Consider the following 95,286-nt stretch of genomic DNA (forward strand, 5'->3'; position numbering starts at 1 on the left):
AAAAATAAGTAAGGATGCGGGCAGCCAAATCCACCATTTATTTTGCAAAACCTCCGGATTCATCGCATAGCTTACTAATGTACCAAGGCTTGGCGTGCTTTCCGGCAGACCAAAGCCCAAGTAGCTTAACCCCGACTCAATCCCAATATTTCCTGCCAAATTTAAAGTTAAGTTCACAATAATAATCGAGCTCAAATTCGGGAGAATTTCCCTGACAATAATCTTCCAGTCTGGAGTTCCAAGCGTCTTCGAAGCACTGACATAATCCATACCCCGTTCCGCTAGCATTTTGGCGCGAATGAGCCTTGCTTTACCCGTCCATAAAAAGGCACTCATAATCAGAATAAACATCGCTACATCATTTTTCGGAACAAGTGCGATAATTACAATGACCAGCATTAAAAAGGGCAAAATCAGAATAAAATCAATCACCCGCATAATGAGATTATCGATAATCCCGCCAAAATATCCAGCGATCGAACCAACGGCCAGACCTACGATTCCGGTTAGGACGGTAATGGTTAAAGCTATTGTAAATGAGTTCCTTGCACCAATCATCAGCTGACCAAAGATATCTCTTCCACCATAATCGGTACCTAACCAATACTCCGCAGATGGCGGCTCATAAATCGATAGCAGATCGACCTTGAGCATTCTTTCTTGATCCAATAAAAGTGACGAAGCATAGACCGAGCAAAGAATGAGCGCAAGAAGAAGCAGCGAACAGAATGCTAGTTTATCTTTTATGACTTCCCGCCAAAGGATATTCACGGTTCTCGCCCCTCTCCTCTACTCGATTCGTATGCGCGGATCTACAATGCTTAGAATAATATCGGACAATAGCGTACCGACTAAGGTGGCAACTCCGGATATCATGACGAGTACAGTAACGACGCTATAATCACGCTGCATAATGGATTGAAGGAACAGTTGTCCGATCCCCGGAAAGCTGAAAATTGACTCTAGAAAGATCGATCCACCTATTAAGCCGGTAATTTCGTAACCGAGAAAAGCAGCAATAGGTATGAAGGAGCTGCGCAAAATATGGCGCGAATAAATCCGTGATTCCGGTACGCCTTTGGCTCTTGCTGTTTTCACAAAATCTTTCATTTTCGTCTCGATAATTTCACTGCGTAAATATTGAATCAGACCTACAGTACCAATAAGTGCCCCTGACAAGGACGGTAAAATCAAATGATGCATTTTATTGATATAATAAGCCGCCGTCCCTTGTTCCAGCTGAATATCGACACTTCCACCCGTAGGGAACCAACCTAAGGTAAATCCAAACAGAAACAGCATCATTACTGCAAAAATAAATAAGGGTGTGGCAAAGCTAGTATAGCTGTAGCCAACGATAAGTTTGTCCGCCCATGAATGATTCCATCTCCCCGAAATAACGCCCAAGGGTATGGCAATCAGGTAGGTTAACACTAGGATACAAACAGCTAACATTACTGTGTTCCCTATTCTTTCTGCCAGGATGTCGATAACAGGCTGCTGATGAATATAAGAGAGGCCCAGATCCCCATGCAGCAAATGGTTGATCCACCTTGTGTACTGCACATACAAGGGGTCGTTTAATCCCAGCTTTTCTTTGATCTCCATTAAGGTTTGCATATCCATTTTTGGATTGTTTTCCAATTGCCCCGTCAATGCGTCACCGGGCATCGCTTTTGCCAGCACAAAGATGAGCACGCTCAAAATAAACAATTGGGGGATCATAACAACTATTCGCCGCAAAATAAATTTCCACATCTTCCATCTCCCCCGTTTCTACAAGTACGTGAACAACCTCTACAAGATGGCAGCAGAATGCGTCTCCGTAATCTTTTTCAACGGGTAAACTCTTCCTTCATCGTCAAAGTACTGATGGCTTAGCTGCTTGTAATCCTGCTCAATGTGCTGTCTAAGCTTCAATTGCTCCTGCCGTTGCTGCGGATTAGGATTCGGGATTGCCGAAATCAGTCTTTTTGCATAAATATGCTGTGGATTTTCAAATATATCTTGCTTAGTTCCTTCTTCCACCAGTCGACCGCTATACATGATACCTACGCGATCACACATGTGACGAATAATGCCTAAATCATGACTAATCAATAGATAGGTAAGCTGAAATTCTTGTTGAATCTCCTTCATAAAATTCAGCACCTGAGCTTGCACAGACACATCAAGTGAGGATACGGGCTCATCCGCAATGATTAATTTCGGGCTTAGCGTAAGCGCCCGTGCAATCCCTATCCGCTGCCGCTGTCCCCCTGAAAACTCATGAGGGTATTTAAACACCGATTCCGGATGCAGTCCTACTCTTTCAACAAATTGCTGAACCTTCCTTCGTTCCTCCTGCGGAGATAGTCTTTCAAAATTACGCAGCGGCTCAGCAATAATATCCAACACTCGTTTTCTTGGATTTAGTGAGGAATAAGGGTCTTGAAAGACCATTTGGATATCTCTTCGATAATGGAGAAACTCACGCCGTGTAATATTGGTAATCTTGTTTCCTTCAAGGAAAATATCCCCGGAGGTCGCCTGGATCAGCCCAATGATAGTTCGACCCGTAGTTGTTTTGCCGCATCCGGACTCCCCTACTAATCCGTAGGTTTCACCACGCTGCAGTTCAAAGCTAATATCATCAACAGCCTTCACGTGATCAACGACCCGCCGAAAAAAACCGCCGCGAACAGGATAATGAACTTTTAAATGGTTCACTTTAAGAAATGCCATCCTTCATGTCTCCTATGGATGTTGCGGAAAATAGAAGTTCTGGTAACAGGTGCAGCGTACCCAATGCCCAGGTTCTACTTCCCGTAAAATCGGATTTTTTTCGTGCTCAGACTCAGGGATCCAGTCTATACGTGATTGAAATCGGCAGCCTGCCGCGGGTAATTTTTGCAGTGATGGAACAATTCCTTGGATGACATGAAGCTTCTCATGGAGTGTTTGCAGGGAAGGAACGGAATGCAGGAGGGAACGTGTGTAGGGATGCATGGGATGGGCAAATAGTGTATGGACGTCGGCTAATTCAACAATCTCGCCCGCATACATTACAGCCACACGGTCGGCCATTTCGGCCACAACACCCAGGTTATGGGTAATGAGCATAATCCCTGTATTCATTTGCTGTTGGAGCTCTCTTAATAAAGTCATAATCTGTGCTTGAATGGTAACGTCTAACGCTGTGGTAGGTTCATCGGCAATAAGGAGAAGCGGATCGCAGGCAAGGGCCATAGCAATCATGACTCGCTGCCTCAAACCGCCGGAGAGCTCATGAGGATAACGGTCGCAGATTTGTTTGGGATTCGAAATTCCGACTCGCTCCAGTAAATCCAAAGTTCGCTGCCGTTTATTTAAAGAAGAAAGCTTAGTATGATAGTCTAGGCTTTCTTCAATCTGTCTCCCTGCCGTCATTAACGGATTCAGCGCGGATAAAGGGTCTTGGAATATCATGCCGATTTTCCTTCCGCGAATCTGGTTAAGTTCATTTATATCTAATGATAGCAGGTTGGTTCCTTCGAATAGAATGGATCCTTCCAATTTCGTTCTCTCGGGTTCATGCAATCCTGTAATGGAAAGAGCTAATGTACTTTTCCCACATCCTGACTCTCCTACGATAGCAAGCACCTCATTGGGATGGACGGACAATGTGACACCGTTAACCGCGGTAAAGTATTCATCTTGAATGCGAAAAGAGGCTCGTAAATTTTCAATTTGTAAAATCGGTTGTGTCAATCCAGCTTCGCCTCCACCCTAGCAGCAAGGTTATCCTAATACCCTCTTTATCTAAATAATTCTATGAAACTTATTCTATTCCTTTTGACACAAAAAAATCCCACTGCTCGAGTGAGATGCTCATTGAGGGAAAAATCATTTGGTCCCTATCTTCATTTCGTTTTTTTCATGAGCGTACAGTACATGACTGAATAACAGAGGAATCAATTTCCGTATCGATTTAATGCCAATCTTGTTCATTACGTTTGCAAGGTGATTTTTAACCGTTTTTTCACTAATCACACACCTTTCGGCAATTTCCCGATTAGCAAAGCCGTATACAACAATCAGCATGAGAATTTCCGATTCTCGCTGAGTCAACTGATAATAATTTGAAAAATCTTGCATTGTAGCACCAATTTTCTGAATCGGAAGGTCGTTCAAGCTTTTATAGTCGTGGTCGATAATGTCCTGATTATCTCCGTTCTTCATGCGATAACTTATGCTAGAAGAATGCAGCTTAATGCGTTCCATAATATTCAGAACCATTTGTACATGTCTCCCTCAAACTATTATTTCTTTCTGTAGATGCTAAGACTTCAACTAGTAATATCAATCAGACTAACCTCATTATACCTATATCAAATAATCTATCCTAGATGAAGAAGTTCACTTGTAGAGCAATAAATCAGTCTTTTTTACCACTTTTTTCTGTTTTATATGACCTAAGTCACTTTTCCATCCCCTACCTGCTTCAGCCTCGTTCAATACTTCTACAACCTTACCGCACGATAGAAAAAGCCCTTCATGTCAAAGGGCTTCCAATACTGACTTATTAGGTTGTATTAAAACCTCAATTATATCTTTTTAACAAATTCTGATTTTAATTTCATAGCTCCAAAACTATCAATTTTACAATCGATATCATGGTCTCCATCAATCAAACGTATATTTTTGACTTTTGTGCCTATTTTTATAACTAAGGAGCTTCCTTTTACTTTAAGGTCTTTGATTACAGTTACAGAATCACCATCGTTTAAAACATTTCCATTTGCATCTTTTATAATCCTTTTATCTTCATTATTTTCATTTTCTGATTCTAAACTCCACTCATGAGCACATTCTGGGCAGACGAAATGACTTCCATCTTCATAAGTATATTCTGAATTACATTTTGGGCAATTTGGAAAATTAGACATTAACTCGTGTCCTCCATTCTTTATAGAGAGTGAAAATACCTTTACAAGTATATGGGATATTCCGCAATGATTCCAGTGAATAGTAACGTGCTAGCTCGTTCGAGCAACAATTTCATCGACAAAACATCGTAGTGTGCTCGTTAAATACGAATCTTTACGCCGTATGAAGATAGTCGTGATTTCACGATAGGGCTCAGGGACACTATGAGAACATACAATACCATTGGCAACCAGATCAGTAACCGATGATTCCGGGATAATCGTTATTCCTATTCCCGCAGCTACACTGCCAATAATCGTCCCAAACGTCCCAAACTCCATGATCTGTTTAGGGATAATTCCTTCCGCCTTTATCCAGCTCTCCAGTCTCTCGCGATAACCGCAGCCTTTGTTGTATAGCAGCAGAGGCCTTGTTGTTATGTCTTCCATAGAAAAGGTGCTTCCCTTGGTAACCAGTACTAGCTTTTCTTGAATAACCTCAATTTGCTCAATTAATGGATGCTTAATAGGACCTGTAACAAACGCTCCATCCAGCTTCATATCAATGACCTTTTGCAGCAAAAGATCCGTTACTCCGGCTTTTAATGATAATTCGACATTAGGATACTTGCTATAGTATGAAGATAAAATATCTGGAAGAGCAACCACGGTCTCTACGATACCAATTTCGAGGACACCGGAGGGGTTCGATTTGTCTTGAAAGGTGCGAATCATTTCCTCCATCTTCGAAGAGATCTCTCTAGAATGCTCCAACAACCGTTTTCCCTCCGTGTTCAAGATCATCCCTCGCTTGTGCCGATAAAATAAGGGCGTCTGAAGCTCTTTCTCAAGCAGCTTAATTCTTGCTGTAACATTCGATTGAACGTAGTTCAGCTCCAATGCTGCTTTGCTGACACTTCCGTGTGCGGCAACGGTTTGAAAAATTTTCAAATCATTAAACTCCAATACAGCCCCTCCTCTACACTCCGAGACTTTTATTTTTCTATTATCATTATAAATGATGATAAACTTTATTTACAATCATTTTACTAAAGCATTTCAACCCCCTATGATTAGTCTTGCACAATAAATCGGCAGATTCTTGCTAGGGAGAGACTATACATGCTAACCAAACAAATCGTCATAGGGTCCTTACTGTGCCTCATTGCAAGTATGTCTTGGGGAGCTATGTTCCCCGTTGCACACCTTGCCTTACAGCAGATTGATCCCTTCTATTTTTCGTTTATCCGGTATTTAATCGTTGGTATCATCCTCAGCGTGCTGCTTTGGATTAAAGAGGGGAGATCTTCATTTCGCTTGGAGGGAAAGGGCAAAGCTTTATTGTTTTATGGAACGATGGCATTTACGGTGTATAATATGTCCGTCTTCCTAGGACAGCATCTTATGGGGGAATCAGGTACAATTGCTGCCTCGATTATGGAAGTACTTATGCCTATGATATCTATCATGATTTTATGGATCACTAAAAAAACAGCCCCAAAGAAATACATACTCACGAGTGTAGCTATCGCGCTTGCTGGTGCTTTACTCGTTATCACCAATGGCAAAGTGGCTTTTTTCACGATGGCCGGACAACATCTTTTTCCATTGCTGCTGATTTTCATAGGGGTTGTTGGGTGGGTAATCTATTCGATGGGGGGGAGTCGGTTTAGAGAATGGTCGATACTCCGCTATTCTACTCTAACCTGCTTGCTGGGAAGCGCAGTATCTTTTGTAATCGTTGCTCTTGCTTCCGCTTTTCAATTACTTCCCGTTCCCACCTGGCATACTATACTCTCGATCAAATATGAAATGTCCTTTATGATCTTATTGCCAGGGCTAGCAGCCTTGCTAAGCTGGAATTTAGGAATCAAATTATTATCACCGCTTAACGGTATATTATTTATCAATTTCGTTCCCATTACCACGTTCATTATTATGGCTTTTCAAGGATACCACATCAGCAATTATGAATTTTTTGGGACACTGCTCATTATCTTTGCACTAATACGAAACAATGCTTACCAGAGAAAAGTAAACCTCCAAAATCAACATTTAAAACCTTATTCGGCTGCCCTTGAGCCTAAACCACAATAGACCGTTTGTAAGGGCAACCTCCCTCTTACATTACAAAAAGCCCTCTTAGTGAGAGGGCTTTTTCGTTTGAATATCTGCATTGGCTAACATCGCGTCAGCAATCTTTAGAAAATCTTCCCGTCCAATTTCGAAATGCCCGTAGCGAAAGCTATACCCCCAATTTCGATTCCCACGTGTAAAGCTTAGCTGGTCCAATAGATCGGCAATCTTCACTTCTCGACACGGAGTATAGCGAATATCCCGACGAAATGGCACAAAGGATTCGGACATCTGATATTCGTAGACTCTGTCATCCGCAACCTGCCCAATGGCGGTGAATGCTTGGAGCGACTCTCCCTTCGCCAAATCCGTTCGTGGAGAATAATATATCAGCCAATCGCCAGGTTCCATCCGCCGCAAAGGTGCTGACTTGCCATGGCAGAGCTGGGCGAATCCGCCCAGCACCCCCCGCTTCACATGTGAAGCGGACACGACGCCAATCCAGTAGCGGTTTTGCTTATTTATTATATCCGCTGACATGGTTCCGATCCCTTCTTTCATCTTATCTATACGGTACTTTCTAAAGCTTTTTTCAAACGATCCATTTGTAGAAGATGATGGCGGTAGTGCATTTCAACGAGCAAAAACCATTGTTTCGCATGCAGCGCACCGAATCGGGGATGAGAGACCGTATTTTGCAGGGATGCCTTTTCAAGCGTTGGCTCGATTTGTTTCATTTGACGGATAACCGTGTTTAATCCTTGGATCAACAGTTCCTTGCTTTCCGGTTGCTTGGGTGTATATTGTGGGGAAGGCGGGACTTGAATTCGTACGGGAGGGAAGCTCCCTTGATCAAACATCGCCGCAACCTCCCTTGTTATTTCCGCTGCAGTGGCAACAGAATCCCCTCTTGACTCCATGCAATGATCAATATTACGAAGCTGCATATAAAGAGCCGAGTTAATCAGATGCTGATACATTTGACCAAGAGACCACTCATTCTCGCTTGGCTGACGCTTCAATTGATCCATACTGAAATGATCTAATTCATGAATATAGTGATTCGCAATTTCTTCAAACCGCTGTAATGCTTCAGTTGTGTTCATATCCTTCAAACAGCTCCTTTATTATCATCCAACCTGAGTATACAAAAACGCTACTGACAACAATGTGTCAGTAGCGTTTTAACATTTGTTCAGCTTCATCACGAACCTGATTTCGGAAGGATTCCGGCTCCAGCACAACGACATTTGCTCCCCAGCCGAGCACCCAGTGCAATAACTCCTCGGGCTGACGGACTCGAAAGTTCACAAGCAGACCATCTGCATGGTCCTCTACTGAATCCATGTAAAAGTTATTGGATTCCTTCACCTTATCTGCAATCCCAGGATTCACCCGTATTTGCACACGTATGTTGCGGTCATCGGCGGGCTCGTAATCATGCAAATTAAAATCAAACGGTACTTTAAATCGGTCTTCCAGAACGGTAAGGTCGGTCATTCGAGACAACCGGAAATGGCGAATCTCTTGCCGCAAATCACACTGTGCAATCAGCATCCATGATCCCCGGACAAGCACCAGTCCATAAGGCGCAGCAACACGAACGCTTTGACGATTCCCATCGACTTCGGGCATTCTTTTTGAATAACCGAATCTTATTTGCCGCTCCTCCAATATCGCTCGACGGATCGTTTCGATGTACTCTTTCTCTTGTTCGCGAGTTATATCTTCACCAGAAGCAAGAAGTCGGATGGACTTACGCACCCTAGATGCTTCACTGCGAACATGCCCCGGCAGGATGGCTTCAATTTTCTCACGAGAGGTTCGAGCCTTGGTACCATAGTCGGTGTCGAATCTTTGTTCGATAAAATCCGTCCCAATGAGTAATGTCACGGCTTCTTCCACTGTGAAGCTGATTGGCGGCAGGAAATAGCCCTCCATCAAGGAATAACCCAATCCTGGAGCCCCGACCACTGGAACCCCCGCTTCACTAAGAGCCTGAATATCTCGATAAATGGTCCTCACGCTCGTCTCAAATGTAGCCGCCAAATCCTCAGCCCGTAAAACCCCTTTGCGCTGTAATTCAAGCACGATGGCTAACAAACGGTCTGTTTTGTTCATGCTGCATCCTCCCTCATGAGAACGTATCGTATATTGCAAAACTCTTAAAGTGGCGCCAGCTACCGCACTCTCAGATGCCTATCCTTCTAATAACCCCGTTCCCGATTGACAATCCCTTGCAACGAAGCCCCTTGCTCAAATCTCCGAAGATTATCGATAAAAAAGCGCCCTACTTCTTCGATCTTGCTTAAGCCTGACAAATGAGGCGTTATAAAAACATTGGATAAAGACCATAAAGGATTTTCCTTATCCAACGGCTCTTTTTCAAAAACATCCAATACAGCGGTTTGATGCTGCTTTTCTTTCAGCACCTCTATCAAGTCACTCTCTACGATCAGTTGTCCTCTGCCTACGTTCACTAAGCAAGCATTCGATTTCATCGACAACAGGATATCCCGATTGATTACGTGTCGGGTTTCAGACGTAAGTGGTAAGGTAAGAACCAAATAATCCAATTCGCTGACAAATGTTTTCCAATCCGCCGCTGTAAAGTGGCGATCCACGATATCTGCATTTTTGCCACTTAAGCTTAGTCCATGTACCTTCATATGAAAAGCCCGCGCTTTTTTTACAATTTCAACGCCTATTGATCCGAGCCCTGCTACCCCTATTACTTTTCCTTCAAGGGAACCGGGGCTGAACTTATCCCATTCACGATTAGCCTGAGCGGCCAGCAATCTTGGAATGTCCTTGCAGTGTAATAATAGATAGGCAAATACATATTCCGATATCATACCGCCGAATTGATCAACTATGCGTGTAAGCACAATTTTCTCCGGAATGGTTCGATCCGCGACCAGGTTGTCAATGCCCGCCCCAGTGGATTGTACCCATTGTACAGTAGCAGCCTCAGGCTGCGCTAATAAATGCGAAGGGAAATTCCAGCCTAATATAATCTCCGTTCCAGGTAAATGTACCAATGCTTCGTCCAAGGTTTTGGCTGTTTTTACCGATGTGTAGCCATGCTCTTTAAGAATCGCCGCATATTTTTCAGCTTCGTTGTAATATACCAGTATGTTGGGCATGGCCTTGTTCAAAATGATTCCTCCCTGATGAGTAAAAGGTACTGTAATTAATCTAATAGTTCAGACTATATTATAAGTCAGTTTCAATTAAATTACGAAAAGGAGCTAAGCTTGGAAGAGACTCTCCAATTATGACAGCCTCTTTTAGACACCCAAATGCCCTTTCACGCAATCCGTGTTTTGTTGTCCCAACTAGGAGTTTCACGTATACTTAGGTGTGCTGGTTTTTTTATCCAAAAGTAGGGATGTCCATATGGCAGCCGTTCTATATGTCAATATGTTGACGTACGGTGAGGAGGTTGACGAAGTAGATGTTTTTGCAGCTGGCATACTTTGGAGCTATATTTTGGTTCGGATTATATATCTTTAATAGGGATACTAGAAATGTTCGTTTAGTCCTCGCTGGGCTCGGTTTGTTTGTTCACTCTTGGGGTTTAGGTACAGCCCTGTTGTTGCCTTATGCTCAAGGAGATCTTCAAAGCATGATATTGTTAAAGGTTCAAGACATCGCACTATTTCTGCCCTTGATATTGTGGTTGGGTGTTATCATTTCCTATACTTTCGAAAACGAAGGCAAGCATAATGTTCTATGGACTATTTGGAAATATGGAGCACTGGCACTGGCTCTATTTAGCAGTATCTGGCTGCTATGCGTTATGACTCCAAACGTTTATGCAATCACTTATCAAGCGATTGTATGCATCATTCTTTTCGTCACAATCACCCTTTCTCTGTGGGGAGCCATTTCTTACGGAGCAAAGATTCCGGGAACGGGAATCCATCACACATTATTGTATCTGCCGCTTATTTTATTTGCCTGTATGACCGTTTTGATACTCGTCTCACAGGATGGCTCATGGAAATTATGGGGTTACGTCGGAAACGGCATCGGGCTGCTGCTGTTTGCATCCTGCGTCATGGTAACTGAAATTAAGAACCAAGGGGAATCTTGGCTGCCTGATTTTTTCCGTTCGTTTGATTACTCTGTGTTTTTTACGCTACTTTTTTCCGGACAGGTGGCTCTGGTCATTCAGTGGGGTATAGGTTTTAACTTTAAGATGGTTACGTTACTCTTAATCAGCATCGCCGTGTCCATATCGTTCCAAGTGTTTGCGTATCCGATTCGGACCCTTCTGGATAACATTGCATTCATGACTTTCCCCAGGCTCCGCCAAGCGCGTTCACGTTTAAGACTCGAGGAGAGCATTCAAGTTATTGTAGACGAAGAATCGGTACCTGAAGAGATGAATGAGGAGGATTTATATCGTTTCACGCGGCGAGCCTTAAGCCATATTGGCGACTTTCAACGACTAGCATCAAATCCGTTGACACAATTGAAATGGATAGATACGCGATTACAGGAGCGTGGTGCAACAAATGAGGTGCTTGAGCGGGCAATTGAGTTAAAGTCCGTGTTATTGGAAATCATCCATCAATTAAAGCCGCGTGGAGATGAGGAATTCGGCACTACCGATGAATGGAGATATTTCAACGTGCTCTACTTCCCATATATTGTAGGCATCAAGCCTTATAGCCTGCGTTATTCGTCTGAGCATTTGGATGCCCCGTCAAGAGCCGCTTTGGAATGGTTCCGCACAAATGTGCCCGAGCGCACCTTGTATAATTGGCAAAATGCTGGCGCGAGAGTTATCGCGTTGAGCTTGAAAGATAGGGCCTCAGTTAATTTTTTGAAAAGTAAATAACGATTCCTGCGTGGCGGTCATCCCCTATCATTTTTTGGGGGAATGATCGCCATTTTTTCTGTTTTTAATGAAATTGGCAGTGAAAGGCAGTGAAATGTATGGGTTTGGCAGTGCTTTGTGGGTTAAGATCGGTCCTGTAAAGCAGCCAAACAAACCCATTAGGAGGAATATCCCATGTCTCAAGCCAGCATCCAAACCGCATTAACTGTACGTCAGCTTGTCATTAGTTCCGTTCAAGCAATTCCCGAGGAGCTGTTCGATACGCAGCCGGGAGGAGCTAGCAATACTATCAGATGGAATATCGGTCATCAGATCACTATGCTGAATTGGTTCTTAGCTTCGAGCGTACCGCTTGCTTACCAGCTGCCGGATGCTTACAACCATTTATTCATGAGCGGATCGAAACCAGCCGACTGGACAGCAGCTCCACCTACCAAAGAAGAGCTGCTCCAACAATTATCGGCACAATATGACAGTCTGTTGAAAGTATCCCCAGTGACTCTAAATGAGACGCTGAATCCTCCGTTTGCCATGGGGCCCTTGGAGTTCAAAACAGCAGCTGAAGTATTCAACTTCGCCTTTATCCACGAGGCCGTACATTTGGGTGTGATTTCAGGTCTAGTTAAGCAAATTACCTATAAACCGTGAGATCATGGTTGATCGGTGTACTTCATTAACACCGCCGACAGTTACGAGCCCTATATGACTTTCAAGTAACTATATGAGTTCAAAGTGCGTACTTCTCAAACTTCCTCCTCTACCCTACAATAACCATAATAAGAAGAGGAGGAATACCCTATGAAACCAGAAGAAACTAAAACACAAAAAACAGCTCTTGTAGTTGGTGCTAACGGAGTGATCGGACGGAATCTCATCGATTATCTGATGACGCTACCCGAGTGGAATATCATTGGAATTTCGCGGCGTGGTGGAGAAGACTCTAGCCAATTGCGGTACGTGGCGGTAGATCTGCTTAATGAAGAGGATACCCACGCGAAGCTGGGCAACCTAACCGAAGTCACCCATATCTTCTACGGCGCTTATCAAGATCGCCCAACATGGGCCGAACTGGTTCCGCCAAACTTGGCCATGCTCGTAAACGTGGTCAATGCGATCGAACCGATCGCCCCGAACCTCCAGCATATTAGTCTGATGCAAGGCTACAAGGAGTATGGCGCGCATCTTGGTCCCTTCACCATAGACCCCACCTACTTGTGATACGCTTCTTCTTTACTCGGTATGACGGCTAAATAGCAGTCCTATCCCTATCTTGGATAACGCTTAACATAACTACCGTAAACTTAGTGTAAAACTTGAAAACACCATAGCCAAGCAAGCCCCCAGATACGTTTAGAATGAGATCATCAACATCAAAGCTTCCGATAGAAAAAACGACCTGTAAGCATTCCAAGCATAAGCTTAAGCCCAATGATCGAGTGAACACACCAATGAGTGACATCCTTTGATTATTGGACATTAATAAAAGGAAAATTCCGTACGGCATGAATACCGCGATATTCCCAAACAAATTGATTAGATCATGGCTGGACAGACCTTGTATGTTATTGGATATGGATTCGAGTGGAACAAAATTCGCTAATTGCAATCGAGTCTTGATATGAACAGGGTTTTCCAAATTTCTCTGAAGCTGATGCCAAAGGAAGGGTATATCTATTGAACCGAACTTAAATAGAATGACCTTAAATACTGCATACACATACAAAGCAAATAGGGCTGGTACCATAATACCATTCATTAATTTCGATTTTTTCACTCCGCATCCTCACCTTCTTGAGACTCTTGCATGCACATCATGGAATCACGGTCACAATGACGCCATCCATGTTGTTGCCTGACACCTCAAAGCGACTATTGCTTGGCACAAGAAGGGTCGTGTTTTTGGAAATAGGATAATAAGAGATCTCGTATTTCTTACCATCAACCGTAGTTGAAATAGTCTTTTTTTCTTTCAGGAAATCCAAATATTGCTCCAAAGACAGATTCTTTTGCTGCATAATCACGCTGTGCGGCAAACCAACATAGCGAAAATGCCAGGGTTCATACTGAATACCTGTGATGGCCGTTTTGTCCTTGGGATAACGTAAAATAAATCCGTATTTCCACGCATGTTTCTCCAGCCACTTTCCTTCAGGCGCTTGATTCATCTCCATTTGAGAAGATCCGATATCAAGGGATAAACCTAAGTTATGTTCGCTGTAGCCCGCCGGCAAAGCATAATCTGCACCTATTTCTTTATAAAGCTGGCTTTGTTCTTTGGTGTCCCGATAACCGCTGCTAATCAAAAAATGCCGAACCCCATCTTTTTCAGCAGCCTGGATCATTGTTGAAAATGTTTGAGCCACACTTTGTGATAACCGGATTGTGTTATCCAGCAGACCATAACCCTTTACCAGCTCCTTATGCTGAGCCAGCTTGACCACATCTGATTTTATACCCAATTGATGTATAGGATACTCCTTATTAACCAATATTAGATTTCCTTGATAAATCTGATCTCTTTCCACTTTCACCGTTAGATCCTTCTTTTGGGATGTCACCTCTTGGGCGACAGGGTCTGCTTTACCTTGGTCCTCGTTTGGGACTTCCGATTTCTGTTGAATAGCTTCATAACCTAGCAGCAAAAGTAGGACAAGCCAAAAAACCCACTTCTTCATCCTCAGTTTCCTCCTTAACCTTGCATGCATTCAGGATAAGGAAAAGTATTTAAATAAAGAGTGGGGCAAATATAAAATTTTTCTTAAATTTCTTAAATTATCGCGGTAAACGCACTTCAAAGAGCGTACGAATCAAGCTGCTTTGGACGGAAATTATTCCACTATGTTGCTCCACAATATTCTTCGCAATAAACAAGCCGAGGCCTGTGCTTCCCCCTTGATGAGTTCGAGCCCGATCCCCGGTATAAAACATATCAAACAGATGTGGCAGCTCTTCCTGGGGAATACTGTCGCCATAATTGACTACTTGAACCACCGCATATCCTGCATCAAGCTGGCAGTTGATATCTACAAACTGGCCGTCTTTTCCATAACGAGTGGCATTAGTCAGAAGATTTTCAAATACACGTGCCAACAACTCACCGTCACCCCAAATATCCAAATGTGGAGTTATAGTCAATCTAGTAATCAGTTGATTTTTCTCAAAAACAGGATACAATTCTTCATTTATTTGGATGAGAAGTTCACTCAGATCGATTTGTTTTTTCTCAATTGTTAGCATCCCGTAGTTCATTCTAGTGATTTCAAATAGTTCATCAATCAGCTTTTCCAGGCGTCGAGACTTGGTGAAAGCAATGGTCGTATAATGTTTGATTTGTTCCGTAGTCAATTGATCGTCCTGAAGAATAAAATCTAAATAGCCTAACACAGAAGTCAGCGGCGTACGCAAATCGTGAGCTAAATTCAAGACCAGCTGGTCCTTGCTGCTTTCTGCAAAATCCCCTCTTTCTACCGCCTTTTGCAGCTTTTCACTTGCCACATTAATGTCTTCCGCAATATCCTGGAACTCGTCATTGGATAAAATTTGAACGCGGCTTTTAAAATCGCCATTAGCAAGACGATGAATGCCCGTCGATATTTCATTAAAATAAGTTGCATACGGTTTGGTGAGGAAAAAGAAAAACAAAATGGCAAGCGGAATAAAAATAATCAAAAAGAAATTAAGATCCCCAAAGTTGTATATGATGTGGCGAAACTTAGCTAATGAATCTTCAGCCCGAACTCCCTCATAATAAAGCTGAAGAACTTTATAGAGTGCAAAGGTGATAATACCGGACAACAGCATACTTAAGCCTAATAATACAATCATTTTAGATCGAAAGCTTCGCAGCATTTTAGCCATTGAATGTATATCCCACCCCCCAAACGGTTTTGATCAATTTGTTTTTATTTTTATCTTCACCAAGTTTTTTCCGTAGGGTACGGATATGCACCATGACCGTGTTTCCACTTTCATAGTATGCTTCGCCCCACACTTGTTGGAAAATATTTTCCACACTAAAGACTTTCTTGGAATGCGCCACTAGCAGATATAGAATATCAAACTCTTTCGGTGTTAGCTCGATGTTTTCGCCATATAGGATTACTGTCCGTTGATCAGGATCAATGGTCAATCCACCGGTTTCCAGTACTAACTTATTTTCTGTTGTCGGTTGGTTCAAAAGCATGGACCGCCGCAGCTGAGCATTCACCCGAGCGACCAATTCCATAGGGTTGAACGGTTTGGTCATATAATCATCGGCCCCCATCACCAATCCCGTTATCTTATCCAAGTCAGATGATTTGGCACTCAAAAAAATAATCGGCATATGATGCTGTTCTCGGATTTGACGGGTCACTTCATAACCATCTAGCTTGGGCATCATGATATCTAAAATCGCCAAATCAATCGATTGAGATTGAATCGCATGAATAGCCTCTCTCCCATCGGATACTTTGATAAGATGGTATCCTTCTTTTTCTAAATGCAACGCTATCAGGTCCGCAATCTCCGCCTCATCATCAGCGATTAAAATCGTGGTACGCTTCATCCATATCCCGCTCCTGTATAAAAATAACCTTGACTACATTTATATTCAGTTCATTCTTATTCTACCCGATTCAGCCTTTTTTCGCCCCTCTATTAATTGAAATTATTACTAGAAAGAGTGGTCCAAAAACTTAAAAAGGGCAACCTCGGAAGTATAGGTGTGCCCTTTAGTGTCCGTTTAACTTTTTTGAAAATTTCGCCCTACTTATGGTAAACTTCCCCGTAACTTCTTAATCACTTGCCAAATTCACATAAGCATACAACTGTGCCCATAGTCCAAGTCCCATTTGTGAGCAAACCCGGTACCCACCGCGCTGCAGATCCATACCGCCTGCATTATGCTGGGCAACTCCCGTCAGAATCCCGTCCGGCGTTAAATAGGAGGACAGCTCCAGCAAATTATGCTTCGCGATCTCCATATAAGAAGCCGGTAATAAATTGCGGCCGGCAGCCAAAGCTAGTGCCGCAGAGATTCCTGCAGAGCCGGAAGTATCAATTCCGGTTGCTGCATCATCCAAGAAGCAAGACCACAGCCCGCTTGGCTGTCTCCAATCTGTTACAGCCTGTGCAATGCGGGTAATCTCGGCCTCTAGCTCGGCAATCCCTGCCAGACTCGCAAAAGGGGAATCTTTAAGCTCACTGCAGGTTTTGACTAGACCTAAGCAATACCATGAGAAAGCCCTGGCCCAGCTGCGGAACGTGTGCTCTTGAGAGCGCTGCAGATAACGCAGATAGACATGCTGATCCCGTGCCAGGAAATCCCGACGAAGCAGCACCTGTGCAATGGCCTGCTCAGCCATATCCCGGCGCTCAAGATGTCTCGCCATAACGGCAAGTGGATAAGCCACGGTATAAGAGCCTTCTGCCGACACCATGTCTTCATCCATGATAGCCCCACCGCCCTTAAGACCTCTAGCCTCAAAAAACTCAACGGCTTTATGAATCACAGGATGGTCAGGCCGGTATTTCGTAATAACGGCAAGCGGCAGGGTCGCTTCAATCGTAGTAAACGTACCGTCAGCCTTGTGACCGTGTAGATCCTCATAAAGCAAATCACCATGGTCATTAAAAAACTGACGGAAATGCAAATCCAGAACGGGATCCACACGATCCGCCCCCAGAAGTGGCCGCAAGCTGTGCAGTCCGTCCAGAACACAGCCCTCCATCCAGCCAAAAGGCTGCAGGGAGTGGTGCGAAAGCATTGTATTCAAGGCTTCCTCTACTCGTGATTCCGGTTCTCCCACGACAAGATGGGGGGTAAAAAACACGCGCTCCTCTGCCTCATTAAGGGAATCAAAAATCCATAAAGGCTGCTTCCCGTCTTTTAGCTCCAGCCGTAATCCCCCAGCCAGTGCCGCGGCGGTCTGCTCAGCGGTAAGGAGTATTTCGAACGGTTGAAATACATAGGCGTAGCGAATGTCAACGGTCCCGATAAGCTCATTCGACTGGAGAAGAGTCACTTCAACCCGCCGGGCATCCCGATAATCTAAAGCAACCGTAATCCGCAAACGGCTGCTTTGTCCCGCTGTCTGCTTGAGATGCCCGGCATTCGTCCGCCACTTCAATTCCATCCGGTCCTGGCCTTCTCCTAGATATACCGCACTCCAGCCTCTGGAGATGTGTTTACCTTCAGGCAATACAGCCGTAGAAGTCTTTACTGCCTGGGCGGGCAAATATGTTACCTGTCCCATCCTTATCGCCCCCTATTTGAATTGCTCACGATACTGGCTCGGCGTAATCTGTACGATCTTTTTAAAATTTCGATTGAAATTCGAGGCCGTGCTGTAATGAAGCTTTTCTGCGATATCCGAAATCTTCATGTCCGTTTCCATTAGCCAGCGCTTCGCGATTTCGATTCGATAATTCGATAAATATTCGGAGAAATTAACGCCTGTGTCCTTTTTAAATACACGGCTAATATAGCTTGGATGGTAATGAAGACGTGCCGCAAACATTTCGATGCTTAAATCCTGATCATAATATTGCTCAATATCCGAAATAATCAACATCGATATGTTCACCTGCTGCTTAAGTTGACGTTCCTCCATCCAAGTCAGAAGGGGCCTTACAACCTGCTTCCACAACCAAGCCTCGATCTGCTCGGCTGTATGCATTCGCACTAACATTTCCGAGTAGAAAGTCTCCTTTTCGAAAACCTCCTGCACCGACACTCCCGCATCCTGTACCAGGCCTGTTAAGTTATTAAATAACCGACCTATAAAATGCTGATAATCATAATGATTAATAGGATTTTCGAAAAAATAGACTATGATGGCATGCAGCCTTTCTTGTGTCTGCTCATGATTAGATTGCTTGATGGCCTCCATAATTTGAAATTCCAGCTCTTTGGGATAACGGAACGTCTGCTCAGAGACAGGCTCCACTTCATTGATGAATAGAATCGACTCTGAGCCGAGCCTCACACGATAAGTAAGTGCATCAAGGCTTTCTTGATGTGCGAGCGGTGCATAAATAAAGTTCGTGTACCTTCTGCTAATTCCAATACTTATTTTTAGATTCAAATAACCTTTGACGTTTTTACGGATCTCCTCGGTTCTATTGAACACCTGCACATTAAATGGCGTATCCTCATCCAAACCGCCACCAAGGATCAGAACGAGTCCCTGGCTTTGGATAATAGGACTTAGACGCATGGACTGAGGTACCAGCTCCTCGATCATATTGCGAATTGCAAAGAGCATGAGGTCAATATCCTTATCTCTGTATTGCGTTCCCTCCAAGGTATCGATTTGAATCGCCAGTACACACCATTGATCCCAATTGGCTGGAAAGTCATGCTGCTCGAGCTGCTCGACAATCGAATCCAGTTTCATATCACCCAACAGTAGCTTGAATACAAAAAATTCACGAGTCTGATTATGCAGTTGCTCGATCTGGCCCTTTAGCCTTGTACTTGACTGTGCCAGCTTAACCAAATGCTCACTGATATATTTCAGCTCATTATTTTGCTTCTGCTTGCCGTCCAGCTGTATCGAGCGGTAAATCCGATTTATCGGCAAATAAAGCCGGTGGGAAACGATGAAGGAACTCGTGATAACGAGTACGATCAAAATGGCCGCAAAAATAATCGTATAGAGCTTAATTGCGTCTGATTTACTCATCAAATGCTCTAAAGGTGTAATCGAGACATAAATCCAGTTGTTGTATAAGGCATGATTATAATGAACAGCATACTTCTGTTCCTGCTGCTCATAGAAAAAAAAGCCTTCCTGTTCTCCACTGTTTATAATTTGCTGATAATACGCCTCTGCTTGCACACTACTTCCAATATCCCTCGTCTTCAAGCTCGCAAGCACTGCTCCTGTATCATCCAAAATCAACGTGTTGCCTGGTTCGGCATCACCCGTAAGGCGCTTGCTAAGCTCTTGCAGGGGTACATTGACCGTAATGATGCCATCAGGATTAATCGCATTCAATGGAATATGCTTAATCAGCTTCAAAACATACCCCGACTTTTCATCCTGAATAAGCTTCCAATAGGAGCGGCGTGAATCATCCCGATATGCCTTCAGCAGCGAGTGCAAATTAGATAAATAAGCATCATGCTTCTCAATTAAAGGCCGGTCCTTCATCGGATATACAGCGCCGCCCTCAACGATCCAATCCCGTCGATAGCTCATCAAATGAACATCTTGAATTCCTAACTCAAACACTTGAATCTGAACGAGCTCATAGATCAGTTTATTAAAAACATCTTGATACTCGTAATTAAAAGGATAGTCCAGCACCGTCTGCATCGAGACTGCATTCGTCGTGACAGCCCCGCTAATGGTTTGTGTCGTTAAAGTATCAATGGTCTTGAGCAGGTATTCTACTTTTTCTTTGTTCTGCTTCAGGATAAGGCGCTTGCTGGACGCTACCTCTTCTTGCAAAATCGTAGAGGATTTATTATAAGACAGATAGCCTAACAGCATAATGGGAAATATCCCGATGATGCAGCTGAGCAGCACTAAGTTTTTGAAAAAGCTGGACGTCCGCAATATTCTCATGTTGTCCCCTCACTCTTGCCCATAGTACCTTTCACAACCCATCATACCATACTAACCTTTTGAGGGAAGCTGAGGGATTGTATCCGTGGATACGATCCCTGTATTTCTTGTTTACTTCTTTTTGTAGAGCTCGGACAGCTCTTTTGCCACCTGATCTCCTCCGACCTTTTTCCATTGCGCAATCGCCGTATCATAGCCTGCGTCATCGATTTTACCCATAATGTATTGTGTCCGTGCATCCGTGAGGACCGTCTTCAGTTGCTCGTTTTTCTCGGTTTGGGTAGAAGAGATCAATCCGGTGGACGGGTCCGGAACGCTTACTGCAGCATGCTCAGCCATACGTGTTTTCAGCATCTGATCGGTATCTGTCGATCCTACCGGATAGACAACTGCATCTGTCGTAATCAAGTTTTTAAGATCGTCTAGATTGAATTGTTCTGCCGCTGGTTTTTTCTCGTTTTCTTGTGCAATGCGGACAAATTCCGCTTTGGACTCTGTACTGTTGACTGCGTTGAAATAACGAAGCACCTCCCGCAGCTCTTTTTCTGTTTTTACGCTGGTTTTCGATATAAGCGCACCGCCGTAGTGTCCTGTAGCTGCGTACGATTTGCCGTTGATCGGCGGACTTACAGTCATTTTATAGTGATTTTTCGTATCTTCCATCTGGAAGTAGTAGAACGGGACAACCGCATCGATCGATTCGATACTGAACCCAACCTTGTTGTTATACAGATCTTTTCTCGCTTCATTACGAACGACGATGGCGAAATTTTTATTGATTAAATCTTCTTGGTATAACTTGCGAACGAATTTAAGCCCTTCCCGGTATTCTTTGGTTTCTACATCCTTGATAAAGCTCCCGTTCTTATCTACCATCCAGTTGTTCGGCGCACCAAACCATGCAAATATTTCAGTTGGAATACTGTTCTCGTAGACCATGAGGCCGTACGTATCATTGACACCGTTTTTGTCCGGATCCTTTTCTTTAAACGCTTTCAATACATTGTAGAATTCATCGACTGTCTTAGGCTCCGAGAGCCCTACATTGTCGAGCCAATCCTTGCGAATGATCGTAGCCAGCCGAACAAGCGGACGCGGACGCGGAATTACATAATATTTGCCTTCAATAGCAAGATTGCTCAAAATTTGTTTATCATAGTTTTTCAAATTAGGGAATTCATTAAGGTACGGAGTTAGATCCCAGAACATACCGGATCGTACGCCGTTTAGAATCGATGTAATGAATGGGTTTTCGACCATGATCGCCTGCGGCATCTCGCCCGAGGTCATCGTAACATTTAATTTTTCACTGTACACGTTGAACGGGACATATGTAATATCAAGCTTGGCATTCGCGATGCGCTCGGTTTCTTTGACAATCGGTCCATCCTGCTTAGGAGCCGTATTGGATAAATACACGTTTAGCATCGATACCTTTGCAGGTCCTGTCGGCGCTGTCGGGCTGCTCACCGCCGGGCTTCCCGTAGGGCTCGATGTGCCTGATGCATCGTTAGATGCTCCACAGCCTGAGACAATAGCGGATAAGGTAAGAACAATACTGAGTGGCAGGACCCCTGCTTTGCACATTTTTCTGTTTTTCACTAAAATTCCTCCTTAGTATGCTGTACATCTATTTTTAGGCTCCCAGCTTTATGATACTAGCAGCTTTAAAACCTTTACAACCAAATATAAATATCATCCGACTGCATTTCCAAATCAGCTTTCCCTAAGCGTTCCTGCTCTGCACCGGCATAGCCAATCTTGCCTTGACGAAGCTTGTTCCCCGGATCAACAAGATGCTCTCCAGTAATCAGATCGAATTCCCAGCCATGCCACGGGCATCTGACAATTTCATTCTCACGCCCAAGCTCATACTCATATACTTTGGAAGGCAAACGTGTGCCGGTAATGACGCCTTTACATACGGGAGCTCCGAAGTGCGGGCAAGCATTGCGCCAAGCGTAGTACTCACCCTTAACCTTGTAAATTCCAAATTCGGAGTTTTTGACTTTGACGATTTTACAGGTACCTTCAACGATTTCATCTTTTTTGGCTACCCAATATTTTTCCATGGATTTGTTCCTCCTGTTGATTAGCCCTTCACTGAGCCAACTAAAGCACCCTTAGCGAAATGCTTTTGTAAGAACGGATAAACAAGCAGGATCGGTACGGTCGCAACCGTGATCACAGCCATCTTCACTGTTTCCGGCGGGATCGAGGACTCACCTTCTACAGAGCCCTGCTCGACGAAGCCTGCCTGAGAGACCATAACAATCTGTCTGAGCAAAACTTGAATCGGCCATTTTCCAGTATCGTTAATATACAAGATCGCATGCATGTAAGTATTCCACTGGAACACGGCATAAAACAAAGTTAAAGTGGCAATCGCTGGTAGGGAAAGCGGGATCATAATTTGAAAAAACACACGTAAATCCCCGCAGCCGTCCATTTTAGCCGATTCTTCAATCTCCTCAGGAATGTTCTTGAAAAAGTTGATCATGATGATGAGATAGAATGCGATAATCGCCCTCGGTAATATCAGTGACCAGTACGAATTCAGAAGTCCAAGCGCCTTAACCACCAGATACTCCGGAATCATTCCTCCGTGGAAAATCATCGTGAATACAACGAGGAACATCATCGTACGCCGAAAGTGAAAGCGCCGGCGCGATAAAGGATAAGCTAATAAGGTTGTAAATAACAAGCAAATAAGGGTGCCGACAATTGTGATAAATAATGTGATTCCCAAGCTCTTAGGCAGTGCATTCGTAGTGAAAATGTACTCATACGCCTTCAGTGAGAACTCCGTTGGAAACAACAGGAAGGTTTTTGAATTATACTCGGCAACCGATGCAAAGGAGCTCGAAATGACATGAATAAACGGTACAATCGTAATTAGTGCAAACAAAATGAGCAGGGTCACATTAATGACATCGAATAGATTCCTTCCAAAGCTTTTATGGCCCATTAGTAGAGACCCTCCTCGCCGAATTTTTTGGCAAGCCAGTTTGCAAAGATGACAAGGAGCAAGCCTACGACGCCCTTAAATAGTCCGATAGAGGTCGCATAGCTGAGTTGTCCGTTGATTAACCCGACACGGTACACATAGGTATCGAATACTTCGCCGACTTCACGATTCAAGGAATTAACAAGATTGAAGACATGTTCAAAGCTTGTATCCAGAATATCGCTTAGCTTCAGCAAGAGAAGAATAACAATGGTACTGCGGATTCCCGGCAGTGTAATATGCCAGATTTGACGAAAACGACCCGCTCCGTCTATTTTAGCTGCTTCATACAGCTCCGGACTGATCCCCGCCAGTGCAGCCAGATAAATAACCGTTCCCCACCCGCTATCCCGCCAAATAACCTGTAAAATGTACATAGGGCGGAACAGTCCGGAATCCATCATAATCGAGAAGTTTTGAAAGCCCCATGATTCGATAAGGGATTGGAAAATACTTCGCGGCGACTCGAAAATGACGAAAAACATAGAGACAACAACAACCCAAGACATAAAGTGCGGAACGTACACTAATGTCTGAATAGAGCGCTTGAACCACTCCCGACGCAATTCATTCAGCATTAGGGATAAAATAATCGGCACAGGAAATGCGAACACCAGTTGGTACACGGATAACATCAATGTATTGCGCAGCAGCATGAAGAAATCAGGATCGTCGAATAGACGGTTAAAATGCTTCATCCCTACCCATTGACTTCCGAAAAAACCCGAAAACGGGAAAAAATCCTGAAATGCAATAATAATACCGCCCATTGGCCAGTACTTGAATATGATAAAATAAAGAATACCTGGCAAGGCCATAATATAGAGCCAATGATCACGCCGGATATCTACTAACAATCTTAATCTGGATGTTTTCACTAATTCACCCCCCCTTACTTCAAATTTGCCTTCTTGTGCAAGCCATATAAAGCGGCTGCGTTTCCACCTTGGATTTTGGCGCGAATGTCTTTCGGAAATGCAGAAAGCGCCAGCTTAGGATGATCGAAATCCCAATGAGGGTAATCACTTGAGTACATGATGCGATCCTCCGCTTTACACATTTGAATGAGCTGTCCGAGTTGTTCAGGCTCGCTTGGCTCCTCGATCGGTTGTGTTGTCAGATAGACGTGCTTTTGGATATATTCCGAAGGCATCTTTTTTAGCCATGGTGTTGTATCCCTCAGCGCCTTATAGTTCTTATCCATTCGCCACATGAGATGAGGTAACCATGCGATACCGCCTTCGATCGCGACTACCTTCAACCCCGGGTACTTCTCAAAAACTCCCTCACATACCAGGCTATTAATATGAGACATATAATTGGTCGGGAGAATGTTATGCCATTCCATATATCGGGACGGATAGCCGGATGGTGTAGGTGCACCCGCAATGCCTCGGCCTTCTGTGCCCGGATGGATAGCTACCGGCAAGCCGATCCTTTCCGCTGCCTCATAGATCGGATGGAAGCAGCGATGCCCGTATAGGCGTGTAGAGCCGCTGCACATAACGACTTCTACTATATCGGGATGTACACCGATACGCTCGATTTCCCTTGCCGCATACTGCGGATCAGAATGGTTGATCACCATCGCTCCTTTATATCGGGGATCCACAGAAAGCCATTGGTCAATCAAATAATCGTTATAAGCGGATACCACCGCATTCCCGTAATCAATATCCGGATTGAGCGACATTTCAAGCACGTTTTGCCCGGTTAATATCACGTAGTCAAAACCGTATCGCTCAATATGATCCTTAACCATAAATACCGGATCACTGCCGGAGGGCCCACCTTCATCCGGAATAGCATCTCTTCTAAGCACACCCACCGGTGTGTAGAAGGGTTGACCTACACCGGTTCCTGCACCAAGCCATTGCTTGTGCCATGGCTTATTTAAATAAGGAAGCAGCTCCCGCGGGTCTTTGATCCCGTTATGCACATCGGTGTCAATCAACACCGTCTTATTATCCGAGTTCACGTTTGTATTCTCCAACTATTACACCTCTTCTTCGTTGTGGCATTGCCCTGCTAATCATCTTATCCCGGTGAGCACTTTCCGGCTATAATCATTGCGTGACAGCTGGAAAGTGTTGATCTTATGCGATTCTTCAGGCAGCTATAATCTCTATCTACACACATGGAATCATTATGTGACAGGAGGATCTATTCAGCCAAAGCGGCATGTTAGCTAATCCATTCCTTTTAGCTCCAAAAGACGAACACTACGTGAGTACAAAAAAGAAGATCGCCTATCATCCCGCCTTCTTGGCTAGGATGTTGGCGATCTTCTTCATGTTCTGGTACGTTGCGGTCAGTTGCTGTCTTGTAGAGTTTCTTTTTACTCTGTTTTGAGGTTCGCTTCGTTTTTCAGCCAGTACGCTTTAGTTCCGGCGTTTGCTTCTGCTCTTGAATCCGCACCTCACGGGATTATAGCGAATTCTTTGCTAAAATGACTTGGATCACATGCCCCGTTCCGGTATGAAATAGACCTTCATCTCTCCTTTGTTCTCCGTAAAAAAAATGCAGCATTTCATAACCACTAGTCCATGCCAGTACATCTACAGGATTATAGAGCATATCGACTGATTTAGGACCGCCGGATTGATAACGAATCTGTTCTTCCGAATAGACCTCCAACATGACAATGCCACCTTGTTTTACGACAGCGAGCAATTTGTCAATTACTTTCCTTTGATCCGCTTTTGGAAAGTGGCCAAATATCATAATGGCACCGTCATAAGACTCCGAAGGCACTGGATCATGCAGTAAATCCTTTAACCCGGTTTCCACCTTCACTTGGAATCGTTCCGCCAGCTTTTCTGTTTTCTTCAATCCATTCACCGCATAATCCCACGCCGTCACCTGATATCCTTGCCTTGCCAGAAATACCGCGTTCCTGCCTTCTCCTTCTGCAAAAGCCACGATTCGCTTCCCTTTCAATCGGTGTGCTTGGTCTTTGATAAAGGGATTTGGTTGCTCGCCATATGCATACTCGTTCGATCCAAATCGCTCGTTCCACTGATCCATCAATTTTCTTCTCCTTAGGACAGTCAATTAAATCACCATGTTATAAATTTTGCTGAGCTTTTCGTCTAATAGATCCATATGCACAATTCTCGCTTCACGTATAGATTCTTTCCCCTCCACAAAAAGCAACAAAACAGGCACAGTGAAAATAGAGAAGCTTCCAACGACTTCTTTTACTTCTTGTGCATTTAGGGTCCCCAGTTGGATTTCCGGATATTTCATCATTAATTTCTGAACTTGCGGCTGTAATGCGTGACAGACGCTGCATTCAGTACTAGTAATATAGAGAAATGACAATTTATGATGTTGGATAAACTCATTCGCTGACTCAATACTCGTTAATAGCTCGAATTCTCTCATAAGTCCCTCCTATGGTTCATGGTTCATGTCCATCCGGCTTCTCATGCTAATTATTACCACGGGGCCATGCCGATATCCCTAACCCATCTACCGTCCGTTGGATATAAAGCGTGACAGTATCCTGAATCCACTGGAGAGGCAGGTTTGTTTATAGGTTGTGGCTGGTTTTCAATGACTCCGCTGGCCTACTTTTAGTAGGCCGGGAGAATATGAAGCAATGATGGATAGTTCCTTCGAAACAAACGACTGGAAAAAGCCTCCCTAATCCGGGAGGCTCTTAAAATATTTAAGTCAGTCGTGATAAGATGCACCAGCAAAGAAATCACCAAGCATCTGTAAATCGATGAAAAAAGCTGCATATGTGAAAAGTCTGGAGGCAACAGCTTAACGCAGCTCCTACATAAGCTGCTGAGCAGAGATTAACGCGCGCCGTTCAACGTATCAATAACCGCCGTCCAGCGTTCAGGCTCCCACTGCACCTGCACCCCCAGTGTTTCGCTGACGAGTCGAAGCGGAATGTAGGTGGACCCTTCCTCTGAGATGAATGAAGCATCCGCCAGCATTGCTAATTCCCCATTGATGATCGCTCGCGCCGTACCTACGTAGAGCTCGATCGTGGTGGCCCCCCGGACAATCTTCACCGTACCGAGGTAATCCGGCTTCGAGCTTTCTCCCTTCCAATTCAATACGCCGCTTGGCGGAGGTGACCATCTCACGGTAGCCCCCATGGCCTCTAACACGCCCCGTAGGGGTATGAACGTCGATCCGTCCACCAGCTTTGCCTTCGGATTCACGTCCACGTATTTCCCATTCAAGCGAATGCCAATGTCGTTCTCATCGAACGCTTTGGGCGGTGCATCGTTCACGACTTTTACCACAATTTGGTGCTCCATAGGAGGGGTTCCCGTCGTATAAACCAACGGCTTTAGTTCATAGACTTTCACTGAGCGCTCGTCACTGACCGCCCATTGAACGGATTGTCTCACCGGGTTGTAATGAATCTCTACGCCGATGCCCAGACGAATCCCCGGCATCTCTTCCGTTCTAAGGACCTTGCCTTGGCCGTTCACGAGGGCCATGTAGGTCGTGATGTAGCTGCTTTCGCTACCGAATCCTGTCTCCTTCTGCTTCTCCCAGAGCACCAGGTACTTGTCGCCGCCAAGACTCAGCAGCTTCGAATGTGCGGCATTCTCCTCTTTCATATCGGTATAATCTGTAATCCAGATCGGTTCGCTATGCTGATCCAGCGACCGGCTGACTGTCTGCAGATAAACATTCCTCGATTCATTCTGGCGCTCCGATGCAGGGTCGATCCTATCCGTCATCTCCGATGCTCCTGCGAACAAGTACTGCTTTCCTGTCGAGACCACGCCCCCCAATTGGGCATACGTATATTGATAGACCTTCCCCTGCTTAAACTTGAACGGAATGTACCAGTTCTGTAGGCGCTGCCCCTTCAACGACCGCTTGGAATATGTGAACCCTCTCGGTGAGGCATCGGCTTGATCAACAAAAAGCAGATCCTGACCGTCATAAAGCACCGCCTGGTCAAAGGAATGTCCGGCCGATGCTGAGAACCTTCCATTGGCATCGAAGACTCTCTTCATGGTATCAGTCGAAGCGGCAAACCCAAAAGACGCCTGATGATTTAATCCATCCACGGATGACTTGAACATCAGCCTGCCGAAATACGCGGTTATCGTTTGATCGTTGATGACCAGCTTGCAATTTCCATTCGCAAAGGGCGTTTTTACCCCCCAATATTTATCGCTCCAGAAGGTATCCGGATCGTCACCGGATATGAGTAACTCGCTGACCTTCTCACCCGTAGATCGATACTTAGCGAGGAGAATGGCGGTCTCCTTCTCCTGATTCTCTTCGAGCTCTTGTCCAAACAGAATGTAATAATTGCCTTCCCTATCCTTCGCATAGCTGCCGAAGAGCGGAAGCTCCCGGCGGATGGTCAAATGCTTGTTGACGCCATAATCCGCATCTAATTCATAAATATGGATTGGCCCTTTCTCTTCGGCGACCGCCACACTAGTCGTGCCATCTGCGTTCACCTGCATCACTAAGGGGGATATCACACTATTCCATCCATTCAGATAAGCGGCGGCATTATCGATGACGTTCTTCACCGGATGCTCCACGGGAATTCGCTGAATGCTTATGTGAGGTTCAGACTCCCCGCCGGCTGCTGCGGCTACCGTACTCATCAGAGAAGACAGAAGGATGACCATGATGATCGATAATTTGAGCTTCATTCTTTTCGCCTCTTCCTTATTCCTCTATTATTAAGGCCACTTTTTTATCTTTCTATATTATACCATTCACTATTAAAATTGAAGCTGTACTTACTAGTCTTCTAAAGCCTTGATTAGCTTTGATCCCCTAGGCTTTCGCTTTGCCTGGCACACCCTGTTGACCCTTGGCGGGCATGTCACGTTGGCTTCTTTTTTTAGAAGAGGATAGCTGCTGAATAACGCTTTCACATGTCTCGTTTCTATCAAATATTGGTATACCGCTAAAAAAATGGACGTTAAATACCCCTAAAACTGAGTTTTAGAGGTCATTTATCCTATCCTTTATCCCTTGTTGTCAAATACAGTCTGTTCCTACACCCAAACAACAAAATTTTCGCCGTGTGGTAGGGTTTATTGGTGAAGTTGTATGCGCTATTTTTATTGCGATGATCTGGGAAGTGTAAACCGGAATACGGTACCTATCGAAGCCGTTTGCAGCAGCTCGATCGTTCCCCCATTTACTTCAGCGAGTAGTCGGCAAATCGGCAATCCGAGACCTAGTCCTTGCTTTTTCTTGCGGCGACTGTTTCCTCTGTAGTAGCGTTCGAAAATATATGGGACTTCATCGGGAACGATCCCTTTGCCATTGTCAGAAATATCGATTGTGAGCATTGATTCAGTCAATCTTGCAGTAATCTCGATGAGTGTTGCCGCAGCTGCGGCGCTGTTGCTTAGCAAGTTGAGAAAAACTTGCTTCAAATGCGATCGATCACAGGTACATACCAAATCGGAAGGCAGCACATCAAGTTCCACTTGAACGGATGCAGATGCTTGAATTGTATGGAATTGCTGAATAATCTCCTCTATTAACGGCTCAAGTAAGACCTGAGACTTTTCAGGGTGAATCACACCTGACTCCATTGAAGAAAAATTAAGCAGATCGTTCACCATCACATGCATCCGCTTTGCCTCATTTAACCCGATATTTATGAACTCATTGGCTTTGCTGCCTATAACAACGCCTTCCTGAATCGCTTGGAGCATACCGCGGATTGAGGTGACCGGCGTACGCAGCTCATGTGAAACTCCGGCGAGCAGATCGGTACGCATACGTTCAAGTTGGTTTAGCCGTCCAGTCATTTCGTGAAAAGATTGAACCAGCCCGCTAATTTCACCTTCCTTTATGAGGTTCGGATCAGGCAAATGGGGCTGATAATTGCCTGAAGAAATCTGTTTGGCAGCACGGGCCAGTTGAATGAGTGGTCTTGTAAGAGAGCGGGACAACACGAAAACGACAGCCCAGCCGCATAAGGAAATAAGTCCAAACGTTAGCACAATGAGACCGTATATTTGGGGCAAACGACCCCCGTTATATTGAGCGGTCATATATAGAGTTCCTGAAATTTGATCGTTTTTATAGAAGGGCACACCAACACGCAGCCACTTTCCTGACTGTGTATCGACCTGCTCGCGAATTTTTTCACCTGAAAGAACTTCGTTTTGTCGGGGCGGGGATTCGAGATAAGCACCTACTTCTGCGTATGCATTGCTAAAAAAATAAATCATCTCGCCTGAAGTATTAAATATTTGAAATTGATAACCATCTGGAATTGAAGGGACGAGTTCTGAGGGGATCGAAGGGACGGATTCTTGTAATGGGAAATTTTCTGACGTTACGAGATCTGTTGGCGTTTCTTCTAAAGTATTTGAAGGTGAAGTTGAGACGGTAGGTTTTAACTGCAGGATCTCATCTATTTTACTAAATGAATCGCTCATCATTGCAGACCTCGCCTCAAGTAGTTGAAACTGCTGCTCCTCCGTGCTCATTCGAATCCAGTACATGCCAAACAAACCGATGCCCGTAAGCATGATAAGAAGAATCATCACATAACGCCATGTCCAATATCGTACCAAGGAAACAGAGGCAGCTTGTGGTTGGGCTTTCACATTGTTTTGAATTGACTTGCGCAGATGCTTAGTAAACACGTAAACTGTACCCCATTCCTCTAATCGTATCAATTTCCCCCTCGTGTGCAGGCCATTGATGAAGACTTTTGCGTAGCCGTTTAATGGAGGTATCTACAGAACGATCACCACCTTCAAAGTCTATTCCCCACACCTCATTAAGTAAATGATCGCGTTCAAAGCATTGATTGGGATGCTCCACTAGAAATTGAAGCAGCTGATAATCGCGGGGAAGCAAAGAAATCTGCTCAGTTCCGACTGTAACCGTTCGAGTGCTCACGTCAATAACCAAGCTGCCGATCCGCACGATATCCGAATCTGTCATGTAGACTGAGCGGCGGAGTACTGCTTGAATGCGGGCCATAACTTCCTGGGGATCGAATGGCTTGGCAATATAGTCGTCCGCCCCATGGTCAAACCCTTGGAGACGGTCTGGTACAGCGCCGCGTGCCGTAAGTATAATGACGGGACAGCTTCCCAGTTGCCTAATTTGGTGCAAAATTTCAATTCCGTTCTGATCATTCGGAAGCATAAGATCTAACAATACGAGATCGGGTTTCCAACTGAGAAACTGCTCCATCACATCGATTTCGCCCTCACCCGAATTCCACTTTACTTCATAATTGTCTTTTTCCAAATACGCTTGAAGTAAGCTTGCGATCGGTAGCTCATCTTCAATTAACAACACTCGCTTCAAGGAATAACCCATCCTTCCATAACCATGCTTTACAGTATTATTCTAACCATATCTATTCTTTCGAACAACAAAGCTGTCCCACAAGCACTCCGAAGTGGAAGATTACTTTGGGACAGCTCCAACTGCTCTATATATGTTACTTATTGCTTTTTTCTGCTTGTCTCGAATCTGTTAATTGCTCAGCTTTCATAAGCTTTCCTTCTTCTGTAAGCTGAGCAATCAGTTCATCTAACGTAATACCCTTTTCTTTTGCCATCTTCTCTAGGCTGACAGCTTCACTGGATTGTGCGCCTACAGTTATTTTGCTAGCTGAAGTTGACTCGATAGTACTTGTAGCTTTTTCAGGTTCAGTTGAAGGGACAGCTTTAGTCATCTTACCTTCCTTTTCAAGCTGAGCGAACAATTCCTCTAGCGTAATGCCTTTTTCTTTAGCCATTTTATCAAAGTTCGTGCTGTCATCCAATTTTTCTGCATCATCTGCACGGATTGCTTCAGTTGAAGCTGTTGTTGAAAGCGTTGCTGATACATTAGTTATACTGGATTTAATGGTTTCACCAATATTAGCGTCGCTGGCAGCATATGCAGATCCTCCGACAGCAGATACAGCGAGTAAAAGTGCAGCGATTGTTAGTTTTTTCTTCATTTTAAATTCCTCCTAGAGTGGTTTGTGCTTCTGCCATATGGTGAGCAGCGGCTACATTCTTAATATAGCTTCTGACTGTGTCGGGAATATGGCAGCATCAGAGTAAGTGTAAAATTGTCCCCTGTACTCAAGCCAAGCTATTCACAACAGCTAACACCTTGATAGGCTGTCAGATCTCCACCACCGTCCGCCCTCCCGTTACTAAAATAAAAATCGCCGTCCGATTCCCGACAGGGAACGTGAACGGCGACAATTTTAGAGTCATCACATAAGTGGCAGTTCAAAGCCGATATCACTTTGCAAAGCTAGTAGGCCAATTCCGCCAGCAGCTTGCCAAGCCGGTCAAGGTTCTGTTCATTACCTTCTATGCAGTACGGCTTAGCTTGTTCAAACTCCTCTTTTTTCTTGAAAAGTTGACGGAAGGTGACCCTGGTGCGGCCCTCGAAGCCCTCGAAGGTAGCCGTTACCCGAAATTCGTGGCCGGATAGATGATCAAGCACGACCCGCTCCGGCGGCACGATTTCCACAAAGACGTTATGGTTAGGATAATCCACGCCATCTGGTCCGTGCATGGTGTGCCGCCACGTACCCCCCGGCCTCATATCGCACTCGTGAAACGTATTCGTAAAGCCTTGCGGCCCCCACCATCGGGCTAACAAATCGGGAGTTGTCCAGGCCCGAAACACGAGCTCCCGCGGGACATCGTACTCGCGCGTAGCAATAAGTTCATTTTCACCTATAGTCATGTTCCTACCTACCCTTCTACTACCTTACCCAGTGCGTCCAACATGACGTTTGTACCGTGTTCCCGTACTTCCGGAGTATCATGTCCGTCAAAGAACACACCTTGCTCCGTGAAAATCAGCTTCGTGCCGCCCTCCACCTTAATAAGCTCGACCGTTGTGATCGAGACGGAGATGCGTATGCCACCCGCATCCAGGGTGTACGTATAGACAATGCGCTGCTCTGGGACAAGCTCCTGGTAGCTGGCGTCGAAGGTAAAGATCGGTCCTTCCGGCGGCCCACCGCTGCTGTACTCTTGTCCGCCAACCCGAAAGTCGAAGATGTCCGGCTTCGAAAACCACTTGGCTTTGGCAATCGGGTCAGCCCAGGCGTTATAAACCCGCTCCGGCGAAGCGGCATAAGTCCGCTCGACGACGAAGGTCGCATGTTTGACGAATCGTTCGTTCATTGTTTTTCCTCCTTAGGTTTCGGTATTCCGCTCTCTTCTGTAAGAAAGTCTCCCAATAGATCCAAATGGCGCTCCCAACTCTCTTGCCGCTCAATGATGGGCTTCTCAAAACGCATTTTCATCGCTTGCAGGAGGCTTGTGAAATCTTCAAGAGTTAATTCCGCCTTTCCCTGCATAAGCTTGGATACATGTCCGAGCTGCTCCAATAGTTTCTGCTGCAGTCTGATCTGCTCTTTAATTCGGCCTATCTGCAGGTTGACGATCTCAAGCGGACTGATTTGCCCGCCAGTTAAGGCCGACTTAATCTCCTCGAGAGATAAGCCCAGCTCTTTAAGCGATAAAATCTGGTGCAAGCGTGACAAGTCCGATTCACTGTACAGCCTGTGGCCGGATTCCGTCTGGCCGGATGGCGAGAACAAACCGATCTGATCATAAAAACGCAAGGTTCGTACGGTAAGCCCTGTCAGCTTGGCGAGGTCCCCGACCTTCCAATGTCTTTTCATTAACCATCTCCACTCTTTGGCACTAGCTATATTCCGGTAGCTCTATTATAAAACCTTACGTTACGTAAGGTGCAAGCGAAATCGTGATGCTCTACCAAAATTTTTTTTGCACCCCTGATTTCGAACACAAGCTATTATGTCTAACGTCGAAAACTCCGCCACGGCACTCGTTAATGCCATTTTATAAGAAATATTCGTTTGGAACCCCCAAAGGTATATTCGATTTACGTCTTAATCATTCAAGATTTATTAACTAACACCTTACGTATTTGCGCTTGAAGCCGAGTTTCCCTTTTTCTACTACCTTTTTTATATTAACGGAAGCGTTCAAGAGCTTGCTTTTTGCGGTACCCCGATTGACTTCTACCGGACCTACTTCCTTCGCGACTTCGACCGACTTATCATGAAGCGGCAGATAGGATACCGCCACAGTATACATGAAATTGTTCATCGCGTATTTCGTGCGTTCGGGGGCATCATGAATCCTATTTTTTATAAGTTCCAACATATCGGCGATTTTCCCTTCGGAAAATTCTCTATCCGGACGATTGCCGAGCAGCCAGCAATAACAGCTCCAGCCCGCCGACATTTTCAGCTCTATATCGCTTGCAATCCATTTATCGGCAACTTCTTGCGCAATATCCGTTTCTGCCAAAGTTACTGCTACCACATAATCCGATAGCATATAAAAATAAGCTCTATCAATCCATCGTTCAAAATCCGCCTCAGACATTGCTTTAGGATCCGCGATCACCCCGGCAAAGTACATAGCGTCGTAATTCCCTGTAGCATAGAGCTGCTCGGCCAATGGTTGATTACGTTTTATTTTCCTGAAGATGGATTTCATCTCGCCTGTGGCCACGCCAAAAAGCGGTTCGTGCGCTCCATTGGATTGGTATATCTTCTTGGTGCGTTCCTTGCCGAGAGCTTCAAGCTCTTGCATGACCATTTCTAGATTCATTGTTCGCACTTCCTTTTTGATAGTTTGCCCTTAGGGATGAGGCCGTCTTTACTTGAATATATCATAAAGCGGCTTTAATCCAATGAAATCAGGACCAAGACCGCTTGATTTTGTTTAAACACGGTAATCGATTAACAATGAAAAGTATGCTAACATAATATTTATTACAAGCCACAATATTTGGGGTGATCGGAATGTTGGAACGTTCCATGGAGAATGTAATGGAATCCGTGAAAGGAAGGAGTGATGTTTAGAATAAAAAAGAAAAGAGGACGATTACAATGAATAAATACCAAAATATAAATAGCGATGGATTTGAACTGAATTATAGTGTAAAAGGAACTGGGAAACCTATTTTGGTGATAGGCAGCAGTGTTTATTATCCTCAACTATTCTCAGAAGATTTATATGATACATTCCAGTTTATTTTCCTTGATCATAGAGGATTTGTGAAGCCGCCCCGAACTCTGCAACCCGAAGATTATAGATTGGACAAAGTATTAGATGATATAGAGACGGTAAGGCAGGATCTTAACTTAACAAATTTCATCCTATTAGGGCATTCAGGACATGCTTTCATGGCTTTGGAATATGCTAAAAAATATCCCTGCCATGTCCAAAAAGTTGCCTTATTGAATTCAGCACCTACAAATAGCGAGGAAAGACAGCGTCAAAGTTTTGCATTTTTTAATGAGACGTCAAGTCCAGAGAGAAAAAGACAGTTCGAGATGGATATTGCTTTGTTAGAAAGTGACATTCAGAAAGATCCTGAACGACGATTCGTTCACATGTGTATTCGGATGGGAGCCCAAAGCTTTTATGACTATACATTTGACGCAGCTTACATGTGGGAAGATGTATATACGAATATGCCAATTATCGATCATCTGTGGGGAGAAGCATTCGGAGAATTGAATCTTATACAATCACTCGCTAACTTCAACAAACCAGTATTTATCGGTTTAGGCAGGTATGATTATTTGGTAGCGCCTGTTTCACTTTGGAATTCTGTTGATGATACCTATGAGCACGTGAAAAAAGTGATCTTTGAGCATAGTGGTCACAATCCGATGTTTGAAGAACCTCGAACCTTTGACAAAGAGCTAAGCAAGTGGATTCTTGAGGGCAATTGAGGCTTTCCTTTGTATAACGAAAAACACTAAGTTGATTCTTAGTGTTTTTTTATTTCCTACCCCTTTGGTTTCGCCCTACTTATGATACGGTTCAGCTTAACGGGTCTATCGGAGAAAAATCTATCGCGGCGCAGAATTACCAACTTTTTATACCCGGTTCAAGTGCTATGATTAATATTTCGTAACATGCACAGAAGGCCGTCGAAAGACTCGCGACCTAGGACGTCTTTACCAGGCAGACTAAATACCTTACGACATTTATTATGTCTTGAAGGTGTTATAATGTGCCCAGGCATTACCATGAGCATGTCCCGTAAAGGAACGCCCGCTGATCATGCCCCCATCGAATCGTTTCATTCCACACTAAAGTCTGAAACGTTCTACCTCGAAGATCTCACGTGTACAACGACGGCAATCGTTGAACAGACCGTTCGAGACTACATCATTTACTATAACTCAATTCGGATTCAGGCGAAACTAAGTGTTTTGATCCCTGTCTTACAAACGGGGTGCAGCCCCCGAATGTGGTGGGTTTTCTTTCCATGTAACCTTCTAGCTACCTACCCGATCTAATATATGTAACGTTACGAACATACTAAACATTCTAGTCAAGAAAGCAGGTGAACCCTTGCATATAGATCCTATTGTCGTCAAAGCCAAAGCTGGGGACCCTGAAGCATTCATGCAGTTGATGCAAGAGATGGAGTTACCTTTATATAGAACTGCAAGGTCCATTGTCAACAAAGACGAAGATTGTGCAGATGCCCTGCAGGAGACGATGCTTAAAGCCCTTAAGTCCATCCACACACTCAGAGAGCCCGCTTTTTTCAAAACGTGGATCTTCCGGATTCTGATTAATGAATGCAACAAAATGGTCAAAAGCAGCTCAAGAGCCCTCCCTTACGGAGAGCTTCCCGACGTCCCTTCCACTTCCAAGGATTATGAGAAAATCGAATTATGGGATGCCGTTCAACATCTTGAGGAGAACCTACGGATTGTCATTCTCCTTCATTATCTACATGACATGCCGATCAGTCAAATTTCCGACATTCTCGAAATTTCTACGGTAGCCGTGAAGACCCGGCTGCATCGCGCCCGCAGAAAGCTAAAGCATTCATCTCAAATCAATCAAGAAATGGAGTTGCGACATGGCGAACACTAAGTTAGAAGAACAATTAAAGAACTGCCAAAGCCTACTTCCCAATCAGTTATCGGATATTACCCGCTCCAAGCTGAATGAGACTTACCAAATCATCAGGGAAACCAATAATTCCATTTCCCCCATTGAGAGAAAGACAAATGTATCAAGAACTTTTAAAAAATGGTGGGTTTCCACTGCAGCCGCTGCAATCCTTGGAGTTACATTCATTGCTTCCGGCTTTGTATCGCCCGCAATAGCTGATGCACTCAAGCAAATTCCGGTTCTGGGACAAATCTATTCATTATGGGGCGAAAACAACGCAGATCCCGGTGTTCAACAAGCCGAGGATTTCATCACAAACGTAAACCAAAGCGTGACCCATGGCAAGGTGACTATGAATATTCCAACGTTGTTATTTGACGGAACCCGAATTCTTATGAACGTAACCACTCCTGGAAATCGTCTGGATTCGGAGCCCAATTCGCCGCCTTCCGATGCCAATAAAGGGGCGGTGGATACGTTTGAGGTCCTCTATAAAGGCCAACCTCTGAGCTGGGATTACCAATTCATGGACGGTGAGAACACTTCCAGCCTAATCGTTCAGGTTACCAGCACTACTAGCATAAACCAGTCTGTCCAGTTCCCTGATCAGTTTGACTTGACTGTAAATGTAACGTTAAAGGGTTACGATGTCCCGTTCCAATTCGTTCTGCCTGTTACAAAATCAACGCCCGTTACCGTTCTAACTTCAGAGGAGACCAAGCATCACGATAACATTAACTTGCAGATCAGTAAGCTGGAAATCACCCCAATCACAACGCAGTTATCCGTTGAGTACAAAACCAAACCGGGCCAGAGCATAGAAGAAATGCTCGCTTCTATCCCTTCGAAATACAAGGGTGCTAACGGGGGCATCATCGCTCTTCAGTATGACATTGTGGATGAACATGGCGTTCAACTGAAGCCCATCGGTGGTCACCCCCTTAGCGAATCTTATACTATTCCCTTTGAACCCTTCAGGACTCTACCGCGTACCGTAACCATCAAACCGTACTTAGTCGTATCCGAAGGTCAAGCCCCAGCTGGGGTTACAGGACGGTGGGAAGACAAAAATATGGTCAAGAAATACATCCCTGAGCTAGAGACTGTACTTTCGGTGCAATAGTTCATCTGTAAAAAGGACCTTATTCTCTAGGTTAAAAGGATATGCAAACCTACAAAAGACGGAGCCATAATTGGCTTCGTCTTTTTATTTAAATGACTTTAGCCCTTGTCTGGCCTAACTCAAGCCGGCGGCAATAAATACAGGTTCTTGTCCTCCAAGAGCAACTTCGGATAACTACGGAGTAGTGAATTTCTACTTCGTTAGCTCTATCATCATATCGTCCAGAAGCCTGCTACCTCATGTTCTGAAACAGCGGGTGTATGATAGCCTACACACAACGTGAGTATATTACGATACGAGCTTGCACCCATACAGAAAAACAGGGCATACATTTGTTGGACAGCAGAAAACAACGCCATTAGGTAATTCATCCAATCCTGCGGTGCAGCTGGATATATGGCAATTTCTTGTTCTTCCTTCATAAGGAATCAACCTCCCATCGATTATTTCACGCAGTAATCCTCACCGATTTTGAAATTTTACAAACAATATTTAATATTATCTATAATATTAGTCAATAAACATCTTAGAGGCGATCGTGAATAATTGACGAAAACTGATCATTATGAACTGCCCATACCTTTTTAACAGTTCCCTACCAAAAAACATGCTGTTACTTATGATAAGGTTCCCCTTATACATCCGAACGTTATGAAGTCCCAGCTCCTTAGCAGTCTCCGCGACAGTCATTTCTTAATATAATAAACATAATGGCAACCTTCCCCTGCGTCACGGGAAGGTTGCCATCCTAAAGGAGTTGGAACTATTGTTGCTGAAGTTGCTATAACCGCACCTGCCGTTAGTGCAGACATACCTGCTTTTCTTAATATAGGATAAAGAGTAGCAAGTAGTATGATGGCGAGATTTGATGCACTGGGAATTACAAGTGATAATACGTTTCCAATTAAAAATACAACTGGAACTAGGATATAAACGGATTTAATTTTAGAAATCGGTTTCGTTAAGGCACTTACGGTTACTTCATTTGCACCAATGGATGACATATAAGCTGTATATCCGCCCAGTATGAGTACAATGAAGCCTGCTGCGCTAAATGTTTGTTTGAACTGTATGACTATAACCTGAAGGGGGTCTAACCACATGGACCCTGTTGATACGAATCCTTTAAGGTCTATCGCTTTTCCCATAAAAATACTAATTAATATGAGGATAGCCCCCATTAAGAACAATGTAATTTTAATATCCATTTTTTTAATTAACATAAAAATAACGATTGAAACAGCAATAATAGCAGAGGCATACATTAATATATTGGCATTCATGATTATTTTCCTCCCAATTTCCTCAGGATGTAACTTAATTACATTTCTTCAAGCTTTCCATAAACCATTGCTTGAACATTTGTGGATCTATATCAACACATACTTTTGCATTAGAAGGTTTTCCTAAATAATTTTTCAAATCCACTATGGTACACCCCGTTGTCAAGGAACCACTCAACTCCACATCAACAAATGTATCCACTACTTGAAACATTTCCGGCTGGAGCAAGTAGGCAATGGCACAGCTATCGTACATTTTCAATCCTGTTTTCATGCTACCGCCTCTGTATTTTTGGAATAACTGGTAAATCATTTTCCCCGTCTGATTCATATCCTTTAACTGCTCGCTATCTTCAGGGTATACTAGAGCCTTCAATCCAACATCGAGTCCCACCATAACAATTGGCAAACCGCTTTGGAATACGATCTTCGCTGCTTCTGGGTCGGCAAAAATATTAAATTCCGCCATTACTCCTGCGTTTCCACGAGTTGTGGAACCCCCCATTAATACAATTTCAGCAATATTTTCTTTCACTCCTGGATACAGTTTTAGTAAAAGAGCAATATTAGTCAATGGACCAATAGGAACTATAGTGATTGGTTTTTCACTAGCCATAATGACACGATACATTGCATTCACGGCATGCTCTTTTAATACAAGGTCCTCGGTCGGTTCTTCAAAATCATACCCATCCATCCCTGTAGATCCGTGTATATCACTTGCATCAATCGGTTCTTTGATAAGCGGTCTTTCAGCCCCGAGGGCAACCGGCACCCTTTTATTGAAAAATTGCAGTAATCGTAAAGCGTTAATTGTTACCTTATCCAGTCCAACGTTTCCGGCAACCGTGGTTATTAAGCGAACATCTAATTCTTCACTGTAAAGTGCAATTGCGAGTGCAACTGCATCATCAATCCCTGGGTCTGTGTCAATAATAATAGGTCTCTTTGTCATTTCTTTCGTTCCTCCTTATATATACTTAAGCGATCTCATGAATTCCAAGTCTGATCAAAACTGACTCCTCATAAACTCTTCAACCTCTTCCCTAGTAGGCATTCCTGTCTGTGCCCCAAGCTTTGTGGTCGATAGGGCAGCAACAGCATTGCCGTATTTACAAGCTTCTCTTAAATTAAATCCTCTACACAATGCAAGGGCTAGCCCACCATTAAATGCATCGCCTGCACCTGTAGTATCGACAACATCTATTGTATAAGCAGGAATTGTTGTTTCCTGGTTGCCCTCAAGGATAGAAACACCTTGACTTCCTTTAGTGACGATCAGTTTCCCATCTAATTCTTCTGAGCGTCTATCTTTTTTCAAAAGCAGCTGTTCATGTTCATTTGGGGTAAGATAGTCAATATTCTTCACTAATTCTGAGGAAAGCTCTTGAATAGGGGCTGGATTTAGAATGACAGTTACTCCGTTTTCCTTGGCAATCTCTGCTGCTTTTATCACACCTTCTAGTGGAATTTCCAACTGAAGAATGAGAATGTCACTACCTGCAATAACATCTCGTTTGGACTCAACGAATGCGGCTGTTACATGATTGTTAGCAGCAGGTACGACAATTATACTGTTGTCTTGATTAGAAACGATGATTGTAGCCGTTGCAGTTACTTCTGTAACCGGTTCCACATTGCTCACATCGACACCTTCCTTTTGAAGATGTTCGAGAATATCTTTACCAAACCTGTCGTTCCCCACGCAACCAATTAGTTGGACATGTGCTCCAAGTCTAGCCGAAGCTACTGCTTGATTAGCCCCTTTGCCTCCAGGATTCATCTGAAATTGATCACCGAATACTGTCTCGCCAATATTTGGTAAGGGAGATGCTATGGTTACCAAATCCATATTAATACTTCCAACAACGGTTATCTTCGGTTTCTGCTCCATACCAGTATGCTCCTTAAGTCGATTTTCTCTCTATAAGTTCAATATCCAATGTATAATAGGTTTTCTCAATAGACTGTTGCTCCATAAGACTAACTAGTATTGTAGTTGCTAGTTCTCCCATTTCGTAGATAGGTTGCGCAATAGTTGTTAGTTCAGGCGTCATGATGGTAGAAATAGTAATTCCGTCAAAACCAATAATGGCGAGTTCCTCAGGGACCTTTTTACCAAGCTGATAAGCCGCTTTAATGGCACCCATGGCCATAATATCATTAGCTGCAAAGATACCATCAATTTCAGGGTGCAGGCATAAGAGCTCTCGCGTCGCTTCAACGGAAGATTCCATGTCATAGTTCCCATTCACAATATAGCTCTTTCTAAACCATGGCTCTTCAGCTACTACGTCTGTATAGCCTTCGCAACGTTCTTCAGCATTGACAACCCCATAGGTACCTCTAATGTGGCCGATTCTTTTACACCCTTTATTTTTCAAGAAACGTGTGGCGATGATGGCGCCTTTCTTATTCTCTACAACAATCGTCGGGAGACCTTTGCTAATTTCCCTATCAATGCTTACGATCGGAATATTAAGTTCTCCTATCTGTTCAGCCGTTAAAGTATTAGACGAAACAATAATGCCGTTGACATAGTTTTGTTTCAAAACGTCTAAATAGGCTTGTTCTTTTTCTCTATTTTCATCTGAATTGCACAAAATGACATTGTATCCCAGCTTGGTGGCCATGTCTTCAACAGCTCTAGCTAACTCTGGAAAAAAGGGATTCATAATATCAGGCACGATTAAGCCAATTGTGTTAGACTGCTTCTTGAAAAGACTTCTCGCTATTTCATTCGGTTTGTAGTTCAGTTCTTTAATCGCTTTTTCAACCTTTTCCCTCGTGCTCTGACCAACATATCCTTTATCGTTCAGCACCCTAGACACCGTGGCAACGGAAACGCCAGCCAGCTTTGCAACATCTTTAATTGATGACATTATTCTCACTCCAGACGAAATAGGTAACCGGTTACACATTTAATATACTACTGATTAAATTGGTAAGTCAATATATTTATCACCTGGAAAAGATACCCACCTACTAGGTATATAGGTACCTAGGCGAAAAAGAATCTACCTGAAGTCTTGAGTGGGAGAGTAGGTGCCCGAATGTGTAAAGAATCATGTCACATCATCAGCAGCACACTGCTTTCACCACTTACCTACTCCAGCCTCTTTAAGCGCCTCTACGCTTTCTCCGCGCGAAACTTTAGCCGTCATTTATGGTGCGGTTCCCCGCATCATCCCTAACCCTAAAACTTTATGATGCGATATTACTGCAAAAATATGCTTTATCTCTGAACTCCCTGTCTACTAAGCTTTCCCGATTCGTCTTATAAATGTCAACTTCTAAGTCTCGATTTTGGATTGACTTCAAATGAGTCTTGATCACACAATGCAAAAAAGAGGGGGTAATCAGTCCCCTCTTTCGCATGCGTCTAGTGCCACAGCCGTTGAATGAAGATTAGCAGCAAGCCTACTGTCAAGCCAGTCGCTACTCCAATCACATACTGAACAGCATAGTCATGCATCTTGCTTTGGCTTTTTCTTTTCATTCTCATACGTAGCCTCCATGTACTCATGGGGTACGTACTGAGACTAGGGCAGAACTCTAATAACACCTTTGTAGAAAACGTATTACCAACTTTATTACATTACGTATTGACCAAATTATTTGTCCTTCTCCTTCACTCATCAAGAGCGCATTTACCAAGTTTAACTTGGTATCGTTTGACCCCAAGCCAGGGGAATTCAACTGACTCACATTATTATTTATAATGAGAGTCACTCCTCAAACTGCACTAGCCTACAGAACTTACCCGTAGTTAGTGTCGGGAGCAACAGCTCCTTATTACATTATATTCATATAATTTCCTACTAGCAACATTAGAGAGAAACCGACAAAGCACTATTCTTGGGTACTGTTCTGTCTTCTTAAATTTTGAACTGCCAGAGCAAGATTTTGTTTTTTGCCAGCTTCGCTCCACTCATCCCAAAACTTTACTGAACCAGAATTAGGCTGATATTCTGGCTTCTGAATTTTTATTCTGCTTGGTAATAAACAAGAATCCCCTACAACAATCGCTTCTCCGACTCCAAGTGTCGGAAGTTGATCCTGAATGCCTCCAAGGTTTTCTGGAAGCAAGTTAGCTACTGCACTTTTATCAGAATGATTCGATAACCGAAGTGCAACGACATTATTACATTGACTCATTACTGTAGTGTTCAATTCAGATGGACGCTGACTAATAATGAGTAAACTAACTCCATACTTACGTCCTTCCTTGGCAATTCGCTCAAAATGAGCCAAAGCTCGTGCTTCAGCTGCATCAGCTGCCAATCGGTTAGGCAAATATAAATGCGCTTCATCACAGACAATCGCAATCGGATGTCTCAAGGCACTGGCCGACCATTGCTGTACTTGAAAGACTAGTCGAGCTACTAAACTAAGTACAATTGGCAATATATCTGAAGGAACTTCGCTAAAATCGATTATTTTCACACCAGGATTACGATCATCATTTGCCTTCATTAACTTTTCAACCAAATAATCAAGGTAATTCACGGAAAGCTGTTCTTGCTTTAAAGCGAACAAAAATCCGTGTCGCCTATCACTTCTCTTTGATTGAAGTCGAGGTAAAAACCGATTAAACTTTCCATTGAAAGGACCATTGACTGGTCCGGTTTTACCTTGAACTTTTTGTTCATTTAATTCAGTGATTGCATTCACAACATCATCTAAGCTATATGGAACTGGACTGTCGATGGTAAAGGTATCAAGTTCCTTTTTCATTCCTTCAGTTTCTAAGACAGTTTTTTTAGCGTTTATTACTGCGTTGCTGAATGCCATCGATTGATTGGGAGCATTTTCATCACTTCTGTCTAGTATAAGAGCGAGCATATCTTCATAGCCCAGTAGCCAGTATGGGAGAAAAAGAACGTCCTCATTCGGATTTTCTAAATCTCCCGGTCCAGCAATTCGATAACGAGTGATATTCGGGTGATCAGCTAAAGGTTCATATTCCCCGTGTAAATCAAAAACAATCATGTTGGAGTCTTTAAGACCCGCAACCTGCTCAATGATTCTGGCGACTGTCCATGATTTACCTGAACCAGTAGAACCAACGACCATAGCGTGTCTCTGGAAAAATGCGTTGCCGTCCAAAAGAGCATGTGCATTTGCCGCCATTGTATATGTACCCAATGATAGTGGGGTTTTCGATTTAGCAGTTTCCTCAGCGATTAAACCAGTAAATAGAGTCAGATACTCACCATATAACAAAAAGCAATCTGCACCGATTTCTGGGAGGTTCTCAACTGACCGTGTAAATGACGGACGTTCTTTGCCTGCACGAGGTCCTTTGAGTGTGCCTAGAGCATTGATGGTAATGTCATTATTGACAGTGCTGCCGTCTGCGAAAGTAGTCTCATCGTGTTCGTATTCTAGCCGAATTACTCGCTCAATGCGACCAACCAAACGAGTATTTGGATCAGAAGTGTTTATAATAACATAACCATTTACATTTACTTTTCGAAGTTGATCTTCATTTGAACTCGAAACATTCACACGGTAACTATCAACTTTGTTAACATATCCGACAAAATACTCACTGCTAATGTTAAAAAGATCTAGGCGTTGCTGCATAAGATTCAGCTCCCCAAGCTTGATTTAAAAGTTCAGTAAATGTCCAATGATTCGATTCTTGCAGAATAAAGGATTCAAATTTATCGCTGATAATCTCGCTGTAATCGCCTTTTTTTTGTACTGTAACGAAGTTTTTAATTATCTTTGCTTCAATTAACGCTTTCGCAGTACTAGATAGTTCCATAGCCAAGATAATTTTCGGTATAGATTCATTTCGTAATAACGGTTCAAAACTGCCCTGAATGTGCAAGTCGTTAAACCCAAACCCTAAGAACAATAGAGCATTGCATCCAGTCAAAACCTGTTTCATTTCTGAAAGTACCGTATAATATGGTTCCATGTGTGTCTCAAGATATTTTCTTGTTCCAGGAGTTACAATAGTCGGCGTTAGTCGAACCTGCTCTAGAAACGGTACTAAATGAGTACCGACTCCAGGCACTTTTATTACATCGCCATTAGGAATTTTAAACCAACTTAGAGAACCATGTGGTTTATAAATTCGTAAATGAGGATGAGTAATATTATTCAAGTTCTTTCCATTCCCAATTCTTATGGTTCGATTCATTTGTTCATTCAGCTTGCTTACTGAAAGAGGAGAACCAATTGAACCTTCGTTAAATCCGTCCCAGATTTTCCAACCTGCTTTTGAAGCAGACCATTCGATCAAATGATCATAATTTGTCGTCACTATGTGAATGATTTTTGTGCTCGAGGTAATGAATTTTGAAAAGTATCGAACGAAGCCTGTTGGATCAACATTGGTTGAAATCTCTAGAAGCAACTTCTGCTCATCTGTTGAAATGCAACGCCAAGAGTGTTGAATGATTTCTTGCAAAAGCGTATTGCTAACAGCCTCTCCTGAATTCTGAAGTACTTCTTCGAGACCCATTCCATTTGTTAATTTTGACTTAATTTCATCCCATATGAGTCTTTCATGGGCATTCAATTTGTTCGTTGCTACATTTTCCGATAAATAAGTTGCCAGTTTCCCCATACCAGAGATTCCAGCGCCTGCAGATATACCGCTTCCAACGATAAGTACAGGGTTTAATTTGAAAGTTTGATCTATAAAATCAGAATACTTATTTCTCATAACATTTCCCCTTGAACATTACGACATAAATTACCAGTCGCTTTAACTCAAAGTTCGACATTTCTTACGAAAAACCTGCAATTATTCCTAGCTGAAAAAAACTGCATTCTAATAACTACTTATTCCGCACAAAAGGTGATCCCGATGATGGGGTAACCTTTATTTTTAATATTGAGGTTTTATACCCAATACAATCCCCTCATCCAGAATTGAAGTGAATCGAACCTCATCTACAAGATCGGAGATAAATGTTTTAGGGTCATTTATGATACGGCTCCCCCCGAATTATCTTAAACGCGCGGTACACTTGCTCCACCAGCACCAGCCGCATAAGCTGATGCGGCAAGGTCATGCGCCCGAAGGAGAGCTTCAGCTCAGCGCGCGCCAACACTGCGGGGGCTAAGCCTAGCGAGCCCCCGATTACAAAGGCCACGTGGCTGCGCCCGTACGTGGCCAAGCCCTCTACGTGCCGCGCGAGCTCATCGCTCGATAGCGGCTTGCCGTCAAGCGCGAGCACCACGACGTAGGCGTCGCTCTTGATCTGCGCGAGGATGCGTTCGCCCTCGCGCTGCTTCACGAGCGCCTCCTCCGCGGCGCTCATAGATTCCGGTGCCCGCTCATCCGGCACCTCAACGATCTGCACCTTGGCATACGGCCCAAGGCGCTTCACATATTCGGCAATCCCCTGCACGAGATATGCCTCCTTCAACTTCCCAACCCCAACAATCTGAATATGCATCGCATATGCCCACCTTTCATCAATCTCACCTGGATTTGAACCTAATGACTCAACTCCACTATTACCTATCTGCTTCCACCCAAACAAAAAAGAAGGCCAACACACGGCCTCCTCTATTTCCTTGTTACACAACTAAGAATCGTGCCTGCTCCAAGCAGCGTTCACAATGCGCCGGCGGCTCCCATGCAGAGAAACGCACTTCCTCCAGATCAACAATATCTGGCGCATCCTCATACTCATCAACAAATTGATCAATAGCTAGCTCTAGATGATCCTTGCAAACAACATGCATAACTTGACCCCGCTCCACATTAAACTCTATTCTATTTCTCAATCCTTACCTACCAAGTTTGTATTTATCAGCGTGCATTTACGGTATTTTATCTAACCAGCCTATCATTCCGCATTCTTGCATCTATCAATCGCACATATTCCTCATACTGACAAATTTTTGTCCTTTTTAAGCTTTCAGTTACCCCATTTCAGTAAAAAATTCCTCTACCGATCCTTCAACTCAGCGGTAGTCAATGTCACTGTAGCCTTTTTACCGCCGCGGTAATAGGTAACGGTGATTTTATCGCCTATTTTCTTCTGACTGTAAATATATTTACGAAGCTCCATCGTACTATTAACTTGCTTGCTGTCCAACTCTACAATGACATCATTCGTTTTTAAGCCTGCATCCTTGGCCGGCCCTGTCGCATCAAGTACAATAATACCAGTTTTCACATTAGAGGGCAGCTTTAATACTTCCGTTCCCGTAAAAGATTGTAAATCTTGTGTGACAACACCCAAATAAGGCCTTTTTATTTTATGGTCCGTGATCAATCCCTCAATAATTTGCTTCACCGAATTAATAGGAATGGCGAAACCGAGTCCTTCCACACCCATATCGGCCACCTTCAACGTGTTGATGCCGACTACCTTGCCTTCGAGATTAACCAGTGCTCCGCCGCTGTTGCCCTGATTGATAGCTGCATCCGTTTGGATAACCTCCATCTCCCAATCCAAATCGCCCTGCTGACCTAATGAAACGGGAATGATCCGTTTAGGCCAGCTGATGATGCCTTTGGTAACGGTTGGAGCATAACCTAGTCCAAGCGGATTGCCAACAGCAATCGCCGTTTCACCGGCCTTCAGCGTGTCCGAATCTCCGAACTCAGCCAATACCTTAATACCAGCGCTATCGATCTCCAGAACAGCCAAATCGGTCATTTGATCACGTCCCACTAGTGTCGCTTTTTTCCGCTCTCCAGTCGTTGTAACGACATCAAGCTGGGCAAAGCCCTCCACTACATGGTTATTCGTAACGATGCGGATTTTATCCCCAGCCTTTTGAAACATAACACCCGAGCCCAGTCCCATGGAACCGCCACGTGCAGTTTCCTTCTCGCCTTCCTTCTTGGAGCCGATAATACTAATGACCGTAGGTCCTACCTTCTCGGCGGCGCGAACGACTGAATCGCTGTTAAGCTGCTGCGCATCAGGTTTAATACCGGGAGCGCCTGTACTCGCCGATGAGGTTGCCAATGTCGTGCCACTGGCACCACCAGACCCACCCGCACCAAACATCATTACCAATCCAAGCGTAACCGCTGCGCCCCCCAAGGCTGGCAATAGCCATCCAGGCAGCTGCCCTCTAATCCCCTGTCCTAGCCGGCTTCCCCCAGCCGACCATTCCATTTTGCGGGATACTTTTGTGGAATAAAAATCATCATCGAACAGACTCATCGTTTCCGCTCCCTTTCCCGCCCCGCCAGGCAGATCCCTCGCCACTAGCAATCTCAAAAACTTTTAAACAAACAGGAATGTTTTGTTCCCTATAAGACTAGAATAAGAGTATAGAATCCACTTCCGAAAGCCGAAAGGATGACCCTCCCATGAATCGTAACCGCATCTCCGACCATTTGGAGCAAGTAGATTTGATTGCTAAGCTTGCTGACTTAAAGAACGCCCATTACCAGAACTCGCTACTGGTCAGTGCTCTCATTGAGCTGCTGGTAGAAAAGGAAATCATAACCGCTCAAGATATTGCTTCGATGTCTGCTCAACTGGATGCTTCGTTCTCGCCTACTCCTCATCCAGCTGATCCCACTCTGTAGCGCGATCATAATATGTATCCATCAGCTTAGCTCGATGATCATCTGCCGAGAGACGATCCTCTACCATATTATTCACGGTCAGTCTGGCCAAATCCATTATATTATGGTCACGACTCAAATGAGCCAGATAGACCCGCTTCGTCTTAGACGTCATTACATCACATAGTCCGATTCCGGCTGCTTCGTTCGATAAATGGCCCAAGTCGCTCAGAATTCGGCGTTTAATGTTCCACGGGTATTTGCCCATGCGAAGCATCTCAATATCATGGTTCGATTCCAGCACAAGCACATCGCTATCGCGAATTTGCTCCTTTACTTTGGAGCTCATATAACCGAGATCGGTTGCTAAGCTCAGCTTTTGATCGCCTTCATAGAAACAATAGCCAACCGGCTCCGCAGCATCATGTGAAATTCCATAGGATTCAACGCGCAGCTCCCCAAAATTACGAAAGTCACCGGTGTCCATCACACAGCGCTTGTCCTCAGCGATCTCTCCAATCTGCTTATCCAATGCAGCCCAAGTCTTCTCATTTGCGTATACAGGCAAGTCATACTTCCGAGCCATCGCTCCGAGCCCTTTGATATGATCGGCATGCTCATGTGTCACCAGAATAGCATCCAGCTCCGAGGCCGACATATCCTTTTCCTTCAACAGCTGGTCCACTTTCTTAGCACTCAATCCGGCATCTATCAGCACCTTGTTCTCTGCTGTTGCCACCACCATCGCGTTCCCTGTGGACCCGCTGGCCAAAACACTAAATCGAATCCCCATCCGTCTAACTCCCATCTGACCTTGGGATTCTGTCCAACCATAGCAAAGCCATAAACATGAATTCATCCTTGGTTATTGCGGCGAAAGAGATGATACTCCATCCTTACTCTCTCACCATTCCCTTATCTCCCCACATATTCCATGAAATATTTAGGAAGATCAGCTCGTCGGACAGCCCCTAGTAATGCTAATTACTTTTTATTTCTCTGAGGAGGCTCTACAGCCCCATTCAGCGCATGTACATAATAGATATCACCATTGCCTAACGCAACCCGCCAATACGGCACCATAAACCTCGTTTGAGTATTGTAATCTTGTCCATGATACCCCAACTTGATGCTGCTGACTACCGTTCCGCTTGGGAAATAGGTTTCAATTAAGCTTCGCAAGACCGTATAAGGCGATATCACCTTTTGCTCCTTTTGGTCTCCTTCTGATGTAACCTCAACATATTCTTGCCGGTACGCTGCAACCATCCCATTTTGCTCAATAAGCTCAAGTTTTACCTCAAACATCGGCAGCGACCGATACAGCTGGTGGAACACATATGTACCGTTTGTGCTCAGCACCGGATCATACTGATAATTTTCCATATAGGGAATCGACGCTTTTGCCGCTGCATCCTTCGTTGATCCCTTGCTCATCAATGGACTATATTTAAAAGGAGCATCCAGCATAATTTGCTTATCCGATTTCATCTTTTCGTCAAACCGCACTTCGATCTCCTGCAATCGAGGTACTTCCTTAGGCATCTCAGCCGATACTTGAATATTCTTGCTCTTGAGTAGTCTTTGAATTTCCTCTGTAGCACTGGCTGTGTTGGCGTCAAATTCCAGAAGATCAGATCGGGTTGTCCATAACTGGAAGCCCAACACTATATTTAGCAATAAGAATGATAGAATCAAGATTGTTTTAGCTCGCCCCCAATCCAAAGGCAACCCTCCCTTCCTTCAACATAATTCAAACGCTGCCCAACCCAGCTTTTTCGCAGAACCCGTCAGCTCTAAGAGCCTTTCCTAATCCATTCACTCCAAAAACTCATAGGTGCCATCCCGAAGCTCTACCGTCCATACCGGAACCAACTCCATGGTTTGCTCTCCAATCATTGGACGATACCCTGGGAACACAGATATTATAGAGCTTTTCTTGCTGTATTGATTCAGCTTTGCGTCCAAAATCTCACCACTGCTCAAAGTCAATTCCTTACTGCTTGATTTCAACAGGTCGGGTATGATCATGGAGCGTTCATAGCTGGCTACAATTCCTTTTTGCATGACAATTTTAATAAAACCAATGTTATCACTGCGCTGGTTCATTATCGGAAGCGACTTGTAATATTGACGGAAGACAAACGCCTGGTTAGACGGAAGCAGCTTCTGAGGAACCTTATAGACGGAGTATTTGCCGTTCCAGCCGCCATGCTGGTTCACGAACTGTACGGCTGACAACAGATTGTCGCGCAAGTCCTCCTTGCTGTCCACTGGAGCTATCGGATCTGTATAGGTCATCCACCGTTGGTCGTTCCTCAGCTTCAACCCCCGCTTCGTATCCGTATAAATTTCCGAGCCGTCCCGCTCCGAAAGCTTTCTTGTTATGGCTGGATCAACGAAAAAGCTTCGTTTCAACTGATCAACCGTATACTGGGTGAAAGGTATCTTAACCACTGGGAATGCAACTGGCTTCAACGGTAAATAGTAATCGTCACCTGCTAGCTTATAGGGAACGATCTCCTCTTTGGGTAGAATGCCTTCCAGTGACACGAACCGTTCGATATCTTTAGCGGATATATCCGACTTCACTACCTCATACATCGTACTAGAAGTATCCGTAAAAAGGAGGGTTCGCACATCATCTTTGGAGTCCTTTGTGAAAATCCAAATCCTTGTGATAACGTCATTCTCCGGAGGAAGCTCGCCCTTTAACTGCATAACCCGCTGCAGCACATTAATCGGGATACCATCTCGAAAGCGTACCTCGATCCCCTGCTGCTTATTGCGGATCTCATCCCAATTCAGACCTAATACGGCCGGCGTAGTTTTGCGAAAGCCTTCCAGCGATCGCTGCCTTACATTCTCTACCACCCGCTTATAGGGATCTGTATCTGGATACAGCAGGGTATGCTGTTGGTTGCCCAGGTGCAGCACTACCTGATCGGGAAATAACAGATCCTCCAAAACCGCTTGCGATCCAATCGGCTCCGTCTTTACATACTCCTCCTGCACTAATGGGTCAAATTTGGGTGAGCTATACGATAAATAGTAGCTCTGCAATAAGCTAAGCCCGACAAGCAGCACCAGTATAACCGACTTCAGCTTCTCGATCATACCGCAGCCTCCTCATTCAAGGTGTACGGCAACGTGAAGGTAACCCTCGTGCCTTGTCCCAACTCCGACTCCAGCATAATCGTTCCGCCATGCGCCCTTACTATTTCCCGGGCAATCGACAGGCCAAGACCTGTCCCTCCCATACTGCGCGAACGAGCCTTATCTACACGATAAAACCGTTCAAAAATGCGGCTTAAATCCTTCTTGGGAATACCCATTCCGTTATCCTGCACCGAAATCTCAAGCAGCTGCGGCTCTGGACGGTGGGCACCAATCGAGATAAGCCCGCTATCTGCCGTATACTTGATTGCATTGGACACCAAATTGTCCAACACCTGATCAATCCGGTCACGGTCCAGTGTGATTTCTCCAACCTCGGGAGCCACTTGAATCGCTATGTCAATGGAACGCTGCTCCAGCTGGAACGAGAAGCGGTCTGCAACCTCATCGAGCATCTCCGCAACATCCGTCAGCTCCCTGCTAATGACTGCCTGTCTCGAATCCAGCCTAGAGAGCTGCAATAGATCCGTAACGAGCCGAATCATCCGCTCTGTTTCATTGCGTGTTACGCTGACGAATTTGGCGGACAGCTGCGGGTCTTCTAAGGCGCCGTCCTCCAGCGCCTCCAGATAGCTCTTAATCGTCGTCAGCGGTGTCCTTAGCTCGTGGGACACGTTAGCTACGAACTCGCGTCTGGACTCCTCCAGCTTCTCCTGATCGGTAACATCCTGCAGCACCGCTATTGTACCTGCTGATCCTTTGCCTTTGCTGTAGATCGTTGTGAAGGTCAGCTTAACCGATAGCTGCTCCTCTTCATCATGATCAAAGCGCAGCAGCAGCGAAGGATACTCGCCTACTTCAAGCTTTCGCATCTCTTCTCGCGTTATGCCGAGCACCAAGGGAAGTGGCTTGCCAAGGGTAGTATCCTCGTTCAACTGCAGAATTTGCTTCGCCCTCCGGTTGATAACGATCACCTTTCCATCGTCATCCGTAGCAATCAGGCCGTCGTTCATATTCGACAGAATCGAAGCGAGTCTCTCCTTCTCTTCCTCATTGAGCGACAAAGCATCTTTAAGCCGCTCCATCATGAAGTTGAACGTTTGGCCCAACTGCCCAATCTCATCGCGCCCCAGCACTGGAACCTGAGCGTTAAATCGCCCTTCCGCTACCGCCGTGGCCTGTCGCGTAATCGCTTTGATTGGATTCGTAATAGTCGCTGACAGCATCACACCGAGCACGACCGTCAATCCTAATGCAAACAAAGTCCCTGTCAGCAAAAACTGATTAATCCGGTTCATCGTGTTGTACAGTTCTTCCATGGAGGCAATGATATACACTGCCCCATTAACCTTTACCCCTGAACCGATCGGCTTGGCAATAATCATCTTGCGTATGCCGTCAAAATCGGTAAACATTCGTTGGTTATCCTTGATCCCCTGGAGCGCCCGGTTGACTTCGGTTTGTGTATTCTTCTGTCCGACAATCGCCTGATGACCGACCATGGAAGTCGACAAGACGAGCCCATTCGCATCAATAACTTGAATCTCAGCGTTGCTGATTGCAAACAAATTGTTAACCACATCATTTAAGTCGCTATACGACTTCCGAGTCTCGCCTTTATTTTCCTCACTGTTCACTGATAAATACGGCTCCACGAACTGCGCCAGAAGCTGCGCCTGCTTGTTATGCGAATCAATGAAGTCCGTCTTGAAATAGCTCTCCAATGTCCGGATGAAATAAACTCCGATGAATTGCATAGCAATCAGAATCAGCAATACATAAATCGTGATCAGCTTCGACTGAATCGACTGAAAGAAACGAATTCCTTTCATGGCTTAGAAGCCCCCGGTCTTCGTATTGCGCATCATATAGCCAAGGCCTCTGCGGGTTAAAATATACTCCGGCCTGCTCGGGTCGTCCTCAAGCTTCTCACGAAGCCTGCGAATGGTCACATCCACGGTCCGCACATCTCCGAAATACTCGAAGCCCCACACCGCCTGCAGCAAATGCTCGCGCGTCATCACCTTCCCGCTATTCTTAGCCATATACTGCACCAGTTCAAATTCCCGATGTGTCAGATCAAGCGGAACCTCATCCTTATACACCATATACATGTCGCTATCGATAAATAAGCCCTGAATCCGAATCCCCTGCCTTGCTTCCACTTCCGTCTCCACAGCAGGCATGGTCTGTGCCTTAGTCTGCCTACGCAAATGGGCCTTCACCCTTGCTAGCAGCTCCCGAGTACCGAAGGGCTTGGTCACATAATCATCAGCACCCAGTTCAAGACCCAATACCTTATCGATCTCATTGTCCTTAGCCGTCAACATAATAATAGGCGTATTCAGCTTGACGCGTACCTCTCGGCACACATCCATCCCATCCTTCACCGGAAGCATCAGGTCTAGCAGGATAAGATCCGGCTCTTCTTTAAAGGCCAACTCCACCGCTGTTCCGCCATCATAAGCGCAGATTACCTCATGGCCTTCCTTCTCCAAATTAAACTTCAATATATCCGCAATCGGCTGCTCATCATCGACAACCAGTATTTTCGCCATCCCTACGATCACCGCCTGTAAGTGCTTGACATCATATAGCTGCTAGGAGTCTGGTTAGTTCTCTAGAGGCTTTTTTTATACTATCGTACCTTATCAACTATCCTTCTATTTTAGCACATTCCCTATATAAAAGTCCCCCACATGCAACGTGAATCTCAACATTGGATCCATAATACTTTTGAGGAAGCCCCCGAATCTCCACATCGATTGTTTTACCTAATTTCCTTATATGAAAAAAGACATGGATTGCAACATTTCTGCAGCATCCACGTCTCTTTTCTATAGATATATCAGATGTAGTATAAGTGCTAACGATTCAAATATTTCAAAGGATTTTCTGGTGTATTGCTTCGTTGAACCTCGAAGTGCAAATGCACTCCAGTGGAGTCCCCTGTGCTACCCATAAACCCGATCTTTTCACCCTTTTCAACAATCTTGCCCACCGTAACATCGATTCTGCTCAAATGTCCGTACAGCGTCTTGTAACCATTTAGATGATCAAGAATAACCATGTTGCCGTAACCGTCATTCTTGTTTCCTGCATAAACCACTTTTCCATTATCAGAGGCCATAATGTTCTTGTTCGGGGATGTCAGATCAACTCCCTTATGTAAGGCACCCCAACGATATCCAAAAGTACTGCTAATCGATGACGATACTACCGGCCATGCAAACTTACCGGAACCTTCGCCCTTAATAACCTTTGTTCCTTTACGGACTACTGCTTTAACTGGCTCTTGAATAATTTCTTCATTCTGAACTGTTTCTTCAATCATCAGCCCGTTAATCTTCGTTACAAGAATAATGACTTTCTTCAGACCATTTTTGCCGGCCTTGATCGTTTGATCCGTTCCAAGACGCATACTATCATCTTTCTGATATTCCGTGTCATACTGAATCTCTTGCTGCTCGATTAGCTTCTCTACCGTTCGAACGGCAAGCGTCGGCTGCAGAACTGTCAAATCAAGCTGCTGCCCCGCTTTGATCATATCATCTACAATCCAAGGATTATTCTGATAGATTATTTGCTTAGGAATATTAAATTTCTTAGCAACGCAGGAGACACAATCTCCTTTTTCCACCACATATTTGATCGGCTGCACATCGCCAGTTTCCAGCTTCTTCCTCAACTCTTCAGGATTCACCATATCCTGCGGCTGGATTGGAATATCCTTCAACTCTACTTGCTGCACGAAATCTACCTTTTGCAACTCTACTTCCCCTACTGGCTCAGAAGGCGTCGCTGACAACACTCTTACTTTACTCGAGTCTTTCTTCTTCTCAACCGCGCTGGACTTAATCTGATCCAACATCAAACTCGCTGTAGCTTGATCCTTTAGAATCCCCACAGGCTTGCCATCGATTACAAGCTCCGTCCCAACCGGCTGTGCAAAAATAGCGGTTCCTAGCTTATTCATAACTTCTTGATCGCTAGTTTCAACCATGAAAACCCTTTCATCCGTAAATGTGACTTCAGGGGCCTTAACTACTACGTGCATATCTGAATTGCTTTCGATTAATTCCTTAGATTTAGCTGCAACAAACTGCTCAACCGACGACTTGTCCTTAACCGTTCCAACCTCTTGTCCGTTGATCGAAACATGAACGATCTGTGCCATATTAGCTTCTACATAAACATTTCCGCTCCAAACGACTGCTGTAACCACACTAAGTACGGACACCGTCTTGGCTATGTTCCATTTATGTAAAATAACTGCTTTATAGGCTTTGTGTGTGGATGATGTTAGCTGCTCTTTAGTTAGTGCTGCGGGTATGACCCTCATCTTGGCAGTCAATCTTTGTAATTGGATTTTGGAAAGCTTCTGCTTAGACTTGTCCAGCAGCTTCTTAGCCCAACCCATTCCTTTGAAAACTGTCATATTCTACTCCTTTTAAGCCGTTTTTTACGGGAAAAATACATAAAAACACCTAAAATAGGGACAATAACCAATATAAAAAAAAGACTCATTCACTAATTTACCACAACCTCACTATTTTTTTCAACAATATTCACGAATGGCTACCATAATGAGCCAGTTTTCGTGGCAGGAGTGTGAAGTTAAACAATGGAAAACATAACAGCATTCTTTAAAAATTGGGCAGAGATGGATCAAGCAGCCACTGCTCTTCGTGAGCAAGGTGCTATTGATATTGTGCTAGCTGAAAATAGCGACACAACAAATGGAGCGGAATCTATGATCCCTAATCTAACCAGCAGCACACAAGAAACCGGATCCGGCTTCACTATGCAGGTCATTGTAGAGTCATCCAGATTCCGCCAAGCTGGGGATATCATAGCGAGATTCGGGGGGGATTATACGTAATTTGATTATTCTTGCTTAATCAAGCTTAGAAGCTGGGAGTATTCTTCCGGCTTCATATAAGCTTGCAGCACGCGCTCAATCTCTTTAAGCTCACTGCCAGTAATCCCATCTTCCATTAGCTTTGAAATATGCTGCATCTCATTTTGCGGAACCCTTTTAACCAGTAAGTTAAAAATTTTGGTTTTATCATTTGTCGAAAGCTGCTCTTTCTTCTTCGTAAACTCCTCGCCTGAGACGACGACTTTTTCTGCTGTATCTGAACCGATACCTGCTACCTGCCCGCCCGTGCTGCTGCTTCCAGCTGTATTACCGCCGTTCTCTCTCTTTGCAGCCCCGCTGATTTCCGCACTTGTCCTAGTATCCTTCTTAATGCTGCCTGTTGAAGATGCGCTGCCTGCTGCTCCTCCTGAAGCGCTCCCCGCTTCCGAGCTTGATCCTTCCGTTATGCCATTTTGCTGTCCAAATACAGCTACGGCATCCTCTGGCGGCTTCCTCTGGGATGTGCTTCCCGTGCTAGAAGGCTGCTGAGAGCTGGATTTCCCGTTTTCTCCACTATTCGTCATATCGAGCCCGTTCAAACCATTGGCTGGTTGTTCGAATACAGGCATCGTTTCTTCTCCCTTTTGTTTGGCCGAGCGCCCGCTTGGGTCCACAGCCCCTGCCTCGTTACCGAACAGTCGGAACGCCCCTAGCTGCTTGCTGGCATGCTGCATAAATTTGGACCAATCCGGAGTCGTACTAACAGCAGATTTTAAATGGTATTGCTCCAGTATCATATCGACATACGTATTAACAACCCAAAAGGTTGACGCCACACAAATCATTGAAGTGATTATAGCGCTTATTATCAGCTTGGATAGCCATTGCATTGCTTTCATTATGTGCTTCAACTCCCACCGTTCTCGTGTTTGCAGCTTCTCTCCCACAGTATTGACGATTTTGCTGCAAACCAACCATTGTTTGGAAAAAGAACAGCCGAATTTCGACAACACTTCCCTTCATGTACAACAAAAAAATAACCTCTCACAAGCCTTCGAGTTTCAGGCTTGTGAGAGGTTATTTATAAATTAAAAGTTTTCAGCTAAGCAGAACCAATTAACTATAAATCGGTTTTACAAGATTTGTTTGCTCACGATTACGTCCTACTGAGAAGATAGCAATTGGGATGCCTGTCAGCTCCGATACACGTTCAACATAACGGCGTGCATTTGCCGGCAAATCCTCCAGCTTGCGTACCCCAGTGATGTCCTCGCTCCAGCCCGGCAGCTCCTCGTACACTGCTTCACATTGTGCAAGCATGTTCAAGCTCGCAGGATAATGCTCGATGATTTTGTCGCCAATTTTGTAAGCTGTGCAAATTTTTACAGTTTCCAGACCCGCTAATACATCCAGCGAGTTCAGGGACAAGCCTGTAATACCGCTAACACGGCGGGCATGGCGCACAACAACGCTGTCAAACCAACCTACACGACGTGGTCTGCCAGTTACCGTTCCATACTCATGTCCTTTTTCACGAATCCAGTTGCCTGTATCATTATGAAGCTCTGTAGGGAAAGGACCATCGCCAACACGAGTCGTGTAAGCTTTAGCAACCCCAATAACTTGACGAATTTTGGATGGCCCTACTCCAGAACCAATACATACGCCGCCAGCGGAAGGGTTGGATGAAGTTACATATGGATACGTACCTTGGTCAATATCCAACATAACGCCTTGAGCACCCTCGAACAGCACTTTTTTCCCATCATCGATCAGATCATTAAGAACTACCGAAGTATCCGTAACATAAGGGCGAATTTGGTCAGCATAACCCAGGTACTCTTCAATCATTGTTTCCGCATCCAAGCCCTTAGACCCGTATACTTGCTCGATAAGTACATTTTTCTCAGCAACTACTTGACGTACCCGACGTTTAAATTCCTCAGCATCCATCAGATCAGCGATCCGGATACCGCTTCTAGCCGCTTTATCCATATAACAAGGACCGATCCCTTTGCGGGTCGTTCCAATTTTGTTGTCACCCTTGCGCTCTTCTTCCAGTCCATCCAACAGCAAATGATAAGGCATAATAACATGAGCCCGGTCACTAATACGCAAATTCGTTGTTGTAAAGCCATTATCATGAATGTATTGAATCTCTTCGAGCAACGCACCCGGATTAATTACCATACCGTTACCGATTACGCAAATTTTATCCGTGTAAAAAATACCCGATGGAATCATTGTTAATTTGTATTTCTTATCATTAATCAAAATGGTATGGCCAGCATTGTTACCGCCTTGATAACGCGCCACCACTTCGGCAGATTCAGCGAGAAAATCCGTTATTTTCCCTTTACCTTCATCGCCCCATTGGGTTCCGACAACCACTACCGTCGACATCTACATAACCCCCATCAGGTGAAACTCACCTATAATTAGTCAAAAGGCCTAAAGCACCATGAATAGTTTAGCAGTACCACACTACAAAGTCAATAAAAACGAACAATACTATGGGCCTATCTTTTAACGTTCGGAAATTGTACATGTTAGGAACACTAAGAAATATCCTGTCTCACAATTGCTTCAAATAGACTTATTATTTACATAGTATGTCCATAAATGGTCCACGCCTAGTAAATAGTCCATATTTCAGGACGACTTCGCACCTGCCCCGCACCTCCTGATAATGTATCAAGCTGGCCGAGGTACAACGCTGTTTGGTACGCCTAAACAACATTTATGCAAGGAGACTTAGCTTTACTTCAAAGAACCTAGGAGACCCCACTACAGCGCCGCTCAGGGACGAACCTATCTGTATAATCCTACTTAGAAATAAGCAATTGGCACTTACACTTTAGCACCAGAATAAGTCCTATGCTTCGCCGCAGCGAACCATAGGACCCCTTGGACCGTTTATAGTAACTTCAGAATGCAGAGACGTTAATCATAGACGGCCACATTCCCTAAGCTAATCTGTTACGTGTGTTTTTAGCTTCTTAGGCTGTTCCCAGCCTGATAAAAGCTGTATGTTGTGTTGATAGTTGTGCTCTATCCTACTTCTTGATGCGTTCTGTCCAAACCAACGAACTTATTGAAATTTTTCAAGAAAGCCAGCTCCACCGTACCTACGGGTCCGTTACGCTGCTTAGCTATAATAATTTCAATGATATTTTTCTTCTCCGATTCTTTATCGTAATAATCATCACGATACAAGAACGCTACAATATCAGCATCTTGCTCAATCGAACCGGATTCCCGCAAGTCGGACATCATCGGCCGTTTATCTTGCCGCTGCTCTACACCCCGGCTGAGCTGAGACAATGCAATTACCGGAACATCCAGCTCACGAGCAATTTGTTTCAATGTACGTGATATTTCGGATACCTCCTGCTGACGGTTATCCCCTTTGCCGCGTCCGTGAATCAGCTGCAAGTAATCGATCAGAATCATCCCGAGGCCTCTCTCCTGCTTCAGCCTACGGCATTTGGCGCGAATATCGGCCACCGTAACCGATGGCGAATCATCGATATAAATATTCGCCTCGGACAAAGCGCCAATCGCCATCGTCAGCTTCTCCCAATCGTCCTGCTCCAAAAAGCCTGTCCGCATACGAGTGGCATCAACATTGGCTTCCGCACAAATCATCCGCTGCACAAGCTGTGGTGCACCCATCTCCAGACTGAAGATGGCGACCGTTTGTTTCTCTCGCACTCCAACATTTTGCGCGATATTCAGAGCGAACGCCGTCTTACCAACAGAAGGTCGCGCTGCTACAATAATCAAGTCTGACCGCTGGAAGCCAGCGGTCATTTTATCTAAATCGAGAAACCCGGATTTAATTCCTGTCGTTCCGCCTTTATTATTATAGAGAAATTCGACCTTGTCGAATACCTCCATTAACACATCGCGGATAGCTATAAATCCAGTGTTCGAACGGCGCTGTGAAATTTCTAGAATGCGTTTCTCCGCATCACCCAGCAAATCGCCAATCTCGTCGGTACTGGAGTACCCTTCCGTCACGATATTCGTAGCGGCGCGGATTAATCGCCGCAGCATCGACTTCTCCTCGACGATCTGCGCATAGTAGTTGATATTCGCCGCTGTCGGCACCGCATTCGCGAGCTCCGACAAATATTTGATCCCGCCTATTTCCTCTAGCTCCTGCTTGTTTTGCAGTCGCGCGGTCAGCGTGATCAAGTCAATCGGCTCATTCTCCTCCGCCAGCTCAATCATCGACTCGAAGATGCGTTGATGCGATGTGCGATAGAAATCATCGCTTGAAATGCGTTCCATCGCGGTTACGAGTGACTCGCTGTCAAGCAAAATAGCGCCGAGCACGGCCTGCTCGGCTTCCAAATTTTGCGGAGGGATGCGATCTGTAAACATACCTTCGTTCAAGTTCGTCTCCTCCTAGTTTTCAATTTGGAAAAATGGACGCCAATCATTATTCTTCCGTAACATGAACCTTAAGCTTTGCAGTAACCTCAGGATGAAGCTTTACACCCACTTCAGTAACGCCTAGCGTACGAATCGGGTCCTCCATCAGGATTTTGCGCTTGTCCAGCTTAATCTTCTGCTGCTTGTCCAGCTCTTCAGCTACCTGCTTACTAGGAATGGCTCCGAATAAACGTCCGTCCTTGCCGGATTTAGCCTTTAGCTCAACTGTCAAAGCCCCTAGCTTCTTACCTAGCTCTACGGCCTCTTCCTTCTCTTGATCCTTTTTACGCTGCTCCGCTTTTTTCTGATTGTCGATCATCTTAACAGACGACTCGTTCGCCGCTGCGGCCAGCTGTTTAGGGAACAAGAAATTCGTTGCGTATCCTTCGGACACCTCTTTTACATCGCCCTTTTTGCCTTGACCTTTAACATCCTTTAATAAAATAACTTTCATTCGAAAAGCCCCTCCTCTGCGTGCATCTCACTTAGTATTTGTTTCAATCTTTGTGTCGCTTCTGAAATCGTTCCTTCGAATTGGGTTGCTGCATTAGTTAAATGCCCGCCGCCACCCATCCGTTCCATAACAATTTGAACATTCATTTGGCCCAGTGACCGGGCGCTAATACCAATTAATCCATCCGGTCGTTCGCTAATGACGAAAGAAGCCATTATACCTGTCATAGTTAACAATGTATCAGCAACCTGCGCAATGAGCAACTGAGAATATTTGCGATTTGGTTCAGTTACAGCAAGTGCGATGTGATCATAGATCACAACCGCGCTCTTGATAACCTCTGACTTCTGGATAAAAGCGTTAAGATCTTCCTTAAGCAGCCGCTGTACAAGTGATGAATCCGCGCCGTTGCGGCGAAGAAACGATGCGGCTTCAAAGGTTCTTGCTCCTGTAGCCAAGCTGAAACTTTTGGTATCCACTACAATTCCAGCTAGCAAAGCTGTCGCTTCTAATACCCCCATCGTTAAACGATCGTTGAAGTATTGCAGCAGCTCTGTCACCAGCTCACAGGTAGAAGAAGCATAAGGCTCCATATACACCAGCGTCGCATCCTGAATAAACTCCTCACCGCGGCGGTGATGGTCTACAATGAACTTACGCTGCGTCAGCTGCAGCAGCTTCGGCTCAGCCACCATAGACGCCTTATGCGTGTCCACAACGACAGCAAGCGTTCGTTGATTCGTAATCTGCATAGCCTGCTCCGGTGTAATAAACCAACGGTTCAGCTTCTCATCTTCAGAGATCGTATCCATCAGCTTTTGAATCGAAGGATTAACCCCTTCCAGCACGATGTATCCTTCCTTATTGCTTACATGTACCGCCTTCAATACTCCAATGGCAGCTCCGATTGCATCCATATCCGGATATCGGTGACCCATAATAATAACTTTATCGCATTCTTTGATCAGATCGCGCAGCGCATGAGAGATAACCCTTGCCCGTACCCGCGTCCTTTTCTCAACAGCATTAGAACGCCCCCCATAGAAAGACAGCCGCTCTCCTATCTTTACAGCAACCTGATCGCCACCGCGCCCTAACGCCATATCCAAGCTCGTCTGAGCTAACTGCCCAAGCTCCGTTAATGAATCACTGCCAGAAGCAATCCCTACACTCAGCGTAAGCGGCAGCTTATGTTCGATAGTTAAATCCCGCACCTCGTCCAATATTTCAAAACGCGATTGCTCCAAAGCCTTTAAGCCCTTTTGATCCATTAGAATCAAATACCGGTCCGATGCGGTTCGACGCAAATACACGTTATTTTTCAGAGCCCATTCCGTAATTTCTCCGGTTACTCTAGCCATCATAATACTGCGGGTTTGGTCGTCCATTCCCTGAGTAGCCTCTTCCAAATTATCCATGGTGACAATCCCTATAGCAAGCTTGCCCTCTTCAAAGCGTATCGACAATTGTTTGAAGGCCGTTATATCCGTAAAGTACAACAGTCTTTCATCCTGCTTAAGCTGCACCATATACAAGTTTTTGCCAACCGCAATTTCAAGCTTAATTTCCTTCTCCTTACGCGACTTCAAAGAAGGGAACAGCTCCAATAACTGCTCGCCAATCAATGATTCCTTACCGAGCATCTTCGCCACGAATGGATTATGCCATTCAATAACCTTCTCTTCATTGTAGAGCAGAATCCCTAAGGGAAGCTCATGTATTACATCCGTCCCGGCACGTTTGATCCGATGGGAAAGCGTAGCTACATAATGGTTCAATTCCTTGCGAAACGCTTGCTCTGCCTTCAAAGTAAAATACGCTAAAATCCCGCATAGAAACAGGGCAATCACACCGATTACCCATTGATACATTAGCAATATAAAAATCAAAACTAGCATTAAAACAAATATCCATACGATATGCAAGCCGTGCCAACGCTTTAGCAGGAACTTCGGCATTCATCTCGCCCCTAATCCATACTTTATTTTCCAGTCATGCGTTCACGGATTGGGAACGCTACATCGAACACACCAAGCAGACTGAACATAAAGTAAGCCGGCGGAAAAATCAACAAAACTATAATACCGATGATTGGAAGTGTTCGGTTCCATTGCTTCGAATGAGCTACATAGAATAGAAACGCTATAGCTTGTATAGCAAACACAGCCGTGAGCAGCGGTAATAAGTTTAATAACAGCGTAAAAAAAATCGAGTTTGAATCACTTACGAAAAACTCCATAAACAAAGCTATGACGTAATACCAGACGAATGACTTTGGCAGCATCCAATCGCGGATAGGTTTGAACGCCGGTATAGCTTCACCTGATCGATTCAATAGCTTTCGAGCTAACCAATGCGCTACTACGATAAGGAACAGTGAAGATACGATCATATAAAAAGGAAGCATCTGACTCATTAGTTGTACCAAGGTATCTGGGTCAATTGCTATCATACTTCTTAATTGCGTAGGCATTGTTTCCATAACACTTAGCATAAACTGTTTCATTTTGCTAATTAGATTAAGTCCGAACAAGTACGCGACCAATATACTCAGCAGCATTTCGGCCAACAACGTTATAGTACCCACGGTCAGAACCGTTCTAGCAGGAGCTCGTTTCTTATACAAATTGCCCATTTGAATAACCGGCGGCAGAAAGAACAGTGAAATGGCTATAAGCACCACACCCACCCATCCCGTTATGAGCAATGAGGTTGCTACATACACAGCGGCCAAGCTGATACCATAATAAATCAGAAATCGCTTCGTCTCTAGCTTCACGTATTGCACCAGGATAGGTACCATCAATAAGCTAAAAGTAATGATATTCAATGGTGATAAAATCGATAGGAGCAAAACAACTGTCATCAAGCTCCAACCAAGCATACTTCTTGCGGAACCTTTCCCCAACACATTCACCTCTTACGCATATGTTCTACCAAAGCAGATAAATCGTCATACCATTGTTCCAATTGGTGACATTCAGCTTTATGCTTCTTCATTTTTTCCAAAATCACTTTATCTAAACTGCGAAATGAGATGTCTAACCTACTTCCAAGCCTAACCATTAGTTAATTATACCACAATTTTAAACCTTTTGTTCGGCTTGCCACAGCTTGAAGCAATAATCAATGATCTCTCTTCTACGGATAATTCCAATAAATACCTCACTGTCATCAATCACAGGTACATAGTTTTGATTAGTTGCCAATGTGATTAAATCCTGCATTTGCTGATCAATACGTACAGGCTTTATAGCCATATGCTGAGCCACATCCCGAAGATGGACTTTATGTGCGTTATCAAAACCAATTTCAGGGGAATGCTTTAATTTCCACAAAAGATCCCCTTCCGTAATCGTACCTACATATTTGCCATCCTCGTTCACAAGAGGAACCGCAGAATAGCGGTGATATTCCATACGTTCCAGCGCCTGGCGCATTGTAGAATTAGGAGATAAATAAATAACATCATCTTTAGGCACAAGAAAAAAAGCAATATTCACCTAAGCCACCCTTTCCAAGTAATAATTACATCCAACCTTACCCTACTTCATAATACACTATGATTCCAAAGGAAGATATACGACTGCACATCCTTTTATTGTACTAAAATAAAGAATCCAGTGCATCGCCATTAAGCAGGTTCTACTCAGACAAAAAGACAACTGGTGCACGAAGCCCAGCTGTCCCACTGTAATACAAACCTATTTCAACTACTATTTAATAGTAACGCTAACCTTTGTCTTCAAGTTAGAAAAGCTCACCGTTATTATTGCCGTTCCTTTACCGGTAGCTTTGATAACCCCGTCTTTTACATCTGCGATCATAATATTTGAGCTTGTCCACATAGCAGGCTTGGTTACATCTTCATCAAAACCATCCGTATAGGTGGCTATTGCCTGAATTTCACCCTCTTCGCCCTCTTTAAGCTCCATCTTTACAACATTAGTTTTCAAATATTTAAGTGTACCGATTTCAACAGGCACCGTAATTGTTTTTCCGCCAAAGTTGGCTGATAAGGTTAGTTTTCCTGGAGCCGAAGTTGTTAAAAGCCCACTACTAACATCTGCAATTTTATAATTAGAAGTTTTCCAAGCTGCATCATCAGTGACATCTTTAGTAGTTCCATCTGACAGTGTCGCTGTTAATTTAACCTGTATCGATTGCCCTGTTTTCAATGCAATGAAACGTTGGTCGGCCTCCAGCTTCTGAACAACACCTATTTCAACAGGTATGGTAATGCTTTTACCTCCATAAGTGGCTGTAATAGTCGCTTTACCGCGTGTAACAGGTGTTACTACTCCTGTGTTGGATACTTGCGCTACAAGGGCATTGCTCGTTTTCCACTCCGCCTCAGCAGTAACATCGTGGGATACATCTAATATATCCATTGCGGACAGCGTAATTTGCTTCACTTCGCCTAAATCAAAAATCAAATAAGGGATATTAGCAGTTAATTTATTAGCCGTATCTACCTGAACGCTAAACGTTATAGATTTATTATCTACGGTTGCCGTAACTTGTGTTTCGCCAGCTCCTATTGCCGTGATCTTGCCATCCTCCACAGTTGCAGCCTTCTGATTAGAACTGGTCCATTCTCCCTCGGTTGTTACCTCTTTGGTAGTGCCGTCTGTATATTTGGCCGTAACGGTAAGCTGCTGATTGCCGCCTTTTTTCATGACCACGTTGGTTTGATCCTTCGAAGTCAGACTCTCAATAACGCCTACGGACACTTTAACTGTTGCAGTCTTGGTCCCATACTTCGCAGTGATCGAGGCAGCTCCTGTTGCTATCCCCGTTATGTTACCGTTATTTACACTGGCCGTTTCAACAGAACTCGACAACCATTCTGCCTTGCTTGTAATATCGACTTTGCCTCTCTCATCAGGATAAATCGCATAGAGAGTGATTGGCTCAGAAGCTCCTACTTGGAAATTAACAGCCTTCTTCGATAATTCTAAAGAAGTGGGAATATCAACGAGTACTTTGGCAGATATGCTCTTTCCGCCATATGTAGCAGTAACCTTTGTTTCGCCAGACTTATAGGTGGATATTTTACCTTTCGTAACAAAAGCAATCGCATCATTCTCTACGGTCCACTCTGCACTCTCGGTTACCTCATTATTCGTTGTTCCGTCCGCATACGTAGCATACAGCTTAAGCTGTCCAGGTGTCCCTACTTGTAATGAATAGACTTCTTTATCTAGCTCCAGTCTACGCGGCACATCTACATCAACAACAGTTGTGACCATTTTTTCTCCGAATTGGGCTGTAATCGTTGCTTCACCAATCGAATTCGCAGTCAGCTTACCCTTATAGACATAGACGATATTCTCATCACTCGACGTCCACTCTGCACGATCAGTAATATTCTCGGGCTTTCCATCTCCAGTAGTGGCATAAGTAGCCCACAACGTTAGTTCATCTGTTTTATTCTTTTTCATAAAGACATTTTGCTTATCAACATCCAGCTTAATGGCATTATCTACATCAACCTTAAACGTAGTGCTTTGCGTACCATAAGTAGCGGTAATAGTTGCTTTACCAGGTCCGTATCCGGTTACTACTCCTTTTAACACATCCGCTACAGTTCCCTTGTCCGTTACATATTCCGCCATATCTGCGACATCCACTTTATCACCGTTCGGATAGGTGGCCATCAGCACGACTTTAGCCTCACCTTTTAACAACAAGGATATCTGCGGTTTCTCGGCATCAATACGCTTCACTATTTCAACATTAACCGGTAAACTCAACGTTTGATTGTTATATTTAGCTGTAATAGTCGCCTTTCCCGAACTAAGACCTTGTACCAATCCATTAGTTACAGTTGCAACCGAATTATTATCACTTGACCAATCTGCTTTAGTTGTAACAATCTGATTAGATCCATCATCATAGTAAGCAGTCAGAATAATATCATCCGTTTTGCCTAGCCTTAAATCTATCGACTGTTTATTTTTTGTCATCGTTTTTACGCGCTTTGTGACCGTTACATTTACAAAAACAGTTTTACCCAAATAAGTCGCCGTAAGGACTGCTGTACCTTCCTTTTTACCGGTTACTACACCTGCATACACAGTTGCAATGTCTTCTGATTTGGAAATCCATTCCGTTTTCACAGTTACATTCTCAGTTGAATTAGATACAAATACGGCTGTAGCCGTTAAATTGGTAGTGGCTCCTATTTCTAGCGATACCTCATTTTTATTCAGCACTAGACTAGAAATCTCATCAGCAGCAAAAACATTCGTACTCGTCAAATTGCTTGTAGCTACTATAAAGATAGTCAATAATAGCAGTAATCGGGTAAATCTAAACATAAACTCTTACCTCCGTTGTATGGATCTCTAGTTAAACTCATACCTGATTGCACACTTTCATCCAACTAATTAGGTCGTCTACTAAATATCGGTTATTTTGTCGGAAAAATTTATACTAACACTAATATAATTTTATTAACATCATTAAGTCAATGACTAGGATCCGTTTGAGGGCCCTTCCAGAAAATACGAAAGACGCCTTGCGGCGTCCTTTAGTGTACAAATTTATCCACTCGCTTACTCTTACGGAACATTATTCTACTACTTGTCTTGAATGTGGGTACAGTAAAATAGCGCCTCTAAACTTTCCCCTTGTCCATGTAATTAGACATAGAGAAACTGTTCGCGGTAGCAAAAAAAAACAGTCGATTGGCTAAACCCAATCGACTGTCTCCTTATTACTATTCCGTTGTGTATGGCAGCAACGCGATTTGACGTGAGCGTTTGATCGCAATTGTCAAGGCACGTTGGTATTTAGCCGAAGTTCCTGTTACACGGCGGGGAAGAATCTTACCACGCTCGCTGATAAACTTCTTCAACGTTTCGATGTCTTTATAATCAATGTGAGTAATTTTATTCACAGTGAAGTAACATACTTTACGACGTTTACCGCCTTTGCCGCCCTTACGGCCGCCAAACTTGCGTTCGCCACGGTCTTCGCTGTTATTATCTCTTCTTTGGAATCCCATCGTTATTCAGTCCTTTCTACGTTAAAATGGCAAATCATCATCAGAAATATCAATCGGTTTTCCATCATCCTGGAACGGATCTTGATTGTCTCGTGGTCCGCTGTTACGTTGTTGGCTGTTACCGCCGCCACCCATTCCATCTTCGCGGCTTGCATTCGCACCACCGCCGCTATTTGCAGATTCCAAGAAACGAACATTATCGGCAATAACTTCTGTCACATATACGCGGCGACCCTCGTTATTATCGTAGTTACGAACTTGAATCCTGCCTTCAACTGCAGCCAAACGTCCTTTACGCAAGTAATTGGCACATGTTTCAGCAAGCTGACGCCATGTAACAATATTGATAAAGTCTGCTTCCCGTTCCTTTTGTTGGTTCGTGAAAGGACGATCCACCGCCAACGAAAACGTAGTTACGGCAACTCCTGCAGGTGTATAGCGCAATTCAGGGTCACGAGTAAGCCTTCCAATCAGAATCACACGATTTAGCAACCTTAAACCCTCCCAGCATGTCAATTACGGCATATTATGCCTTAAGCTACATCTTTAACGATCAGGAAACGAATGATTTCATCAGAAATCTTCATTACACGGTCAAGCTCAGTAATAACATCATTGTTAGCGTTGAAATGAACTAACACGTAATGACCATCACGGATCTTGTTGATCTCATACGCAAGACGACGCTTACCCATAATATCATGCTTCGTAATTTCTCCACCGTTGTTGATGATGTTTTGAAATTTTTCTACCGTAGATTGAACAACTTCTTGTTCAAGATCCGGACGAATGATGTACATAATTTCATATTTGCGCATGGTTTCACCTCCTTTTGGACTAAACGGCTCCACTGTGTACGGCTTGTCACCGAACGGAGCAAGGAGCGAGTAATACTTGGTTATCAAAACTCGCACCATAATACTATAGCAAAACTGAAGCCCAATAACAAGCTTTTAATTCTACCCTTGCATTTGCTTGCCTTTTCCTACTCAATAACTGCTTTAATGGAAAATATTAATGCTTATGCATTTTTCACCTTGGGGGAAACTACCCTTACACTTCATAATAGGAGGTGACTAGAAATGGGCGAATGGAGTCAGTTTAGACCAGGTGACAAAGCCCCCAACGATGGCGAGTACATGGAGGTGGGGGAAAATGCCTTCCATATGGGAATTAACGATCCTACTATTATTACTTTGAAGAAAGGTGAATCATTCCCAGAAAATTCCAACCACAACCGCAAATGGAAACGTAAATACTAGCCTCTCCTCCCTCTTTGGGCAAGACTCAACCTTAGCCCATTAGAGGGAGCTAACTTCACCTACAAAAGGAGCTACCACCATGCGATATACAGCCACCTTGTTCTGCACGGCACTAGGCGCAGCCCTTTGTCTGATGCATTACATCGGCCATGATTCAGATCCAATCTACCTTATCTTTTATGCACTTAGTGTGCCTGCCTGGTTTTATGCAATCTTTACTTATACGAATGTCAATGCAGCGCTGCTATATTTTCTCACCATTGTGTCCTGGGCGATAATTGGCTATGCAATTGATCGTTTCACTGTACGAAAAAGGACAAGATCTCATTGATTATATTGCGACTATGTAGCTTTAAACCTCCATTTGTATGCAGCGGGGGTTTTAGCGATTCTAACAAAAAAACCTCCTTTGGCATCTAATCTGCATGAAGGAGGTTGTTATCTTTGTATGTAGGTTTTAACTTAAGTGGCGGAAAGAGTGGGAGTCGAACCCACGCACGGCTTGCGCCGCCTAGCTGATTTCGAGTCAGCCCCCTTGGGCCTCTTGGGTACCTTTCCGCGCTAAAAAGGGACAAGTAGTAATATACCATAGATTAGCACCGGTTTGCAACCATTATCTTAGTCAATCTGCCTTTAGTTCAGAAGCACTTGGATTAGAACGCAGCACCTTCTTCAATTTGCTTTCGAACTTCGCTCTTGGCACTAGTACACTATGCTTACAGCCTACACATTTAATGCGGATATCCATTCCAAGGCGGATTACTTCCATTTCGTTGCTCCCGCAAGGGTGAGGCTTCTTCATTTGGACAATATCGCCTAATTGATACTGTTTTCGTTCCATACTCGCTCTCCCCCTTTTCATTGTTATGGAAACATGGAACTAATTAGCCTGTGATTCTTTATTTTCAATGCTTAAAGCATCTAATGCTTTCTTTATTTCCCCATATAGCTCTCTTGACACTGATGCCTGCGTATTGGGCTTGCACTCTACAGTCGTTCGTAGAGTTATTTCAGAGGTGCTAATTGTTTGTACACCCAACACTTGTGGTTCTTTTACCATATTGACATTGGTTTCGTAATTTTTCAATACGGTTGTTCGCAACACTTCTAATGCTTTATCTACATCAGACGCATATGCAATTGAGATATCTACAACAGCTATCGAGTTATTTAAAGAGAAATTGGTTACCTGATTAATAGTCCCATTAGGAATGAAGTGAACCTCACCCGTCCAGCTTTTCAATTTCGTAACCCGCAGGCCAATTTCTTCAACAGTCCCTTTAAACGTCCCTATCTGAACGATATCCCCCACTGCGAATTGATCCTCAAAAATAATGAAAAATCCTGTTATAACATCCTTCACTAAGCTCTGCGCGCCAAAACCGATAGCCAAACCAACGACCCCGGCACCAGCCAATATAGGCTCTAATCGAATGCCGAATTGATTAAGAATCATCAATATGACTATAAAATTAACAACGTATGAAGTGATATTACCCAGCAATCTTCCTATCGTATGTGTCCGTCTTGTATCGAGCTTTAACGGGTTTTTATCTCTGGCAACCAACATATGTTCTAGCGCTTTATTAGCAAGCTTCATCACCAATCGACCGGCGAAATAAATAAAAACAATTTTTATCGCCCCAATAAGAAGCGCTGTCCATACTTCAGGATTGGAGATATATCCAATGAACGGATCCCATACCTGCTGCCATCCGGCAACTAATCCTGTTTTGTCCTCTAGAAGAATGTCTTGCATCAAATAATTCATTTGCTTCCCACCCTATGCATCCATGTTAACATATTGGTCATCTTTTTTGAAGAAAATGCCCCTCACTTCTACTCTTTCTTCTTCTATGATTTGTTTCACTCTTTTATACTCTTCTTTGGGAAATTCAAGGGAGAGTGCACAACCTGCAGTAATTTCCTTGGGCGTAGGTCGCATGTCATTCTCTATATCCGCATATTCCAGCAGCATCTCAGCTCTTAATGCCTGTTGAGTCGAATCAAACGCAATTAATAACATGCCCTCTCACCCCTATCATTTTTTCATACATATACGTATAAATTGAAACCTTCTTCCGTATACTAGTAAAAATTGTTTTTACACTCCTACGAACTGGAGGGCTATTATATGAAAATTTCTTTTCATAGAGATACCGCGATGCCAAAAGAAGTTGAAAATTTAAAGGTTCCGCACACTGAAAATAACATCATCGAGCTTCTATCCGACCGATTGTTTTCTGTGTTAGGTCAACTCCCTACACATCAGCCTCTCATTATTGTTTGCGTTGGAACAGATCGTTCGACTGGCGACTCACTAGGCCCCCTTGTTGGGTCGCACCTTAAGAAACACAACTTAGAAAGCATTCACTTATATGGGACTCTCGAGCAACCTGTTCATGCTATGAACTTGAAGGAAACTCTAGATTCTATTAACTCCCAATACAACAACCCCTACATTATAGCCATTGACGCATGTTTGGGTCAGCTAGCCAGTGTTGGTTGTATTCAGATCGGTAATGGTCCGGTCAAGCCTGGGGCAGGAGTTAACAAGGAACTTCCTCCTGTAGGCAATATGCATATTACTGGAATCGTTAATGTTGGCGGTTTCATGGAATACTTCGTACTACAGAACACTCGCCTCAGTCTTGTAATGAGTATGTCTGAAGTTATCGCCAGATCTTTCTACGTAGCATTAAGTAATATTAAACGGTTTGCTGCCGCTACTTCGTTGACACGCATCGATTAATAGCTTCTTTTTCTTCTGGCGACAGTGGATACTGGGACTGCCCTTTCGTCAATGGCTTTGCATATACATAAGTCTCTTCCCGGTTATGAATTCCTGATATTACAACTCCATCTATATGTTCATCTACAATAGCTAATGAGAAGCTTAGATCACTGCCGCTCTCTGCGAATGCATTGTAGCGGTAGATCCCTATTTTTGACTTCATTGTTTTCATTTGCTCCACGATTAATTGAATCTGCTGTTGGACTCCATCGATTGTTGTGTTACTTGATGCTACCTTTTCTTGCAACTCGATTAATGCACCCTCTACACTTATACTTGAGTCACCATTTAACATACTCATATAATTTTTTCTAAGCTTATTTAGTTTACTCCACAAAATGATCACTATAATTAGAAACACTACCATAACAGCTATCATTGCAACCATTAACACTCTGACATCCAGCAACTCCAGTATTTCCCCCACACTTTTTCCTCCAGTATCTCTATAAATATGCCTTTATTTCATATGCTTTGCAATTTCCTTCACTGCACTTATCAAACGATCTACTTCCTCATTGGTTGTAAAATAGCCTACACTCGCTCTTACAGCCCCTCTTTCTAAAGTTCCTGCACTTTCGTGCGCCAATGGAGAGCAATGGTACCCAGCGCGAACCGCTATTTGAAAAGATTGATCTAATATAAATGCAACTTCGGATGAATCCGATTGATTTACAGAAAAAGATACGATTCCTGTCCTATTTTGCCCCAAATCTGGCCCCAGAACTGAAACTCCTTCAATTCCCATCAAAGCTTCTATAAGCAATTGCGTTTGTTCCCACTCTTTCTTATGTATTCGCTCCACTGTTTCTTTCAGAACAAATTTAACACCTTCATTTAACCCCGCAATACCTACTGTGTTCTGAGTACCCGACTCATACCGATCAGGCCTTACTGTTGGCTGGTCTATAGCTTCCGATTGACTCCCTGTCCCCCCATGCAATAAAGGCACCAAATCGAGCTCAGGGGCTATGTAAAGCCCTCCTGTACCTTGAGGCCCCAGCAGGCTCTTATGCCCTGGGAATGCCAACATATCAATCCCCATATGTGTTACATCCAATTCAAGCGTACCTGCCGTTTGTGCCGCATCTACCAGAAATTTAACCCCGGCTTGTTTGCACAATTCTCCTAATTGTTCGAGGGGTAAAATACTCCCTAATAAATTGGATCCATGGCTGCAGACTAACAGCGTGGTTTTTCTGTTAAACGCGTCTTTAACATCCTGAATAGACAGCTCGCCTTTTGCATTCGTTTTCACATAGCTTATGCTTACCCCTTTTGTTTTCTTTAAAAATTCCAAGGGCCTGCGAACTGAATTATGTTCAACTGATGTACATATAACGTGGTCTCCCTCTTTTACAAAACCCATTATCGCTTGATTCAATGCCATCGTTGTATTCAGAGCAAAGGAAATATCATTGGGGTTTCTCACTTTAAGCAGCTTCGATAGACTCTTTCGAGCTTCGAACAACGCACGGCTTGCTTGAACCGCCATTTGATGACTTCCCCTGCCCGGATTAGCGGCATAATGGAGCATACAATCCTGCATAGCTTGTAATACTTGGGGTGGCTTTGGCCACGATGATGCTGCATGATCTAAATAAGCTACATCCATTTTTCACTCACCCTCCTTCATAAAAAGTAGCATACCTAGTCTGCCCCATTCAAGTAGGCAATAATAAGGTATGCTACGTCAACTTCCCATTCGTTTCTACGGTTCATTAGCTCATGCACCGATCAAGAAATTTTACCTTGCAACAGTTCCAACAAACGATCCAAATCATCCTTGGAATAATAAAGCAATTCGATCTTACCTTTATTATTGTTGTGTTTAATCTTCACCGTTGTCCTGTACATTTCACGCAAGTTTTCTTCCAGCTCATTAATATAAGGATCTTTTCGTTTAGATTTCGTGGAAGTAGCTTTCTTGTTGTCAGACTTTTCTTCAAGTCGCTTTACTTCCTCTTCCAACTCGCGAACGCTCCACTGTTCTTTAATAGCTAGCTCAGCCAAAGCTTTGATCGTTTTCGTATCCTTTAATCCAATGATTGCCTTTGCATGACCCATCGATAATGTTCCACGTGAAACATATTGTTTAATTTCCTCAGGAAGCTGAAGCAATCTTAGGAAGTTTGCAATGTGAGATCTACTCTTTCCTACCTTAACAGATAGTTCTTCTTGCGTTAAAGAGAACTGATCAATCAAGGCTTGATATGCAATTGCAATCTCCATCGCATTCAAATCTTCACGTTGCAAATTTTCAATCAGAGCAATTTCCATTACCTGCTGATCGCTAAATTTTTTAATAACAGCTGTAATTGTTGCTAGTCCGCACACTTGAGAAGCTCTAAATCTGCGTTCCCCCGCAATAATTTCATATCCTTTTAATACACTTCTAACTATAATAGGTTGAATAATTCCGTGTTCTTTAATAGAAGCTGCTAATTCATTAATTGATTCATCGTGAAAAGTGCGTCTTGGCTGATATGGATTCGGTCTCAGTTGTGACAACGGAATCTCAACAATCTTATCATCATCACCAATACTAAGTGCTGGCAATAATGCGTCCAATCCCTTGCCTAATCGTTTACTCAAAGCGCGATCACTTCCTTCGCGAGCTCCATGTACACTTCGGCTCCTTTTGAACGCGGATCATACGTAATAATTGATTGACCATGACTTGGCGCCTCACTAAGCCTTACATTTCTTGGAATGATAGTTTGATAAACCTTTTGTTGGAAATACTTTTTAACTTCTTCAATTACCTGCATGCCCAAGTTCGTTCTCGCATCAAACATCGTTAACAGAACCCCTTCAATTTGAAGAGTGGTATTCAAGTGTTTCTGTACCAATCGTACCGTGTTCAGTAACTGGCTTAACCCCTCCAAAGCGTAATATTCACATTGAATTGGAATAATAACCGAGTCTGCTGCTGTAAGGGAATTGACAGTAAGTATACCTAGTGAAGGTGGACAATCAATTAAGATATAGTCAAATAAATGCTTGACCAACTGCAAAGATTTCTTCAACCTAACTTCCCGAGAAATAGTGGGTACTAACTCTATCTCGGCACCCGCAAGCTGAATTGTAGCAGGAATAATCTTTAAGTTCGGTATGGCTGTATCGACCATAGCATCTTTTGGGTGAATGTCATTGATAATGACATCGTAGATACAATAAACAACATCAGCCTTGTTAATGCCAATACCACTGGTTGTATTTCCTTGAGGATCAATATCAACTAACAGCACTTTTTTACCCAATGCCGCCAATGATGCCCCAAGGTTAACGGACGTTGTTGTTTTACCAACACCACCCTTTTGATTTGTGATTGCTATAATCTTAGACAAAATCATTTCACCTCAATAAAATACTAATGACAAACAATAACCTTAAACGACTACTTAATCACAGCAAAATAATTGAATTATAAGTCAATAATAAAAACACCTAAACTATCAAAACGACAAGTAAATACTAGATATCTCAACAAAATCACATCAGAAAATTAACGATCATAGACTAGTACTAATCATAAAGACAACTAACTCACACCTAAACCTATCTATAAAAAGGTCAAGAAAAGCTCCTTTTAACGGAGCTTTAAAAGAGTTATTCTCATTTAAAGTGCGACTAATCTATCATACTATATTTTCTATCGTTTTGGTATCTTGATTACGATTTCATAATGATCCTCATGGTCTTGTTCTTGCGTGTTAATTTGTAATCCTGAGGAAGTAACCATCTCAACGGATTGCCTAATTGTATTTAACGCTAAACGAACATCTTTGGAAAAAGAAACACGTTTAGTTTTCTTTATTTTTACTGTCTCTTTCAGAAACTGAATTCTAGCTTCAGTCTGTTTTACATTCAATTCTTTTGCCAGAATATCTTCCAGCACTTTAATCTGCAGGTCCTCTTGGTTCAAAGAGAGCAGCGCGCGCGCGTGTCTTTCCGTGATCTTCCGCTCCATTAAAGCTAATTTCACTGGCTCGCTTAGATTAATCAAGCGAATTTTATTAGCAATCGTGGATTGGCTTTTCCCTAGACGTTGAGCCAGACTTTCCTGAGTTAAATTATGTAAATCTATTAATTGTTGATAGGCTATTGCTTCTTCAATCGCAGTTAACCCTTCGCGTTGTAAGTTTTCTATTAAAGCAATCGATGCAGCTTGAGAATCATTAAAATCTCGGACTATTGCTGGAATAGTATCCAACCCAAGTTTTTTGACAGCTCTCCATCTACGCTCTCCGGCAATCAATTCATACTTACTGTTTCTTACTCGGACAACGATCGGCTGTATAACACCGTGAGTTTTAATGGTTTGACACAGCTCTTCAATTCGCTCATCATCAAAAATTGTTCTAGGCTGATATGGACTTGGAACGATATCTTGGATTGAAATGTTTTTAATTTCATCCGTGGATGATTTATCCGAGAATCCAAACAATTTAGAGATCTGTTCTTTCATTAATCTAACCACCCGATCTTTAGCCGTAAATAGCAAAACACTACTCTAATAAATTCAACAAAGTCTTGCCATTTCCTGCAAGAATATTAGATCAATTATGAATAATATTTAAATTCTTATATTAAAGAATTTCACAGAAAAATATATGAGGGTTTTTTGGGAATCATTTAAAGATGTATTTTTCAATCAACATCCCAAACAAGTCTCAAACAGAGAGCAAAAAGCCCTCGTGTTTTCCAACTGAAGTTTCAATTTCATCTTCTTAAAACTACCTTTGCCATTGACTTGCATTCCAAAAAACTATCATCCCAGCGTCCACTCTATCGCAATCAGTTATACCATCAAGTCAAGTTAAAGAACGCACGATTTACTGCAGCCCTCACAGGAAAATGTTTCACGTGGAACATTATGCAAGTGGAAGCTTTATTGGTAGACCCGCTTTTCGCGGATATTTTAATGGAGTTTGAAATGTTTTTTGAATAACGACTATATGCCTTGTTGAATGCTCTTCATCTGGCAGTTCAAAATGATGTGTATGTATATGTTTCCCCTTAAGCTCTTTTAAGCTATAACTAGCTTCCTTTACTTCTTCTTTAACATCATTACCCTTCATTGCTACGAAACATCCTTTCACAGCAGTGAAAGGTAAGCAAAACTCATTAAGTACAGCAAGCTTTGCAACAGCTCTGGCCGTTACAATGTCATAGTTATCACGATGCTGGGGCAACCGAGCAATATCTTCAGCTCTACCATGTATGCACTCCACATTAGATAATCCTAACGTCGAGGAAAGATGATTCAGAAATTGAATTCGCTTGTTTAAAGAGTCAACAATAGTAATTTTGAGGTGTGGGAAAGCAATTTTTAGCGGTATGCTAGGAAATCCTGCTCCAGAACCTATATCTGCAAGATTCTTCATTTCCTTCATAGGAAGAAAAAAAGAAACAGAGAGCGAGTCAAAGAAGTGTTTGACGTAGACTTGCTCTCTCTCTGTGATGCCAGTCAGGTTCATTTTTTCGTTCCAGGATACTAGCTCTTTATAATACAATTCATATTGTAAGAGCTGCTGTTCCGACAATTCGATCTGATATGGTTTTAACGACTCTAAAAAGTTGGTTTGTATAGGATCCATCATTGACCTCTGGCTGCTAGAACTTTATTGTAATGCTCCAAATGAATAAGCAAAATGGAAATATCAGCTGGTGTAACACCCGCAATACGTGATGCTTGCCCTATCGAGATAGGTCGAATCTTGGCCAGCTTTTGCTTAGCTTCCATCGCCAAGCCATGAATTTCTTCATAAATAATATCATCCGGAATTTTCTTCTTTTCCATTTTACGCAAACGTTCCACTTGAATGAGTTGCTTTTCAATGTATCCGGCGTATTTGATTTGGATCTCAACTTGCTCCTTCATTTCGTCCGAAAGCTCGTGAGGTGCCGGTGAAATTCCATGAATATTTTCATAGGCCACTTCTGGGCGACGTAGTAAAGAAATCAAGTCAACCGAATTATTGATTTCCGTGCTGCCTATAGAAGCGAGCATTTCTTGAGCGTCTACAGGTTTTACTTTAGTTGTTTTCAAACGTTCAATTTCTTCATCTACTAAACGGTACTTTTCCAAAAAGCGTTCATAACGCTCTTCTTTAATTAGACCAATATCATGACCAATAGGTGTTAAACGAAGATCCGCATTGTCATGTCTCAACAATAATCTATATTCAGCGCGTGAGGTGAGCAAGCGATAAGGTTCATTCGTACCTTTCGTAACTAAATCATCTATTAATACACCAATATAACCCTCAGAACGATCCAAAACTACCGCTTCTTTACCCAGAACTTTTCTTGCTGCGTTAATTCCCGCCATAACACCCTGACCTGCAGCTTCTTCATACCCTGATGTTCCATTAATCTGTCCAGCCGTAAATAATCCGCTAACAACCTTCGTTTCTAGAGATGGTTTGAGCTGCGTAGGTACAACAGCATCATATTCGATTGCATAGCCTGTACGCATCATCTCAACCTTTTCCAGTCCCGGAATGGAACGCAAAATGGCAATCTGCACATCCTCAGGCATACTGGTGGAAAGGCCTTGTACATAATATTCGGATGTATTACGTCCTTCTGGCTCCAAGAAGATTTGATGCTTTGGTTTGTCAGCAAAACGAACGATTTTATCCTCAATTGACGGGCAATAGCGTGGTCCTGTACCTTCAATGGCTCCTGAGAACATAGGTGCACGATATAAATTATCATTAATAATTTGATGTGTTTCTTCTGAGGTGTAAGTTAACCAACAAGGTAATTGATTTGGTACTTCTTCCGTAGTTTCAAAAGAGAAAAACTTAGGCTTATCATCCCCTGGTTGAATAACCGTTTTGCTAAAATCAATCGTATCCTTATGAACACGCGGTGGAGTACCTGTTTTAAAACGAACTAGTTCAAGCCCTTGATCCCTTAAGGATTGAGACAATTTAACAGCCGGTTGTTGATTGTTTGGTCCACTTTCATACATCAATTCACCCATAATAATTTTGCCGCGCAGATAAGTGCCTGTTGTAATAACTACAGCATCAGCCATATATTGAGCGCCTGTTTTTGTAATAATACCTTTACACACGCCGTCCTCAACAATCAGTTCTTCCACTAGACCCTGACGAAGCGTCAATTTTGGTTCATTTTCCATCGTTTGTTTCATCATATGCTGGTATAGAAATTTATCCGCCTGCGCCCGAAGTGCATGAACGGCAGGCCCTTTACCTGTATTCAGCATTCTCATTTGAATGTATGTTTTATCAATGTTGCGCCCCATCTCGCCGCCTAACGCATCAATCTCACGTACAACATGCCCCTTTGCTGGGCCACCAATAGATGGATTACAAGGCATGAATGCAACCATATCTAAATTAATCGTTATCATTAACGTTTCGCAACCCATACGAGCTGCTGCAAGTGCCGCTTCACAGCCTGCATGGCCCGCACCAACTACAATAACATCATACTGTCCTGCTATATAACTCATTGACTCTACCTCCTGGGAGTTTTCATAGAAAACTTAATTTAAAAAATTACTCTTACTATTTACCCAAACAAAATTGCGAGAAAATTTGATCTATCAACGAATCGCCAACAGAGTCACCTATGATTTCTCCAAGATGCTCCCAAGCATTACGGATGTCGATTTGAACCATATCTATAGGTACGAAATTTACAGTTGCAGTAAATGCCTCTTCTAAAGTGCTTTTTGATTTTTTTAACAGAGAGATATGGCGTGCATTGCTTACATAAGTCAAGTCATTTGATTCTACCTGACCACTGAAGAAAATGCTAGCGATAGCTTTTTCCAAGTCCGTAATCCCCTGCTCTTCTAGCAGCGACATCATAACAATACGTTCGGCGGGAAAATGTTCCTTCAATATATTCAGCTCTATCCGCTGCTCCAAATCTAATTTATTCACTATGATTATGGTTTGTCTATCCTTTAGCTGTTCAATTATTGTCATCTCATCCGGTTCAAGTGTATCGGCTCCATTGAAAACTAAAAGAATCAAATCAGCTTCGGCAAGCGCACTTTTCGATTTTTGTACCCCAATCTGTTCAACTAGATCTGAAGTTTCACGTATTCCCGCTGTGTCCAATAGCTTTAAGGGGATCCCGTTAACATTAACGAACTCCTCTATAACATCTCTCGTTGTTCCAGGAATATCGGTTACAATCGCTCGATTTTCTTGTGCCAATGTATTCAACAAGGAGGATTTGCCAACATTCGGCTTCCCTATTATCGCAGTAACAATACCTTCACGCAGAATTTTTCCCTGCCGCGCAGTATTAAGTAACTCCTCGATTTTCTCCATAGCTGCCGTGCATTTATCTTTTATAAAAGCATTGGTCATTTCCTCGACGTCATGCTCAGGATAATCAATGTTCACTTCAATATGTGCCATCAGTTCAACCAAGTCGTGGCGCAGCAGCTTAATTCTTTTGGATAAAGTCCCTTCAGATTGCTTCATAGCGACCTGGTAAGCTCTGTCCGATTTGGCACGAATTAGATCAATAACTGCTTCAGCTTGCGATAAATCAATTCTTCCATTAAGAAAAGCACGTTTCGTAAATTCGCCAGGTTCGGCTAATCTTATCTCCTGTTGTTCCAATAACAAATCGAGCACTTTCTTTACAGAAATAAATCCGCCATGACAGCTGATCTCGACCACATCTTCCGTGGTAAAAGAACGCGGCGCCTTCATTACTGTAACTAGTACCTCATCTACACTTGCTAAGGTTTGAGGATCCTTAATATAACCATAATGGACGGTGTGGGTAGAAGCTTCTATTAATTTATCCTTACCATAGAAAATGCGATCAGCAGCCTTAACCGCCTCATCGCCGCTTATACGAATAACAGCAATCCCGCCCTCTCCCAATGGAGTGGATATAGCTGCTATGGTGTCATTTAACATAGTTGCACCTCTGTCTCTTAATCAAGTAATCAGCTGCACTGCCCTTTGAGGGCCAAGCGCTTCAGGGTTTGCTCCTCCAACTGAAAAATGCAATGAGTCATAACTATGACATCATTGCACCCGGAAGTTTATCTGTACACGATAACGATTCTACGGTTTGGTTCTTCACCCCTGCTAAAAGTTCTAACCATTGGGTGTTCCTGCAGTTTAGCATGGATCACTTTGCGCTCATGAGAAGACATGGGCTCCAAAACAACCTCTTTCTTCGTTCGAATCACTCGGTCAGCTAACCTTGCAGCCAAATCCTCTAATGTTTTCTTACGCCGTTCGCGGAAATGCTCGGCATCCAGTACAATACGAACATGGGAGCTGGAATACCGATTCGCCACAATGTTAACCAAGTATTGAAGCGCATCCAAAGTCTGCCCTCTTCTACCAATTAGCATCCCCAGATCCGAACCGAATAAATGTAACTCCAAGCCGTCCTTGTCTGTTTTTTTATCAATACGTACTTCCAAGCTCATCGTTCTAAAAACATCCTGCAAAAAATACATGGCTTCATCAACAGCATCAGGCAAAAACTCTAGCTCAACTTTCGCTTCCCTAGAACCAATAAGACCAAACAACCCTCTAGAGGGTTGCTCAAGAACTACCATCTTTACCCGATCCTCCGTGGTATCCCATTGTCGAAGGCCGTTTTTCACGGCCTCTTCAATTGTTTTACCTGTAACCACAATTTTTTTCATTTAGACAGGCCACCCTTATTTTGAGGTCCGTATATGAAATAAGACTGCACAATCGTGAATAGATTACTGTATACCCAGTAAAGCGGTAGTGCTGCTGCAAAGTTCATAGCCATTACGAAAATCAGTACGGGGAAAATAAACATCAAATTCTGCATTTGAGGCGCCATTTGTGACGACATCATTTTTTGTTGGAAGAACGTAGTTAACGCTGCCAGTAAAGGTAGAATGTAATACGGATCCTTAGTTCCCAGCTGTAACCAAAGGAAGGAGTGATCGGCAATATATTGATTCCGCATAATAGCATTATACAAAGCAATCAAAATTGGCATCTGTACAATTAAAGGAAAGCAACCGGCAAGCGGATTCACACCATTCGATTGGAAAATCTTCATTGTTTCTTCTTGCTGCTTCTTAGGATCATCTTTATATTTTTCTTTTAATTTCTTTATCTCAGGCTGAAGCTCCTGCATCCGTTTGGAACTTTTATATTGCTTCAATGTTAAAGGTAAAATGATGAAACGTATTATTAGGGTAACAACTAGAATGGACAAACCATACTGTCCCCAAAGAAGCGCCGCAAACCAATCGAGAACATCAGACAAAGGACCAACGAAATACTTGTCCCATACCCCATTATTAGGATCGATCTTCGTTGTTGCTGGGGCACATCCCGCAAGCAGTAAAAAAGCAAACATAAGCGGCAAATATTTAGCTAGTCGACGCGTCAAAATGAAGTCCTCCTAATTTATCTTTTCCAATAATAAACTATACCATATCTTATAGAAAAAAAGAAATGGAACCGCTTATTTTCGGACTGATTGATTTGCTCTTTTTAATACATGAAAAATACTCTTTTCCATTTCAGCATAAGCCATTCCAACAACAGGCTTCCTGGCAATTAAAATTAGATCGTAACCAACCGGAAATCTCTGTGCATTCAAACGGACAATTTCCTTCACCATCCGTCTAATGCGGTTTCGGACAACAGCATTACCAAGCTTTTTACTTACCGAAATCCCTAGGCGGAATCCCGCTTGCTGATGTCGCGCATAGGAATATAGAACAAACTGGTGGTTAGCCACCGATTTGCCCCCGCGGTATACCTTATCGAAATATTCCCTTTTCGTCAGACGATTTTTCTTTTCCACAGGCAGTTCTCTCCATATCCCGAACCGTTCAGCAAAACAATACTAGCGTGTACTAAAAAAAGGTATTTTAAAACAAAGCATTTGCTAATCAGCTGCAATTTGCTTCAAATCATTTAATAAACAACAAAAAAGACCACCTGTTAGTGGCCTCTTGAATTAAGCGCTCAAAACTTTTCTGCCTCTTTGACGACGAGCAGCAAGTACTTTACGACCATTTTTTGAACTCATTCTTTTACGAAAGCCGTGTACTTTTTTGCGTTTTCTTACATTCGGTTTAAACGTAGGACCCATCTATCCTGCACCTCCTTGAGGAAATTCCATTCCCGAAAATACCTCTTAACATTAAACCACCTTACAGACAAAAAGTCAACTTTATGTTCTATCAAGGATAAAGAGCTCAATCGTACTCGAAGCCGAATGCGTTCATCGACGTTGGTCGAGGTAACACTGTGTAACTTCGATGCCCATTAACACGAAAATTCTTTCTTGTCCTACCTTCTATTATGTTCATTTATTTTGTCAAAACATGTAGCTGTGTATAACAAAAAGTCAAAAAATCGAATAAAGTCGAAATAATAACATAATATTAACAATATCTTGTGCTGTGTATAACAGTTACACACAATCTATAGGGAATGTGGATAAAACCCAAGATTCCATTGATTATCAATGCATATTTTGATATTATGGTTATGCTCATCCTGTGGATAGCAATAAGTACTCCACAGATTTATCAACAGGCTGTGGATATCTTTGTGAACAATTTACACTCCTATCTAATAAAGATTGTCCACAATAGCTTAACAATGTGGATATAATCCGACATAACTCGCTTTATTTCAACAATTACCTGGCTTACGCCGTATCGCTTATTTTTAAAGGAGTGAATAACTATTGTGGAAAGCCATCCCAACGAGCAATGGCAGCAAGTTCTTTCCATTATTCAAACTAGGCTAAGTAAACCAAGCTATGAAACGTGGTTTACATCCACAAGAGCCGTAATTTTTAACGATTCCAAAGTCGTCATCTGCGCCCCTAACAACTTTGCTCGAGAATGGCTGGAAAACCGATATACCAAGCTAATAAGAGATACAATACTCGATTACACAGGAAAACCAGCCGAAGTGAAATTTGTTATCGAGACTGATGAAGAAAAAGCTGCAGCTGCAACCTCCTCCCAATCGTTCCATCCTGTGAAAGCTCCGCCCGTCGTTCCCGAAGAAACGTTTAGTCATATGATGAACTCCAAGTACACATTTGATACGTTTGTCATTGGTTCAGGGAACCGTTTTGCCCATGCGGCATCGCTCGCAGTAGCTGAAGCGCCTGCTAAGGCTTATAATCCATTGTTTTTATATGGAGGCGTTGGACTGGGAAAGACACATTTAATGCATGCAATTGGCCATTATGTGTTGGAACATAATCCGAGTGCCCGTGTACTGTACATTTCGTCGGAGAAATTCACCAATGAGTTCATTAATGCCATTCGAGACAATCGCGGAGAAAGCTTCCGCAACAAATATCGCACTATCGATGTGCTGCTTATTGACGATATTCAGTTCCTGGCTGGAAAAGAACAAACACAGGAAGAATTTTTTCACACTTTTAATGCACTTCATGAGGAGCGCAAACAAATTATTATTTCAAGCGACCGCCCTCCTAAGGAAATTCCTACACTGGAAGAGCGCCTGCGTTCACGCTTTGAATGGGGACTGATAACCGATATCCAGCCTCCTGATTTAGAAACTCGGATTGCTATTTTGCGTAAGAAGGCAAAGGCCGAGAACTTGGAAGTACCGAATGAGGCCATGGTTTACATAGCCAATCAGATTGATACGAACATTCGTGAGCTTGAAGGAGCTCTTATTCGTGTCGTAGCGTATTCCTCGTTAATAAATCAAGATATAACTTCTCATCTCGCAGCTGAGGCACTAAAAGATATTATTCCGAGCAGCCGTCCGAAGGTCATTACGATCCAGGATATTCAGCAAAGGGTTGGAGAGTTTTATGGATTGAAGCTAGAGGATTTTAAAGCACGTAAACGTACCAAAATGGTCGCCTACCCGCGGCAGATTGCCATGTATATAGCTCGTGAAATGACTGATTTCTCATTACCCAAAATCGGTGAAGCCTTTGGTGGTCGAGACCATACTACCGTTATTCATGCTCATGAGAAAATATCTACCGCTTTAAAGACAGATCAAGAGTTATATAGAATTGTTCAGAACTTGATGGAAAAAGTAAAAAATATCACGATGTAAGCAGCATAACTAATGCTTCCAACCAATCTGAATAACCTTGAGCCTATGCACAAACTATTAACATGTGGATAGGCTTTCGTTTTGCACCTTTTGCCCACATATCCACATATCCACTGCCCCTACTACTATTACTAATAAAAAAAGAGTATTATGAAGGGATAAATGGACATCTCCACATTTTCGAATTATAGGAGTGACAGTATGAAATTAACGATATTAAAAGAGTATTTAAATGAATCCATTCAACATGTTTCCAAAGCCATTTCTAACAAAACGACAATTCCGATATTGAGTGGGATAAAAATAGATGCCGATGTTAATGGAATGACGCTCACAGCAAGCGATACCGACATCTCTATTCAAAGCCATATTCCAAATGAGAAAAATGAAATAAGCATAATAGATCTACAAAAACCGGGAAGTGTAGTTCTTTCCTCTAAATTTTTTGTTGAAATTATACGGAAGCTTCCTGCTTCTAAGATTGAAATAGAGGTTAAAGACCATTTTCTAACAATCATTCGCAGCGGATCTTCTGAAATTCAATTAGTTGGACTGGATCCAGAAGAATATCCAACTTTGCCGAGTATCGAAGAAAATAGAAGAATCCAAATGCCTAGTGATTTGCTTAAATCCATGATTAAGCAGACCTCTTTTGCTGTTTCGACTAATGAATCTACACCGGTATTAACAGGTGTTTTGTGGACGGTAAATGAAGGAAATCTTAAATTCACTGCCTGTGATCGGCATCGACTAGGAAGTAGAGAAACAAAAATCGAAGTCAATGATGAGTTCCCAGTGAGTAATGTATCCATTTCAGGGAAAACTTTGAATGAATTGGCCAAAATTTTGCCTGATCAAAATACACTGATCGACGTGATCTTTGCTGAAAGCCAGGTATTATTCCAACTGAGCTCTATTCTGTTTTATACTCGAGTTTTGGATGGAACATACCCAGACACTTCCAAGTTGATTCCCCAGTCTTACCAAACTGAGCTTGTTATTAATGCACAGCAGTTGGCTAATGCTATCGATCGGGCTTATTTGCTATCTAGAGAAGAAAAGACGAATATTGTTAAACTAATCATGCGTGAGGATCAAACCATCGAAATTTCTTCCAGCTCATCGGAGCTGGGAAAAGTAACCGAGCAGCTTGATGTATCCAAGCTAACCGGGGAACTTCTGCGAATTTCTTTTAATTCAAAATATATGCTCGATGCTCTTAAAGTAATTGACAGCGAGCTGATTCATATAGGATTTACCGGTGCCATGCAGCCAATTATTATTCGTCCAGCGGAGGAATCCTCCACTCTCTTACAGCTGATTCTTCCTTACCGTACAACCAGCTAAATTGGGGATAGGTGAATGAGTTTGTTTATCCACATGTTAATAACTGACGAAGGAGTGAGGAAGACCTGATGAAAACAGTAAACATCCATACGGACTATATAACTCTCGGTCAATTTTTGAAGTTGGCTGATTGTATTTCTAGTGGCGGGCAAGCTAAATTTTTTTTGCAGGAAACAAACATTCTTGTAAATGGAGAACCGGAGAACCGCCGCGGCAAGAAGCTCGTACATGATGATAAAGTAAGCGTTGAAGGATGCGGGGAGTTTCAGGTAGTGCGAGGTTGAAGCGATGCTTTTCTAAAAAGCACTTAGCACGGCGCAGCCGTTTATCCTCGAAGCAGAGGCTTTAGGAGGAACCATTTTGCAATTGAAAAAGCTCTCTTTACAGAATTATCGAAACTACGATGAGGTTTTTTTTGAAACTGGACACATGGTCAATATTATTGTCGGTCCAAACGCACAAGGAAAAACCAATCTTCTAGAAGCGATATTTGTACTAGCATTAACCAAATCGCACCGGACACACCAGGACAAGGAGCTCATCCAATGGAATGCTCCTAACACTCTGCTGCACGGCGAAGTGGACAAAAAGTATGGATCCTGTCAGCTTGATCTGACCATTTCTCAGCAAGGTAAGAAGGCAAAAATTAATGGCTTGGAGCAGCGGAAGCTAAGTAATTTTATTGGCTCGCTTAACGTTGTGATGTTTGCACCGGAGGATTTGGAAATTGTTAAGGGATCCCCGTCCGTTAGACGGAGATTTCTGGATATGGAAATTGGCCAAGTTCATCCGGCTTATTTATATGACTTATCGCAATATCAGAAAATACTGGTGCAGCGGAACAATTATTTAAAGCAGTTATTTACTACACGAGACACAAAAGCAGCTCTTTTGGAAGTTTGGAACGAACAATTGGCGCAATTTGGTATTAAAATTATTAAAAAACGTCAAAGCTTTATAAAGAAGCTGCAAATGTGGGCGGAAAAGATTCATTCAGGGATTACTGGCGGCAATGAACAGATTGAGATTCAGTACGCTTGTTCGTTCGATCAGGCAGCGGTCCAAGATGAATCTGTTTTATTTGACCAATTTATGATAAAGTTATCACATGTGAAAGAACAGGAGCTTCGGCGCGGTGTATCATTGATCGGGCCGCATCGGGATGATTTATTGTTTTTTATTAACGGCAAAGAAGTACAAACATTCGGCTCTCAGGGGCAACAGAGGACCACGGCACTCTCTTTAAAGCTGGCAGAAATTGAGTTGATCCGTGAGGAAGTCGGCGAATACCCAATATTATTATTGGACGATGTACTGTCAGAGCTGGACCGCTCTCGTCAGACTCAACTCATTGAAACCTTTCAAAATAAGGTTCAAACCTTCATAACAACGACCGGAATTGAAAGCATTGATTTATCCAAGCTCGAAGATGCTTCTGTCATTCATGTGCAGAATGGAAGATTAACCTAAAGTCTCAGGTAATAAGGAGAGGGCCACTTATGTTCATCCATTTAGGCGGAGAAAAAATTATTCGTGCATCCGAACTTGTTGCCATATTTGACTTGTCTATTGAAAAATCTTCAAAAATATCAAAGCAATTTATCAGCTATGCCAATAAAGAGAAGAAGGTTGAAGTGATCGGCGAAGAAGAATGTAAATCGCTTGTTGTCACGCAATCTAAGGTATATTATTCTCCAATATCCTCCATGACCTTAAAGAAACGGGCGCATCAGTTGTTAACGAACTAGATTATACCTTGGAAAAGTGGGTGTCAGAATGTCTGCGAATCAAAATACGTATGATGAAAACCAGATACAGGTGCTCGAAGGTCTCGAAGCCGTTAGAAAACGTCCGGGGATGTACATCGGATCTACAAGCGCCAGAGGTCTTCATCACCTTGTTTGGGAAGTTGTCGATAATAGTATTGACGAGGCTTTGGCCGGTTATTGTACAAAAATTGAAGTCATTATTCACCGTGACAACAGCATCACTGTTATAGATAACGGGCGCGGTATTCCAGTTGGAGAGCATCCGAAGATGAAGCGTTCCTCCTTGGAGGTCGTGCTTACGGTGCTTCATGCCGGAGGAAAGTTTGGCGGAGATGACTCCGGCTATAAAGTTTCCGGCGGTTTGCATGGCGTTGGTATTTCTGTAGTGAATGCGCTATCCAAAAAGCTAATCGTTCAGGTTAAACGCGAGGGTAAAGTGCATGAACAAGAATATCAAAGAGGTGTGCCTCAATATGACCTCAGGGTTCTTGGCGAAACGGAACAATCAGGAACCAAAACTACGTTTTGGCCGGATGATGAGATTTTTAAAGAAACAACGGAATATGATTACGATACATTGCAGTCGAGAATCCGGGAGCTTGCCTTTCTTAATAAGGGTATCGAAATAACTTTGACTGATGAGCGGACAGATGTGTCCAATTCATTTATGTACGAAGGGGGTATTATCTCCTTTGTTGAATATTTGAACCGTAACCGGGAGGCTGTGCATCAGCCAATCTTTACGGAAGGCTCTAAAGATAATATCCAAGTTGAAGTTGCGATTCAGTACAATGATGGCTATACGGAGAATATACATTCCTTTGCCAATAACATAAATACCCATGAAGGCGGTACGCATGAATCGGGCTTTAAGAGTGCGCTGACGCGTATTATGAATGATTATGCCCGCAAACATAATGCAATCAAAGAAAGCGATTCTAACTTATCCGGTGATGATGTGCGCGAAGGCTTGATAGCGATCATTTCTGTTAAGATTCCAGAACCGCAATTCGAAGGACAGACGAAAACTAAGCTTGGGAACAGTGAGGTTCGCGGGATTGTAGAATCGTTATTCTCTGAAAAGCTGATGGAATTTCTCGATGAGAATCCAGCTGTTGCTAAGAAGATTGTCGAGAAAGGTGTTCAGGCAGCACGTGCTAGAGAGGCAGCGCGTAAAGCTAGGGAATTAACGCGGCGTAAAAGTGCCCTTGAAGTTAGTGCACTGCCTGGTAAGCTTGCAGATTGTTCCTCCAAGGATGCTTCGATCAGCGAACTTTATATCGTCGAAGGTGACTCGGCGGGTGGATCGGCTAAGCAAGGGCGTGACCGTCATTTCCAAGCTATATTGCCGCTTCGGGGTAAAATTTTAAACGTAGAGAAGGCGCGGCTTGATAAAATATTATCAAGTACTGAGATTCGGGCTATTATTACAGCACTGGGTACGGGTATTGGTGATGATTTCGATATAGCCAAGGCTCGTTATCACAAAGTTGTTATTATGACCGATGCGGACGTTGACGGAGCTCATATTCGTACACTGTTGCTAACATTCTTTTACAGATATATGCGTAGACTTGTCGAGGTCGGATATATTTATATCGCACAGCCACCATTGTTCAAACTTGAGCGCAATAAGACAATTCGTTATGCATACAACGAAAAACAAAGAGAAGCTATTATGCAGGAATTTGGCGAAGGTGCCAAAGTTAATGTGCAGCGTTATAAAGGTCTCGGCGAGATGAATCCGGGCCAATTGTGGGAAACAACAATGGATCCTGAAAGTCGTACTATGCTGCAGGTCAGTATTCAGGATGCAATCGATGCTGATACCATCTTTGACACACTGATGGGTGAGAACGTTGAACCGCGTAGAGAGTTCATCCAACTGCATGCGAAATATGTTAAGAACTTGGATATTTAACGAAGTCGATTTTCCGTAGGAAAGTTCAGATTATGCTTACGAAGTTAGTTTTGCTTAAGCAAAACTTGTAGGAGGTCAACAATGTCGGAAGAACAGCACTCACAAATAAAAGATATCGATATCGGCACGGAGATGCGTACTTCCTTTATGGACTATGCGATGAGCATTATCGTTAGCCGGGCTTTACCTGATGTCAGGGACGGGCTTAAACCCGTGCATCGCCGTATTTTATTTGCAATGTCCGAGCTAGGAATGTCACCGGACAAGCCACATAAGAAATCTGCGAGAATCGTTGGAGAAGTTATAGGTAAATATCACCCGCATGGTGATAGTGCCGTATATGAGACAATGGTACGAATGGCGCAGGATTTCTCTCTGAGATATATGCTTGTCGATGGTCACGGGAATTTTGGTTCCATCGATGGCGACATGGCGGCGGCTATGCGTTATACCGAAGCTCGTTTATCGAAGATTGCGATGGAACTTCTACGTGACATCAATAAAGAAACGATTGACTTTATTCCTAACTATGACGGAGAGGAACATGAACCGGCTGTGATGCCTGCTCGGTTCCCCAATTTGTTGGTGAACGGCAGCTCGGGTATTGCAGTAGGGATGGCAACCAATATTCCCCCCCATAACTTAAGAGAAGTTATCGATGGAGTACAACAGCTGATTGAAAACCCGGATGTAACACCAATGGAGCTTATGCAGTCCATTAAAGGGCCGGATTTCCCTACAGCGGGCTTCATTTTAGGGCGCGAAGGAATTAGACAGGCTTATAATACTGGCCGTGGCTCTGTAACGATGAGAGCTAGAGCAACGATTGAGGAAAATAACAATAAGGCTCGCATTATTGTTCATGAGCTTCCTTATCAAGTTAATAAAGCCCGTCTTGTTGAGAAAATTGCCGAGCTAGTTCGCGAGAAGAAAATCGATGGAATTACCGATTTGCGCGATGAGTCCGATCGCAACGGGATGCGTGTTGTTATCGAGATGCGACGTGATGTCAATCCTAACGTAGTTTTAAACAATTTATATAAGCATACAGCTATGCAATCCAATTTTGGGATTATCATGCTCGCATTGGTGAACGGTGAACCGAAGGTATTGAACTTGAAGGAAATGCTCTTCCACTACCTGGAACACCAGAAAGTAGTTATTCGCCGCCGTACGGAATTTGAACTGCGTAAAGCAGAGGCTAGAGCGCATATTCTCGAAGGCTTGAGGATTGCTTTGGATCATCTGGACGAAGTTATCGCCTTAATTCGTGCTTCACAAACAACTGAAGAAGCTCGTGAAGGTTTAATCAATAAGTTCTCGTTAAGCTTCGACCAGGCACAGGCTATACTGGATATGCGTTTGCAGCGTTTAACCGGTTTAGAACGTGAGAAAATTGAGCAAGAATACGAAGAGCTTATGAAAAAGATTGCTGAGTTTAAAGCTATTTTGGCTGATGAACAGCTTATCCTTGCTATTATTAGCCAGGAGTTGAATGAGGTTAAAGAAAAGTTTGGCGATGAACGCCGATCTGAAATAACAGTTGGTATGGAGAGCATTGAGGATGAAGATTTGATTCCTCGGGAAGACGTAATCATCACGATTACGCATACCGGTTATATCAAGAGATTGCCTGTTACCACCTACCGCAGTCAAAAGCGTGGAGGAAAAGGCGTTATCGGTATGGATACGAAGGACAAGGATTTCGTTGAGCATTTGTTCGTGACCAACACTCATCATTTCCTACTCTTCTTTACGAACAAAGGAAAAGTGTATCGACTCAAGGCTTATGAGATACCTGATCTTAGCCGTACAGCACGTGGTACTCCTATTATCAATTTAATTCAAATTGAGCAGGGCGAGACCATTAATGCTGTTATACCGGTAGAAGGCTTTGAATCCGAGCAGGAGCTGTTCTTTGCTACTAAGAATGGCTTAGTTAAGAAGACTGCTCTTAACGATTATGGAAACATCCGTAAAGGCGGGCTAATTGCAATTACGCTGCGTGAGGATGACGATTTAATTGGGGTTAAGCTAACAGATGGTAACCAAACGATAATTATGGGTACTAAGCAAGGGATTTCAATTCACTTTCCAGAGAAGGAAGTTCGTTCAATGGGACGTTCAGCTACGGGAGTGAAAGGAATTAACATTGGCGAAGATGATGCCGTTATCGATATGGACGTTGTTCAAGAAGATAGCAGTGTATTGATTGTAACCTCCAAAGGCTTCGGCAAAAGAACGCCGGTTTCAGAATATCGAATTCAGTCACGGGGCGGCAAAGGGATCAAAACCTTGAACGTTACTCCGAAGAATGGACCTGTAGTCGGGTTGAAAATCGTTAGCGATGACGAGGATCTGATGATTATTACAGGATTGGGTACCATCATCCGTACTAGTATGTCGGGAGTTTCTATGATGGGTCGTTATACCCAAGGGGTTAAGCTTATTAACATCCGAGATGAGGATGAAGTAGCTACGGTTGCAAGAGTGGAAAAGAGTGAAGAGCCTGCCGACGAGCAAGACGGTGAGGAAACCATAGAGTCTACAGATAGCGAATAATAAAAAAAATAGGACTTTTTTCACACAAACAGTAAGAATGGGGGTTACATCCCCATTCTTTTTCGTTTAAAATAAAGATGTGATAAGAATGAAAGTAAGGTGAGGGAATTTACATGGCGACAATTTCCGTTTCCCAGTTAAAAGGTGGCGAGAAAATAAACGATAACGTGCAAACAAAGCATGGAAATATACTATTTCCAAAGGGCCGGATCGTTATTGATAAAGATATTGAAATTCTAAAGGCATTTCTCATCCCTTCCATATCCATCGAATCCAAGGTAAATGAGCAAGAGAATATAACCGAAACCATAATAGAAGAACCGAGCAGCTCAATTCTTCCATTTTTCGAACAATATGATAAAATGCTTGTGCTAATGAGAAAGGTTTTTATTTCAGTAGGTGGAAGTAATTTTCCCATTCTTGAAGTGAGGACGCAGTTAGAGGCGTTGATAAAGCATATTGATCAGTATCAAATTTTGACATTCAATCCAAAGTCGTATCAATTGAGCGATTTTCTATATCATAATAGTATTATGGTTAGTTTAACCTCCTATACTTTGGCCAAATGGCACGGACTACCTACTAAGGATTTAATGCCTGTTGCGTTAAGTGGACTTCTACATGATATTGGAAACGCCAAAGTAGATTCGGCAATTCTCTACAATCCCAAAAAGCTAACTCCTGATGAGTTGGAGGAAATGAAGCAGCATACGGTTATAGGCTACAATCTTTTAAAAGGTGTTGCAGCTATTAACGAAGGCGTGAAGCTGTCCGCTATTCAACATCATGAACGTGAAGACGGCTCTGGGTACCCTAATGGGATTAAAGGTGATAAAATTCATCTGTATTCCAAAATTGTTGCCATTGCCGATATGTTTCACGCTATGACTTCTGACCGTTATCACAAAAAAGCAACTTCCCGTTATCAAGTGTTGGACCAGCTATTTACTGAATCCTTCGGTAAGCTTGACCCTGTTATGGTGCAAACCTTTATACAGAAAGTAACCCAATTCCACAATGGAGTCTTGGTTAAATTAAGTGATGGCCGTATCGGTGAAATTGTGTTCTCAGACCGGGCTAATCCCACTCGTCCTTGGGTTAATGTGAATGGACAAATCATTAATCTAACTATCCAACGTAATCTGCACATACAAGATGTCATACTAAAATAACTTAATCATAATTTATACTTGACTTTGTTAGGCGATATATGATAAATTAATCTTCGCTGCTTTTGCGGCGGAGGTTTTTTTGTGTGATTAGAAAGTATAGTTCTATACTTTGATTCACATTAACCTTGATAAGTTAATCGATCCTTTGAGATAGACGTTAAAGTTTAGTCTTGTCTCATAGAATTACTAAAATAAAAAAAGACTTGCAATGCGGTAGGCGAATGTGTTATATTATAAAAGTCGCCGCTAAACAAGTTGGCACAAAACGACAAAGAAGAAAGTCAGCAATGACGTGGCTTTGTCAA

The 95,286-nt window shown here is 43.3% G+C and carries 94 protein-coding genes, 1 tRNA gene and 2 pseudogenes (1 of these 97 cut by a window edge); 21 read left to right on the top strand and 76 right to left on the bottom strand.

All coding sequences use genetic code 11. From position 1 onward, the window contains the following. From GC093_RS16000 to GC093_RS16030, 7 genes are all read right to left on the bottom strand, one after another. Positions 1–771: the 5' portion of an ABC transporter permease gene (locus tag GC093_RS16000; RefSeq protein ID WP_171652893.1), read on the bottom strand. The gene continues 75 nt to the left of window position 1, outside the view; 771 of the gene's 846 nt are visible here — the first part of the coding sequence; it begins with the start codon at positions 769–771; its stop codon lies beyond the left edge, outside the window. Positions 772–789: 18 nt separating this feature from the next. Then, a complete protein-coding gene (opp4B, locus tag GC093_RS16005; RefSeq protein WP_171652894.1) occupies positions 790–1,758 on the bottom strand; it encodes an oligopeptide ABC transporter permease in 969 nt (322 codons plus the stop codon). A 39-nt stretch (positions 1,759–1,797) separates the two neighbouring features. Further along, a complete protein-coding gene (locus GC093_RS16010; RefSeq protein ID WP_171652895.1) occupies positions 1,798–2,724 on the bottom strand; it encodes an ABC transporter ATP-binding protein in 927 nt (308 codons plus the stop codon). A 12-nt stretch (positions 2,725–2,736) separates the two neighbouring features. Further along, positions 2,737–3,729, bottom strand: a complete 993-nt coding sequence (locus GC093_RS16015) for an ABC transporter ATP-binding protein (protein ID WP_171652896.1) — start codon at positions 3,727–3,729, stop codon at positions 2,737–2,739. A 135-nt stretch (positions 3,730–3,864) separates the two neighbouring features. Further along, entirely contained in the window at positions 3,865–4,257 is a 393-nt protein-coding gene (locus GC093_RS16020) for a helix-turn-helix domain-containing protein (RefSeq protein ID WP_171652897.1), read from the bottom strand. A gap of 308 nt (positions 4,258–4,565) precedes the next feature. Then, the gene (locus tag GC093_RS16025; protein WP_171652898.1) at positions 4,566–4,907 is read right to left on the bottom strand and encodes a zinc ribbon domain-containing protein YjdM; all 342 of its coding nucleotides are present in this window, start codon (positions 4,905–4,907) and stop codon (positions 4,566–4,568) included. Between the two features lie 90 nt (positions 4,908–4,997). Then, positions 4,998–5,852, bottom strand: coding sequence for a LysR family transcriptional regulator (locus tag GC093_RS16030; protein WP_171652899.1), 855 nt, complete (start codon positions 5,850–5,852; stop codon positions 4,998–5,000). 156 nt (positions 5,853–6,008) lie between these two features. Between GC093_RS16030 and GC093_RS16035 the strand changes: the two genes are divergently transcribed. Further along, positions 6,009–6,983: a DMT family transporter gene (locus GC093_RS16035; RefSeq protein WP_171652900.1), complete on the top strand. Its 975-nt coding sequence runs from the start codon at positions 6,009–6,011 to the stop codon at positions 6,981–6,983. A gap of 45 nt (positions 6,984–7,028) precedes the next feature. Here GC093_RS16035 and GC093_RS16040 read toward each other — a convergent pair whose 3' ends face one another. The 4 genes from GC093_RS16040 to GC093_RS16055 all read right to left on the bottom strand — a co-directional run bounded on the left by GC093_RS16040 (position 7,029) and on the right by GC093_RS16055 (position 10,120). Beyond that, positions 7,029–7,502 (bottom strand): EVE domain-containing protein, encoded by a 474-nt coding sequence (locus GC093_RS16040; protein WP_171652901.1) that lies wholly within the window; start codon positions 7,500–7,502, stop codon positions 7,029–7,031. A gap of 26 nt (positions 7,503–7,528) precedes the next feature. After that, on the bottom strand, positions 7,529–8,068 hold the full coding sequence (locus GC093_RS16045) for a DinB family protein (RefSeq protein ID WP_171652902.1): 540 nt from the start codon (positions 8,066–8,068) through the stop codon (positions 7,529–7,531). A 67-nt stretch (positions 8,069–8,135) separates the two neighbouring features. After that, entirely contained in the window at positions 8,136–9,083 is a 948-nt protein-coding gene (locus GC093_RS16050; RefSeq protein WP_171652903.1) for a helix-turn-helix transcriptional regulator, read from the bottom strand. Between the two features lie 86 nt (positions 9,084–9,169). Next, positions 9,170–10,120 (bottom strand): D-2-hydroxyacid dehydrogenase, encoded by a 951-nt coding sequence (locus tag GC093_RS16055; RefSeq protein ID WP_246314521.1) that lies wholly within the window; start codon positions 10,118–10,120, stop codon positions 9,170–9,172. 470 nt (positions 10,121–10,590) lie between these two features. Between GC093_RS16055 and GC093_RS16060 the strand changes: the two genes are divergently transcribed. The 3 genes and pseudogenes from GC093_RS16060 to GC093_RS16070 all read left to right on the top strand — a co-directional run. After that, the gene (locus GC093_RS16060) at positions 10,591–11,811 is read left to right on the top strand and encodes a hypothetical protein (RefSeq protein WP_246314523.1); all 1,221 of its coding nucleotides are present in this window, start codon (positions 10,591–10,593) and stop codon (positions 11,809–11,811) included. Between the two features lie 174 nt (positions 11,812–11,985). After that, a complete protein-coding gene (locus tag GC093_RS16065) occupies positions 11,986–12,459 on the top strand; it encodes a DinB family protein (RefSeq protein WP_171652905.1) in 474 nt (157 codons plus the stop codon). A gap of 150 nt (positions 12,460–12,609) precedes the next feature. Beyond that, positions 12,610–13,005 (top strand): annotated as a pseudogene (locus tag GC093_RS16070) (NAD-dependent epimerase/dehydratase family protein); the annotation flags it as partial. A 52-nt stretch (positions 13,006–13,057) separates the two neighbouring features. Here GC093_RS16070 and GC093_RS16075 read toward each other — a convergent pair. The 21 genes from GC093_RS16075 to GC093_RS16175 form a co-directional block, all read right to left on the bottom strand. Beyond that, positions 13,058–13,585 (bottom strand): VanZ family protein, encoded by a 528-nt coding sequence (locus GC093_RS16075; RefSeq protein ID WP_312886544.1) that lies wholly within the window; start codon positions 13,583–13,585, stop codon positions 13,058–13,060. A gap of 37 nt (positions 13,586–13,622) precedes the next feature. Next, positions 13,623–14,486: a VanY-A/VanY-F/VanY-M family D-Ala-D-Ala carboxypeptidase gene (gene vanY / locus GC093_RS16080; RefSeq protein WP_171652906.1), complete on the bottom strand. Its 864-nt coding sequence runs from the start codon at positions 14,484–14,486 to the stop codon at positions 13,623–13,625. A 97-nt stretch (positions 14,487–14,583) separates the two neighbouring features. Then, a complete protein-coding gene (locus tag GC093_RS16085; protein ID WP_171652907.1) occupies positions 14,584–15,669 on the bottom strand; it encodes a HAMP domain-containing sensor histidine kinase in 1,086 nt (361 codons plus the stop codon). Beyond that, positions 15,662–16,357, bottom strand: a complete 696-nt coding sequence (locus GC093_RS16090) for a response regulator transcription factor (RefSeq protein WP_171652908.1) — start codon at positions 16,355–16,357, stop codon at positions 15,662–15,664. The genes GC093_RS16085 and GC093_RS16090 overlap by 8 nt, the downstream gene beginning before the upstream one ends. A gap of 229 nt (positions 16,358–16,586) precedes the next feature. Next, on the bottom strand, positions 16,587–18,047 hold the full coding sequence (locus tag GC093_RS16095) for a glycoside hydrolase family 88 protein (RefSeq protein WP_171652909.1): 1,461 nt from the start codon (positions 18,045–18,047) through the stop codon (positions 16,587–16,589). Between the two features lie 12 nt (positions 18,048–18,059). Beyond that, entirely contained in the window at positions 18,060–20,366 is a 2,307-nt protein-coding gene (locus GC093_RS16100) for a helix-turn-helix transcriptional regulator (RefSeq protein WP_171652910.1), read from the bottom strand. A 111-nt stretch (positions 20,367–20,477) separates the two neighbouring features. Further along, positions 20,478–21,968, bottom strand: coding sequence for an extracellular solute-binding protein (locus GC093_RS16105; protein ID WP_171652911.1), 1,491 nt, complete (start codon positions 21,966–21,968; stop codon positions 20,478–20,480). 74 nt (positions 21,969–22,042) lie between these two features. Then, the gene (locus GC093_RS16110; protein WP_171652912.1) at positions 22,043–22,438 is read right to left on the bottom strand and encodes a Rieske (2Fe-2S) protein; all 396 of its coding nucleotides are present in this window, start codon (positions 22,436–22,438) and stop codon (positions 22,043–22,045) included. A gap of 20 nt (positions 22,439–22,458) precedes the next feature. Beyond that, complete coding sequence (locus GC093_RS16115) at positions 22,459–23,334, bottom strand: carbohydrate ABC transporter permease (protein ID WP_171652913.1); 876 nt, start codon at positions 23,332–23,334, stop codon at positions 22,459–22,461. Beyond that, positions 23,334–24,251: an ABC transporter permease gene (locus GC093_RS16120; protein ID WP_312886545.1), complete on the bottom strand. Its 918-nt coding sequence runs from the start codon at positions 24,249–24,251 to the stop codon at positions 23,334–23,336. Before GC093_RS16120 ends, GC093_RS16115 begins: the two co-directional genes overlap by 1 nt. Positions 24,252–24,265: 14 nt before the next feature. Beyond that, positions 24,266–25,366 carry an amidohydrolase family protein gene (locus GC093_RS16125; RefSeq protein WP_246314534.1) on the bottom strand — a complete coding sequence of 367 codons (1,101 nt, stop codon included), beginning with the start codon at positions 25,364–25,366 and terminating at the stop codon, positions 24,266–24,268. Between the two features lie 434 nt (positions 25,367–25,800). After that, on the bottom strand, positions 25,801–26,403 hold the full coding sequence (locus GC093_RS16130; protein ID WP_171652914.1) for a class I SAM-dependent methyltransferase: 603 nt from the start codon (positions 26,401–26,403) through the stop codon (positions 25,801–25,803). Between the two features lie 24 nt (positions 26,404–26,427). Then, positions 26,428–26,760, bottom strand: a complete 333-nt coding sequence (locus tag GC093_RS16135) for a thioredoxin family protein (RefSeq protein ID WP_171652915.1) — start codon at positions 26,758–26,760, stop codon at positions 26,428–26,430. Between the two features lie 419 nt (positions 26,761–27,179). Next, on the bottom strand, positions 27,180–29,024 hold the full coding sequence (locus GC093_RS16140) for a copper amine oxidase N-terminal domain-containing protein (RefSeq protein ID WP_171652916.1): 1,845 nt from the start codon (positions 29,022–29,024) through the stop codon (positions 27,180–27,182). 417 nt (positions 29,025–29,441) lie between these two features. Continuing rightward, positions 29,442–31,022 (bottom strand): HAMP domain-containing sensor histidine kinase, encoded by a 1,581-nt coding sequence (locus tag GC093_RS16145; protein ID WP_246314535.1) that lies wholly within the window; start codon positions 31,020–31,022, stop codon positions 29,442–29,444. After that, positions 30,979–31,665, bottom strand: a complete 687-nt coding sequence (locus GC093_RS16150) for a response regulator transcription factor (protein WP_171652917.1) — start codon at positions 31,663–31,665, stop codon at positions 30,979–30,981. Before GC093_RS16150 ends, GC093_RS16145 begins: the two co-directional genes overlap by 44 nt. Positions 31,666–31,801: 136 nt before the next feature. Then, a complete protein-coding gene (locus tag GC093_RS16155) occupies positions 31,802–32,308 on the bottom strand; it encodes a hypothetical protein (protein WP_171652918.1) in 507 nt (168 codons plus the stop codon). A gap of 305 nt (positions 32,309–32,613) precedes the next feature. Then, on the bottom strand, positions 32,614–33,054 hold the full coding sequence (locus tag GC093_RS16160) for an SRPBCC family protein (protein ID WP_171652919.1): 441 nt from the start codon (positions 33,052–33,054) through the stop codon (positions 32,614–32,616). Positions 33,055–33,062: 8 nt separating this feature from the next. Continuing rightward, positions 33,063–33,500 carry an SRPBCC family protein gene (locus GC093_RS16165; protein ID WP_171652920.1) on the bottom strand — a complete coding sequence of 146 codons (438 nt, stop codon included), beginning with the start codon at positions 33,498–33,500 and terminating at the stop codon, positions 33,063–33,065. Next, positions 33,497–34,003: a MerR family transcriptional regulator gene (locus tag GC093_RS16170; protein WP_171652921.1), complete on the bottom strand. Its 507-nt coding sequence runs from the start codon at positions 34,001–34,003 to the stop codon at positions 33,497–33,499. The genes GC093_RS16165 and GC093_RS16170 overlap by 4 nt, the downstream gene beginning before the upstream one ends. Before the next feature lie 253 nt (positions 34,004–34,256). Continuing rightward, the gene (locus GC093_RS16175) at positions 34,257–34,964 is read right to left on the bottom strand and encodes a DNA alkylation repair protein (protein WP_171652922.1); all 708 of its coding nucleotides are present in this window, start codon (positions 34,962–34,964) and stop codon (positions 34,257–34,259) included. 281 nt (positions 34,965–35,245) lie between these two features. Here GC093_RS16175 and GC093_RS16180 point away from each other — a divergent pair, with 281 nt between their 5' ends. The 4 genes and pseudogenes from GC093_RS16180 (at position 35,246) to GC093_RS16195 (ending at position 38,403) form a co-directional block, all read left to right on the top strand. Then, entirely contained in the window at positions 35,246–36,097 is an 852-nt protein-coding gene (locus GC093_RS16180; protein ID WP_171652923.1) for an alpha/beta fold hydrolase, read from the top strand. Positions 36,098–36,388: 291 nt separating this feature from the next. Continuing rightward, positions 36,389–36,670, top strand: a pseudogene (locus GC093_RS16185) (IS3 family transposase); the annotation flags it as partial. 55 nt (positions 36,671–36,725) lie between these two features. Further along, on the top strand, positions 36,726–37,259 hold the full coding sequence (locus GC093_RS16190; RefSeq protein WP_171652924.1) for an RNA polymerase sigma factor: 534 nt from the start codon (positions 36,726–36,728) through the stop codon (positions 37,257–37,259). Beyond that, positions 37,246–38,403 carry a DUF4179 domain-containing protein gene (locus GC093_RS16195; protein WP_171652925.1) on the top strand — a complete coding sequence of 386 codons (1,158 nt, stop codon included), beginning with the start codon at positions 37,246–37,248 and terminating at the stop codon, positions 38,401–38,403. The genes GC093_RS16190 and GC093_RS16195 overlap by 14 nt, the downstream gene beginning before the upstream one ends. A 212-nt stretch (positions 38,404–38,615) precedes the next feature. Here the strand turns inward: GC093_RS16195 and GC093_RS16200 are convergent, their stop codons facing one another. From GC093_RS16200 to GC093_RS16245, 11 genes are all read right to left on the bottom strand, one after another. Next, positions 38,616–38,825 carry a hypothetical protein gene (locus GC093_RS16200; protein ID WP_171652926.1) on the bottom strand — a complete coding sequence of 70 codons (210 nt, stop codon included), beginning with the start codon at positions 38,823–38,825 and terminating at the stop codon, positions 38,616–38,618. 264 nt (positions 38,826–39,089) lie between these two features. Further along, on the bottom strand, positions 39,090–39,686 hold the full coding sequence (locus tag GC093_RS16205; protein ID WP_246314537.1) for a transporter permease: 597 nt from the start codon (positions 39,684–39,686) through the stop codon (positions 39,090–39,092). Between the two features lie 34 nt (positions 39,687–39,720). Continuing rightward, entirely contained in the window at positions 39,721–40,641 is a 921-nt protein-coding gene (gene rihC / locus GC093_RS16210) for a ribonucleoside hydrolase RihC (protein WP_171652927.1), read from the bottom strand. A 54-nt stretch (positions 40,642–40,695) separates the two neighbouring features. Further along, positions 40,696–41,580 carry a ribokinase gene (gene rbsK, locus GC093_RS16215; protein WP_171652928.1) on the bottom strand — a complete coding sequence of 295 codons (885 nt, stop codon included), beginning with the start codon at positions 41,578–41,580 and terminating at the stop codon, positions 40,696–40,698. 13 nt (positions 41,581–41,593) lie between these two features. Beyond that, entirely contained in the window at positions 41,594–42,568 is a 975-nt protein-coding gene (locus tag GC093_RS16220) for a LacI family DNA-binding transcriptional regulator (RefSeq protein WP_171652929.1), read from the bottom strand. Between the two features lie 500 nt (positions 42,569–43,068). Beyond that, positions 43,069–43,191, bottom strand: coding sequence for a hypothetical protein (locus tag GC093_RS36430; RefSeq protein WP_281365254.1), 123 nt, complete (start codon positions 43,189–43,191; stop codon positions 43,069–43,071). Positions 43,192–43,538: 347 nt separating this feature from the next. Further along, on the bottom strand, positions 43,539–45,275 hold the full coding sequence (locus tag GC093_RS16225) for an ATP-binding protein (protein WP_171652930.1): 1,737 nt from the start codon (positions 45,273–45,275) through the stop codon (positions 43,539–43,541). Beyond that, positions 45,250–46,368, bottom strand: a complete 1,119-nt coding sequence (locus GC093_RS16230; protein ID WP_171652931.1) for an SIR2 family protein — start codon at positions 46,366–46,368, stop codon at positions 45,250–45,252. The genes GC093_RS16225 and GC093_RS16230 overlap by 26 nt, the downstream gene beginning before the upstream one ends. Positions 46,369–46,627: 259 nt before the next feature. Beyond that, positions 46,628–47,107, bottom strand: coding sequence for a 23S rRNA (pseudouridine(1915)-N(3))-methyltransferase RlmH (gene rlmH / locus GC093_RS16235; RefSeq protein WP_171652932.1), 480 nt, complete (start codon positions 47,105–47,107; stop codon positions 46,628–46,630). A gap of 124 nt (positions 47,108–47,231) precedes the next feature. Continuing rightward, complete coding sequence (locus tag GC093_RS16240) at positions 47,232–47,399, bottom strand: CxxH/CxxC protein (RefSeq protein ID WP_171652985.1); 168 nt, start codon at positions 47,397–47,399, stop codon at positions 47,232–47,234. A 206-nt stretch (positions 47,400–47,605) separates the two neighbouring features. After that, positions 47,606–48,838: a S1C family serine protease gene (locus GC093_RS16245; RefSeq protein WP_171652986.1), complete on the bottom strand. Its 1,233-nt coding sequence runs from the start codon at positions 48,836–48,838 to the stop codon at positions 47,606–47,608. A gap of 149 nt (positions 48,839–48,987) precedes the next feature. On the opposite strand from GC093_RS16245, the gene GC093_RS16250 reads away from it, so the two are divergent. Then, the gene (locus tag GC093_RS16250; protein ID WP_171652933.1) at positions 48,988–49,209 is read left to right on the top strand and encodes a hypothetical protein; all 222 of its coding nucleotides are present in this window, start codon (positions 48,988–48,990) and stop codon (positions 49,207–49,209) included. On the opposite strand, the gene GC093_RS16255 is transcribed toward GC093_RS16250, so the two are convergent. The 6 genes from GC093_RS16255 to GC093_RS16280 all read right to left on the bottom strand — a co-directional run bounded on the left by GC093_RS16255 (position 49,178) and on the right by GC093_RS16280 (position 56,743). Continuing rightward, positions 49,178–49,981 (bottom strand): MBL fold metallo-hydrolase, encoded by an 804-nt coding sequence (locus GC093_RS16255; protein WP_171652987.1) that lies wholly within the window; start codon positions 49,979–49,981, stop codon positions 49,178–49,180. The two genes, GC093_RS16250 and GC093_RS16255, sit on opposite strands and share 32 nt — an antisense overlap. A gap of 191 nt (positions 49,982–50,172) precedes the next feature. Beyond that, on the bottom strand, positions 50,173–50,886 hold the full coding sequence (yycI, locus tag GC093_RS16260) for a two-component system regulatory protein YycI (protein ID WP_246314545.1): 714 nt from the start codon (positions 50,884–50,886) through the stop codon (positions 50,173–50,175). A 120-nt stretch (positions 50,887–51,006) separates the two neighbouring features. Next, entirely contained in the window at positions 51,007–52,305 is a 1,299-nt protein-coding gene (locus tag GC093_RS16265) for a YycH family regulatory protein (protein WP_171652935.1), read from the bottom strand. After that, positions 52,302–54,137, bottom strand: coding sequence for a cell wall metabolism sensor histidine kinase WalK (walK, locus tag GC093_RS16270; protein ID WP_171652936.1), 1,836 nt, complete (start codon positions 54,135–54,137; stop codon positions 52,302–52,304). Before walK ends, GC093_RS16265 begins: the two co-directional genes overlap by 4 nt. Positions 54,138–54,140: 3 nt before the next feature. Next, a complete protein-coding gene (gene yycF / locus GC093_RS16275; RefSeq protein ID WP_171652937.1) occupies positions 54,141–54,863 on the bottom strand; it encodes a response regulator YycF in 723 nt (240 codons plus the stop codon). Positions 54,864–55,171: 308 nt separating this feature from the next. Continuing rightward, on the bottom strand, positions 55,172–56,743 hold the full coding sequence (locus GC093_RS16280; protein ID WP_171652938.1) for a M23 family metallopeptidase: 1,572 nt from the start codon (positions 56,741–56,743) through the stop codon (positions 55,172–55,174). 186 nt (positions 56,744–56,929) lie between these two features. Between GC093_RS16280 and GC093_RS16285 the strand changes: the two genes are divergently transcribed. Beyond that, positions 56,930–57,187 carry a hypothetical protein gene (locus tag GC093_RS16285; protein ID WP_171652939.1) on the top strand — a complete coding sequence of 86 codons (258 nt, stop codon included), beginning with the start codon at positions 56,930–56,932 and terminating at the stop codon, positions 57,185–57,187. Between the two features lie 5 nt (positions 57,188–57,192). Here the strand turns inward: GC093_RS16285 and GC093_RS16290 are convergent, their stop codons facing one another. The 11 genes from GC093_RS16290 to rpsF all read right to left on the bottom strand — a co-directional run bounded on the left by GC093_RS16290 (position 57,193) and on the right by rpsF (position 69,890). Continuing rightward, the gene (locus GC093_RS16290; protein ID WP_171652940.1) at positions 57,193–58,065 is read right to left on the bottom strand and encodes a hypothetical protein; all 873 of its coding nucleotides are present in this window, start codon (positions 58,063–58,065) and stop codon (positions 57,193–57,195) included. 217 nt (positions 58,066–58,282) lie between these two features. Then, positions 58,283–59,569 (bottom strand): adenylosuccinate synthase, encoded by a 1,287-nt coding sequence (locus GC093_RS16295; protein WP_171652941.1) that lies wholly within the window; start codon positions 59,567–59,569, stop codon positions 58,283–58,285. A 648-nt stretch (positions 59,570–60,217) separates the two neighbouring features. Further along, the gene (gene dnaB / locus GC093_RS16300; protein WP_171652988.1) at positions 60,218–61,555 is read right to left on the bottom strand and encodes a replicative DNA helicase; all 1,338 of its coding nucleotides are present in this window, start codon (positions 61,553–61,555) and stop codon (positions 60,218–60,220) included. A 58-nt stretch (positions 61,556–61,613) separates the two neighbouring features. Next, on the bottom strand, positions 61,614–62,060 hold the full coding sequence (gene rplI, locus GC093_RS16305; RefSeq protein WP_171652942.1) for a 50S ribosomal protein L9: 447 nt from the start codon (positions 62,058–62,060) through the stop codon (positions 61,614–61,616). Continuing rightward, positions 62,057–64,018 (bottom strand): DHH family phosphoesterase, encoded by a 1,962-nt coding sequence (locus GC093_RS16310; protein WP_171652943.1) that lies wholly within the window; start codon positions 64,016–64,018, stop codon positions 62,057–62,059. Before GC093_RS16310 ends, rplI begins: the two co-directional genes overlap by 4 nt. A 23-nt stretch (positions 64,019–64,041) precedes the next feature. Further along, the gene (locus GC093_RS16315) at positions 64,042–64,971 is read right to left on the bottom strand and encodes a DUF2232 domain-containing protein (protein WP_376768657.1); all 930 of its coding nucleotides are present in this window, start codon (positions 64,969–64,971) and stop codon (positions 64,042–64,044) included. 175 nt (positions 64,972–65,146) lie between these two features. Next, on the bottom strand, positions 65,147–65,563 hold the full coding sequence (locus GC093_RS16320; RefSeq protein WP_171652944.1) for a CBS domain-containing protein: 417 nt from the start codon (positions 65,561–65,563) through the stop codon (positions 65,147–65,149). Between the two features lie 213 nt (positions 65,564–65,776). Further along, complete coding sequence (locus GC093_RS16325) at positions 65,777–68,383, bottom strand: Ig-like domain-containing protein (protein ID WP_171652945.1); 2,607 nt, start codon at positions 68,381–68,383, stop codon at positions 65,777–65,779. Positions 68,384–68,784: 401 nt separating this feature from the next. Continuing rightward, positions 68,785–69,072 carry a 30S ribosomal protein S18 gene (gene rpsR / locus GC093_RS16330; RefSeq protein ID WP_171652946.1) on the bottom strand — a complete coding sequence of 96 codons (288 nt, stop codon included), beginning with the start codon at positions 69,070–69,072 and terminating at the stop codon, positions 68,785–68,787. Between the two features lie 21 nt (positions 69,073–69,093). Beyond that, entirely contained in the window at positions 69,094–69,564 is a 471-nt protein-coding gene (ssb, locus tag GC093_RS16335) for a single-stranded DNA-binding protein (RefSeq protein WP_171652947.1), read from the bottom strand. Between the two features lie 41 nt (positions 69,565–69,605). Continuing rightward, positions 69,606–69,890: a 30S ribosomal protein S6 gene (gene rpsF / locus GC093_RS16340; protein WP_171652948.1), complete on the bottom strand. Its 285-nt coding sequence runs from the start codon at positions 69,888–69,890 to the stop codon at positions 69,606–69,608. 264 nt (positions 69,891–70,154) lie between these two features. On the opposite strand from rpsF, the gene GC093_RS16345 reads away from it, so the two are divergent. Then, positions 70,155–70,334: a YjzC family protein gene (locus tag GC093_RS16345; protein WP_171652949.1), complete on the top strand. Its 180-nt coding sequence runs from the start codon at positions 70,155–70,157 to the stop codon at positions 70,332–70,334. Between the two features lie 79 nt (positions 70,335–70,413). Further along, a complete protein-coding gene (locus GC093_RS16350) occupies positions 70,414–70,665 on the top strand; it encodes a hypothetical protein (RefSeq protein WP_171652950.1) in 252 nt (83 codons plus the stop codon). A gap of 136 nt (positions 70,666–70,801) precedes the next feature. Here the strand turns inward: GC093_RS16350 and GC093_RS16355 are convergent. The 4 genes from GC093_RS16355 to GC093_RS16370 form a co-directional block, all read right to left on the bottom strand. Then, positions 70,802–70,892 (bottom strand) — tRNA-Ser (locus tag GC093_RS16355). 64 nt (positions 70,893–70,956) lie between these two features. Next, complete coding sequence (locus GC093_RS16360; RefSeq protein ID WP_171652951.1) at positions 70,957–71,175, bottom strand: DUF951 domain-containing protein; 219 nt, start codon at positions 71,173–71,175, stop codon at positions 70,957–70,959. Positions 71,176–71,214: 39 nt separating this feature from the next. After that, positions 71,215–72,105 (bottom strand): mechanosensitive ion channel family protein, encoded by an 891-nt coding sequence (locus tag GC093_RS16365; RefSeq protein ID WP_246314561.1) that lies wholly within the window; start codon positions 72,103–72,105, stop codon positions 71,215–71,217. Between the two features lie 12 nt (positions 72,106–72,117). Continuing rightward, the gene (locus tag GC093_RS16370; RefSeq protein WP_171652952.1) at positions 72,118–72,360 is read right to left on the bottom strand and encodes a putative Se/S carrier protein; all 243 of its coding nucleotides are present in this window, start codon (positions 72,358–72,360) and stop codon (positions 72,118–72,120) included. Positions 72,361–72,468: 108 nt separating this feature from the next. Between GC093_RS16370 and yyaC the strand changes: the two genes are divergently transcribed. Beyond that, positions 72,469–73,086 carry a spore protease YyaC gene (gene yyaC / locus GC093_RS16375; protein ID WP_171652953.1) on the top strand — a complete coding sequence of 206 codons (618 nt, stop codon included), beginning with the start codon at positions 72,469–72,471 and terminating at the stop codon, positions 73,084–73,086. On the opposite strand, the gene GC093_RS16380 is transcribed toward yyaC, so the two are convergent. The 12 genes from GC093_RS16380 to rpmH all read right to left on the bottom strand — a co-directional run bounded on the left by GC093_RS16380 (position 73,061) and on the right by rpmH (position 84,240). Then, positions 73,061–73,555 (bottom strand): DUF4446 family protein, encoded by a 495-nt coding sequence (locus GC093_RS16380; RefSeq protein WP_171652954.1) that lies wholly within the window; start codon positions 73,553–73,555, stop codon positions 73,061–73,063. The two genes, yyaC and GC093_RS16380, sit on opposite strands and share 26 nt — an antisense overlap. 33 nt (positions 73,556–73,588) lie before the next feature. Next, positions 73,589–74,743, bottom strand: a complete 1,155-nt coding sequence (locus tag GC093_RS16385) for an aminotransferase class V-fold PLP-dependent enzyme (protein ID WP_171652955.1) — start codon at positions 74,741–74,743, stop codon at positions 73,589–73,591. 122 nt (positions 74,744–74,865) lie between these two features. Beyond that, positions 74,866–75,723, bottom strand: a complete 858-nt coding sequence (locus GC093_RS16390; RefSeq protein ID WP_171652956.1) for a ParB/RepB/Spo0J family partition protein — start codon at positions 75,721–75,723, stop codon at positions 74,866–74,868. Further along, positions 75,720–76,478 (bottom strand): ParA family protein, encoded by a 759-nt coding sequence (locus tag GC093_RS16395; protein ID WP_171652957.1) that lies wholly within the window; start codon positions 76,476–76,478, stop codon positions 75,720–75,722. Before GC093_RS16395 ends, GC093_RS16390 begins: the two co-directional genes overlap by 4 nt. Positions 76,479–76,783: 305 nt before the next feature. Continuing rightward, on the bottom strand, positions 76,784–77,599 hold the full coding sequence (noc, locus tag GC093_RS16400) for a nucleoid occlusion protein (protein ID WP_171652958.1): 816 nt from the start codon (positions 77,597–77,599) through the stop codon (positions 76,784–76,786). 406 nt (positions 77,600–78,005) lie between these two features. Next, a complete protein-coding gene (gene rsmG / locus GC093_RS16405; protein WP_171652959.1) occupies positions 78,006–78,731 on the bottom strand; it encodes a 16S rRNA (guanine(527)-N(7))-methyltransferase RsmG in 726 nt (241 codons plus the stop codon). Further along, positions 78,731–80,620 carry a tRNA uridine-5-carboxymethylaminomethyl(34) synthesis enzyme MnmG gene (gene mnmG / locus GC093_RS16410; protein WP_171652960.1) on the bottom strand — a complete coding sequence of 630 codons (1,890 nt, stop codon included), beginning with the start codon at positions 80,618–80,620 and terminating at the stop codon, positions 78,731–78,733. The genes rsmG and mnmG overlap by 1 nt, the downstream gene beginning before the upstream one ends. A gap of 55 nt (positions 80,621–80,675) precedes the next feature. Beyond that, positions 80,676–82,055 carry a tRNA uridine-5-carboxymethylaminomethyl(34) synthesis GTPase MnmE gene (mnmE, locus tag GC093_RS16415; protein WP_171652961.1) on the bottom strand — a complete coding sequence of 460 codons (1,380 nt, stop codon included), beginning with the start codon at positions 82,053–82,055 and terminating at the stop codon, positions 80,676–80,678. Positions 82,056–82,183: 128 nt separating this feature from the next. Then, a complete protein-coding gene (jag, locus tag GC093_RS16420; RefSeq protein ID WP_171652962.1) occupies positions 82,184–82,801 on the bottom strand; it encodes an RNA-binding cell elongation regulator Jag/EloR in 618 nt (205 codons plus the stop codon). Beyond that, positions 82,798–83,529 carry a membrane protein insertase YidC gene (yidC, locus tag GC093_RS16425; protein WP_171652963.1) on the bottom strand — a complete coding sequence of 244 codons (732 nt, stop codon included), beginning with the start codon at positions 83,527–83,529 and terminating at the stop codon, positions 82,798–82,800. Before yidC ends, jag begins: the two co-directional genes overlap by 4 nt. A 75-nt stretch (positions 83,530–83,604) precedes the next feature. After that, positions 83,605–83,949 carry a ribonuclease P protein component gene (gene rnpA / locus GC093_RS16430; RefSeq protein ID WP_171652964.1) on the bottom strand — a complete coding sequence of 115 codons (345 nt, stop codon included), beginning with the start codon at positions 83,947–83,949 and terminating at the stop codon, positions 83,605–83,607. A 156-nt stretch (positions 83,950–84,105) separates the two neighbouring features. Then, positions 84,106–84,240, bottom strand: a complete 135-nt coding sequence (gene rpmH, locus GC093_RS16435; RefSeq protein ID WP_171652965.1) for a 50S ribosomal protein L34 — start codon at positions 84,238–84,240, stop codon at positions 84,106–84,108. A gap of 605 nt (positions 84,241–84,845) precedes the next feature. Between rpmH and dnaA the strand changes: the two genes are divergently transcribed. From dnaA to GC093_RS16475, 8 genes are all read left to right on the top strand, one after another. Then, on the top strand, positions 84,846–86,210 hold the full coding sequence (gene dnaA / locus GC093_RS16440; protein WP_171652966.1) for a chromosomal replication initiator protein DnaA: 1,365 nt from the start codon (positions 84,846–84,848) through the stop codon (positions 86,208–86,210). Positions 86,211–86,411: 201 nt separating this feature from the next. Then, a complete protein-coding gene (gene dnaN / locus GC093_RS16445; RefSeq protein WP_171652967.1) occupies positions 86,412–87,557 on the top strand; it encodes a DNA polymerase III subunit beta in 1,146 nt (381 codons plus the stop codon). 68 nt (positions 87,558–87,625) lie between these two features. Continuing rightward, the gene (yaaA, locus tag GC093_RS16450; RefSeq protein WP_281365255.1) at positions 87,626–87,841 is read left to right on the top strand and encodes a S4 domain-containing protein YaaA; all 216 of its coding nucleotides are present in this window, start codon (positions 87,626–87,628) and stop codon (positions 87,839–87,841) included. Positions 87,842–87,917: 76 nt separating this feature from the next. Next, entirely contained in the window at positions 87,918–89,027 is a 1,110-nt protein-coding gene (recF, locus tag GC093_RS16455) for a DNA replication/repair protein RecF (RefSeq protein ID WP_171652968.1), read from the top strand. A 29-nt stretch (positions 89,028–89,056) separates the two neighbouring features. Then, positions 89,057–89,305: an extracellular matrix regulator RemB gene (gene remB, locus GC093_RS16460; protein WP_171652969.1), complete on the top strand. Its 249-nt coding sequence runs from the start codon at positions 89,057–89,059 to the stop codon at positions 89,303–89,305. 28 nt (positions 89,306–89,333) lie between these two features. Further along, positions 89,334–91,247, top strand: a complete 1,914-nt coding sequence (gyrB, locus tag GC093_RS16465; protein WP_171652970.1) for a DNA topoisomerase (ATP-hydrolyzing) subunit B — start codon at positions 89,334–89,336, stop codon at positions 91,245–91,247. A gap of 81 nt (positions 91,248–91,328) precedes the next feature. Further along, positions 91,329–93,809, top strand: coding sequence for a DNA gyrase subunit A (gene gyrA, locus GC093_RS16470; RefSeq protein ID WP_171652971.1), 2,481 nt, complete (start codon positions 91,329–91,331; stop codon positions 93,807–93,809). Positions 93,810–93,922: 113 nt separating this feature from the next. Next, positions 93,923–94,981, top strand: a complete 1,059-nt coding sequence (locus GC093_RS16475; protein WP_171652972.1) for an HD-GYP domain-containing protein — start codon at positions 93,923–93,925, stop codon at positions 94,979–94,981. Positions 94,982–95,286 lie beyond the last annotated feature (305 nt).

The sequence above is a fragment of the Paenibacillus foliorum genome, assembly GCF_013141765.1.
Classification (GTDB): domain Bacteria; phylum Bacillota; class Bacilli; order Paenibacillales; family NBRC-103111; genus Paenibacillus_S; species Paenibacillus_S foliorum.

Bases quoted from the DNA above. Each gene is read 5' to 3' on its own strand.
- dnaN (WP_171652967.1), top strand. From the start codon at position 86,412: ATGAAATTAACGATATTAAAAGAGTATTTAAATGAATCCATTCAACAT.
- GC093_RS16285 (WP_171652939.1), top strand. From the start codon at position 56,930: ATGGAAAACATAACAGCATTCTTTAAAAATTGGGCAGAGATGGATCAA.
- noc (WP_171652958.1), bottom strand. From the start codon at position 77,599: ATGAAAGAACAGATCTCTAAATTGTTTGGATTCTCGGATAAATCATCC.
- rpsF (WP_171652948.1), bottom strand. From the start codon at position 69,890: ATGCGCAAATATGAAATTATGTACATCATTCGTCCGGATCTTGAACAA.
- GC093_RS16165 (WP_171652920.1), bottom strand. From the start codon at position 33,500: ATGAACGAACGATTCGTCAAACATGCGACCTTCGTCGTCGAGCGGACT.
- GC093_RS16160 (WP_171652919.1), bottom strand. From the start codon at position 33,054: ATGACTATAGGTGAAAATGAACTTATTGCTACGCGCGAGTACGATGTC.
- GC093_RS16050 (WP_171652903.1), bottom strand. From the start codon at position 9,083: ATGAACAAAACAGACCGTTTGTTAGCCATCGTGCTTGAATTACAGCGC.
- rpsR (WP_171652946.1), bottom strand. From the start codon at position 69,072: ATGGGATTCCAAAGAAGAGATAATAACAGCGAAGACCGTGGCGAACGC.
- GC093_RS16225 (WP_171652930.1), bottom strand. From the start codon at position 45,275: ATGCAGCAACGCCTAGATCTTTTTAACATTAGCAGTGAGTATTTTGTC.
- yyaC (WP_171652953.1), top strand. From the start codon at position 72,469: ATGAAAATTTCTTTTCATAGAGATACCGCGATGCCAAAAGAAGTTGAA.
- rsmG (WP_171652959.1), bottom strand. From the start codon at position 78,731: ATGGATCCTATACAAACCAACTTTTTAGAGTCGTTAAAACCATATCAG.
- GC093_RS16180 (WP_171652923.1), top strand. From the start codon at position 35,246: ATGAATAAATACCAAAATATAAATAGCGATGGATTTGAACTGAATTAT.
- GC093_RS16220 (WP_171652929.1), bottom strand. From the start codon at position 42,568: ATGTCATCAATTAAAGATGTTGCAAAGCTGGCTGGCGTTTCCGTTGCC.
- GC093_RS16065 (WP_171652905.1), top strand. From the start codon at position 11,986: ATGTCTCAAGCCAGCATCCAAACCGCATTAACTGTACGTCAGCTTGTC.
- rplI (WP_171652942.1), bottom strand. From the start codon at position 62,060: ATGAAAGTTATTTTATTAAAGGATGTTAAAGGTCAAGGCAAAAAGGGC.
- GC093_RS16265 (WP_171652935.1), bottom strand. From the start codon at position 52,305: ATGATCGAGAAGCTGAAGTCGGTTATACTGGTGCTGCTTGTCGGGCTT.
- GC093_RS16040 (WP_171652901.1), bottom strand. From the start codon at position 7,502: ATGTCAGCGGATATAATAAATAAGCAAAACCGCTACTGGATTGGCGTC.
- GC093_RS16230 (WP_171652931.1), bottom strand. From the start codon at position 46,368: ATGAGAAATAAGTATTCTGATTTTATAGATCAAACTTTCAAATTAAAC.
- GC093_RS16195 (WP_171652925.1), top strand. From the start codon at position 37,246: ATGGCGAACACTAAGTTAGAAGAACAATTAAAGAACTGCCAAAGCCTA.
- GC093_RS16020 (WP_171652897.1), bottom strand. From the start codon at position 4,257: ATGGTTCTGAATATTATGGAACGCATTAAGCTGCATTCTTCTAGCATA.
- GC093_RS16025 (WP_171652898.1), bottom strand. From the start codon at position 4,907: ATGTCTAATTTTCCAAATTGCCCAAAATGTAATTCAGAATATACTTAT.
- GC093_RS16035 (WP_171652900.1), top strand. From the start codon at position 6,009: ATGCTAACCAAACAAATCGTCATAGGGTCCTTACTGTGCCTCATTGCA.
- mnmG (WP_171652960.1), bottom strand. From the start codon at position 80,620: ATGAGTTATATAGCAGGACAGTATGATGTTATTGTAGTTGGTGCGGGC.
- jag (WP_171652962.1), bottom strand. From the start codon at position 82,801: ATGAAAAAAATTGTGGTTACAGGTAAAACAATTGAAGAGGCCGTGAAA.
- gyrB (WP_171652970.1), top strand. From the start codon at position 89,334: ATGTCTGCGAATCAAAATACGTATGATGAAAACCAGATACAGGTGCTC.
- GC093_RS16295 (WP_171652941.1), bottom strand. From the start codon at position 59,569: ATGTCGACGGTAGTGGTTGTCGGAACCCAATGGGGCGATGAAGGTAAA.
- GC093_RS16100 (WP_171652910.1), bottom strand. From the start codon at position 20,366: ATGAGAATATTGCGGACGTCCAGCTTTTTCAAAAACTTAGTGCTGCTC.
- GC093_RS16205 (WP_246314537.1), bottom strand. From the start codon at position 39,686: ATGAATGCCAATATATTAATGTATGCCTCTGCTATTATTGCTGTTTCA.
- GC093_RS16095 (WP_171652909.1), bottom strand. From the start codon at position 18,047: ATGGGACAGGTAACATATTTGCCCGCCCAGGCAGTAAAGACTTCTACG.
- GC093_RS16140 (WP_171652916.1), bottom strand. From the start codon at position 29,024: ATGAAGCTCAAATTATCGATCATCATGGTCATCCTTCTGTCTTCTCTG.
- GC093_RS16110 (WP_171652912.1), bottom strand. From the start codon at position 22,438: ATGGAAAAATATTGGGTAGCCAAAAAAGATGAAATCGTTGAAGGTACC.
- GC093_RS36430 (WP_281365254.1), bottom strand. From the start codon at position 43,191: ATGAGAATGAAAAGAAAAAGCCAAAGCAAGATGCATGACTATGCTGTT.
- GC093_RS16360 (WP_171652951.1), bottom strand. From the start codon at position 71,175: ATGGAACGAAAACAGTATCAATTAGGCGATATTGTCCAAATGAAGAAG.
- GC093_RS16170 (WP_171652921.1), bottom strand. From the start codon at position 34,003: ATGAAAAGACATTGGAAGGTCGGGGACCTCGCCAAGCTGACAGGGCTT.
- opp4B (WP_171652894.1), bottom strand. From the start codon at position 1,758: ATGTGGAAATTTATTTTGCGGCGAATAGTTGTTATGATCCCCCAATTG.
- GC093_RS16090 (WP_171652908.1), bottom strand. From the start codon at position 16,357: ATGAAGCGTACCACGATTTTAATCGCTGATGATGAGGCGGAGATTGCG.
- mnmE (WP_171652961.1), bottom strand. From the start codon at position 82,055: ATGTTAAATGACACCATAGCAGCTATATCCACTCCATTGGGAGAGGGC.
- GC093_RS16085 (WP_171652907.1), bottom strand. From the start codon at position 15,669: ATGGCTAAAATGCTGCGAAGCTTTCGATCTAAAATGATTGTATTATTA.
- rlmH (WP_171652932.1), bottom strand. From the start codon at position 47,107: ATGCATATTCAGATTGTTGGGGTTGGGAAGTTGAAGGAGGCATATCTC.
- gyrA (WP_171652971.1), top strand. From the start codon at position 91,329: ATGTCGGAAGAACAGCACTCACAAATAAAAGATATCGATATCGGCACG.
- rbsK (WP_171652928.1), bottom strand. From the start codon at position 41,580: ATGGAGCAGAAACCGAAGATAACCGTTGTTGGAAGTATTAATATGGAT.
- yycF (WP_171652937.1), bottom strand. From the start codon at position 54,863: ATGGCGAAAATACTGGTTGTCGATGATGAGCAGCCGATTGCGGATATA.
- GC093_RS16310 (WP_171652943.1), bottom strand. From the start codon at position 64,018: ATGCCGAAGTTCCTGCTAAAGCGTTGGCACGGCTTGCATATCGTATGG.
- GC093_RS16290 (WP_171652940.1), bottom strand. From the start codon at position 58,065: ATGAAAGCAATGCAATGGCTATCCAAGCTGATAATAAGCGCTATAATC.
- GC093_RS16385 (WP_171652955.1), bottom strand. From the start codon at position 74,743: ATGGATGTAGCTTATTTAGATCATGCAGCATCATCGTGGCCAAAGCCA.
- GC093_RS16200 (WP_171652926.1), bottom strand. From the start codon at position 38,825: ATGAAGGAAGAACAAGAAATTGCCATATATCCAGCTGCACCGCAGGAT.
- rihC (WP_171652927.1), bottom strand. From the start codon at position 40,641: ATGACAAAGAGACCTATTATTATTGACACAGACCCAGGGATTGATGAT.
- GC093_RS16365 (WP_246314561.1), bottom strand. From the start codon at position 72,105: ATGAATTATTTGATGCAAGACATTCTTCTAGAGGACAAAACAGGATTA.
- GC093_RS16475 (WP_171652972.1), top strand. From the start codon at position 93,923: ATGGCGACAATTTCCGTTTCCCAGTTAAAAGGTGGCGAGAAAATAAAC.
- GC093_RS16350 (WP_171652950.1), top strand. From the start codon at position 70,414: ATGCGATATACAGCCACCTTGTTCTGCACGGCACTAGGCGCAGCCCTT.
- walK (WP_171652936.1), bottom strand. From the start codon at position 54,137: ATGAAAGGAATTCGTTTCTTTCAGTCGATTCAGTCGAAGCTGATCACG.
- GC093_RS16370 (WP_171652952.1), bottom strand. From the start codon at position 72,360: ATGTTATTAATTGCGTTTGATTCGACTCAACAGGCATTAAGAGCTGAG.
- GC093_RS16240 (WP_171652985.1), bottom strand. From the start codon at position 47,399: ATGCATGTTGTTTGCAAGGATCATCTAGAGCTAGCTATTGATCAATTT.
- GC093_RS16280 (WP_171652938.1), bottom strand. From the start codon at position 56,743: ATGACAGTTTTCAAAGGAATGGGTTGGGCTAAGAAGCTGCTGGACAAG.
- GC093_RS16245 (WP_171652986.1), bottom strand. From the start codon at position 48,838: ATGAGTCTGTTCGATGATGATTTTTATTCCACAAAAGTATCCCGCAAA.
- GC093_RS16010 (WP_171652895.1), bottom strand. From the start codon at position 2,724: ATGGCATTTCTTAAAGTGAACCATTTAAAAGTTCATTATCCTGTTCGC.
- GC093_RS16175 (WP_171652922.1), bottom strand. From the start codon at position 34,964: ATGAATCTAGAAATGGTCATGCAAGAGCTTGAAGCTCTCGGCAAGGAA.
- GC093_RS16155 (WP_171652918.1), bottom strand. From the start codon at position 32,308: ATGAAGAAAAAACTAACAATCGCTGCACTTTTACTCGCTGTATCTGCT.
- dnaB (WP_171652988.1), bottom strand. From the start codon at position 61,555: ATGTTTACAGATCGCATCCCTCCGCAAAATTTGGAAGCCGAGCAGGCC.
- GC093_RS16250 (WP_171652933.1), top strand. From the start codon at position 48,988: ATGAATCGTAACCGCATCTCCGACCATTTGGAGCAAGTAGATTTGATT.
- vanY (WP_171652906.1), bottom strand. From the start codon at position 14,486: ATGAAGAAGTGGGTTTTTTGGCTTGTCCTACTTTTGCTGCTAGGTTAT.
- rpmH (WP_171652965.1), bottom strand. From the start codon at position 84,240: ATGGGTCCTACGTTTAAACCGAATGTAAGAAAACGCAAAAAAGTACAC.
- GC093_RS16115 (WP_171652913.1), bottom strand. From the start codon at position 23,334: ATGGGCCATAAAAGCTTTGGAAGGAATCTATTCGATGTCATTAATGTG.
- GC093_RS16345 (WP_171652949.1), top strand. From the start codon at position 70,155: ATGGGCGAATGGAGTCAGTTTAGACCAGGTGACAAAGCCCCCAACGAT.
- GC093_RS16135 (WP_171652915.1), bottom strand. From the start codon at position 26,760: ATGAGAGAATTCGAGCTATTAACGAGTATTGAGTCAGCGAATGAGTTT.
- GC093_RS16060 (WP_246314523.1), top strand. From the start codon at position 10,591: ATGATATTGTTAAAGGTTCAAGACATCGCACTATTTCTGCCCTTGATA.
- GC093_RS16045 (WP_171652902.1), bottom strand. From the start codon at position 8,068: ATGAACACAACTGAAGCATTACAGCGGTTTGAAGAAATTGCGAATCAC.
- yaaA (WP_281365255.1), top strand. From the start codon at position 87,626: ATGAAAACAGTAAACATCCATACGGACTATATAACTCTCGGTCAATTT.
- GC093_RS16325 (WP_171652945.1), bottom strand. From the start codon at position 68,383: ATGTTTAGATTTACCCGATTACTGCTATTATTGACTATCTTTATAGTA.
- GC093_RS16255 (WP_171652987.1), bottom strand. From the start codon at position 49,981: ATGGGGATTCGATTTAGTGTTTTGGCCAGCGGGTCCACAGGGAACGCG.
- remB (WP_171652969.1), top strand. From the start codon at position 89,057: ATGTTCATCCATTTAGGCGGAGAAAAAATTATTCGTGCATCCGAACTT.